The sequence below is a fragment of the Acidobacteriota bacterium genome (assembly GCA_035471785.1).
Classification (GTDB): Bacteria; Acidobacteriota; UBA6911; order RPQK01; family DATIPO01; genus JANQFM01.
Map to the genome: position 1 here is coordinate 1 of DATIPQ010000146.1, position 86,616 is coordinate 86,616.

An 86,616-nucleotide genomic window follows, 5' to 3' on the forward strand; every position below is an offset into this window, starting at 1 on the left:
CAGGTTGAGGGTCAGGCGGTCCGACACCTTCCAGTCGTCCTGGATGAAGAAAGCCCACTCGCTCTGGCGGAAGTTGTGAGGCGTTCCCACCAGCGGCAGTTGGCCTTCCACCCGCGGATCGACGCGGGCCGAAACCTCGGAAGGCAGTTCGGAGATGAAGTCGAACACGCCGGCGAAGGCTACGTAGCCGCGGGTCAGGAACTGGAAGTCGCTGTCGTCCTGGTTCCAGCGGTACTCGAAGCCGGTCTTGATGCCGTGATCGCCCACGTTGATGGAGACCACGTCGACCAGGTGGTATTCCTCGGCCGTGAAAAACTGAGGCGTTCCGCCGTAGGCACCGAAGCCCGTAATGCCGTCGCCGCCCGCGAAGTTGAAGATGTTGAAGTCGGTGATGTCGAAACGGGGCGTGTTGAAGTCGGTTCGTGTGCGGTTGTAGCCGTAGCGGATCTCGTTGACCACGGTGGGGGAGAAGATGTGGGTGTCGGAAATCACGCCGTTGGCGAAATGGCCGTCGAAGTCGTTGCCCAACTCCGCCGCGCGGATGTTGTTGGAAGGCGTCTCCGAGGTCTGCCAGATATAGCGGAAGAAGAGCTTGTTGTTGTCGGTCACCTCGTGATCGAGGCGCACGTTGTACTGGTAGCTCCTGGCATCGTTGGGTGAGAAGAAGTTGGCCGTTCCCACATCCGGAATGCCATCCAAGGGGCCCGCCGCCTGAAAGTCGCCCGAAATCGATCCCACGTCATCGAAGTCAGCAGTCGGCGTGGGGCCGGGAAAGGCCTGGAAGAATTGGGCGGCCAGCGAATTGGGCGCCTGCTGCTGCACCAGTTGGCGCAGCTCGGGCGTCTCGAAGCGGCCCTGGGTGGACTCGCCCGAGAAGGTGCGGATGCCTTCGAAGGCGCCGAAGAAAAAGGTCTTGTCCCTGATCACCGGTCCGCCGATGGTGAATCCGGCCTGGTGCTGGCGCAAGGGCGCCGTGTCTTCGCCGTCGAAGTATTCGCGGGCGTCGATGGAATTGTTGCGGTGGAACCAGTAGGCGGTGCCATGGAACTCGTTGGTCCCCGACTTGGTGACCACATTGACCACGGCGCCGTTGTTGCGTCCGAACTCGGCCGAGAAGTTGTTGTTCTGGATGCGGAACTCCTGAACCGAGTCGAGGTTGGGCGTAACCGAGGTGGCTCCGCCGGTGATGGGATCGTTGTTGGAAACCCCGTCCAGCGAGAAGTTGTTGCCGCGGGTGCGGTTGCCGCTGGCGTTGATGTCGGACTGGCCGCCGATGCCGTCGTTGATGCCGGCGGTGACGCCGGGCTGCAGCAGGGCCAGTTGGAAGACGTTGCGTCCGTTGAGGGGAAGGTCCTCCACCTGGCGGCCGCTGACCACGCTGGAAAGCGTGCCTTCCTCGGTGTTGACCTTCTGCACGGCTCCGGAGACTTCGACGGTTTCGGTAATGTCTCCGACTTGCATGTTGAAGTTGAGCGTCTGCAGTCCGGCCACGTCCAGCTTGAACTCGGCGCTGGTCGTTTTGAAGCCGGTCAGCTTGGCTTCGCAGTGGTATTGGCCCGAAGGCACGTTGGTGATGCGGAAGCGGCCCTCGTCATCGGTGATGGCCGTCCGCTTGGCGTTGGTCTGCTTGTTGGTGAGCAGGATCTCGGCGCCCGGAATCACGGCGCCCGACTCGTCGCGCACCGTACCGTCAACGGTGCCCGTGGGAGTCTGGGCCAAGGCCGTGGAGCCGATCAGTCCCACCAGAAACAAACACAGAAGCACAAGAGACTTCTTCATCGAACCTCCTGAAATTGGATGAAACGAATTGAGGCAGACTAGGCGTTCTGGAGGGCAAGCCTGGGGCCGGGCGGTAGAAAACCGCTGCCGCGCACCCCGAGAAGGAAACCCACCTTGAACGTTCAAAGCAACCCTAGCGAAGTTAGCGAGCAACGTCCCAAAGCACTGGGTCATGCTCTTTAGACCCTAACTGAGAACGATGGCGCTCTTTCAGCAATTCTCGTACCACCTTTGCCAAGGGACTTCCGGGAAGATCAGGTTTGCCAGTGTTTGCGGGCTCTTTTAGCTACTTGCTGAGGGTGCATGGCATATCATTTTATCCAGAAAATTGGATGCATTCTGCCCGGTGCGTCCAAAAAATCGGACATTCTGGAGCTGAATCGCCCTTCAGGCGAATCGTTTCAACGCCGGCGGTCAGGGTTTGCGGCGTTGGAACTCTTGCAGAAGACGCCGTCCTTCCTCGCGTCGGCCCTGGCGCATGTAGAGCCGGCCCAGGTGCAGAAAGGCCTCGGTGATCTCGGGATGGCGGCGGGTGACCGACTCCAGCAGGTCGCGGGCCTGATCGATCTCGCCCCGGTTCATCGCCACCCGGGCCGAGAGGTACAGGTAGAGGCCCCGCTCGCGAAACTCTGAAGGCAGCGACTGGAGGTGAGCCGCGGCGGCTTGGTAGTCTTCTTCCTTGACGGCCAACTCGGCGGCGAAGAGGCGGGCCTTGTTTCCCTCCGTGCCCTCCTGACGGATCAGCGGCTGCAAAATCTGCAGAGCTTGGCCGCTGTCGCCTTGGAGAAAGTGCAGCCGGGCCAGATCGAGGCGCACCTCGTTGTCCTGAGGGTGCTCCTGCAGGTAGCGCCGGTAGCCCTCGATGGCTGGCGGATACCTGTTGAGGCGGCTGAATTCGCGGGCCAGCAAAAGATGCCCGCGCGCGCCCAGAGGAGGCAATCCCGAGGCCTGACGCACGTCCTCTGCCAGTTGGGCGAGTTGCGGTTCTTCCATGCCCTGCATGTTGCCGGCAAGTTGACGGTAGAAGTAGAGGTTGGCCTCCTGCCCGCCATGCGCAAAGGCGACCTCGAGATGCTTCAGGGCTTCGTCGGTGCGTTGCAGGCTGAAGAGGACCAAGGCGCGGTTGATGTGGCTCTGGAAAGCCTGCGGGTTCTCTTGCAGGAATTCCCGGTAGATGGCGGACGCCTCTTGAGCCTGGCCCCGGTTCAAGTGGAGAAAGGCCAGCAGGTGAACGAAGCGCTCGTCGGACGGGCGGTCGCGGCGCAGGTCCAGCAACTGGCGGCGCGCCTCCTCCTGGCGCCCGGCCCGCAGGTAGGCCTCGTAGAGTTTCACGCGCTGCGGGATGTCGAGCGGAAAGGCCTGATAAAATCCGATGACCCGTTCCCAGTGACTGAGTTGGCGCGAAGCCTCTGCGGCCTCCTCCAGGTGCTGCTTCTCCAGACGGCCTTCCTCCTGCAAGCGAAGAAAGATCTCTTCGGCCTGGCTGAACTGCTTCTCGCGCACCAAACGCAGAGCGTCCTGGACGTCGGCGGGTTGGATCCGGAAATGGGGGAGCGCCATGGCCGCCCCGAGCAGTAAAATCGCGGCAAGGGGGGCTCTCATGGGATCAGTTTGCGTCCTTTGAGGGCGTTTTGTTGGTCCAAGAGCCTCTGGCGGCCCGCGTCCAGTTGCTTTTTCAAGTCCTCGAAGCGCTGCAGGTACTCGCGGGCCTGGAGGGGCTGGCCCTTTTGTTGGCAGAGCCGGCCCATCAGGTAGTGGGTGCGGATGTGGTCGGGCTCTGATTGCAGCACTTTGAGCAGATGCGCTTCGGCTGCTTGGGTGTCTCCCTCCTCGAGCAGCAGGGAGCCCATCTCGAAGTGCAATTGGTAGGAGTCGGGCGAAAGCTCCAGCCCCCGCCGCAGCCATTGCTTGGACTCGGCGATTTGGCCGGCTTGGGCGGCGGCCTGCCCCAGCAGCAGCAGGACGTTGACGTTGTCGGGCTGCAGCTTGAGCGCTCTTTTGAAGCTTTCAATAGCCTCCGCCGCTCGACCGGCGTTGAGGTGGACCTGGCCCAGGAAGTAGTGGGCCGACCAGGCTTGAGGATCCGCGGCGGCCAGCGCGGAGAGCACGGCCTCGGCTTCCTGGAAGCGCAGTTGCTCCGAGTAGAGCTTGCCCAGCAGCGCTTGCCCGTAGGGCGACGGATTGGCTTTCAGCCATTTCTCGGCTTCCTCGAAGAGGCTGAACTTGACCAGGTGATTGACGGCCTCCAGCATTTGCGGGGCCGGCAGCCGCAGCGAGCGAAAGAGGGCCAGCGCTTGTTCGTCCAGGTCCAGGTAGAGGAGCTGTTCCAGCAGCTTGAGTTGCTGCGGTCCCTGCAGGGAAGCCAGGTCGATGGCCTGCAAGTGCTGAAACGATTCCTCCAGGTCCCGGCGCTCATAGGCCAGGCGGGAGGCCAGAATGGCGATTTCAGGGTTGTCGGGTTCCAGCCGCCGGGCCCGTGCCAGCAATTCATCGGCCAGGGTAAAGCGTCCCTGCACGGTGGAGGCGTGGGCCATGGCCGTCAGGGCGGGAACGAAATCGGCATAATGCTGAAGGGACCTTTCCCAGGCTTTCCAGGCGTTTTCCCATTGGCCTTGGCCCTGCAGCACCTTGCCCAGCGCCACCAGCGTCCAGGCCCGCTGGAACTGAAGCTCGCGGGAGGCGGGATTGATGCGCACGGCCCGGTCGTAGTAGTCGAGCGCGCTCTGGAAATCCCCTTCCAGCAGGGCATTGCGGGCCCTCTCCGCCAACGTTTCGGCGGACTCGGGGGCTTGCGCGGGAGCCTCGGCTGGTTCCTCCCGCTGCGCCTGCCGGCCCAGGGAATCGAGTTCCTGCAAGGCGCTGCGCGCCGCCTCCATGGAGGGATTCCGGCGCAGCAGATCCTGCAGGATGGTGCGGGCTTCCTCGAGGCGCCCCAGGTGGGCCAGGGCGATGGCCTGGGAGTGCAGGAAGCGGGGATTGCCGGGATCGAGCGTGGCCGCCATTTGGAAGGCTTCCAGAGCCTTGGCCGGCTCTCGCTGGCCGTAGGCCACCCCCAGGTTAAAGTGCGCCACGGGCAGCAGCGGATTTATGTCAATGGCTTGTCGGGCCGCCTGGATGGCCTGCGGAAACTCCCCGAGGGCCTGGTAGGCGCCCGACATGTTGACGTAGCAATAGGCTCGGTTGGGATCGACCTGGAGAGCTCGCTGGAAGGCGGAGATGGCGGCCCGGTGCTCGCCCAGCCCCTGCAGCGCGGCCCCCAGATTGTAGTAGGCCTGGTGATACTGGGGTTCGATCTCGATGGCCTTCAGGTAGCTGTCGATCTCTTCCCGCGGCCGGCCCGCCTTGCCCAGTGCAACGCCCAGCTTGAAGTAGCCGTGGATGAACTCGGGATTGAGTTCGATGGCCTGGCGATAGGTCTCGATGGCTTCTTCCAGGCGGCCCTCCTCCATTTTCGCATCAGCCTCTTCGCTCAGTTCGATGGCTTGGTCGCGGAAGCCTTCGGGCATGCGGTAGAGGATGATGGTCTCGCGACCCAGGCGGAAGGGCCGGCTGTGCGATCCGGGCTCCAGGTCCTGGGCGTGGCGGCGGAAGGTCTCGTTCATCTGGGCCAGTCTCATGGCCCCCAGATAACCGCCCTCGGCAGCGGTGGCGTCGCTGGAAAGACGGCGGGCCACTTGGCTGAAGGGCTGCCCCTGCTGCAACAGTTGCAGGGCCTCCTCAACCACGGCGGGGGAATCGGCCACCAGCATTCGCAGATAGACTCTCTTCAGGTCCTCCAGGGGTACGGCCTCCAGCGGCAGGCCGGTCAGGACGGGCGCGAGAAGGATTGCCGCCAGCGCCGCGGCCATTGCCAAGCGTCGCCTTGCCGGAGCCGCGGGCCTCATCGCCGGACCACCCGGATCCAGTGATCGGTGAGATGGAAGTTGTCTTGCTGGACGTCTTCGGGCATGTGGCATCCGATGCATCCGTCGCTGGAATTGACGGGGCACAAGACGGCCTCGGGCCGGGCCTGGGTGTGGCAGCGCAGGCAGGTCCTTACGTAGATGGGATCTCCTTTGGCGGCGTTCTCATGAGGATTGTGGCAGTCCAGGCAACTGAGTCCGGCGTTGCTTTGGATGTAGCAGTCGGAGTTGGCCAGGGCGGTCACTTGGTTGGAGATGAGCACGTCTTCGGGACGCGGCTGCACCAGCGAAAAGAAGCCGTTGTGGCACTGCGAGCAGAGCTCCATCAGCTTGGGGTTGGAGAGCTTGCCGGGATGCAGGATCTCGAGGTCGGCGGCCTTGGCCTCGGCGGCCTCCACGTGGGCCTGCCCTGGCCCGTGGCAGCGCTCGCAGGTCACGCCCACGTCTCCGAAGACGGGATGGGGCCCCCCCTGGCGGGCCAGTTCGGGGGTCACGGGACCGGTGTGGCAGTTGAGGCACTTCTCGGCGAAGTCGCGGTTGAGGACTCGTCCCAGGGCCGCGTCGTAGCTGCTGGGTTGCCCCGCGAAGAGTCCGGGCGACTTCTTGAGGCGCCAGGTGCCCGCTTCCAGCATGTAGCGGGCTTCCACCAGGGTGGGACGGGGCAGAGCCCGGCCCTCGATTTCACTGGCCAGCAGGATCAGGCTGAGCCCGAAGCGCTCGCCGCCCACCACGGAATGGACGGGAACCGCCTGGGCGGGGCGTCCCGGCAGTTGCGTCACGAAATGCCAGCGCCCCTGGCGCTTTTCCACGCGGTAGCGGAGGGGGCCTTCCGTGGTGCTCTGGGGCAGGGTGGAAACCTCGTCCAGAGCCGAGGCCGGACGCCAGGTCTTAGCGTGGTTGCTGGCGAAGTGGTCGCTTCCGTTGCTCTTATGGCAGCGGGCGCATTCCTGACGGCCCACGTAGCCCCCGTCGGCCGACTCCCAAAGCGGGCGCTCCTCATGAGAAGCCATCAGCAAGAGGAAGGCCCCGGCCAGCGGCAGCGCCACGGCCGTCAGCGTGCGCAGAGATACGGGAATCCAGGCGAGCATGGCTTTCCAGCTTACTTCACCCGGCGCTGAAAGAACAAGCCCCCAGACTGGAAAGCCAATTGGTGGGGCGGCCCTCCCGCTAGCTGGGCGGGCCGCGGCAAGGATGTAGCGAGCAGCCTCATACCGCCGAGAGCAATTAGCCCTTCAGCGCGGTCGCTGAAACTTGACCCGTGTGTGAACTTGTTGGCCACCTAGTGGCCCTAGAGCCACTCGTGGTAGTTGCCTCCGCCGCAGCAGCAGGCGAAGGTAGCGGCTTCATATTCAGCCCACGCTGCTGCCCGCGGATGCATCGTCGTCGACTCCCAACAGCAGGACGTCGTCGCCGTCGCTGGCGGCCAGGAGCATGCCCTGGCTGAGGCCGAAACGCATCTTGCGAGGCCTGAGGTTGGCCACCACGATGATGCGCCTGCCTTCCAGTTGGGCGGGCTGGTAGTGCTTCTTGATGCCGGCGAAGATGGCGCGCGGCTCGGACTCTCCCACGTCGATGGTCAGCCTGAGGAGTTTGTCGGCGCCTTCCACCTGCTCGGCTTTGAGCACCCGGGCCACCCTCAGATCGATTTTCAGGAAGTCGTCGATGGTGATCTCGGGCTTGAGAGGAGGGTCGAGGGCCTTTCTATCTTCGCTCTCGCCGTCCGCCCCGCCGTCGGAAGCCCGGGCGCGCTCGCGGCTTTCCAGGACCATGGCCTTGACGGCCTCGGGATCGATGCGGGTGACCAGGGTCTCGAAAGTCCCCACCTTGCGCTCGCTCAAGTCGTAGGCGATGTCTTCCCAGCCGATGGGGCCGATGTCCAAAGCCTTTTCCACCTTCTCGGCGTAGACGGGCACCACCGGCTTGAGGAATCCCGTCAGAGCCTTGACGTAGTTGGCTCCCATGGTGCAGACGGCGCGGGCTTTTTCTTCATCTTCTTTGATCAGCTTCCAGGGAGCCTGCTCCTGGAAGTAGCGGTTGGCCTCCAGGGCCAGTTCGTTGATCAGGCGCAGGGCCGCCGCCGAGTCGAATCGTTCGTAAGCCTCGCCGATCTTGGGCTTGAAATGCTGCTGCAAACGCCGGCAAGCCTCCGCCGCTTCCTCAGGCAGCGGCCCCAGACGGCTGTCGAGGCGCTTGTTGAGGAACTGGATGACCCGGCTGGAGAAGTTTGCCAGGTTGTTGACGAACTCCGAGTTGACCCGCTCGGCCAGTTCAGACTTGGAGGCGTCCAGCGATTCCGGGTCGGAGGGGTCTTCCCAGCTTCCGATGTTCAAGTCGAGGTCGCTGGGCTCGGGGCGCAGCTTGCTGGCCAAGAAGAAGCGCAAGTACTCCGGATCGAGATGGTTCAAGTAGACCCGGGCGTTGATGAAGGTCCCCCGGCTCTTGCTCATCTTCTGCCCGTTGACGGTCAGGAATCCGTGCACCTGCACGCGGTGAGGAACAGTGTAGCCGCCCGTCTTGAGCACCGAAGGCCAGAACAGGCAATGGAAGTAGACGATGTCCTTGCCGATCACGTGGACGACCTGCGAGCTGTCGTCCTTCCAGAACTCGTCGGCAGAGCGCCCCGCCTTGGAGGCGTAGACTTCGGTAGCGCCGATGTAGCCCACGGGAGCGTCCAGCCACACGTAGAAATACTTGTCATCCTCGCCTGGGATGGAAAAGCCGAAATAGGGGGCGTCGCGGCTGATGTCCCAGTCGTTGAGCCCTTCCTGAAGCCACTCGCGCACGAAGGCACGAGTAGTCGAGGGCATGCTTTCAGGACGGTTGACCCACTCCTCCAGGAAGTCTTGAGTCTGGGAGAGCTTATAAAAGACATGCTCGGAAGTGCGCGTCTCCACCCGTCCGCCGCTGATGGCCGAGCGGGGATCGATGAGGTCGGTGGGGCGATAGGTGCTGTTGCACTTCTCGCAGGAATCGCCGTACTGGTCTTCCGACTTGCACACCGGGCAGGTCCCGCGCACCCAGCGGTCGGGCAGGAAGCGCTCATCCTCAGGCGAATAAAGGCCCTCTACGTCCTTTTTGTAGATCAGCCCTTTGCTCTTGGCCTCCTCGTAGATGGCGTAGAGGTGACGGCGCGTTTCCTCGGAGTCGGTGGTGTGATAGGCGTCGAAACTGATGTTGAAGTCCTTCAGATCGCTGAAATGTCGGCGCTGGTAGTGGGCGGCGATCTGAGAGGGCTTTTTGCCCAGCTCGCGCGCCTTGAGTTCGATTGGCGATCCGTGGGCGTCGGAGGCGCAGACGTAGACGGCGTCGTTGCCCAGCATGCGTTGGAAGCGGGCGTAGATGTCGGTCTGCACCGCCTCCAGCAGATATCCCAGATGGATGTCTCCGTTGGCGTAGGGCAGTGCGCTGGTGATCAGTAGGCGCCGGCGGCTCATGATGACTCCTCTTGGCAGATTCGAAGTCGCTCAGTATAGCAGGAGCCGGGCCGGGTCGGCCTCTCATTCGCTGCGCAGTACGGATGGGATCGAGCCGGGGAGGCGCGGCGGGCCGGAAGGTAAGCCGCCAGCAATGCCACCGCTGCGGGGAGCAGCGAGACGGCCGCAAAAGTCGCCGGATCGCCGGGACCGCCCTGGCCAGCAGAAAGGGGCCCAGGCGCGGGGAAGACCTGCTTGACGGCGGACGGCCCTTCAAGCTTTCTCCCCACGGCCCTTGAGGCCGACTTGTTCGATGCCGTCCCACAGCCGCTGGTGAAGCTGATGGACCTGGTTGAGGGCCCGTGCTCCCAGCGACGTGAGACGGAAGAGCCGCCGCGGGCGTCCGAGTCGCTGTTGGCTGCCGTCTTCCAGACGCGAGGCCAGCAGTCCGCGCTTTTCCAGGCGCGAGAGCGTGACCGAAATGGTCCCCAGCGCCGGGTTTTTGCCCACCAGTTCGCGCAGCTCCTCCTTGACGGTGACCGAATAGGCGTCGCCGGCCCGGCGATAGACTGCCATCAGCACCTCCTGCTCGAACTGTCCCAGAGTTAAAGTGGCGGACGCCTGCGCGCTTTTCATACGGCGTATTATAATGCCTCTGTCAAGGCCCTCAGGTTCGTTGTTTTGGCTCGCCTGCCGCGTTGACCCTGGCGGCGGGGTTCCGATAAGATCGGTGGCAGGAGGACGGCTATGAATCGAGCCTTGAAACAGGTTGATCCGGAGATCGCCCAGGCCATCGCCAACGAAACGCGCCGCCAGGGTGAAACTCTGGAGTTGATCGCCTCTGAGAACTTCACCAGCGAGGCGGTGTTGCAGGCCACCGGGTCGGTCTTTACCAACAAGTATGCCGAGGGCTATCCCGGACGCCGCTACTACGGCGGTTGCGAGTATGTCGACGTGGTGGAGAATCTGGCCCGTGATCGGGCCAAGGAACTCTTCGGCGCCGAGCACGCCAACGTTCAGCCGCACTGCGGCAGTTCGGCCAATCTGGCGGTGTGCATGGCCATGCTCCAGCCTGGCGACAAGATTCTGGGCATGAACCTTTCTCACGGCGGGCACTTGACCCACGGTCATCCCCTCAATTTTTCCGGCAAGCTCTACCGGGTGAGCGCCTACGGCGTGGGCCAGGACGATGAACTGCTCGACTATGACGAGTTGGAGGAGATCGCCCGCCGCGAGAAGCCTCGGCTGATCATCGCCGGGGCCAGCGCCTATTCCCGCGTCATCGATTTCCAGCGCTTCGGAGAGGTAGCCAGGGAGGTGGGCGCCTACCTGATGTGCGACATCGCCCACATCGCCGGGCTAGTGGCGGCCGGGGTCCATCCTTCGCCCGTCCCGCACAGCGACTTCGTCACCACCACCACCCACAAGACTCTGCGGGGCCCCCGCAGCGGACTCATTCTGTGCAAGCAGGAGCATGCCAAGCAGATCGACAAGATCGTTATGCCGGGCATTCAGGGAGGTCCCCTGGTTCACGTCATCGCCGCCAAGGCCGTGTGTTTCAAGCAAGCGGCCGGCGAGGAGTTCAGGGAATACCAGCGTCAGGTGGTCAGAAACGCCCGCGCCCTGGCCCGGACCCTCTCTGGATGCGGCTACCGCATCGTTTCCGGCGGCACCGACAACCATCTCTTCCTGGTCGACGTCTTCGGCAAGGGCATTACCGGCAAGCAGGCCGAGGAGACCCTTGAAGCCGCCGGCATTACCGTCAATAAGAACGGGATCCCCTTTGACACCAATCCCCCTCTGGTGGCCAGCGGAGTCCGCATAGGCACGCCGGCCCTCACCACCCGGGGCATGAAGGAAGCCGAAATGGAGAAAGTGGGCGCCTGGATCGCCCGCGTCCTGGACAACATCGACGATGCGTCGGTGCACGGCCGGGTGCGCGAGGAGATCCGCCGCTTCACGGCCGATTTCCCGCTCTACAGACAGCGCCTGGAGGCCTTGCAATCCAGTGTCGGCTAAAGTGCCGATCGAAGACGTGTCTCTGCACGAGATCTTCGCCCCCGGCGGCCTTCTCGAGTCGCGTCTGCCCGACTACGAGTATCGTCCCGGCCAACTGAAGATGGCCCAGGCGGTGCTTGACGCCATCCGCTACCGCAACCATCTCTGCGTCGAGGCGGGCACCGGCACCGGAAAGACTCTGGCCTATCTTATTCCGGCTCTTTTCAGTCAAAAGCGCGTGGTGGTCTCGACGGCCACCAAGAACCTGCAAGAACAGGTCTTCTTCAAGGATATTCCTTTCATCCGCGAACATCTGGCTCCTGATCTGGCCGCCTGCTGCATGAAGGGGCGCGCCAATTACCTGTGCCTGAAGAAACTGGGCGAGTGGTCGCGCCAGGGATCGCTGCTCAAGGCCGGCAAGCGCCTGCGGGCCCTGCTCAACGAATGGGCCGGGCGCAGCCAGACGGGGGACCGCGCCGAACTGGACTGGCTGGGCGACGACGATCCCCTGTGGAAGGCGCTGGACGCCCGCAGCGAGACTTGTATCGGCAGCAAATGCAGCCACTTCGAAGACTGCTTCGTCACCCGCATGCGCCAGAAGGCCCTGGAGTCTGATCTCATCGTCGTCAACCACGCCCTCTTCTTTGCCAACGTGGCTCTGCAAAGCGACGAGATCGGCCAGATCCTTCCCGATTTCGGCACCGTCATCCTGGATGAAGCTCACGAATTGGAAGACATTGCCGCCGATCATTTCGGGCGCCGCCTCAGCAGTTTTCAGGTGCAGGAACTGGGACGCGACCTGCTGGCCGTCTTCGGGCGCCGTCCCCGGGAGGTGAAACGCATCCAGCGCGCCGTGGACAAGGGGCTCAATCTCTTGGCCGCGCTTCCCGCCCAGGAAGGCCGTCACAGCCTCAACTTCTTTCACGACCGGCGCCTGGGACAGGTCGATCTGCGGGAGCCGCTGGCCGAGCCCTTCAGGGACTTCTACGAGGCCCTGCTGATGCTGGGCAACCGCCTCACGGCCTTGCCCCAGCAGCCCGACGAGGGGGCCGCCTTGCTGCGGCGCATCGACCAGATGATGGAGGCGCTTTCCACCATCTTCGAAGAACGCAGTTCGGAGTTCGTCTACTGGTTCGAGCGGCGCGGACGCGGAATCTACATCGGATGCACGCCCATCCGCATCGCCTCGCTGCTGCAGCAACACCTCTTCCAGAAGGTGGACAGCGCGGTGCTCACTTCGGCCACTCTGGCCGTCGACCACAGTTTCGACTTCATCCGCTCCCGCCTGGGCGTTCCCGATCCCGCCGAGTTGCAGGTCCCCAGCGAATTCGACTACCCAAGCCAGGCCATGCTCTACGTCCCCCAAGCCTTTCCCGAGCCGCGTTCTCCCCGTTATGCCGAGCGGCTGGCTGAGGAGGCCGAGCGTATTTTGCGGGCTACCGGCGGCGCGGCTTTCCTGCTCTTCACCAGCTTCCAGCAGATGAACCGGCTCCACGGCCTGCTGGCGGACGAGCTGCCCTTCCCCTGCTTCAAGCAGGGCGAGGCGCCCAAGACCCTGCTTCTCGAGCGTTTCAAGCAGACTTCCGGCGCCGTGCTCTTTGCCACCACCAGCTTCTGGCAGGGAGTTGACGTGAGGGGAGATGCGCTGCGGGCGGTGCTGATCGACAAGCTGCCTTTTCAGGTCCCCAGCGAGCCGGTGGTGGCGGCCCGCCTCAATTACCTCAAGGAAGAGGGCCTCGACCCTTTCAACAGCTACAGCGTCCCCCAGGCCGTCATCACCCTCAAACAGGGTCTGGGAAGGCTTATCCGCTCCCGCCTCGACCGCGGTATCCTGGCGGTTTTCGATTCCCGCTTGCGCACTCGGCGCTATGGCCGGACCTTTCTGGAAAGCTTGCCAAAATGCCCCCTCACGGATAACATTGCAGATCTTGAAAACTTCTGCCGACGAATTTCATCATAGACATAGTGCAAGCCTCGGAAAACGAGTCGCGGCCGGGGCGGAATTTGACTAGAGTTTCATGGGTTGGAAGGGTGAGCAAGATGAAAGCTAAAGGCATCGCAGCAGTACTGGTCCTGATGCTTGCGCCCCTGTTCTTCGGCGCTTTGCAGGCTCAGAGCGGCATCATCAAGGGCAAGGTCATGGATAGTGAGGGCAACGGCATTCCCGACGCTGAAGTACGCATTCAGGGGATGGACGTCAACCGCGAATACAAGATCAAGACCAACGACAAGGGCGAGTTCATTCACATCGGCGTCAATCTCCAGGGCATCTACCGAATCATCGCTACCAAGGAGGGCTACACGGGCGGTTTCGTTCAAGGCGTCCGCCCCAAGCTGGACCGGGGAGGCGAAGGCGTTGAGATCACCATGGACAAGGGTGCCCAGCGCCAGATGAGCTTCGACATGACCGAGGAAGAAATCGCCAGGATCAAAGAAGAACGGGAAAAGGCCAAGGAGCGTGCGGAGAAGCTGAGCAACGCCTTCCAAGGCGGAATCGACGCTTTTAACGCGGGCGATTACGAGTCGGCCAAGGAGCAGTTCCTGGTGGCGGCCGAGTCCGCTCCCGACGAACCCAACGTGTGGGGCAACCTGGGGCAGACGCACGCTCGTCTGGAAGAATACGAAGAGGCGGTCAAGGCCTACGAAAAGGCCATCGCGCTCAAGCCCGGCGAGGCTACCTTTCACCAGAATCTCGGCGGTGTTTACGCCAGGATGGGCCAGTCCGACAAAGCCAAAGCCCAATACGAGAAGGCTGCTGGACTGGCTGCCGCCAGCGATCCCACGGCTGCCGCCGACAGCTACTACAACATGGCGGTGGGCTTCATCAATTCCGGGCAGAACGCCGAAGCCGCCGAAGCGCTGCAGCAGGCCATTCAACACAATCCCGATCATCCTCAGGCCAACTATCAGTTGGGTCTCGTGCTTTTGAACCTGGGCAAGATGGACGAGTGCAAGCAGTACCTCAAGAAGTACATCGAATTGGAGCCCGATTCCCCGGACGCGGCGACGGCCAAGGCCATTCTGGAATCGCTGGGATAGGCTGACGCGGCCCCAAGCTTCAGGCGGTCTGGGCGCCGAAGTACTCTTCGGCTTGCTTGCAGCCGACCTCGGCCAAACCCTGCAAAGCGATCAAGGCGGCTTTACCGATCTCTTCCTCTTCCGGGAAGCGGTCGGCCAAGCGGCCCAGTTGTTCGATAAAGGCTTTGGGGACCTCTTGAGGCCGGCTCCAATAGGCGCCGGCCAGTTCCTGCAGGGCGTCGATGCGTTCCAGGTCGTCGCCCTTCTCCAGCAGTTCATGCAGTTCCGTTTCGGCTCTCTTGCTGCCCTGGTGGGCCAAGCTTCCCAAGGCCAGCAGAACAAGCTGGCGCCGCTGCACCTGCAGATGCCGGTCGTGTTCGCAGCGGTACAACTCCAGCAGAACCGGTACGGCGTCTCCGTGTCCCACTTCGCCCAGAGCCAGTATGACCGCCGCCAGAAAAGCCTCGTAGCCGCGTCCCCTGCGTCGATCCTCCGACTCCAGAGACTGGCGCAGGGGGCCGATCACAGAGGGATCCTCCAGGCTGCCCAGTGCTATTGCGGCCACCTCTTTGTGACGAAGAGTTCCCGTCTTGAGCCATTCCTGGAGAGGATCCTTCAATTCGCTCGGGCGGAAGATGGCGATGTGGGGGAGCAGTTGTTTGAGGGCTTCTGCGCTTCGTTCGCGGATCGCCTGCAGGCAGCGCTGAATCAGCCTGTCGCGGCTACCGATATCCTGTCCTCGGTACATATTCATTTCACCGCAGATCTAGCCATGAGAGTCCGCGTTCGCCTTCTCCTGCAGAGAGCGAATAGGGGGCGCGGAATCCCGTTTCCAGCGGCCGTTATGATACCATGCTGACGATGAAAAACAAGCAGTTCGCCTTTGCCGCCGTGGGAACGGCGATCGGCTTTATTCTGGGATTCATGGTGGCCCAGGCGGTTTCGCTGCAGGACCAGTTCGTTCTGCAGGAAACGCAAGCAAGGGGTGGTTCCCAGCAGGACTCCGGTTTGCCTGAAGGTCATCCTTCGGCGCAGTTGATGGAGTTGATGCGCAAGCTGCAAGAACGCGCCGCGGCCAATCCCCAGGACGCCGAGGTGCGGGTGGCCATGGGCAATGCCTTCTACGATCTGAAACGGTTCGACCAGGCGGCGGCCTGGTACGAGGAAGCGTTGGCGCTGGAACCCGGAAACGTCAACGTCTCAACCGATTTGGGAACGTCTTACTATTACTTGGGCCAGCCCCAAAAGGCCGTCCAGCAACTGCGCCTATCGCTGCAGATCAACGCCACCCATCCCCAGACCCTGCAGAACCTGGGAGTGGTCCTGGAATCCATGGGCCGCGATCAGGAGGCCCTGGCCGTCTGGGAGAAATTGGTTCAAGCTAATCCCGACTATCCGGGGCTGGAACAAGTACGCCAGAATATCGAGCGTATTCGTGGACGCGCCGAGGACGGAAGCTCCTAGTCATGACCTCGCTGATTCGCTATCTTCTCCTCTTTCTGGCCGGCTTGCTTTTGGCGCGGCTGGTGTTGGACAAGTTGCTGGGAGGCCGGGCAAACCGCTCAAAGCGACGACGGGCTTCAGGGCGGGCAAAGCGACACGATCCCGACCGCGTCCGCACCATTAGCGGAAAGATGGTCCGCGATCCCCAGTGCGGCATGCACGTAGCCCAAAACCTCGCCATAACGGCGCGCTCTCAAGGGGAGCAGCTCTACTTTTGCTCCGCTGATTGCCGGGATGCATTCTTCGAGAAGATGCGCCCCACTGGAACCGATGTCTGACCCCCCGTGGCACAACGAAAAAGCGATGAAAGTCGGCATCGTCGCCAAACGTCACCGAACCGATTTCGCTGAACGTCTGCAAGCCATCCTGGGCTGGTTAGGCGATCGTCATTGCACCCCGCTTGTCGACCGCGACCTGGTGGAAGCCTACGGATTCCACGACATTGAAGGCTTCGCTCGTGAGCAGTTGGTCGAGCAGTCCGACTTCATCGTGGTCTTCGGGGGCGACGGCACCATGCTTTCCGCCGCCCGCAGCGTGAGCGGTTCGGGCACCCCCATTCTGGGCGTCAACATGGGATCCTTGGGATTCCTCACCAGCGTACGGCCCGAGGAACTCTACCCGGCTCTGGAGAGAGTGCTGGCCCGCGACTACTACCTCGATCGGCGCACTCTGCTGCGCGCCGCTGTCTACAACAACGGGGGCGACGAACCCAAGGTCTATCACGCCCTCAACGACGTCGTTGTCAACAAAGGGACCCTGGCACGCATCATCAGCATGCACGTCGCTCTGGACGACGATCCCATCACCGAGTACCTGGCCGACGGGCTGATCATCTCCACCCCCACCGGCTCGACCGCCTACTCGCTCTCGGCAGGCGGCCCTATCCTCTATCCTGAGCTGGAAGCCTTCATCGTCACTCCCATCTGCCCTCACACTCTCACCAACCGTCCCATCGTGGCGCCCTCCGACCGCGCCATCAGCGTCACCCTGAAGGAGGGTGATGACGTCATGTTGACCGTTGACGGCCAAGTGGGTGTGGAACTGACTCCGGGCGCCGAGATCGTGTGCACGCGCTCGCACAGGCACATCGACCTCCTCCAGCCCGGCGACAAGACCTTTTTCGACGTCCTCAGAGACAAACTGAAGTGGGGCGAGCGCTAGTTCGCACTTCGCCACTCGAAAATCGAACTGGACTAGAGTCCCAACTCGCGGCGGGCGCGCGAGGCGTACCCGGCGTATCCCTCGGGCGGATCGGCGGCCAAAAGCCCGCTTTCATCCAGGGTGGCCCCGATGCTGGCGCGGACGCTGGAGGCCAAAGCCTGGAGATCGTATCCGCCCTCCAAAAAGTAGAGGATGCGGCCTTTGCAGGCCCGGCGCGAGGCCTGGTTGAGGCGGACGCACATCTGGGCGAATCCTGCCTCGTCTACCTTCATTCCGGCCAGCGGATCGGAGGCGTGGGCGTCGAAGCCGGCTGAAACCAGGATCAAGTCGGGCCGGTAGTTGAGGAGTTGAGGGATGAGCAGGTCGTCGAAGAGGCTCAGGTAGAAATCGTTGCCGCAGCCCGCCGGCATGGGGAAGTTCAGGGTGTAGCCCTGTCCCTGGCCTCGGCCCCGTTCCTGGAAGGCTCCGGTCCCGGGGTAAAGCGGGTGTTGATGGGTGGAGATGTAGAGGACGTCGGAACGCGAGTAGAAGATTTCCTGGGTTCCGTTACCGTGGTGGACGTCGAAATCGACCACGGCCACCCGCTCCAGTCCCTCTTGGCGCAGCGCCCATTGAGCCGCCACGGCAACGTTGTTGAAGAGGCAGAATCCCATGGCCCGGGCGCTTTCGGCGTGATGTCCCGGCGGGCGCGCCAGCACGAATCCGCAGTCGATTCGGCCCTGCAGGAGCCGCTCGGTCAAATCGACCGCGCTGCCCGCCGCCAGCAGGGCCACTTCGTAGGAATGGGGACCGGTGTGAGTGTCGGGATCAAGCTGCACGTGGGAACGCCCCTGGGTCCCGCTGATTCGGGCCAGGTGGCTGGCGCCGTGCACCGCCTCGATCCATTCTTCCCGCGCCGGGCGCGGATCGATGCGCTTCAATTCCTCGAGGCGGGGCCAGCTTTGCAGGGAGTTGACGATGGAGCGGATGCGGTCGGGACGCTCGGGATGACCCGGGGGCACGGCATGGTCGGTAAAGGCCAGGTCGAGAACGATGCCGTAGTTCATATCTCTCAGCGGTTCATGATCTGGAAGTGATCGGTCTTCTCGCACTCGGGACAGGCCTCGAAACGGGCTGCCTCTTCGGCCTCTCCGTACCATCCGCAGTTCATGCAGTAGGCTTTCTTGTCGCTGAGGCGCATCAGGGACAACTGGCGCAGCATCCAGTTGGCGGCGATCATCCCGGCCCCTCCCACAATGGCGAAAAAGGCGTAAGGTCCGACCCGCTCGCGCTTGATGAAGGGGATCATGGGCAGTGCCAGCATAAGCACGAGGGACGAGGCCACCAGGGCGTATCCCAGGCGCCGCAGGGGGCCACTCTTGCTGATGATCGGTCCAGGCGCCATACACCGTATCCTAGCATGAACGTCCGCCGGCTCCAGCCAGGGCGGGGCCGGGCCGGAGGGAGTGATCGGTTACTCATCGGCGATCTCGTTCATGGCCGCTTCCAGCTCTTCCTTGGCGTGGGCATCGCCATTGGCGTCGGCGACTTCCATCCCCCGGCGGTAGGTCTGCAAGGCCTCTTCTTGCCGTCCCGCGCGGACCAGGGTTCCAGCGTAGTGGTAGTAGGCCGCGGTATAGTCCGGAAAGCGCTCGAGCAGGTCGCCGAAGGCCTCGATGGCCTCCGCGTTGCGTTCAAGGCGTTTGTATTCCATGGCCAGGCCGTAGCGCGGAAAAGGGTCCTCGGGCTTTTTCTCGATGAACCGCCGGAGTTTGCTGATCTTGTCCATCAGGGCCGATCTTAGCAGAGTGCGGGGTTGAATCGCAGGCCGCCGATTTCGCACAATGGGTGTGAAAGGGTGTGACGAGAAGTCATGGCACAACACATCCAAATCGAAGTCAACGGGGAACCTCGGGCACTGCCGGCCGGAAAGACGTTGCAAGGCCTGGTCAAGGAATTGGGCTTGCAGCCGGGACAGGTGGCGGCCGAGGTCAACCGCCGCATCGTACGCCGCAGGGAATGGGAAGGCTGTCTGCTCAAGGACGGCGACGTGGTGGAGATCGTCCATTTTGTGGGCGGCGGAGAGGAATCATCGAAGATGTCTCAAGATCCATTGATCATCGCGGGACGCGAGTTCAGTTCCCGTCTCTTCGTGGGGACGGGCAAGTACGAGAATTTTGAAATCATGCGCCGGGCCCATGAGGCCAGCGGATCGCAGGTTGTGACGGTAGCGGTGCGCCGCGTCGATCTGAAGATGGGAACGGGCCGTTCGCTGCTCGACTTCATCGACCGCGAGAGAATGCTTATTCTGCCCAACACCGCCGGTTGCTACAGCGCCGAAGAGGCCGTCCGCTATGCCCGGCTGGGACGCGAGGCGGGACTCTCCAACTGGGTTAAGCTCGAGGTGATCGGCGACGAAAAGACGCTCTTCCCCGACAACGAAGAGTTGCTCAAGGCTACCGAGATCCTGGTCAAGGAAGATTTCGTCGTGCTCCCCTACACCAACGACGATCCGGTGGTTTGCCGCAAGCTGGAAGACCTGGGAGCGGCGGCGGTGATGCCCCTGGGGGCGCCCATCGGGTCGGGCATGGGGATCCAGAATCCCAACAATATCCGCATTATTCTGGAGCAGGCGGGCGTACCCGTCATCGTGGACGCGGGAGTAGGAACCGCCTCCGACGCCACCCTGGCCATGGAGCTGGGAGTCGACGGAGTGCTCATGAACACCGGCATTGCCGGCGCCCAGGATCCGCTTTCCATGGCCCGCGCCATGCGTCTGGCGGTGGAAGCCGGACGCCTGGCCTTCAAGGCGGGACGCATTCCCAAGAAGCTCTACGCCAGCGCCAGCACCACCCTGGAAGGGATGCTGGCCAAAGGTTGAGTCGCGATATGCACGAAGTCGGCGTCGAGTTGGGAGAGCGCAGCTACCGCATCCTTATCGGGGAAGGGCTGCTGGAGCAGGCGGGGCAGGCCTTGGAGAGGGCCGGCATCCGGCCGCCAAGCCTGTTTCTGGTCACCAACTCAAGGGTCGAGGAACTCTACGCAGGGGCCTTGAAGAAAGGATTGAGTGACCGCTTCCAGCTCAGCACCATTCTCATCCCGGAGGGAGAAACTCACAAGAGCCTGGAAACCTGCCAGCTCATCTGGACTCGCCTGATCGAAGAGCGGGCCGACCGGGGCTCGCTGGTGCTGGCCATGGGAGGCGGGGTGACCGGCGACATCGCCGGATTCGCCGCCGCCAGCTATCTGCGCGGAATCGACTATGTGCACGTTCCCACCACGCTGCTGGCGCAGGTGGACAGTTCGGTGGGGGGCAAGACCGGCGTCAACCATCCCCTGGGCAAGAATCTCATCGGAGCCTTTCACCAGCCCCGTCTGGTGCTGATCGATCCGCTCACGCTGAAGACCCTGCCCCGGCGCGATCTCCGCTCGGGACTCTATGAAGTCATCAAGTACGGCTTGATCCGCGATCAAGGCTTCTTCGACTTCTTCGCCGACCGGCTGGATGCCCTTCTGGCCCTTGAAAGCGAGCCCCTGCAGCAAGCTGTTGCCCGAAGCTGCCAGATCAAGGCCGAGGTGTGTTCGCAGGACGAACGCGAAGGTGACTTGCGGCGCATCCTCAACCTGGGCCATACCTTCGGGCACGCCCTGGAGTCCGCCACTCAGTACCGGCGTCTGACTCACGGAGAAGCCGTGGGTTACGGCCTCAAAGCCGCTGCCGTCCTTTCCCGCGAGTTGGGCCGCATCGACTCAGGCTCCTGCGCCCGCGTGCTGGAAACCGTTGACCGCATCGGTCCCCGTCCCGCCGTCGACGACATCTCCTTCAAGACCTTGCGCGAGGCCATGCAGCGCGACAAAAAGCGGGTTTCGGGACGTCTTCACTTCGTCGTTCTCGACCGCATCGGGAAAGCCGCCGTGACATCCGAGGTCACCTCCCGGCAGCTTGAGAGGTCCTGGCAGGAAGCCGTCGACGGCTAAGCCTCATTCCGTCGACAGCGCTTGAAGGCGGCGCTGGGCCAACCGATAGGTCGAAACGGCCGAAATCTCGTCCTCCTGCTCGACTTTGGAATAGTAGTCTCGCGCCACCTGGGGCAGGTCGAGGTGTTCGGCGATCTGTCCCAGAACGAACCAATCACTGGGCGCCAGGTCCCTGAGAAAATCCTTGTCGCGGGCTTGAAGCAGCAGGCTGTGAGCCTCGCTGACCGCACCCTGGTCGGCGTAGAGGGAGGCCAAGGTGTGCAGGGAGGCGTAGTTTCCGCCGCCCTGGACCGCTCGTTGACCCCAGTTCAAAGCCTCTTGATCCACCTCTCCCTGCACCAGCTTGAGCCAGGCCAGGTTGTTGAAGTCGCCGGCCACGGCATCGCCTCTTTCGATGATCTGACGGTGGATGCGCAGCGCCTCCTCGAACTTGCCCTCATGCATGTAGAGAGTGGCGGAGATGCGCAGGAGATCGGCATCGCGGGGATCGGCCTGGAGCGCCTCCTCGATCAGGGCGTGACCCTCTTCAAAGCGGCCCAGAGCCCTCAGAGCCGCCACTTTGACCCGGCGTCCCTGATCTTCCTCGTCTCCCGAGTAGGCGTCCTCGGAAAAGGAATCGAGAACTTCCTGCCAGCGCTCGAGCACCGCCAACTGCGCCGTCGCGTATCGCGACAGGACGTTCCTCTGCTGCGGCGTCCAGGCGTCTTCACGCAACAGTTCCTGCAAGCCTTCCAGCACCCATTCGGAGGGAAGAGGCGGATCTCCGGCCGCGAGGGCCAAGGCCAAGGCTCTGGCCTGACGCCTGTCGAGATCGTCCTCATCCTCGACCAGCGATCGGACCTTAGAGTCTTTGGGGAGCTCCTCCAGGGCCCACTTCAACCATTGCTTGGCCACTTCGAATTCCCCTTGTTGGAGGCGGTAAAGGGCTTCCCGGCCCATGGCGTTGATCGGGTCAGTTCCCAACACGATCATGTAGGTGTCCTGGTAGCGGCTGACGCAGATGGTGCCCTGTGAGCCCTGAGCTGCCGTCAGATTCTGGAGGCGGAAACCGATCTCGGGATCCCCCCGCCTGGCGAATTGGGCGAAGGAGACCACGAAGTCGGCTGCAACCTGGGGCAGCGTCTGCATCTGCTTGGCCATCGACTGGATCACTTGCCGGAAGGTGTCAGTCGTGCCTTTGATGGCTGTTTCGAGCTCCCTGGAAGAAGGCGATATCAGTTGAGCTGCCACATCCTGCTCGAGCTGATCTCTGCGGCTGGCCAGGATGAGCTTTTTGATCACTGACTCAGGCTCTTGCGGCGGCAGCGCCATGTCCTCGCCGCGCTCCGTGCGGCGCAACCCCTGTACCAGGCCCAGCACGCTTGCCGGCTCCGCCGAGGCGGTGGCAAGGATGCGGTACATTTCCGCTGCCTCAGGATAGGAACGTATGAGCAGCAGGCGGTTGGCTGCGGTGTGAAAGACCTGCTGCCTTTCCTCGCTGTTGGGCAGGACGCGCTGCGCCTTGGCGGCGGCGGCGGGGACGCCTTCGATCTTGGCCAGCGCCGTCAGCCAATAGGATCGACCAAGCAGCGAATCGTCGCCTTCCAGGAGATCTCTCAGCTCTTCAAAGCGGCCCGTCATCAGGTGTCCGATGTAGATGTTGCCGTCGAGAGTGCTGTTGTCGAACTCTTCTTTCCAGGCCAGGCTCGCCTCTAGAAAAGCCCGGGCGTCCACGCCCTCTCCGAACTGCACCCCCTGCTCGTTGTAGCTCATCAGAATGGGCTCCATGACGGTGAGATTGGCGTCGTCAGGGGCCAGCCGGGCCGCCTCGCGGGCTCCATCCAGAGCCTGTGCCAAATCGAATTGTCCCGTCATGTGTCGCCCCACAAGGTCGTGCTGGAAGACGGTGGAACGGATGGCGTGAACGTGGGCGACGTCGGGGGAAAGCTCGACCGCCTCGGCGATTTCGCGGCGTGCTGCATCTCCCAGCCCAACTGTGATGAGGGCGTTGGCGACGCGGGCGCGGTGGAGCCCGTTGTCGGGCTGGGCCTCGATCAGGCTCCGAAACTCGGCCAGGGCTTCTTTAACTTCTCCTCCCGCCAGCAGCGTTTCGCCCCGCTGATGGAATTGCAGGAGCAGTTGGTCCTCCATCTCCTGGAAGCCCTTACGGAACTCGGCCACGTCCTCGGGCGAGAGACGCCGCTTGTGCAGGCGCAAGGCCACCTGGCCCGTCAGCGTCTGCTCGCCGTCGAGACTGAAAGAGCGGCGGAAGGAGGCCGCTTCGCCCCATTGCTCATCCAAGGTGGCAGGCAGTTCAGCCGGTTCGAACCCCGGCGGGATGTGGACGGTGATCCGGACCTCCGCCGAAACAGGAGGATGCAAAACCAACTCGTCTTGGCGCCCCTCCTCTTTTTCGTCATCTCCGATGCGTCTCAAGCTCATGGGGAGATGGTCGTAAAGTTCGGACAATCCGATCGACACCGCCGCGTCTTGGCGGGAGGTTACGATAGTGCCCGCCTGGGCCATCTCGAGCTGCAGGCGGAAGGGCTGGGAAAAATCGCGCGGGTCGCTGAACTGGTAGCTGAGGTCCTGGGAAGCGAATGCGCTTTCGCCATAGCTTTCCAGCATCTCGCGCTCTTCCTCGGCCGAGTAGTCGTCCATCAGTCGGCGCATTTCACTTTCCCGGCTGCCGCGGTAGACGGTGACCTCCCTGGCCCGCCCTTTGCCCAGATCGCTGAGATGGTATTCGAGGAAGATTTCCTCACGGTTGTCGTCGCCCGAGGAGGCGGGTGTCTTCACCAGGTCATCGCTTTCGGGCGAGGCGATCAGGGCCCAGCGCCCTTCGTCCGGCGGCGGGAGGTGTCCAGCGCGGGAAAAGGGGTCGGTGGGGTCGATCCACAGGTCGGCTTCGCCTCCTACGTAGACGATGGCGTGATCGAAACGTCCCAGGCCCGGCAACTCGGGCACCACGTCGAAGTCCGGTCCCGTGCGCAGCAAGGCCACCCAGGCCGGGATCTGGTGGCGGCGAAGCTCCGACACCAGCAGAGTGGCCTGATCCTTGCAGTCCCCGTACTGCCGTTCCACGGTCTCACGCGGCGTCCAGGGGACGATGGAGGACTCTCCGAACTCGATGCCCGTGTAACGGACCTTGGCGGAGACGGCCTGGCGGATCTGTTCGATCAGTTGGCGCTGATCGGAAGCCGCCGCTTGCTCGAGCAAAGAATGGGACGGCAGGTCGGCGATTTGCTTTTCAATGATCTGATGATAGGAGCGGGCCAGATCGTGCCAGGATTGGCCCGTCGAGAAGACGATGACCGGGTAGCGGGAGTGCTCGGGCGGGAGATAGGGTTCGGGATACTCGACGGGGTCCAGGCTCTCGGCCTCGAAGAGGAGACGGGTGCGGTCCTCTCCCTCCTGCCGTTCGTCTTTCAACTGGGGAAACTGATACAGGCGGTAGCGCAGCGGGACCTGTTTGGGATAGCTGATCTCCGCCCGGGCCCGCCTGACCGGATGGTAGGCGTGAAGGTGGATGGAGCGCTGGGTTCCCTGAGCAAAAGCCGGACGCGACTCCGCGACCTCGGTCAGGACTTCCACGATAGAACCCGGCGCCACGCCCGGCAGGGGCGCCCGCAACACTCTGGAGTCATTGAAGATCTGGGAGCTGTTTTCATGAGCCGGGGTGTCGGCGATGGTGGACGGATCGAGCTGCCTCTCAACTCCGTCGGGAGTGATGACGCGTGCCCGGATGGTGGGAGTCTTCTGGTGCCAGGGCTGGTAGCCCGTCTCCACGACCGAGAAGACGTCCACCGCACTCTGTTCGAGGACTGCGTAAACCTCGTGCTCGCTTCTCGTGATGCGGCCTTCTTCGTCAAGGGCGGTGGAAAACGAGCGCAGCAGGTACCAGGCCTTGGAATCGGCCGGAGGATTCAACTGCCTGTAGGCCAGCAGGATCTCCTGAGGCGAGGCCTGGAAAGGCTCTCCTTCCCAGGGTTGCACCTGGGCCGGGAGCGACTGGCAAAACAGCGCCAGCAGGATCAAGAAGAAGCGAAGATGGATTCGAGTTAGGTACATAAAGACTTTCCAAGCGTGAGTTCCACACCCGTATCATACAAAATGAGCGCTCCCGAAGAGGTCAACCCCATCAACGTCCTTCATGCCCCATCTCCCTCTCCGTTTACCTGTCAGTTGGTCTGCAAACGTCTAGAGAGGCGCTGCAAGACCTCTCCGAAATCGGGCTGGCTGTGCAGCAGTGGGGAGAGCGGGTCGCCTTCTTCCTTGAGGCGATGGGGGAGGGAGCGTATGTGATAGTCGGAAAGCTTCAGTCCCGTCTTGACCTCCTCCCAGCGCAGAGGGCAGGAGACTGGAGCGGCCGGCAGCGGGCGGACGGAAAAGGGCGAGACCAGCAGCTTGCCGTGGCCGTTCTGTCCCGTGTCGAGGTAGACCTTGCCTTGGCGCTTGTCCAATGAGCGGAAGAGGGTGGCGATTTCCCCATGCTCCAGCGCCACCACCCGCGACAGCAGTTCGGCCAGGTCGCGCGACTGCTTGTAGGTGCAGAGTCCGGCCAGCGGCACCAGCACGTGCAGTCCGCTGGAGCCGCTGGTCTTGCAGAAGGCCGGCAGTTCGATCTCCTGGCACAGTTCGTGGAAGGCGCGGGCCAGGGTGACGACGTCCTCGAAGGGAGCGTCCTTGGGATCCAGATCGATGATGCTCCAGTCGGGATGGGCCAGATTGGCGAAGCGGCTCGACCAAACGTGCAGGGGGATGGTTCCCAGGTTGGCCAGGTAGAGCAGCGTCTCGGGATTGTCGCAGACAATGTGGTCGATCTCGCGCTCGGCGTGCTGGCTCCAGATGCGCTCGGTGCGCACCCAATCGGGCAGGTAGTCGGGGGCGTTTTTCTGGAAAAAGTACTTGCCTTCGATGCCGTCGGGATAACGGGTCAGGACCAGCGGACGGTCGGTCAGGTAGGGCATCAGCCAGGGGGCCACCGAGTGGTAGTAATCGATCAGGTCGCCCTTGCTGTAGCCGTCCTTGGGCCAGAACACTTTTTCGCGGTTGGTGAAAGGGATGCGGCGTTCTTCGGAAGGCGGGGCGGAGGGCGGCTCTTCCGGGGCGTCCTCGTGCTCGCGCAGGCATTCCTCGGGCTTGACCTCGGGCCGCAGCTTTTCGAAGACCGGCAGGCGCAGGTTTTCGGCTTCCGTCCATTCGGTGTAGCGGACGCGGCAAACCAGTTGCGGTTCGACCCAGGTGCGCTTGACTTTGGGAACCTGGCCCTGGCAGGGAGGATCTTTTCGCCGCAGCGGCTCCAGCATGGCCGAGATCTCGTCGATGAGCTTTTGCGAGAAGCCGGTCCCCACCGAGCCTGCGTAGTGGAGCTTGCCGGCCTGAAAGACTCCCAGTTCCAGAGAGGCGAATCCCGTGCGGGCGCCCGACTTGGGGTGGACCATGGAAACGATCACGCAGTCCTGGTGGCGCTCGGCACGGATCTTGACCCAATCGCCGCTGCGTCCCGCCGTGTAAGCCGCCTCGCTTCGCTTGGCGATCAATCCCTCCACACCCAGGGCTTCCACGTGGGAAAAGAGCTCGCGGCCTTTTTCGGGAATGTGCTGGGCAAAGCGCAGCGGTCCCGCTTTGGGGACCACCATGGCCAGGATCTCCTTGCGCTGCAGGTAGGTGAGCGGACGCAGGTCGAAGTCCTCGAAGATGAGCAGGTCGAAGAGATAGAGAAGCGCCGGATGCTCCAGGTCAGCCCGCTGGATGTCGGCGCTGCGGTTGAGCATGGCGCGCTTCTGCAGCCGCTGGAAGCTGGGCCGGGCTTGTTCGTCCAGCACCACGATTTCTCCATCGGCCACCAGCGAGGAGTAGGGCAGTCCGCCCAGCATGCGGGAAACGGCCGGGTAGATGCGGGTGGCTTCCGAGCCCTTGCGGTATTGAAGACGGCCGCGCGTGCCTTCCTTGAAGGCCAGCAGGCGATATCCGTCGTACTTGAGCTCGAAGCACCAGCCAGGGTCTGAAAATGGCCGGCCGCCGGGTTCTGCCAGCATCAAGGGGATCTCGCCCAGCTTGGGAAGGCCGCCCTCGATGCGGGGGGCGCCCCAGCTTTCCAGGCGCTCACGGATGGGCTTGGAGCGCTCGTGCCCTTGCCCCAGCTCTTCCACCGTGATGGCCGAGAAGACCGACTCCTCCGTCCAGCACTCGCGCAGCGGATCGCCGGCCAGGGCGTCGCGCTTCTTGAAGAGCAGCCATTCGTTTTGCTTCTCGGCCCGGGGACGGATCAGTTCCCATCCGCCCCGCATCTTGTAGCCCCTCAGTTCGAAATGCAGCTTGCCCTCCCTCAGCCCCTCGTCGGGATCGTTGAGAGGCGTCCACATGCCCTGATCCCAAACGATCATGGGGCCGGCCCCGTAGTTCCCTTCCGGGATGACGCCTTCGAAGTCGGCGTAGCCCAGGGGGTGGTCTTCGGTCTGGAAGGCGCCCCGCTTGTCGGCGGGGTCCGGCGAAGGGCCTTTGGGGACGGCCCAGGAAAGCAGTACGCCTCCCCACTCCAAACGCAGGTCGTAGTGAAGGTTTCGGGCCGAGTGCTTCTGCACCACGAAGCGTCCCGCGGGTCCGGCGCCCCCGAAAGGTTCGGGTGTCTGCTCGGGCGAGCGCTTCTCTCGATACTCCTTCAGCTTGTCGTCGGCGGCCATGGCTCAGGTGGGATTATAAGCCCTACGACTCGGCGGCCTTCTCTTGGGCTTCTTCTTGAGGCCCCTCCTCAGCCGCCTTGGCTGATTTGCGTTCCTTGTCGTCCCCGCCCAGACTGGCTTTGAGGGCCGACATGAGGTCGATGATCTGGGCCTGAGGAGCCTCTCCCGCGGTGCTCACGATGTCCTCGCCTTCCACTTTCTTTTCGATCAGCTCGCGCACCCTCTTAGAGACGGTGTCGCGGTAGTTCTCGGGGTGGAACTCCTCGTGAGAGACCTGGTCGATAAGCTGCATGGCCAAATCGAGTTCGGGCTCTTTGACCTCGACTTGGGGCAGCGGAATCTCGTCCAGCGCCCGCACTTCTTCCTGGTAGCGCAGGTGCTGCATGACCAGGGCGCCGTCTCCCATGCAGCGCACCATCACCAGGTATTCCTTGCCGCGGGCGGCGTAGCGGGCCAGGGCCACCCGTCCGCTTTTTTGCAGGGCCTTGGCCAGCAGCGCGTATGCCCTTTCCCCTCCCTGATCGGGACTCAGATAGTAGGCCTTGTCGAAATAGACGGGATCGATCTCCTTGGCAGGGATGAATTCGCTGATCTCGATGGTCTTGTTGGCCTGGGCCTCCAGTTCCCGCAATTCCTCCTGGGTGAAGGTCACGTACTGGTCCTTGGCGAACTCGTAGCCCTTGATGGCGTCCTTGCGCTCCACCACGTCGCCTTTGGCGTTGATCAACTGCTGGCGCAGCCGCGTCTTGCTCTCGGGGTCGAGCAGGTTGAAGGACACCGAAGAAGAACTGTCCGAAGAGGTGAAGATCTTGATCGGAATGGAAACCAGTCCGAAGGAAACCGTCGCCTTGCCCATCGATCGTGTAGCCATAGCCTGAAAGTCTATCAGAGCCGCAGGCCCGACGGGAACAAGCTGAGAGCATGGATTGGGGCCGTGCCGGCCTGCCCGCCGGCGGAAAAAACAGGCCTGGAGAGGGGCTTGCGGCGTCTTTGCATGGCCAAATGAGAAGGCCTGTTACAATATGGGGCCATGGACGGCGATGCCCCCTATCCAGGAGGATATACCACCCGGCAGGTTGGGCGCCTGTTGGGCATTCCCGACTATGCCGTCAGAGGCTATGTCTATTCGGGACTGATTTCGCCCCGTCGCGGCACGCGCGCCGAGTACCGTTATTCCTTTCAGGACCTGGTGGTGATGCGCATGGCCCTCGAGCTGTGCAGCCGTCTTTCGCCCCGCCGCGTCTTCCGCGATCTGCGGCGCTTCAAGACGCAGCTTCCCGAAGGACGCTCGCTCAGCACCCTGCAAATCAACGTGGAAGGCGAAGAGCTGGTGGTGCGCAACGGCGACGAGTGCTGCAATTCCTGCGGCCAGCGGGTCTTCGATTTCGACCTCTCGGAACTGGCCGAGAAAGCCCGTCCGCTGGCCCGCGCCAACGCCCGCCGTTCCCGCCGCGATGAACGGGCCCACAGCGCCGATTCCTGGTTCGAGACGGGACGCGACCTGGAGCAGGTCGACCGCTGCGAGGCCGCCCAGGCCTACATGCGGGCCTTGCGGCTCAATCCCTTCCACCTCAAGGCCCATATCAACCTGGGACGCCTGCGTCACGAGTCGGGAGCCCTCAACGAAGCCGTGGCCCACTACCGCAACGCCCTCAAGGCTTCGCCCCGCGACGTGACGGCGGCCTTCAACCTGGCGGTGGCCCTGCAAGACATGGACCTCCGTCAGGAAGCCCTGGAAGCCTACCGCCAACTCCTCTCCATCGAACCCCGCTACGCCGACGCCCACTACAACATCTCCCGCCTCTACGAAGACCTGGGACGCCGCAAAGAAGCCCTGCGCCACATGACCACCTACCGCAACCTGGTGAAATCGGTCTGATTTCCGGTATGCTAGCTCCCATCCAGACCGCTGAACAAAAAGGAGTCGATGCACGATGCTTCTTTCATCTCAATTTCGAGCCATTTCTCTTTTCTTGATGCTTCTTTTGGCGGCCTTGTCGGCGCCTGCGGCATTCGGCCAGGAGGACGCGGAAAAAGATCCCGCGGCCCTGGCCGACAAGCTGATGGAGGCCCTGGGGGGTCAAGAGGCCTGGAACAACGCCCGCTACATCCGCTTTAACTTCTTCGGCAACCGGCTCCATTACTGGGACAAGTGGACGGGCCGCCACCGGGTGCAAGGCAAGACCCGTTCGGGCGACGAGTTCGTGGTGCTGCACAATATCAATACCCGTGAAGGCGAGGCCTGGGTCAACGGCGAGAAGCAGGAGGGCGAAGAGGCCCAAGACTGGCTGGAGCGCGCTTACGGCATGTGGGTCAACGACACCTACTGGCTGGTCATGCCCTACAAGCTCAAGGACCCCGGCGTCCATCTCGCCTACGCCGGCCAGGAAGAGGTCGACGGCACCACCTACGACAAAGTACTGTTGACCTTTGAAAGCGGCGTGGGACTGACCTCCGGCGACCGCTACTGGGCCTATCTGAACCCCGATACCGGACTGATGGACCGCTGGGCCTACATCCTGGAAAGCAACCAAGACGAGGATCCCGAGGCCACCGTCTGGAACTGGACGGACTGGCAGTCCTACGGCGGCATCATGCTGGCCGGACGCCGCAGCAGTCCCGACGGAAGCCGTTCCGCCGAGTTGAGCCACATCGCCGTTTACGACCAGCTTCCCGATTCCGTCTTCCAGTCGCCCGATCCCGTCGAGGGCCAGGGCGCCGTCGAGGAGGAGGGCTGATCGCAGGGCCCGCTTCAGGCGATGAAGTCGAAGACGGTCCACCACTACCAGATCCTGCGCCGTCTGGGCGCGGGTGGCGCGGGCGTGGTCTATTCAGCCTTCGATATGAAGCTGATGCGTCCGGTGGTGCTGAAGAAGCTGCACCGCGGCTCGGCCTCCGACCAGAAGCGGCGGGCCCGCCTTTTGCGTGAAGCGCGCATGGCCTCGGCCATCGAGCACCCCAACGTTTGTCCCGTCTACGAGGTGGGGGAAGCCGAGGGCAATGACTTCATCGTCATGCAGTTCGTGGAGGGTCGGACGCTGGAGCAGCTCATCGCAGAAGGTCCTCTCAACCTCTACCTGGCGCTCTCCATCGCCATCCAAACGGCGGACGGCCTGGCGGCGGCTCACCGCCTGGGGATTCTTCACCGCGACCTCAAGCCGGCCAACCTGATGATCTCCGACAACGGGGTGGTCAAGATCCTCGATTTCGGCCTGGCCGTGCGGACCGAGGGGACGGCCAAGGCGGCTCGGGAAACCTCCCCGCCCGCGGCTTCGGTCGCTGAGAGCGGCGGATTCTCCAGTTCGGGACGCATGGGCACCTTCTACTACATGGCGCCCGAGCAGTTCGTCACCCTCAAGGCCAGCGAGCAAACCGACATCTTCGCGTTGGGGCTGATCCTCTACCAGATGATCACGGGCAGCCATCCTTTCTGGTTTCGCAATGCCGACCAGAACCAAGTGGCGCGCGCCATCCAATACAAGGCGGCGCCTCCGCTGGAGGACTTCAGGCCGGATCTCCCCGCCGATTTTCAGCAGGTGGTGTCGAAGGCGCTGGACAAGCAGCCGTCCGGGCGCTACAAGACGGCGGCCGACCTGCGCGACGCGCTCAAGACGGTGATGAAGTCGCTGCATTACGAGGTAGGGGTGGTGCCAGGGGAGGCTTCGGCCGTCCTGCCTGCGCCGGAGGCCAAACGGGACAAGCGCAGCGGCATCTTTTCGCTGCTGGCGGAGCGTTTTCTAGGTGCCGGATCGCCGCGCATCCCGGCCAATACTCTGGCCGTGCTGCCCTTTCAATCCTCGCGCGAATCGCCTCAAGACCGCTTTCTGGGATTCGCTTTGGCTGATGCTGTCGCCACCCGCCTCTCGCGCATACCCTGGCTGCAGGTGCGTCCTTCCAGCACGGTGATGTCGGTGCCCCACCTGCCTGCCAATCCTGCTCAGGCCGGCAAGCAACTGCGTGCGGCGGCCGTCCTGCAGGGAAAGTACCGCCTGGGCGAGGAAGGCTTCAGCCTCAACTGGCAGTTGCTCGCCAGCCTCTCCGAAACGGTGCTTTCGGGGGGCTCGATCAGCCTGCCGGGAGGGGAAGCGCCCGCCATCCAGAACCGGGTCAGCGAGGAGATCTACGCGGCCATCAGCAGCATGAGCGGCCTGCGTCCGGCGGCCGCGGACGACGATGGCTCCGTTGCTCAGGGCCTCCGCCGCAGGCGCGACAGGGACCTGCCGGCCGAGTACCTGGAGGCCCGCGCCGTCCTCACCAGCTACGCCCTGCGCGGAGGTCACGGCAAAGACCTCAAGCAGGCCCGCCAGATGCTGCAGGGCGTCCTGCAAGACAATCCGCAACTGGCTCCCGTCCACTCGGCGCTGGGCATCTCCCACCTGCTGGCGGTGCGCAACGGAGCCGTCCATGCCGAGCATCTCAAGAAGGCCCAGGACCACCTGGCCCAGGCCCTGGAACTCGATCCCCAACTGGTTGAAGCCAACCTCTTCCGCCTCTACACTTTCCTCTGGCGGGGCGAGAAGGCGGCGGCCCGCCGGGGTGTCCAGAACCTGCTCGACAAGGCTCCCGAAGATCCCGAGGTGCACACCGTGGCGGGGGTCATCCAGCGCCTCGACGGACTCTATCCGCAAGCCCTCGAGTCCTTCTCGGAGGCCCTGCGACTCAATCCCGCCGTAGCCACCACCGTCTACTACCAGCGTGGACGCACCCACGTCTACCGCGGCGACCCCGAGGCGGCCTTCCACGAGGTCAACAAAGGCCTGGCCCTGGAGCCCCGCCACACCCTCCTGCGCTCGTCCCTGGGCTACCTCCTCGTGCGTTTCGAGGAGTTCACCCAAGCCATCGAAACCCTGCAAGAGATCGTCGACGAAGACCCTCACCTGCGCCTGGCCTATCCCACTCTGGCCATCGCCTACCTCTCTGCCGGCCACCCCACCGTCGCCCGCGACCTCATCACCGACGAAATCCTTTCCTCGGGCCGCCACGACGGCGACATGGCCTACCGCCTGGCCACCTACTTCGCCGTAGCCGCTGACCGCGACCAAGCCCTCGCCTGGCTCCGCAAAGCCGTCTACCTGGGCAACGAAAGCCACCCCTGGCTCTCCACCAACCCCCTCTGGACCCCCCTCAACGGCGATCCCGACCTCAACAAAATCCTCCAAGACCTCAAAAATACCCACACCCAAAACCAACGCCTCTGGCTCAACCCGTAAGCCGACATCCGCTCGACTTCTGGTACGTCTTCCTGAGGTCGCTCTTCTAGACAGAACACCTCGGCCGGTTACAAATAGGCGAATAGGAACAGTTCCTCCATCGCCGCAAGGATGCGCCTCCCACCCTCCCGGAAGCTGCCCGCTCAAGAGGACTGAGCGGAGCCGTCTGGTGGGAGGCGCATCCTTGCGGCGATGGAGATAACCAGACACCAGGTTATATAGGGTCAGACCCGTCCAAGGGCCGACAGGGCTTAGCTCAGGAATCCCATGCCGCCGATTCACCCCCTGCCGGGTTTCGACCGAGAGCCCGTACCGCGGCGGGAGCGAGCAACTCGGCGGCTCGATCGATGAGCTCTTTGTTGCCTTCCAGGAGATCGTCTTTCGTCATCCGCGCCCAGCCTTGGACAGCGTGGGGGAAGGCTGCCATAATTCTGCGGCGCGTCCACCACAAAGGAGAGGGTTCGTGGGACTTCTTGAGACATTGGACTGGCTGGTTGTGGGCTTTTACTTCGTGGTCGTTTTCGCGGTGGCCATTTGGGCCACGCAGCGCGAAAAGGGGACGCGGAAGACCTCGCAGGGGTATTTTCTGGCGGGACGCAACGTGGGGTGGTTCATCATCGGCGCCTCGCTGTTCGCCTCCAACATCGGGTCGGAGCATCTGGTGGGGTTGGCCGGGACGGGGGCCAACAGCGGCGTGGCCGTGGGGCAGTTCGAGATTCTGGCCTCGCTGATTCTGCTGCTCTTGGGGTGGGTCTTCGTGCCCTTCTACCTGGAGAGCGGCGTGTTTACCATGCCGGAGTTCCTGGAGCGGCGCTATTCCTCGGGAGCACGCTGGTATCTGGCGGGGATTTCGATTGTCGGGTATGTGCTGACCAAGATTTCGGTCACCATCTATGCCGGGGGCATCGTCTTCGAGTCCCTGATGGGGATTAACTTTTGGACGGGCGCCCTGGTCGTTGTGTTGGCGACCGGAGTCTACACGGTCTTCGGCGGACTCAGGGCCGTGCTCTACACCGACATGCTGCAAATGTTCGTGCTGGTGGGCGGCGCCGTGGCGGTGACCCTCATCGGACTCTCCGAGCTGGGCGGCTGGGACGAGATGTACGCTACCGCCGGAAGCAGCTTCTTCGACATGTGGAAGCCCGTCAGCGATCCCAGCTTTCCCTGGACGGGGATTCTTTTCGGCGCTCCCATTCTGGGCGTCTGGTATTGGTGCACCGACCAGTTCATCGTCCAGCGCGTGCTCTCGGCCTCCGACCAGGACAACGCCCGCCGCGGAACCATCTTCGGCGGCTTCCTGAAGGTTCTGCCTCTCTTCATCTTCGTGATTCCCGGGGTGGTGGCCTACTCGCTCTCGCAGAAGGGAATGATGGAATTGGCCGAGCCCGATCAGGCGCTTCCGACCATGATCGGCGTCCTGCTGCCGGCCGGGCTCAAAGGACTGGTGGTGGCCGGACTGCTGGCCGCCCTGATGAGCTCGCTGTCGTCGGTCTTCAACTCCTGCTCGACGCTCATCACCTGGGACATCTACCGCAAGGTCCATCCCGAGGCTACCGAGCGCCGCCTGGTGTGGGTGGGACAGATTTCGACGGTGGTTCTGGTGGGACTTGGACTGCTGTGGATCCCCATGATGCAGTTCATCTCAGGCCGCCTCTACGAATACCTGCAAAGCGTACAGGCCTATATTTCGCCGCCCATCGCCGCCGTCTTTCTCATCGGCATCTTCTACAAGCGGGTCAACGCGTCCGGCGCCATCGCTTCGCTGCTGACCGGATTCGTGCTGGGCATGTCGCGGCTGGCGCTGGAGCTTTACAAGTCGGAGCTGACGCCAGGATCGATGCTTCACACTTATGCCGACATCAACTTCCTCCACTTCGCCATCCTGCTTTTCGCCATCTGCTCGACAGTTCTGCTCGTGGTCAGCCTGCTGACGCCCCCCCAATCGGAGGCCAAGCTGGCCGGACTCACCTACGCCACCACCGAGGTGGCCGACGAGTCGACCCAAGCCGGCAAGCGAAACGACCTGCTTCTCACCGGCCTGCTCATCCTTTGCGTGGTGGCGGTATGGATCTATTTTTCGGGTTGATTCCCGGAAGAAGGGAAACGTCATGTTCTTGACCTGGACTCTAAGTCTTTTGCTGTTGGCGGGCCAGCCCCAGGCCAGGCCGTCGGAGTTGGCCCACACCTATTCCATCGTGGCCTACGATGAGCAGACCGGGGAGGTGGGCGGAGCCGTCCAGTCCCACTGGTTCTCGGTGGGAAGCATCGTCGTTTGGGCCCAGGGAGGAGTAGGGGCGGTGGCCACCCAGTCCTTCGTCAACGTCGACTACGGTCCCCTGGGACTGCGGGCCATGGCTTCGGGAGAGCGACCCGGACCCGCCCTCGAGCGCTTGACTCAGGCCGACCCGGGACGGGACGTCCGCCAGGTGGCCTTTGTCGACGTCTCAGGACGGGTGGCGGCCCACACGGGCCAGAAGTGCATCCGCCATCATTGCGATGTGCAGGGTGACGGGTTCAGCGTGCAGGCCAACATGATGCTCAAGTCCACCGTGTGCACGGCCATGGCCGAGGCCTTCCGCTCCGCCCGCGGATCGCTGGCCCGTCGCCTGATGGCCGCATTGCAGGCCGCCGAAGCTGAAGGAGGCGACATCCGGGGACGCCAGAGCGCCGCCCTCAAGGTGGTCTCGGCCGCCAAGCCGGAACAGCCCTGGGAGGGCGTGATGGTGGATATCCGCGTCGACGACCATCAGCGTCCGCTGCAGGAACTGGAGCGTCTGCTCACCGTGCAGGAAGCCTACAACGACATGAACGCCGGAGACCTGGCCATCGAGCACGGGCAGATGGAACAAGCGCTGCAACACTATGCGCGCGCCGAGGAGAAGCTTCCAGGACGGCTGGAGCCGCGCTACTGGCACGCCGTCCAACTGGTCTCGGTGGGACGCCTGCAGGAAGCCTTGCCGATCTTCAAGGAGATCTTCGCCCAGGACGGGAATTGGCTGGAACTGACGCGGCGGCTGGCGGAGGTGGACCTGCTTCCCCAAGACCCTGAGGTCCTCAAGGCCATCGAAGAGCAGGCCCCCTAGGTGCCTGGAAGGTTTCGACGGAGTCGTCCTGTAGGCTGCCTGTTAGGCCGATTCTCACACAGTTTCCAGGGGACCGGCAAGGGGTGTGATGAGGAGTGCGGCCCCCCAGGTCCTCCGAGGGGCCGCCGGACGGCCTCAACCTCCTTCTTGAGGCGTGTAGTCGTCGTGGTTGTAGGCGGGGTCGTCGAGCAGGGCCAAGGAGCAGGAAGTGAACCAACCCTCCTCGGTCACGTCTTCCATGCTCTGGGAGGCCGAGGGATCGTTGAGCAGATCCTCGATGAGGGCGACCTCGGTGGCGTTCAGATGAAGGAACTGCTGTGAGGCCAGGTTTGCGACTCCCTCCTGGCGCATCCTGTTGCGCAGGCCCCGGTCGATGGTGAGAATGCCCACCAACTCCCGGCAGTCCTCGCCTTGTTGAGCGGGCGAGGCCAGGGCGGCAATCCTCTGCCCGATGTTGGCGAGAGCGTCGTAAACCTCCTGCACTCCAAGCAGCCGGCTGATCTCGCCCACATCATACTGAGAGAGGCGCAATTCCAGTGATTCCGCCGCGCCTCTGGCGTCGGCCTGGACTTGATCGAGAAACTCGGCGTTCCCTGCAGCTCTTCCCCACACTTTCCATACGTTGCTCATGACATGCTCCTTTGCATGTTTTCCGGGACGAGCCTCTTCCCGCCCGCGCAGGCGGGACCGCGTCCGGCGGATTGCCGTGAGAGCCGCAGAAAAGTCTGCCGATGATTCGTTAGAAGGGGGATGCGCCGGTCAATTAGTGTGATAACGCCGGAGCAGAACGATGCTCGCCGCCGGAGGTTCAGACCGGCAGCCTATTTTGAGGTGTCCCGGCCAGCGGGATGTGCGCATTCCGCTTCCAGAATCCGCTGCCCGAATCTGTCCGGAGTCCAGAAGGATTTGAGCTCCTGTTGCAGCTCTTGAGCCTCTTCTTCTTTGCCGACCCCGATCAGACAGCAGGCCATCCGTTTCCTAACGACTGCCAGCATGTCGGCCGGCAGCCAATAGATGAGACGGCCCTTGCGGTCCAAAATCTCGCGATAGATGCGAATCGCACTATCGTAACTGCCCGTTTCTTCGAGCAGGCGAGCAAGAGATGCCGCTGATAGTATATCTTCTAATCCTCGATGGGCTTTGTCAAGAGGTGTTCTGGCTTCTTCGATTCGACCCTGCCGCAAGTACTCTTCACCCTCTAACTGCATCAGGTACCATCGAGTGAGCTTGTTGGAGTACTGGCTGTCGATTTGCCGCAGTTTCTCAATGTATGGCCCGGACTTGTCCCAATGTCCCCATTGGCCCAGAAGCAGTGCGGCATCGCGCAGCCTGCGGTGAAACTGGGGCGGGAAGTCGTCTTCAAGCAGATATTCCAGCGCCTGCAGGGCTTGATCTTCGCGATCGGTCAAAAAGTAGAGATGGGCCAGACGCAGGTCGGTCAGGTAGCCGATGAAGCGGTTGCCGCGCCTCTCGCCGCTGCCTTTCCCGCGTTCCAGCCATTTCAGGGCCTCTTCGTGATGGCCTTGCAGAAGTTCGTTCTGGGCCAGGTAGTAGCGGGCGACCGGTATCCACAAGGCCCGGTCTCTGCCCATGGCGGTTTGCTCCCCCCGTTTGGAGGCGCACTGCTCCATCTTCAACAGGACTTGTTCGGCGCCTTCAAAGTCGTCCAGTCCCATTCGTGAGAAAGCCTCGGCCCAATCCAGGTAAGGCCAATCCTCATTTGGCGAGCGCAGCTCTTGCGCGATGTCGAGGGCTTCCCGGAACTGGCTGTTCCGGGCCAGAATGAAGGCGATCCTGCCCTTGTATCGCCTCTCCTCGGAAGGTTGCAGACGGATGGCCTGCTCCAAATGGTCGATGGCCTCGTCAAAAAACCCGATCCGTGCCAAGTCGTTGGAAACGAGGACGTGGAGGGTGGCGTCGTCGGGTCTCGCGGCAAGGACCGCTTCAGCTATCTCAATAGCCTCATGATGCTGTCCCGTCATTTGCAGGTATTGCACCTCGATGAGGCGGCTCTCAGGAGGACTGGCGTTATGACGCAGACGGTAGCCCTCAGTGATTGTCTGCAGCGAGGCCTTGGAGTTGCCCATAGCGCTCTGGCAAAGAGCGAGTGCGCGGTGGGCGGAGGCAAACTGGGGATCTTCCCCGATCGCCGTTTCCAGCAGGCCCACCCGTTTCTCGAGCAGAGGCGTCAACTCCGCTTCATGGTAGTGTTTCAAGGCCTCAAAACTGGTCGTCGTCACCTTGGGGTAGTTAGGTCTGCTTCCCAATTGGGGGGACCTGCTGATCACATTGGAGAGCAGGGGGTGCATCATCTGTCTGAGCAGGGAGTCGATTTGGCCCTGTTGGCGAAGGGTCTCAGCGTCGAAGTGAAGGGTCGAAGAGGCTGATGAAGCCTCCAGGAGGAGTCGTGTCCCTTGTGGGGAGTGATCCAGTCCTATCTTCAGAGAAATGTCCGCCATGCCGCGCTGCAGCAATTCCTGGGCCGTATTGCCGTCGACCGGACTGTCAGCGGGTTTTCCCATCAGCTTTAGATTGTCGGCCAAGGTCGCGGCATTCACCGGCGTGAAGCGGGGATAGGCGCTTAGAACATCTCTTACGGTTCCATCGATGGCAGCTCTGTCTGCCGCTTCCACCGATCCCGAGACCTCCTCCATCAGGATGCGCAACTCTCGCTCGGGACTGGAATACTGGATGATGAGAAGTAATGCGGCGAAGACGATTATGAGCAGAGCCGCCACGGCTTTAAGGGGCGGTCGCGGCCAGCCTCCCCCCGTCGAATCGGCGGGGCGCTGCATCAGCCGCAGGGACTGATCGGTCAAGACTCCCGCCAGAGCGTCTTCCATCTGCCGCGCCGAATGGAAGCGCCGGCGCGGATTAGGATCAAGCGCTTTCTCCACGATCCTGCAGACGGCGTGAGGGAGTTGCGGGCGCGCCTCGCCCAGAGGCGTGAAGATTTTCTTGCGATGTCCTTGGCGGATCTCCCCCACATCGGTGCCCCGCACGGGAAAAGTGCGGCTCATCAGGTAGTAGAGCAGGACGCCGATGGAGTAGATGTCGGAGAGAGGCGTCGGCTCTTCGCCTCTGAGCACCTCGGGCGCCATGTAGAGGGGCGTGCCCGAGATGGGCGCCTGAGTGTCGGCTTGGGGCGAATCGGGAATCTCGTAGCCGGTGCCGAAATCGGTGAGGACGATGCGTCCGCCTTGGCCGCGGATGATGTTCTGAGCCTTGATGTCGCGGTGCACAACTCCGGCCTGATGAACCATGGCGGCGGCCCGGCATACCTGCATCCCGATGACCACAGCCTCGCCGGCGCTGCAGGGGCCCTGCTCCTCGACCATCTCATCCAGGTTGCGTCCCCGCACGTACTCCATCCACAGCCCCACCTGACCGCCGTGGGTGTCGGCCCCGTACACGGTGGCTACGCTGGGATCGTTGATTTTGGCCAGCAGACGCGCTTCCCGGACCAGACGGAGGCGGCGCTCCTCATCCTTCTGGGCCTGTTTCCCGCCCGTTGAGCGAGGGCGCATCAGCTTGAGGGCCACATTGCGTTCCAACTGGGCATCCCAGGCCCGGTAGACTTCCCCGCAGGCCCCTCCTCCGATGCGCTCGCGGATGATCAGATGGCCCCAGCGGCGCGGGGTTCCTGTATCGGGATCGGAAGACTGCTGGAGATCAGCTTGAGTGGGCGGGCTTGAGGCTGGATCAGGGCTCAGGGAAGCGACTCGGGACACTCGGTGCAGTTGGCGGGCCAGACGAAGCTGCTGGTCGTCCAGGGCCATGGCTTCGATCTCTTCCCACGCCACTGGTTCTCCATCGGAAATGCGGGCTGCTAGGTGCAGCAGAGGGTCATCCTGGGGGGACTTCACGCTATCACTCCATCGGTGTCTCCATCCGCTCCGCCAAGCGCAGCAGGGCCCTGACCACTCCCATGCGGGCGGCGTCGGGAGAGGGGCGGCCCAGCGATTGGGCGATTTGCCGGTAGCTCCAGCGTTTTTCGATCCGAGCCACGATCAGGTCGCGGTCCTTGGGACGAAGGGTGGTCAATGCCGACCGGTAACGGTCCCGGCATTCTTCGCCCAGGTATTCCTCCAACGGGTTCGGTCCCGGATGTGGCGACTCCTGTCGCGGGGGATCGACCTCTTGCGGCTTGCGCTGGGCACGCCGGATAGCGTCGCGGACGCGGTTGGACAGACTCCGGCGCAGATAAATCTTGAAGGCCTTGTCGTGGTGGGGAAGGAACCGCGGCACATGGTGGACGGTGTGCATCATGGTGTCCTGCACCAGGTCATCGGTGTCCAGCAAGCCCCGCGCGGAGCCGGGCAAGCGCCCGTGAGCCCATTGCTTGAGAATCGGAATGTAACGTCGGAAGATGGCGTCCAGCGCTTCCTCGTCGCCCGAGCGCGCCTTCCTCAGCAACTCAACCGTGGATGATGATTCCAGCCGCTCTTCGGATAAATCTGTGCTGTCACTCCACGTAATCGTTCCCATGCCTGCCCCCCAAATTACAAGTAAGCCTGTACAATTAGTCAGTATCATATCCGTCTGAAGCAGGTTGCTGCAAGATCTAAAAGCGCTTGAAAACGAAGCCGGGCTGGAATCTCCGACGAGAGTTGCTTGAGGCACCCCGTTGCGCCCGCCGCCCAGGAAAATGCAACCTGTGCCCAGGGCTTGCCGTCAATGAGGAAGTCGAACAAAGGAGCGCGTGCGGTACCGGTGCGCATTCCGTGACATCAACTTGTCCACATCGTCAATCCAGTCGGGCTAGTAACGTTGTAAGGGAGTGAAGGGATGAAACGAATCTGTACGATAGGGAAACTCGGGTTCTTTGGAGCTTGGCTGTTGGCCTTGCCTCTGCTTCTGGCCGGTGACTGGCCGCAATGGAGGGGCGTGGAGCGCAACGGGCAATCCAGCGACACGGGTCTGCTCAAAGAATGGCCCGAGAATGGCCCGCCGCTGGTCTACAGCGCCTCCGGAGTGGGCAAGGGCTACTCCAGCCTGTCTCTCTCCGATGGGCTGATTTTCACTATGGGAGACATCGACTCCGCCCAATACGTGGTGGCCCTCCGGGCTGAGGACGGCTCCTCCGCTTGGAAAACCAGGGTCGGACCGCCTTGGCCCGACCAGTACGTGGGCGCGCGCAGCACTCCCACCGTGGACGGGGACCGCCTCTATGCTCTGGGAACCGAGGGCGATCTGGTCTGCCTGAGAAAATCCGACGGCCAGGAGCTTTGGCGGCGCAACCTCAAAGAGGACTTCGGCGGTCATCTGATGATCATCCAGAACACCAACTGGAAATACGCCGAGTCGCCCCTGGTGGACGGAAACAAAGTTGTCGTCACTCCCGGCGGACCCCAAGCCGCCATGGTGGCGCTCAACAAGATGACGGGGGAGGAAATCTGGCGTACCGCCGTCCCCGATCTGGGCGAGAAGGGCGCCGACGGGGCAGCCTATTCCTCCATCGTCATCTCAAACGGCGCCGGAGTGAAACAATACGTCCAGTTGATGGGACGCGGCGTGGTGGGCGTGGACGCTGAAACGGGACGCTTCCTGTGGGGATACAACCGGGTGGCCAACGACGTCGCCAACATCACCACCCCCATCGTGGAGGGCGACTACGTCTTCGCATCTACCGGCTACCGCACCGGGGCGGCCCTGCTCAAGCTCTCCAAAGAGGGCTCGGGCGTGAAAGCCGAAGAAGTCTACTTCCTGGAAGCCAACGTCATGCAGAACCACCACGGAGGGATCATTCTCCATAACGGCTACCTCTACACCGGCACCGGCCACAACAGGGGCTACCCGCTGTGCGTGGAAATGACGTCGGGAGAGGTGGCCTGGGGCCCCATCCGCAACGACGGAGAGGGTTCGGCGGCCGTCTCCTATGCCGACGGCAACCTCTACATGCGCTACCAGAACGGACTGATGATGCTGGTTGAAGCCACGCCCCAGGAGTATCGCGAGAAGGGAAGCTTCACGATTCCCAACGTCAACCAGTTCAGCTGGTCGCACCCCGTGGTCTCCGGAGGACGTCTTTATCTGCGCGAGCAGGACAACCTGCACGTCTACGACATTTCCGCCCCCTGACGGCAGGGAGACGGCTCTTCATAGCAGCGGTCCGCCGCGCGCGGCGGACCGCTGTCCCTGTCTAGCGTGCGATTTCGCCCGGACGCAGAGGACGCTGGGGAGTCCGCGGCTCGTCCGGATACAGCTCCGCGACGTACTTTCCATAACCATTGAAGATGGGCGTTGCGAAACGCTCCTCGTTCCTCAGCCAGTAGGACTGCGACTGACTCCAGCGGGGGTGGGGAATGTTGGGATTGACGTTGGAGAGAAACCCGTATTCGTGAGGCTGGATCTGCCAGAAGGTCTTGGGCTCTTGGCGCAGGAACTCGATGCGCACGATCGACTTGGGGTTCTTGTAGCCATACTTCCAGGGCACGATCACCCGCAGGGGAGCGCCATGCTGCTTGAGCAGGGGCTCGCCGTAGATGCCCGTCACCGCCAGAGCCAACTCGTTCATGGCTTCGTCCATGCGCAGAGCCTCGTGATAGGGCCAGGGATAGTGAGAGGCCTTGCTCAGACCCGGCATCTGCCCGGGGCGCTCGGCCGAGATGAAGCGGACGTACTTGGCCGACGACTTGGGATCGGCCTTCTCGATCAGCTTTGAAAGCGGAAAGCCGCTCCAGGGAACGTTCATTGCCCAACGCTCCACGCAGCGAAAGTGGTAGACGCGTTCCTCGTGGGCAAAAGCGAAGATGTCGTCCAGGTCGAGCGTCATGGGATTGTTGCAGTCGCCCACCAGTTGCACCTTCCAGGGCTCGACCTCGAAGTCCTCGGCGTATTCCCAAACCGGTCCGCCCCGCCCCGGCAGGAACTCATAGAAGTTGTTGTGAGAAGCCGCCGTCTCCCTGGGCGTCAATGGCTTGGCGATTCCGGCGGGCAGTTGGTAGTCGTTGTTGCGGGTGGCCGGAAAGACGTCCGGGCGCTGCAGAGGAGGCTTCAGCTTGGCTTCCTCGGGCGGGCTCGAAAACAGCCCCTCGCCCCGGCAGAACTGGGATGAAGCGCCTACCGCACCCAGGGCCATGGCGGCCACGAACTTGCGGCGGTTGAAGTAAACCTCGCGGGGGGTCGGTTCCAGCGAGGGAATATCGGCTCGATATTGTCTAGCCATAGTCGTTTGTCCTCAAATCCAGTCTCCTAGATGGGCTCAGGCATGTCAATGTTGCAAGCCTCGGAGGGCCGATTCAGTTGGATATGCGACCATTGCCGCCGTCGAGCCGATATGGGACTCTTGAAGCATGCAAATCGAAAGAGAAAAATTCACCTTCGACAACGGCCGGGGAGAATCTCTGGCGGCCCGCCTGGAAAGACCGCGGGAGCCCCTGGCTTACGCCCTCTTCGCACACTGCTTCACCTGCTCCAAGGACATCGCCGCCGCCTCGCGCATCTCGCGGGCCTTGTGCGGGCAGGGAATCGGAGTGCTGCGCTTTGATTTCACCGGACTGGGCAACAGCGACGGAGATTTCTCAAATACCAACTTCTCCTCCAACGTGGAGGATCTCGTGGCCGCCGCCGCCGCCCTGGGAGAGCGCCTGCAAGCGCCCCGCCTGCTCATCGGACACAGCCTGGGAGGCGCCGCCGTGCTGGCGGCCGCATCAAGCATCCAAGAATGCAGAGCCGTGGCCACCATTGGCGCACCCGCTGATCCGGGACATGTGGAGCACCTGCTGCAATCGAAACTGGATGAAATCGAGGAGGAAGGCAGCGCCACGGTGGTGCTGGCTGGACGCGAGTTCAGGATCAAGAAGCAGTTTTTGGAGGACATCCGTTCCCAGTCGCTGCAAGAGCGGATCGGTCAACTGAAGCGTGCGCTGCTGATCTTCCATTCGCCGCTCGACAAGATCGTCGGCATCGACCAGGCGGCCGCCATTTTCAGCGCCGCCAAACATCCCAAGAGCTTTGTCTCCCTGGACGATGCTGACCATCTGCTCAACGACCAGAGGGACTCTCAGTACGTGGCCCGCGTCCTGGCCGCCTGGGCGTCGCGATTCCTGCAAGTCGAGCGAGATGGCCAGGGTGAGGCCGACGGGACCTCAGACCATTCCCCCGAGGGCACGGTGGTGGTGGAGGAAGATGGCCCCCGCTTTCTGCAGGCTGTACGGGCCCGCCGCCATGTGCTCAAGGCTGACGAACCGTCCGGCTTGGGAGGCGGGGACGGCGGCATGACGCCCTACGAACTGCTGCAGGCGGCGCTGGGAGCCTGCACCGCCATCACCCTGCGCATGTACGCCGACCGCAAGGAGTGGCCGCTGGACAAGGTCAGGGTGGAATTGCGCTACGACAAGATCCATGCCCAAGACTGCCGTGACTGCCAGAGCAAGGAGGGGAAGGTCGACCGCATCCGCGAGCGCATCGAGGTGACGGGCCATCTCGACCAGAGCCAGCGCCGCCGCCTGCTGGAAATCTCTAAGAAATGCCCGGTCTACCGCACCCTGACTTCAGAGGTTCACATCGAGAGCGAACTGGCCTGATCGCCTGGCACGCCGCCGTGGGAGTCATTGAAACCGCAGCATCGCAGGCGGCGTCGATAGCACAGATGAGCGCCAAAGACATCGATCCGTTCATTCTGGATATGCCCATCGGGGGCCGCAATCTGCGGGCCGCCACGCTGGGCGCTGAAATCGGACAGGAAGCCCACTTGCTGGTCTTTCTGCGCCACTTCGGCTGACCGTTTTGTCGCGAAGCGGTCGGAGACCTGCGCCAAGCCTCCCAAGACAGCAGCGGTTTTCCTCGGATCCTCTTCTTTCATCTGGGCCAGAAGACGGACGGCGAGGAGTTCTTTGAAACCTTCTGGCCTGAGGCCCGGGCCATTTGCGATCCCGAGCAGCGGTTTTACGGCGCCTTCGACCTCTACACCGGGAGCCTGCGCGAACTCTTCGGTCCGGCCGTCTGGCTGCGCGCCATCAAGGCCTTCCGAAAGGGCTATTCGCGCGGCAAGCCGGTAGGCAATCCCTGGACCATGCCGGGCACTTTTCTGGTCTGCCGCCGGAAAGTGGTTTGGAAGCACCGCTTCAACCACGCCGGAGACCATCCCGATTTCCAGGCCATGCCGCGTCGCATGGCGCGGCATGCACAGGAGTGCATGGGCTGAGCCGACCATCTTCGAGCCTAGCCTGGCGGCCAGGTCATGCTGCGTCCTCCCAGGATGTGCAGATGAAGGTGGTCGACGGTCTGTCCTCCCTTGCGGCCGGTGTTGGCCACCACCCTGTAGCCGTCTTGGGCCAACTCCAGTTGGCGGGCGATCTCCGCAACCTTCAGCAGCAGGTGTCCGCAAAGCTCGGCGTCCTCTGCCTTCAGATGGTTGAGGGACGCCACTTCCTTCTTGGGAATCAGCAGCACGTGCACGGGCGCTTGCGGATTGATGTCCCGGAAGGCCAGGCAGTGTTCGTCTTCATAGACGATGTCGGCGGGGATCTCTCTGTCGATGATCTTTTTGAAGAGGGTCATGGCCTTAATGATCTCTGATTGGGCCGCCTTGTCAACGTCCTTCGGCCTTTTCAGGCGTCGATCCTCGTTGCATAATGAGCGGCCATGCAGCTCAGCAGCCTGGATTTGGCGATCGTCTTGGCTTATTTCGCCTTGGTGGTGGCGGTGGGCCTCTACTACTCGCGCCGGGCCGGCCGCGGGCCGGAGGAGTTTTTTCTCTCCGGGAGGCGACTGCCCTGGTGGCTGTTGGGAACTTCAATGGTGGCCACCACCTTTTCCACCGATACGCCCAATCTGGTGGCCGACATCGTGCGCAGCAACGGGGTGAGCGGAAACTGGGTGTGGTGGGCCTTCGTCGTCACCGGAATGTGCACCGTGTTCTTTTACGCCAAGCTGTGGAGGCGTTCACGGGCCTTGACCGACATCGGATTCTACGAGCTGCGCTACTCGGGACGTCCCGCCGCTTTCCTGCGAGGCTTCCGGGCCCTCTACCTGGGCGTTTTCTTCAACGTCATGATCATGGCCTCGGTGACCTTGGCGGCCATCAAGATCGGAGGAGTGCTGCTGGGTCTCGATCCGGTCACCATCGTCATCGGCTGCGCCGCCGTAACGGCTCTCTATTCCGCCATGGCCGGCTTGTGGGGGGTGGTGGTCACCGACCTGCTGCTTTTCGTGATGGCCATGGCCGGCAGTTTGGCAGCCGCTTACTACTCCCTGCAGCGGCCTGAGGTGGGCGGGCTGGCGGGCTTGATTTCAAGTCCGGAGCTGGCCGGGCGGCTCAGCCTGCTGCCCGACTTCAATGACTGGGAGACCGCCCTGGCGGTCTTCATCGTTCCGCTGGCGGTGCAGTGGTGGAGCACCTGGTACCCGGGAGCTGAGCCGGGCGGCGGCGGCTACGTGGCTCAACGCATGCTGGCCGCCCGTGACGAGCGCCAGTCCATGCTCTCGGTGTTGTGGTTCAATGCCGCCCACTATGGGCTGCGTCCCTGGCCCTGGATCATCGTGGCCCTTTGCTCCCTGCTGGTCTTCCCCACCCTGGAGTCCATCCAGCAGGCTTTTCCCGATCTGGACGGCTCGATCATGGGCAACGACTTGGCCTACCCGGCCATGCTCACCTTCCTGCCCTCAGGCCTGTTGGGATTGGCCCTGGCCTCGCTGGCGGCGGCCTATATGTCGACCATCAGCACCCATCTCAACTGGGGGTCGTCCTACATCGTCGACGACTTCTATCGGCGCTTTCTCAAGCCCCGGGCCGACGACCGCCACTACGTGGTGGCGGGCCGGGTGTCGACGGTCTTCCTGACGCTGCTGGCTTCGCTGGTGGCCCTGTGGTTGGAGAATGCCTTGCAGGCTTTCCAGATCCTTCTGCAGATCGGAGCCGGAACCGGCCTGATCTTTCTCCTCAGATGGTTCTGGTGGCGCATCAACGCCTGGAGCGAGATCTCGGCCATGCTGGTTTCTTTCTTGGTGGCCTTTTACTTCGAATTCCTTCATGCCGGTACCGGATTGCCTCTGCCCTCCTCCTCCTGGCGGCTGATCGTCGGGGTGGCCGTCACCAGCGCCTGCTGGCTTGTGGTCACCTTTCTCACCGCGCCCGCCGACAAAGCCAAGCTGCAGTCCTTCTACGACGCCATCCGGCCCCACGGCAAGGGATGGTCGCGGGTGGTCGACACATCGCGGGTGGGCCACCGCGATTCCCCTGCTGCCGCCTTCACTTGCTGGTTTCTGGGTTGCGGGGCGGTCTACTCGATCCTGTTCGCCGGAGGCTACCTGATTTATGGACGCTACCTGCTGGGAGCGCTCCTGGTGGGACTGGCCTTGCTTTGCGGGTGGGGTATTATGAGACTGTTTCCCCACGCCCTGGGCAGCCAGGAGCCGATCCAGGGGTCTTGAAGGACTCATCGGCCAGCTTCAATTGATGCGGAGACTCCAAGCTCCGAAAATTCCTTGAGGGGTTTTTGAGGCACGCGTCGTTTATACGAGTGCAATGGAGAAGAACTACAACGAACTAGTCCGGCTCCGCCGCCACTGGGCGGATCTCAGCGAGTTGGCGGTTCCTACTGAAAAATGCTACGAGGCCGGCCGCATCTTCGATGCGGCTCGCGGCGATGCCTCTCCGGCCGAGTGCCGGGAAATCGTCGATCATGTTGTCGACTGCCCGGTGTGCGCCGAAACCTGGCGGTTGGCCTATTCAATTGACTATCACGGCGAAGCTGTGGCGGCCCATCCATCGGCATGGCGTTCCGCCTCCAATTGGATGATGGCCGTGGCTGCTATGCTGCTCCTGCTGGTGGCGGGCGGCAATATGTACATCTCGTATATATACATGCCCGATCCCCACTACCGCGATCTGCAGGAATCGTCCGCCGCAATCGAGCCGGCGCAGGACATCGTCGCTTCCAGAGACGGTTTCACCCTCCGCTGGCAAGTCGTCCCCGAGTCTGCGGGGGAGGCCATGACGTTTCGGGTTGAGGTAAAGACACGGGAGGATCTGCAGGACATCGTCGAAGAATGGGATGTGCCTGACAACCAGTACCATGTCGAGGCCCGCTTACTGCAAGGTCTGCCCTCCGGCACAGTGCTGTTGTGGCAGGTCCAAGCCTCCTTTGACGGCCGTGCCGTTCTCCGCTCCCCGCCCCAACAGCTCGTGCTCCAGTGAAGAAGAAATCGTTTGAAAAAAACGTCCTGCACTGAGAGGATAGATTCGTCCCAAGCGTTAGTACGCTTGAGACGAAACGCCGAATCGCACGAATGTTAGGAGGAAGGATGCTGAGTTCGCATCAAGACTTGAAGGAAACTCCCTTGATTCAGGCCCCGACCAAAGGCCTAGGTGAGAGGGACCTGTCGATCTTGGCTCAAACCCAAGATCCCAAAGATCCGCCCAAGGAACCTGATCCCACGGGTGATGGCGGTAGTTCTTCTTTTCGATATCTGAACTAGTCGCCTGTCCTCCCGCGGGGAGCGGCTCCTAGAGTCAGATCATCCCATGGCGCGCGGCGCGGCAGGCTTTGCCGCGCCGCGCGCTGTCCCTTGAGTTCCGCGCAGGAGACTGGAAGACGGTTGCTTCGAATAGTGCTAGTTTAGTCTCATGCATTCCCTGTTGATCGCCCTTTTCCTGTTCCAGTCTTCACCCAACCTGGCGCCGCAGGCCTGCCGACCCCATTCCGCTCCCGAGGCTTTTCAGGATTGTCTTGAGGGTCTGGACCAGCATCCCGATGATGAGAACGCCCGAATGTGCGTTTTCGATCTCGCCCAGAGGACCGGGCAATGGAGCCAGGGCCTGATTTTTCTGGAACGCTGCTTCGGCGCTCAAGACACTTGGGCACGATTGGTGCAAGGCCACATTTCCCTTTTCCGGAATGACGGTCGCCGCGACTATGCCAAGGCCGACGAGTATTACAACAAGGCTCTGGACCTGGCCGTTGAGGAGCAGTCGGTCATGGGAGAGGTGCGAAGTCTACTCAACCTCGCGTCTTTGAGCCAGTACAGGGGACGTCCGGTCGACCGGCTGGAATACCTCGAGAAGGCCAAGCTCAGGGCGCAGAGCGGCGATGACCCGGCGGCCACAGCCTGGACCATGATTGCGGAGGCTGACTACCTCCATGAACGCAAAATGCTTGGAGAGGCAGAGGCAATCCTGGCCGATCTCGACTCCTCCATCGAGTCCTTCCGGGATGAGGCGCTGAGAGCGAGGTACTACATCGTCAAGATTAACCTGGCCGGTGATCAGGGACGGTCTTACGAGGCTTTCGACACGGCCCGGCATTTCTATCAAGCAAGCAAAGAAGCTGTCGATTCCGGTCGCCTGAGACCCAGCGTCATGCAACGCAACATGCGGATTCTGGTCCGGGCCGGTCAGTTCTATGTTTCCACCACGCGCCGCTACTTTGAGAAGGATCCGCCGCCCAGGCTCGAAGAGAAGCTGAAGGAGCTGATTGGGATTGCGGAGGAGTCGCTGCGAGTAGCCGAGGATATCAACTACACCGGCGTGGCGGAGAACCTGCGGGTCTGGTTGGGCTATCAAAAGGGCCGTATGCCCTCTCCACAGCTACGGGCCGAGGGACGCGCCCTCCTGCGCCAGGTTTGCCGAGGCAGCGCCTTGGAAGCCAATGCCAGACAAGCCTATGCGGCGCTGGTCGAGAGCTGGTTTCGGGAGAAGCAGCCCGAGGAGGCCATGAAAGTCTATCGGGAGGCGCAACGGCGAGGCCTCATGGACGACCAGGAAGTGCGAAGCATGTGGGTCACCCACATGCTGGTGAGTATTGAGCAGGATGACTGGGACAAGGCCGAGCGTCTGTTGGACCAGATCGAGAAAGACCGCGAACGGCAGCACAGGCCCTCAAACCGTATGGGCTGGCTGGCGGCGTTGACGGACACCTATCTCGTATTGGCCGGCCACGCACTTGAGGAAGCCAAGCGGACACAGGATTTCGACCTGAAGGCGAGAGCCTTTCGCATCATCGAGAGAATGCGCTCCCAAGTGCTGCTGGAGGAACTGGACGCGGCGCAAGCGCTGGCCGAACTGCAACCGGAACTGAATGTCATCGAGGAAGACATTGCGAAAATCAACAAGCGCCTTTGGGAGACGGAGCTTACCCGCCAGCAGAGAGAAGCTCTTTTTGACGAGCAGGAGGCCCTCTATGAGAGGAAAACCGCACTGCGTTCGCAAGCCATCTTTCAGGACCGGCCCAGCGGAGAGTCTTTAGTTTCGCTGCAACAGATCCAAGGCCGCCTGCAGCCTCATCAGGCGATGCTCAGTTTTCAACTGGGCTTCCACGAAGACATGTTCGGGCACTTCGCCGGTGGGGCTTGGGTGATGGTGATTCACCGCGATTTTGTGCGGGCGTTTCCCACTCAAGACGTCTACTGGCTGCTTGACAATCTGCCCTATCTGGAAGGGCTCCTGGAGAAGCGTCAGATCGAACTCGGGACCCTGCCGGCGCTCTTTTACGATGGTTACCTGGCCGAAGCCCTGCAAGCGCTTCCCGAAGGCGTCGATGAACTGATCCTGATCCCGGACGGATCCATGAATCGGCTTCCCTTCGCTCTCTTGACTCCCGATCCAGACGCCCCGGCATTGGGGGAGCGTTTCAAGTTGACGGTGACGCCTTCCGCCACGCTTTGGAGCCGCTGGTCGGAAGCTCCCCGAAGCCGTCCCTCCTCGACCGTCTTGGCCTTGGCCGATCCGAGCCTGGCGCGGCCCGCGAGCGACAACGCGGAGGATGTACGGCATGCACCCCTGCCTTACGCCCGTCAGGAAGCCTGGGGCGTGGCTCGTTACATGGGCGAAAGCTGCCTGATCAGGTTGGGCGAAGAGGCCTCGGAGACCTTTGTCAAGTCGCCCGCACCCAGGGATTTTCAAGTCCTGCACTTCGCCGCCCATGCGGTGACCGACCCCTTGAACCCGGAACGATCGGCCATCCGTCTGGCCCCTGGCGGAAACTCACAAGACGGGAATCTGGAGGTACGCGAGATCGTCGACCTCGATCTGCAAGACAAGCTGATCGTTTTGTCGGCCTGTCAGAGCGCTTCGGGACAGGTCATCCTGGGGGAGGGAGTGCTGGGTCTGGCGCGGGCCTTCTTTCAAGCCCGGGCGAGGGTGGTGGTGGGCAGCTTGTGGCCGCTCCGCGACGACGATGCCGCCCTGCTTTTTGAAGCCTTTTACCGTTTTCTGGGGCAAGGCCGCAGCGTCGGCGCCGCTCTTCAGATGGCCCAGAAAGAAGCCATCGCTCAGGGCTTGCCGGCCCAGGCCTGGGCCGGCATCCTGGTGATGGGAGACGGAAGCTTCGTGCCCTTTCCCGAGGGCGTCGAACCGCGCTTCCATGTGAGCCGCTCCCTGCTCTCCTACATCGGCGCCGCGGTCGCCCTGATCCTCTTCGGCGGGGCCTTTCTGTTGCGCCGCAGGGCTTCGCGGCCGCCAACTCCCAAAGACTGACTCCCAGTTGGCGGAAAGTCCTTGCGAGTTTGGGAATTTGGGCCTTGAGAAGTTGTCGCTGCAGGGCCGCCACGCGTGGCGGCCCTGCACGCAAGACCTGGGGGGGTCACTGCCTCTGGACGTTGTAACGCCCCCGCTTATGGGATTCCCTCATCCGGCGAGGATTTTTTCGAGCAAACCGGACTATTGCGAATCTTCGTCATAGTAATCCAGTCCCAGGTGGGTGATCTGGTCCTCTCCCCGCAGATAGCGAAGGGTGTTCTTGAGCTTCATCAGTTGGATGAACAGGTCGTGCTCGGGATAGAGTTCCGGCAGCGTCATGGGGCTCTTGAAGTAGAAGCTGAGCCACTCTTGAATACCCGACATTCCGGCCCGCTGGGCCAGGTCGAGAAAGAGCACCAGATCGAGGACCAGGGGCGCCGCCAGAATGCTGTCGCGGCAGAGGAAGTCGATCTTGATCTGCATGGGGTATCCCAGCCACCCGAAGATGTCGAGGTTGTCCCAGCCCTCTTTGTTGTCCCGCCGGGGAGGATAGTAGTTGATGCGCACCTTGTGGTAGAAATCGCCGTAGAGGGCGGGATAGACCTGGGGCTGCAGGATATGTTCGAGCACTGAGAGCTTGCTTTCTTCCTTGGTCTTGAAGGACTCGGGATCGTCCAGCACCTCTCCGTCGCGATTGCCCAGGATGTTGGTGGAGAACCATCCCGAAAGGCCCAGCAGGCGAGCCTTGAGTCCGGGTGCCAGTATGGTCTTCATCAGGGTCTGGCCGGTTTTGAAGTCCTTGCCGCAGATGGGGACTTCGTGCTCTTGGGCCAGTTGGCTGAAGGCCGGCACGTCCACCGTCAGATTGGGGGCTCCGTTGGCGTAGGGTATGTCGAGCTTGAGGGCGGCATAGGCGTAGATCATGCTGGAGGGAATCTCGTGGTGATCCTCCTTCATGGCTTTCTCGAGCGACTCTACGGAAGCATGCACCTGGGAAGGCCGGATGAAAATTTCAGTGCTGCCGCACCACACCATGACACAGCGGCTCAAGCCGTGGCGATCCTTAAACTGCTGGATTTCCTCGATGAGCTGTTGGGCCAAGTTCCACTTGGTGGAGCCTTGCTTGACGTGCGCTCCGTCCAGCTTCTTGACGTATCGTTTGTCGAAGACCGCCTTCATGGGGACCACGGCCCGCAGTTCCTCTTCAAGTTGCCGCAAGAGGTCGTTTTCCAGCACTCCGGCCTTTTGGGACGAGGTGTAGGCGTCGTCCTCGAAAATGTCCCAGGCGCCGAAGACCAAGTCATCCAAGGCGGCCAGGGGAACGAAGTCGCGGATGGCGGGAACGCGGTTCTCGGTCCGCTTGCCCAGCCGCACGGTGCCCATCTGGGTCAGTGAGCCGATGGGTTCTCCGATCCCTTTCTTGATGGCCTCGATACCGGCGATGAAGGTGGTGCTGACGGCTCCCAGGCCGACCAGAAATACGCCCAGCTTTCCGCTGGGAGGGGCGATTTCAACTCCTTGGCTTGCCATTCTTGTCTCCTGTTCCAGGCTCGGTGACGCCTAGGGGGGCCCGAGCCAGAGGCCACTCCGGTACTTGTTCCGGGTGGCGCGTTAATCCTTGTGCACGATCTCTGAGATATCGGCGGCGCTGAGAAAGAGCCGGGAGAGCTCGCGCAACAGCGCCAGACGATTCAGCTGCAGGCGCTCTTCTTCGGCCATCACCATGACGTCGTCGAAGAAGCGGTCGACGGGACGGCGCAGGGCCGCCATGCGGCGCAGAGCAGCTTCATATTCGTGAGCTTGCAACAGTCGGCCCACCTGGGGGCGCGCATCCTGGAAGTGCCGGTAGAGTTCCTGCTCGGCTTCCTCCTCCAGCAGATCCTCCTCTACGCCAGGCAGGTCCTGGCGCGCCTTGGCCAAGATGTTGCGGATGCGCTTGAAGGCCGAGGCCAGGGCTTCAAAGTCTTCCTCGCCGCGCATGGCCGAAAGGGCCTGGGCCATGCGCAGCCGCTCGTGGGGACGCTCGACCGGAGAGGCCAATACGGCGTTGATGACGTCGTAGGCCAATCCTTCCTGCTCCAGCAGATGGCGGACGCGTTGGGCGAGAAATTCCAACACATTGCCTTTGACTTCCTCCCCAGGCTCCTGGGGATCATGCTCTTGCAGGGCCCACTCCGCCAACTGGCTCAAGGTCAAGGCAGCGGGCGTCTTCTCGCCCAGATCCATGAGGATCTTGACGATGCCCTGGGCCTGGCGCCTCAAGCCGAAAGGATCTCGCGAGCCCTTGGGGATCATGCCGATCCCGAAGCAGCCCACCAGCGTGTCCAGCTTGTCGGCCAGCGCCAGGGCCGCTCCTTCCAGCGACTCGGGGATGTCCTCCTCCAGCGAGGCGGGACGGTAGTGCTGATAGATGGCCTGGCAGACTTTCTCGTCATGTCCCTGCCGGCGGGCGTAGAGGCCGCCCATGACGCCCTGCAGCTCGGGCAGCTCGCCCACCATGTCGGTGGTCAGGTCGGTCTTGCAGAGGCGGGCCGCCGTCTGCAGGGCCGGAGCATCGAGTTGGGGCCACGCTTGGGCCAGCAGTCCGCACAGGACTTTCAGCCGGCGGGTCTTGTCTCCGTAGCTGCCCAGCTTTTCCTGGAAGGTCACTGCGTCCAGGTCGGAAACCCGCTCCTGCAGAGGCTTGGCGCTGTCGCCTTCCCAGAAGAATGCGGCGTCCTCGAGGCGGGCCCGCAAGACCTTTTCATGGCCCTTGCGGATGCGTCCGTCCTCGTCGTCAGCGGTGTTGAGCACGGTCAGGAAATGGTTGCGAAGCCCGCCTTCCCGGTCTACGACGGCGAAATACTTCTGGTGAAAGCGCATGACGGTGACCAGCACCTCGCGGGGGATCTCCAGGTATTTTTCCTCAAAGGTGCCGCGGATGACGGTGGGGTATTCGTTGAGGTAGACCACGTCTTCCATGAGGGCCTCGTCGGCCAGCGGACTCAGGCCCTCGGGGACGGCCTGTTGCAGGCCGGCCTCGATGCGTTGGCGCCTCTGCTGTGGGTCGGCCAGCACGTATCCCCTGACCAGCCGCTCCGGGTAGTCCTCGGCATTGCTCAGCACCAGCCGCTGTTGCCCCAAGAAGCGGTGGCCCCAGGTGATGCGTCCTGACTTGACGCCTTCGATCTCGAAGTCGATCTCGCGGACGCCCAGCAACGCCACCATCCAGCGGATGGGACGGATGTAGCGAAATCGGCTGGGGCGCCAGTACATGTTCTTGGGCCACTGCACGGCCCTGACGGCCTTCTCGCTGACCTGGGGGAGCAGTTCCGTCAGAGCCTTGCCCTCGATGGTGCGGGAGCAACTGACGTAATCGCCTTTGACGGTCTTCTCCACTTGCAGGTCAGCCGCCTCAACGCCCATCTTCTTGGCGAATCCATGGGCCGCTTGGGTCGGGCGGCCCTGGTCGTCGAAAGCCACCGAGGTGGGCGGGCCGGTCACCACTTCGCGGCGGTCGGGTTGGCGGTCGGGCAGACCGTCCACGCCTACCGCCAAGCGGCGGGGCGTATTGTAGCGGCGACTGGGGGAGTGAAAATCGACTTCCAGTTCCTGCAGCCCCCGTTCGATCTCGCGGGCCAGTTGGCGGGAAGCGTCTTCCACCATCCAGGCGGGAATCTCTTCCAGGCCCACTTCCAATAGAAAACGGTTGCTCATGCTTGCTCCCGACTCTCTGCTTCCTTCCCCGCGTAGCCTTCAGCCACGGCCACGGCCAGGTCGCGCACCCGCTTGATGATACCGACCCGTTCAGTCACGCTGATGGCGCCGCGGCTGTCCAGGAGGTTGAAGGTGTGAGAGCACTTGAGACAGCAGTCGTAGGCCGGAAGGACGCATCCGGCCTGCAGGCTGCGGCGGCATTCCTCTTCATAGATCTCGAAGAGTTTAAAGAGACTGGCGGTGTCGGCCACCTCGAAGCTGTACTTCGAAAACTCGTACTCTTCGCGATGGCGGACCTGACGATAGTCGTGCTGGGGAGCCCAGGGCAGGTCGTAAACGCTGTCGCAGTCGAGAATGAAGGCGGCGATGCGCTCCAGCCCGTAGGTGATCTCGGCTGAAATGGGCATCAGATCCTGCCCGCCGGCCTGCTGAAAGTAGGTGAACTGAGTGATCTCCAGGCCGTCCAGAAGCACTTGCCAGCCGATGCCCCAGGCGCCCAGGGTCGGAGATTCCCAGTTGTCCTCTTCAAAGCGCAGGTCGTGCCTCTCCAGCGGGATGTCCAGCATGCGGAGGCTTTCCAGGTACACGTCCTGCACGTCGTCGGGCGAGGGCTTGAGGATGACCTGCAGTTGGGTGTGCTTGTAGAGGCGGTTGGGATTGTCTCCGTAGCGCCCGTCGGCGGGCCGCCGCGAGGGCTGCACGTAAGCCACCTTGTAAGGGTCGGGTCCGAGGACGCGCAAGAAGGTCTCGGGATGCATGGTTCCGGCCCCTACTTCCACGTCGTAGGGCTGCTGAATCACGCAGCCGCAGTCCATCCAGAACTCCAGCAGGCGATGGATGATCTCCTGGAATGTGCGGGGTTTTTCAGACATGATGTTTCAGAGCAGTTCGTCGATAAGCTTTCTGCTTTTCAAGCGGCGCTCCAGATGATACTCGATCATCTGGAGGTTGACGGCTTCCAGATCCTTCAATTCACCCGCTTCCAACTCGGCCTCGGCAAGGCGGTTGGGCGGCAGTTTCATCAAGCCCCGGGCCTTGACGGCCAGTTGGCGGGGCATGCGGCTGTCCAGGGCGGGCAGAACGCCCTCCAGTTGCAGCAGCCAAAGCTCCAGGTAGCGGGCCAGGCGCGGCAACGGCGCCGCGGCCGCATCCTGGGAGACGGCACGGGCCAGCCGAAAGAGTTTGGGATCGGCCTGCCGCTCCTTGGCGAATTCACAAAACAACTCTACGAAGTAGCCCGAGTAAAGACTGTGCTCCAGGCTCATTCCGTAGGCCGCAAAGGGACGTATAATCTCACAGTTCCGGATTGTAGCCAAGTCGCGGTTCTCGCTGATGCTGAAGGAGAGGCGCAGCAGGGTTAGCGCTTCCAGCGAACTGCCGTAGCGGTGCCGCCGTCCCATGGCCCCGTAAGCCGCGGCTCTGAGAAGGCCGAAGCGGGGCGTCAGGAAGACGGCGATCTTGTGCGATTCGGCGAAACGGTAGGTGCGCAGGGTAAGAGCCTCGCTCTGGTGTACGCTCATGGCCGGCCAACCTTCCTCGAGTCCGCCGCCCTCAGCTCAGGAGGTACTTGGTGGAGAGGAAGAGGAAGATGAAGAATCCCACCGCGTCCGTCAAGGTGGTCAGGAGGCTGCTCGATGCGATGGCCGGATCGACCCGCAGCTTCTTGAAGGTGACGGGAATGATGGTGCCCACGATGCTGGCGAAGAACAGGGTGCCCACCATGGAGACGCCCAGCACCATTCCGAAGACGGGCTCTCCCTGCCAGAACCACCCCACCAGGCCCAGCAAAAGCCCGATGGTAAGGCCATTGAAGATGCCCAACGTCATTTCTTTCAGGAGGACGCTTCGGCTGGAGGACCAGCTCACCTCTCCCAAAGCTAGACCTCTGACCGTCACCGTCAAGGTCTGGGTGCCGGCATTGCCCCCAAGACCTGCTACGACCGGCAGGAAGACGGCCAGCAAGGGCATCTGCTGGATGCGCTCTTCGAAGAGTGCCACCACCTGAACCGCGCCCAGGATGGTGCCGAGGTTGATGGTCAGCCAGGGGATGCGGCGCTTGAAGGAATCCCAGCGCGAGGTATAAACGTGGTCGTCCTGGTTGACGCCGGCCAGATGAAGGATGTCCTCGGTGGCTTCTTCCTGAATCACGTCGATGATGTCGTCCACCGTAATGATTCCCACCAGGCGGTGCTGGGAGTCGACGACGGGAACTCCAAGCAGGTCGTAGAGGGCTACGATGCGTGCCACCTCCTCCTGGTCGGTTTCGGTGGTCACCGAAATCACGTCGGTGGTCATGATCTTTCTCAGCGGCGTGCTGGGCGGAACCATCAGCAACTGGCGCAAAGACACCACTCCCACCAGGTGGTTGCGGTCATCGACGACATAGAGGTAAAAGACCATCTCCAGGTCGGTGCCGGTCTGGATGGCGTTAATGGCCTCTGACACGGTCAGGTCTTCACGCAGGGCGAAGACGTTGGGCGTCATGATGCGCCCGGCCGTCTCGTCCTGGTGCTGGAGGAGGTGCTGGACCTCCTTGGACTCCTTGACCCCCATCAGCTCCAGCACTTCTTGGGCCTGCTCGGGCGGAAGGGCGGAGATGAACTCGGCGGCGTCGTCGGTCTGCAACTCCTGCAGGATCTCGCTGACTTCCTGACTGGTCAGGTTGGAGAGGACGCTGGAGGCCTGCTCCGGCTCCAGGTTGCTGAGCGTTTCGGCGGCCCGCTGGCGGTCTTCCCGCATGAGAATGCCGAAAAGGGCGATCTGGTCCCGCTCGGCCAGGTTCAGCATGGCCCTGGCAATGTCGGGAGGGCGCATCTTGGTCAGCATGTTGACCACGTGGCCCCGCGCGTTGCGGTGAAGCAGACGCCTCAGCGACCCAGCCATGATGCGGCTCTTTTGAATCTGCATGCGCTCCTCCGAGAAAGCCCTACACTAGCAAATTATCTTCCGCTCTCCCACAAACGCCCCCCGGGGGCCGTGGCGCACCGGCGCTCCGGCAACCCGAGGAAGAACACCATTCTCACACAGTCAGGTCAGGATGTGAGGGGCAGCGACCACCAGGACCGGCGATTCCTTGCCGCCCTTTGAGACGTTGATGATTCCTTGAGGACTGCTGCGGCTGACGGGGCCGGCGAATTGCGAGCCCCAGAAGAACAGCTCGAATCCATAGTTCTCGACGATCGGCTGGGGCTCTCCTTGAAGCTGAAAGCCGAAACGCCGGGGCATGGGAACGAAGCGCTGCACGATTCCGTTCTGACGCAGGATGCGGCCGGCCTGCCGGCGCAGCTCGCGGGGACTGCAGTTTCGGCCCACCACGACTCCCTCGCCCATGCCCAAGGCGTCGGGCTTAAGCACCAGGTCGCGTGCAGGGATGCCCCGCAGCCAGTGCCGGGGATGGCGCTGCAAGTCCCGGCTGCCCAGGGTGCGGGTGGGGGGAAAGCGCCTCTTGACGGCCCGTTTCTGAGCGCCGCTCAGACCCAGTTCGTGTTGGATGGCGGGATCGGCCAGGACGGCGGCAATGCGCTTGGTCTGCGTCAGGTAACAAGCTCCCAGCGCGTTGAGAAAGTCGCAGTGGGGGCTGCGCGAGGCGGCCAGCCAGCCGGCGATGGCGGGATTCTCGGGGTCCACGTCGAGGAATTCCAACTCGTTGTGGATAAGATCGACGCGTCGCCCCCGCACCCGCACCTCGCCCCCGCCGCGGCACTCCACTTCCTCCATGCGGCAGAGCAGAAAGTCGACGTCTTGAAAGCCGCCCCGGCGCATCATCCCTTCGAAGAGGCGCTTGAGCAGCAACACTTCGTTGCGCTGGTCGGGCTGGTCGTTGCAAATCGCGAATGCCGGCCGCTGGCCACCTCCCGCCAGCCGCCGTGCCCGTCCCGCCAGGAAGTGGAGAAAACCGTCGGGCCGATCGCTGCTGTAGCTGACCGTCTGCAAGCGCTGCAGCATCCCGTCGGCCAGAGCCGTCTTCATCCAGGCCTGGCGAACCAGCGCGCATTGCAGGAATCCGCCCGGATAATCGCTGTTGGTTTCCAAAAAACGTCCCCGGCCGCGCTTTTCGTCGTAGTGGACGTCGTAGCGCATGAACTGAATGGCGGGCAGACGCCTTCGCTCCTGCGCCACCAGGGCCCACCAGCGGCTGTAGGGCAGGAAAGCCCGGAAGAGGGACTTTTCGAGCCGCCGCCGCTGATAGTCCCTGCGGAAGACTTCGATCAACCTGAGCATGGCCGCGCGGATGAGGTCCCCGTCGCGGGTCATCGAATGTAAAGCCGGCTGGCGTATCAAGCTGGGCATGAGGGCGATCTCAACCTTGCTTGCCTGAGGATTGGCCCTCATTTGCTCACCGCAGCGGTCCAGATGCAGCAAGTCGGCCCAAATGGCTTTGCGCGAGAGCAGGGAGCGGGCCCTTCGATACTGCTCCTGGGTCCATATCCGGTGGGAAGGCCGGTCGAGAGGGACAGCGCCCACAAAACGCTGAGGACGCGCTTGGGCGCCCTTGTCACTTTTCATTTCGGGTCTCCGTGAGTGAGAGGTGCCTTGTCGAGAGCGGGCTAGAAGCACGAATCCTGGCCAGGCCATTCCGCAATGGCGGCTACGGCCCTTTCCTTCCCCCCGTGGCCCACGTTGAAGATCTGATTGCGGTGTGAGCGGCTGGCGATTCCGGCGAATTGGCCGGCAAAATAGAACAGCTCCACGCCGTAATGCTCCTGGCCGATCTTCAGCCGCCCCTGGGCGATCTCGATGGCTGGAGAGCGAGGAATGGGAATGCGTCGCTGCATGACGCCGAAATTGCGACGAGTCTCTGCGATGGCTCCTTCCCACTCCTCGGAGGTGAGTTCGTTGCCCATGAAAACCCCCTCGCCACGGGTCAGCGCGTCGGCCTTGAGCACCCATTGGCGCCGCCGCCGGCGCAGACGCGTCAATTGGCGCCGGTCGGCCGGCTGGACGATCTCGGACAGCGGCAGCAGCTCGCAGACGGCCTGTTTTTCGCGCCGGTCCAGCCCGATGATGTGCTGCAGGTCGGGACGCTGCAGCAATACCAGAACGCGTTTGGCTTCGGTCAGAAACTGGGCCGCGAAGCTGTTGAGGAAATCCGTCCGGGACAATCGGGAAGCCTCGATCCAGCCCTGGATGGCGGAGTCCTCAGGATCGATGCCCAAAGGGTCGACCTTGTTGTGGATGAGGGCGACCGGGACGCCGCGCAGGCAGGCGGTCTGGTCCACGACCTCCACCTCGCGGACGTCGCCCAAGAGGAAGCGGCCCCTGACTTTGCCGGACTCTCTCAGCCGGCGGGCCACCTGCTCCCACAAATCCATTTCGAAGGTTAGGTCGCCGCGGTGATTGAGGGCGGCGACATTCCCCCGTCCGGGCCCCGCGATGCGCTCGGCCTGACGGAAGAGGAATTCCACGAAAGCCGAGGGGCGGTCATGACGATATCGTTCCAAACGAGCCCCTTGCAGCGCACGTCGCCCCAGCGGCGAGGTCAGCCAGGCCGCGCGAAGGATGGGACAAGTCGTGGTTCCTCCGGCGCAGGCGGTGTTGGTTTCGATGAAGGTCCATTGGCCCTCGCGCTGGCGGATACCGTCAAAACGCATCAGCCCGATCTCTCCCAGCCGGGGGCGTTCGCGCTCGATCAGGCCGAACCAGCGTCGATAAGGCTGGAAAGCCTCCTGCAAGGGGCCTGGACCGCGCCGCAGCTCGTGGCGGAAAGCGGCGATCAGCTTCTCGAGTCCGCTGCGGACCAGCTTTCCCTGTGCCGCGACTCGCCTCACCTCGCGGGCGCTCACGACGGTGGGCATCAATGCCACATCGATGCGCTTTCCCTCGAAGGTCACGCCATTTTTCCGCAGTTGCCGGTGGATGTGTTGTTGCTGGGCGCGAACGGTTCGCAGCGTGGCCGCCTTCTCAAGGCGTTTGGCTGCCAGGCCCGCCCAGACTTGTGTCGTGCAGGCAGTCTTCTCCCTGCTACCGGCCAAGTCGGTCGGCATGTCTCCCCCCTTCCGAGTCTGTGTCGTTCCCCTGAAAAAAATTCAGCCTCGGCCAAGCCGCCCGTCCTCACTCTTCGGCGTCCAGCTCCACCGTGCCCTGGTAAAGTCGATTTATCAACGCAGAATCAGCATGAGATATTGGCGATGCTTAGCGGCTGAGCGGAGAGGATACCGAATCTCAGGGTAGAAATCCAGTAGAAAATTCGCGTCTTATCAGTACTGAGCAGTCCTTGTATAAGCTCATTATGCCTATCCCAAATTGCCATTAGAAGGCCAAGGGAGCTTGATGCTCGACCAAACTGCCTCTGCTGCCTCTGGATTGCCTTGGGATGTACACCGCCAGGCCCTGTTCAGCGTCTGCACGAGGTTCTAATCCGCTTTTTCAGTTGCGCTGCTGGATGCCGGCCTCCGTCATGATGGTGGCGGCGATTTCTTCAACCGAGCGGCGGGTGGTGGAGATGTGAGGGATGCCTTCACGCCGGTAGAGGGCTTCCACGTCGCGGACTTCCAACTGGCATTGGCGCCGCGAGGCGTACTGGCTGCCGGCCCGCCTTTCGCTGCGGATCTCGTGCAGGCGCTCGGGATCGATGGTGAGACCGAAGAGGCGACTCTTGTGGCGTTTCAAGGCCGGATGCAGGCGCATGCTTTCCAGGTCTTCGGGAGTAAAGGGATAGTTGGCCACCTTGACTCCGAACTGCAAGGCCAGGTAGAGGGAGGTGGGGGTCTTGCCGCACCGCGATACGCCCACCAGGATCAGATCGGACCGTCCGTAGCCCTCCGTACCCACCCCGTCGTCGTGGCTCAGGGCATAGTTGACGGCATCGATGCGCGAGAAGTAGCGCCCTTGCTCGTCGATGGTATGGGAGCGCCCCACCGAGAGCGTCGACTGGGCCTGCAATTCTTCTTCCAGCTTGCCGATGAAAGACTTGAGGAAATCGATGACGAATCCGTCGCTGTGGGCGATGATCTCGCGCACTTCGGGACGCACGATGGTGTCGAAGACGATGGGTCTCTGGCCGTCTTTGGCTCCCGCCTCGTTGATGCGGCGGACGACTTCCTCGGCTTGTTCCGGAGTCTTGATGAAGCGCAGCGCGATCCGTTCGAATTCGATGTCCTCGAACTGCGAGAGCAAGCTGCTGCCCAGCGCCTCGGCGGTGATGCCGGTGCTGTCCGAGATGAAAAAGACGGTTCGCTTCATGGCCCATCAGGATACCTTCCCCGGGCCGCCCGGCCAAACCGTGCCTGCTAGTGGCCGGTTCTGAGGCGGTGCTCTATAATTGAAGGGGATCAGGGAGCAGCCGATCATGAGTGAATACATCCTTTGGTTTCAAGAACTTGGAATGGACGACGTGCCTCGCGTAGGAGGCAAGAACGCCTCCTTGGGCGAGATGATTTCCAACCTCTCCGGGATGGGCTTGAAGGTTCCGCGGGGATTCGCCACCACGGCTTCGGCTTACCGGGAATTCCTGGCCCAGGGCGGATTGGACCAAGCCATCAGCCGGCGTCTCCGTGACCTTGACATCGAGGACGTGGACGAGCTTTCCCGGCGCGGCGCGGCCATTCGACAAATGATCCTGGAGACGCCCTTCCCCGCCCGGCTGGAAGAGGAGCTGTTCAAGGCCTACCAGGAGCTGGGCCAAGCCTGCGGGGTCGAGGACCTGGCGGTTGCCGTCCGCTCTTCGGCCACGGCCGAGGATCTTCCGGAAGCTTCTTTCGCGGGCCAGCAGGAGACTTTCCTCAACGTCAGGGATTGGAAAGCGGTCAAGCAGGCCGTCCACGAGGTTTTCGCCTCCCTCTTCAATGACCGCGCCATCGCTTACCGCGTCCATCACGGCTTCGAGCATGCCCAGGTGGCCCTTTCGGCGGGCATCCAGCGCATGGTGCGCTCTGATATCGGATCCAGCGGAGTGGCCTTTTCCATCGATACCGAATCGGGATTCGATCAGGTGGTCTTCATCACCTCCAGCTACGGGCTGGGGGAAACCGTAGTTCAGGGCCAGGTGAATCCCGACGAGTTTTATGTCTACAAGCCCTCGCTGCGCCGGGGCAAGAAGTCGATCCTGCGTCGGGGACTGGGCAGCAAGGCGGTCAAGATGGTCTACGCCCAAGACGGGAAGTCGCTGGTGCGCACGGTGGACGTGCCCCAGGAAGATCAAGGACGCTTTTCGCTCGACGACCAGGAGGTGGAGCATCTGGCCCGCCAAACGGTCCAGATCGAGGACCACTACGGACGTCCCATGGACGTGGAATGGGCCAAAGACGGCGAGGACGGCTGCATCTACATCCTTCAGGCGCGTCCCGAGACGGTTCAGAGCCGCGCCCCGGCCCAAGCCCTGGAGCGCTACCAGCTCAAGGAAAAGGGCCCTGTGCTGGCGGAAGGGCGCAGCATCGGACAGCGCATCGGAGCGGGACGGGTGCGCGTGGTGAGGGGATTGGACGAGATGTCCAAGGTGGAAGAGGGCGACGTCCTGGTGACCGACATGACCGATCCCGACTGGGAACCGGTCATGAAGCGCTCGGCCGCCATCGTCACCAACCGGGGCGGACGCACCTGCCACGCCGCCATCATCGCCCGCGAGTTGGGAGTCCCGGCGGTGGTTGGCACCGGCGACGCCACCGAGGCGCTTCCCGACGGCGCCCAGGTCACCGTCTCCTGCGCCGAAGGCGATACGGCCTTCGTCTATGAAGGATTGCTGGATTTCGAAGTGACGCGGACCAAAGTCGACGAGATGCCCGAGTTGCCCTTCAAGATCATGATGAACGTGGGCAATCCCGAACGGGCCTTCGACTTTCAGGCCACGCCCCACCGGGGGGTGGGACTGGCCCGTCTGGAATTCATCATCGCCCGCATGATCGGCGTTCACCCCAAAGCCCTGCTGGAGTACGAGAGCCTGCCCGAAGACCTGCGTCGGCAGGTGGGCCGGTGCATGGCGGGCTATGCCGGACCGGTCGAGTTCTACGTCGAACGTCTGGCTGAAGGCATCGCCACCATCGCGGCCGCCTTCGCGCCCTATCCCGTCATCGTGCGCCTCTCCGATTTCAAGTCCAACGAGTATGCCAACCTGTTGGGAGGCGACCGCTACGAGCCGGACGAAGAGAATCCCATGCTGGGATTCAGGGGCGCATCGCGCTACGTCGCCGACTCATTCCGCGACTGTTTCGAGCTGGAGTGCCGGGCCGTCAAGCAAGTCCGCGAAGAGATGGGACTGGACAACGTGGAGGTCATGATTCCCTTCGTCCGCACCGTCAAGGAGGGGAGGGAAGTCATCGACCTTCTGGCCCGCAACGGGCTGCGCCGGGGAGAGAAGGGCCTGCGCGTGATCATGATGTGCGAGTTGCCGTCCAATGCCCTCTTGGCCGAAGAGTTCCTCGACCATTTCGACGGCTTTTCCATCGGTTCCAACGATCTGACTCAGCTTACGCTGGGGCTGGACCGCGACTCCGGTCTGGTGGCCGAGATCTTCGACGAGCGCAACCCCGCCGTCCTCTCTCTGATGGACCAGGCCATCAAGGCTTGCCGCGGTCGGGGCAAGTACATCGGCATCTGCGGGCAAGGCCCGTCCGATCACCCCGATCTGGCCCGCTGGCTGATGGAGCGGGGAATCGATTCGGTTTCCCTCAATCCCGACACCGTGGTCGACACCTGGCTTTTCCTGGCCCGCCAGTCGGCTCAGGTGGAGTAGCGCAGTGGGCCTGGTTCCGATATACTGTGGGGGATAATTCGCAGCTCGTCAGGATCTGGATATGCTCCGAAACCAAGGCTCGGCCGAGGACGCCGAGGTCGTGCTATTCACCGACGGCGCCTGTTCGGGCAATCCTGGACCGGGCGGCTGGGCCTTCGTGATGCGCCATCAACCAACTGGCAAGGAGTTGGAGGCCAGCGGCGCCGAGCCGTCCACGACCAACAACCAGATGGAGCTGCAAGCAGTCATCGAGGGCCTGAAAAGGCTCAGGCGCAAGGCCCGGGTGCACGTCGTCAGCGACAGCTCCTATGTGCTTCAGGGGATCACCGAGTGGATTCACAATTGGAAGCGCAACGGGTGGCGGCGCAAGTCCGGCAGCGGATACAAGCCGGTCAAGAACGCCGACTACTGGAAGGAGCTTGATCAGGCGGTGTCGCGCCACGATGTCAGCTTCGAGCATGTCAGGGGGCACAGCGGCCATCCCGAGAATGAGCGCTGTGACGAGCTCGCTGTAGCCGCCTACAAGAAGCTCATGGAATAGCCGTCCCGCGGGACGGATTCCAGGTCAGGGAGGAAGTCGTGTCGACAAGGTTCGAGACCCTCAGGTGTGAAGCTGCTTCAACGGTCGTCCGCAAGGCCGTTTCGGCGCTGCTGTTGCTGCTCTTGCCGTTCGCCTTGTTGACGACGGCTGAGGGGCGCGGCGCCGACCGCGATGCCGGCCGCATCGTAGCCATTGGCGACGTGCACGGCAACCTCGACAATTTCCTCGCCATTCTGCGCCACACCGGAATCGTCGATGAGCAAGGCAATTGGGCCGCGGGAAGGGACGTCTTCGTGCAGACGGGAGACCTCATCGACCGCGGTCCCGACGACAAGGCCGTCCTTGATCTGATCATCAATCTGGAAAGGCAGGCCCAGCGGGCGGGAGGGCAGGTCGTTTCGCTGCTGGGCAATCACGAAGGCATGAACGTGCTGGGTGATCTGCGCTATGTCCATCCCGAGGCCTACGCCGCTTTCGCCGACGCCGACTCGCTCCAGCGCCAGGCGGACTATCTGGAGGAGTTCATCAAGTTCCGCAAGGAACGGGCTAAGAAGCTGGGAAAGCCCGAGCCCGTCTTCGATGCCGCCCGCAAGGCCCTGTGGAGGGCCAAGCATCCGGCCGGCTTCGTGGAGCATCGCGAGGCGTTCGGCCCCAAGGGACGCTACGGCAAGTGGCTTCGCGAGCGGCCGGCTTTGGCTCTGGTGGGCGATGTGGTTTTTCTGCACGGAGGGGTGTCGCCGCAATTGGCCCAGCTCTCCCTCAAGGAGATCAACAAACGCGTCCGCAACGAGTTGAAAGCCTATGACTCCTACCGCAGGACTCTGGTGGGGCAGGGAATCATTCTCGAGTACTACACGGTCCAGGAGATGATCGACGCCGTGCGCGACGAGTTCGAATTCCAGAAGCAGAGGGATCCCAGCCAGATCATGTCGCGGGCTTTCAATCCTAATCAGGCCATGGCGCGGCACCGCCACTACCTGGACTTGCTGCGGGGAGTACTGGGCTACGGCTCCTGGTTCGTCAACTCTCCCATCGGACCCCTCTGGTTCCGCGGCTATGCCAAGTGGGAGGAGACGGAGGGCGTCCAGTTGCTTCCCGAGATCGCCGACCGCTTCAAGGCCAGGGCCTTCGTCGTCGGGCACACTCCACAGTTGAAGAAGGGGATTCGCAGCCGCTTCCAGGGCAGAGTCATGCTCATCGACACCGGCCTCAACAGTGACTACTACAAGGGCGGGACTCCTGCGGCGCTGCAAATCGCCGGCGACGAATTCATCGCCATCTACGCCGACGGACGGCGCCTCAACCTTTCCCCCCAGGTTTCGTCCTCCTCCCAGGGCCGATAGGGCGGACTAGACCAGCGATTTCGAGGCAATTGATGGTCTAGTCGGAGTCTTCGTCGACGATCTCCACCTTCTTGATGTAGTCAAGCTTGGGGAAGTCTTTCTTGAGGTACGGGTTGCCCCGCGACTGAATCCGCATCTGGTCGGGGCCGGCGCCGTGAGGGGCGCCTTCGCCGTAGCCCTTGTAGATCGAGTCCACCACCCGCATGCCCTCGCTCACCTCGCCGAAGGGCGCGAATCCCTGCCCGTCAAGGCCCGAATTGTCGCCGAAGTTGATGAAGAGCTGAGTGGTGCGGGAATTGGGACCGGAGGTGGCGAAGCTGATGCGTCCCCGCGTATTGGACTTCTTGACAGGGTCGTCCTTGATGCGGGCGTCCCTCCAGGCGGATGAAACCGAAGGGTCTCCATGGATGCCGAACTGGGCCATGAATCCGCTGATGACACGGAAAAGGGCGATATCCTCAAAGAATCCGATTTTGATCAAATTATAGAAACGGTCGGCTCCCCGGGGAGCCCATTGCCGATGGACGTCGATCTTGAAATCGCCCTGGGTGGTCTCGACACGGGCCGTGAAGCGCTGAGGCGCCTCCTGGTCGGCCTGGGAAGGGTTCCGAAGTGCTGGGTTGCTATTGCTCATCCACCGTTTCTACCCGAAACGGTCCTCGGCTGTCCACCGGGCGGGCCCGCCGCTCCACCGGCTCACTGTTCCACGATCTCCGCGCTCTTGATGTAATCGAGTTCGGGAAAGTTGCTTTTCAGATAGCTGTTGCCTTGCTGATGAATCTGGCCTTGGTTCGGCTGTTGCCCATAGCCTGTATAGAGCGACTCCACCACGTCCATTCCAGAAACCACTTTTCCGATGGGCGCGAAGCCCTGTCTGTCCAGTGAAGCGCGATTGTCCCCGAAATTGATGAAGAGTTGAACGGTACGGCTGTTGGGGCCGGCTGTGGCGAAGGTCAGGTAGCCGGGCAGATTGGGTTGCGTGACGGGATCGTCCTCGAGGCGGGCGCTGCGCCAGGCCCGGTTGACGGCGGGATCTCCGTGGAGGCCGAATTGGGTGATGAAGCCCGGGACCATGCGGAAGAAGGCGATGTCTTCGAAGTAGCCGATCTTGACCATGTTGTAGAGGCGGTCGACCCCCTTGGGGGCCCAGTCGCGGTGGGCCTCCACAAGGAATTCGCCCTTGGTGGTGGTGAAGCGCACCAGAAAGCTGGCGGGCGCGGTTTCGTTTGCCAGGGCAGGATTGAGCATGGCCGGATGGGACCCTTCGGCTTCATTCCCTTCTTGAGCCGATTGGGGAGCGGACTCCTGAGCCGGCTCTTCTGATTCCCCCTCCATGTCTGCATCGTGCCGATCTGAGGACCCGTCGGAACCTGTCGAGCTGTCTGCGGAGGCGGTTTCGGCCGCCCCTTCAGCAGGTTCCTCGGCAGAGGAAACACCGCCGCAAGCCGCGGCCGGCAGAAGCAGGGAAATGAGCAGTACGAACAAGCGGATATACGGTGCTTTCATGGTCGCAAAACTCCAGTGTCAATATGGATCAAGGTGAGGGCCAAGGATAGCATATGAGCTCAATTCGAGGGTCTGTCGGGGGGGGGAGAGGTGCCGTCTGCGGGGCGACGGGCTATAATGAATTTCTTATTGCAACGACGTGTCGATTTGACGACTCTCAAAGTAGCAGCGACAAGGAGATGACTATGGGCTCGGTTCCAGTGATGAGAACGGTTTTGCTACTGGCTGGACTCGTGGGGATGGCGGTCGTGCCGGTCAGCGGCCGGGCGGCGGCCGACTACGACAACTTCTCGCGCATCGGAAAATTCGAGGTGGCGGTGGACGGTCGGGTCGACGCGCAAGCGCGCCTTTACCATTCCGTGTCGCCGCCGGCCTTCCTGATCCTCACCCAAGCCTTCGAGGATGCTGTGGTGCTGTTGCCGGGGAAGTCGCAAGTGGCGGCCGTTTCCGCTGAGAAAGTGGAGGCCCGTGAAGACAGCGCAGCCATTGCCTCGGGCGTCAGCCTGCGCAACATGGGCGAGTTTCGCGTGGCTGCCGATCAGACCGTCAGCCTGCAGTTCGACGGACATAGTTTGGAGCTTCGCCCCAAGCCCTATCTGCTGGGTCTGCAAACGGCCCAGGATCTCAAGACCTACGATCCCCTTTATCGCCGCCGCGCTGAGGAATACCAGCCCGATCCCAATGTGATGCGTCTGCTGCAGACCTTCGAAGGCAAAGCGCAGGTGCGTGTTTATTTCGGCTCCTGGTGCCCCTTCTGCCAGGAAAATGTGCCCAAGCTGATGAAGTTGCAGGAACTGCTCGGCGACACCGGCATCACCTTCGATTATTGGGGCCTCCCGCGCGACTTCAACAATGATCCCACGGCGACGGATGCGGGCATTAAACAGGTTCCCACCTTCGTCGTGACTGTGGAAGGAGAGGAGAAGGGCCGCATCGTGGGCCGCGACACTCAGCAGCCCGAAGCCAACCTGCAGCGCCTCCTCTCCCGCCCGGGCCGCTGAGGCCGGCGGCATCAACTGATCGCCTGGGAGGGAAAAACGACTTTTTTTAGACCGGCTTCTTTCTGAAAAACGTCGTTTTTCCCTCCCAGGCGATTTCAGTGCCGTAAGATGACAGGCATGGAAAACGCACCGACGACGCATGCGAGGTCCGCTAGGCCCTGGATGGGGTTGGCCCTTTTCGGCCTGCTGGGAGGCTTTCTCAGCCAAAGCCTGTGGCAAGGCATTTCAGTGGCCTGGGCGGCCCAGGACCCCGGCCCCGCGCCTGTTCTCGAAGTGCGGGAAATCCGCCTGCTGGACCAGGAGGGAGTGCTGTGGGGACGTCTGGGCCAGAGTCCGCGGGCGGACGGTCAACGCGGATTGATCCTCTACGATGAGCAGGGACGCGAGCGGGGACGCTTGGCCTTGGCTTCCAGCGGCCACGGCGGCCTGGTGCTGTCTTCGCCGGGAAGTGCCTACCGCCTGGGTTTGACCCTCTCCCGCACCGCCATTCCAGCCCTCTCCCTGACCGACCGCGAGGGACGCATCCGCAGCCTTCTGCTGGTCGACGAACGAGGACCGCAGGTGGACCTGTACTCGGAGACATCGGACATTGTCCTGGGCCTGGAGGCCGCCGCCGACGGCCCCCGCGTGCGCTTGCGCGAGGCGGGCAGCCAGGATTGGGTGGCCGCCGTCCTCAGCCCTTCCTCGCTGGGCTTCCGCGCTCAGAGCCGCGGCAGCGGAGTTACGCTGGGATTGGACCAGGAGAAGAGTCCCCGCCTGGTGCTGGTCGAAGAGGGCAAGCCGGTGGCTTCGCTTCCCCCGTCGCCCCAGGAGTGAGTTAGAATCGGCCCCATGCATACCCTGGGAGAGTTGGCTGAGCACGTGGGGGGACGCGCCTGGGGCCAGAGCAGTCTGGAGATCGAGGGCGTGCGTCCTTTTCAGGAGGCCGGCCCGGGCGAAATCACCTTGGCGGGCCATCCCCGCTACCTGCGCCGGCTCTCCCGCTGCCGGGCTTCGGCGGCCATAGTGCCCCTGCAGGTGGTGGCGGAAAAGGAGGCTTCCGCCGCCGGCTGGAGCGGACCGTCGCTTTTGGGCGCCGACCATCCCAAGCTGGCCTTCGCCCAGGTCGTCTCGCTCTTTCACCGGCGCTCCTTTCAAGGCGCTGGGCTGCCCGTCTCGGCTCACTTCGGCGAGGACTGTCAGATCGAGGAACCCGTCTCCATCCATCCCGCCGCCGTTCTGGGCGACCGTGTCGTGGTAGGCAAGCAGACCAGCATCGGGGCCAACGCAGTGGCGGGAGAAGACGTGCGCATCGGACGCGGCTGCACCTTGCATCCCAACGTGGTTCTTTATCCGGGCGTACGCCTGGGCGACGGCGTGGTGATTCACTCCGGGACGGTGATCGGAGCGGATGGATTCGGCTACGTCTTCGACGGCAGCAAGCAATTCAAGCTGGAGCAGACGGGGACGGTCGTCATCGAGGACGAGGTGGAGATCGGAGCCAACTGCTGCGTCGACCGCGCCACCTTCGGGTCCACTCTCATCGAGCGGGGCGTGAAGATCGACAACCTGGTCCACGTGGGCCACAACTGCCGCATCGGCGAGAACACGGTGATCGTCGGCTGCGTAGGCATTTCGGGAAGCGTCAGCATCGGCAAGAATTGCGTTCTCGCGGGACAGACGGGAGTTGTCGACCACGTCACCATCGGGGACGGCGTCAGCGTCCTGACCCGGGCCGCGGTGACCAAGGACATTCCCTCCGGCAGCGTCGTTTCAGGGCACCCGGCGCGCGATCACCGTCAGGAACTCAAGTCGCAGGCGCTGCTGCGCCGCTTGCCCCAATTGCAGCAGGAACTGAGGCGGCTGCGCCGGCGCGTCCGCGAACTGGAAGTGCGCAGCGGCCGGGAAGGAGCTGCTGATGCGGATTAGGGGTCCGGTTCGCCGGCCTGCTGCGAGGAGCGGAAGCGGCTCGAGGCCTGTCTGACGGCTTGGCGCAGTTCGCCCCAGGCCTTTTCCAAGCCTGGACGCAGATCTCTCCAAGCCTCCTCGCTTTCCCGTCCCAACTCATCCAGCTTGACCCGCGCTGTCTTGAGGCGGTCGGGCAGTTGTTGGCATTCGCGTCGGGCGCTGGCCTCGGCCTGGGACAGAAGCTCGTCGATGCGTCGTCCCAAAGAGTTGATCCGCTCTTCCATACGCTTTTGATATTGCTGGCGGTCGTCCATGCATTCATTGTACGGAAAGGCCGGGCGCGGAGTTCACCGCTGCTTGGCCCGGCCCTTGGCGAACTGCTAAGATCGCTGCTCGGCCGACCGCCGAGCCCTCTTGGCGGGCGCCTTCCTGGAGACGGGGGCGAGGAGACTGGAAAGGAGACACGGAGCATGGAACCCAATGCCTCTCAGCCCGGCATGGCCTGGCTGATTTTCGCCTTGATGACGGTTTTTTCCTGGGGATTCTACGGCATCTTGCTGCACGCCGGGCAGGTGCAGATGGCCGATCCCGTCAATGGACGCTACAAGGCCTTCCTATTTGTCGGCATCGCCTATTTCATCACCGCCGTGCTGGCTCCTCTGGCCGTGCTTCTCATCAACGGAGCCGACTGGAATCTCCCGGGAAAGGGCATGTGGTTCTCTTTGTTGGCGGGGATCGTGGGCGCTATCGGGGCCTTCTGTGTCTTGCTGGCCTTCGGCGCCAAGGGGACTCCGGCCGTCGTCATGTCGATCGTTTTCGCCGGAGCGCCCATCGTCAACGCCGTGACGGCGCTGATCCTGCATCCTCCCCAGGGCGGTTTCGGCGCTCTGCGCTGGCCCTTCCTTCTGGGGATCATCCTGGCCGCCCTGGGCGGGTGTCTGGTCACGCTCTACAAGCCCAATCCCGCCCCTCCTCCAGCGGTTGAAGCGGCCGGGCAACAATCGTCAGCGGACGAACCCGGACCTTCCCGGTGAGGGCCTCGTAGCGTCGCTTGGGAATGACAAAAGGTTGGCTCACGCAAGGCTGCGCGACTGGCGGGCGTGGGGATTCAGTAGAAGCGGACCTTGGTCTCCGAACTGGTGCCGGTCCCGGAAGGAGTCCAGTTGGGCAGAGGCGGTTCATGGTAGGTCGGCCGAGGTTCCGGCCCCAGCCAGCCTCTGATCAGCCGCGTCAGCAGAAAGAGCGAGAGCAAGCCGTAAAAACCCACAATGCTAAGCAAGATGTAAGTCGTGATCCAGGCCATGGGACGTTCTCCTCAAGAAGGCGTGCTTGGAAGCATTATCGGTCCATTACTTCCTTCCCTATGTGAGTCAACGCACCAAATGACTCTCTCCCCTCATTCTTTCTGGTAGGGGTGGTCCGAGCGCCGCCAAAAGAGGCGCAAAGCCTCACCAGAACAGTCTTGTTTCCCTTGCACCCACAAACGTCATGGTCTAGTCTGAGGTGAGTTCTTTCAGGACACAGGCTGGAAGAGGATTGCCGGGGGCAATCCGGTCATCCTTGAAGGGAGGACACATGGCACAAAGGACACTGGCAGTTGTTCTGGCTCTCCTCTGCGTGCTCGGTTGGGGCTGCTCCTCGGGTCCGGTCACTTTGACCGTCGCCGGCGGAGCTTCCGGGCAGGAGCTGGAGCTGACGGTCGATGGAGCCAGGCGCTTCGAAAACCTGCATCCCAACATCACCGTAGTGGTGCGGCCCACGCCCGCCAACAGCAGCGAAAGGCTGACATTCTATCAGAAGATCTTCGACCAGCGGTCCTCTGATGTCGACATCTTGCAGGTGGACGTGATCTGGCCGGCCATCGTCGCCGAGCATGCAGTGAACATGCGGGACTACATGCGAAGTTCCGATCTGGAGATGCATTTCCCCAAGATTCTCGAGTCCTACGAGGTGGACGGGAAACTGGTTGCGGTGCCCTGGTTCACCGACCTGCCGGTGCTTTATTACCGCACCGACCTGCTCAAGAAGTACGGATTCGAGGGGCCGCCCAAGACCTGGGGCGAACTCTACGACATGGCCAGCGCCATTCAGGCCGGCGAGCGAGCGGCCGGCCGGCCGGATTTCTGGGGCTATGTGTGGCAAGGGGGGGCTTACGAGGGCCTGACCTGCAATGCCCTGGAGTGGCAGTACTCTCACGGCGGGGGCGGAATCCTCGACGAGGAGGGCAATCCGTCGGTCAGCAACGAAGAGACGGCCGTAGCCTTTCAGAGGGCTTCTTCCTGGATCGCTGACATTTCTCCCCAAGAAACCGTTTCCTTTGTGGAAGACGACTCGCGAGCCATCTGGCAGCGCGGCAATGCTGCTTTCATGCGCAATTGGACCAATGCCTACGCCCTCAGCAAGCAGGACGGTTACCTGGCCGACAAGTTCAACGTCACCGAACTGCCCAGCGGAGGCTACGCCTCAGCCATGACTCTAGGCGGCTGGGGACTGATGATCTCGCGCTACTCCGATCATCCCAGCCAGGCGGCCGAGCTGGTCCGTTTCCTGGTCCGCGACCGTGAGCAGCGCATGCGCGCCATCGGCGGCACCTTCGCACCCACCATGCCCGACCTCTATAAAGATCCGGCCGTGCTCGACGCAATGCCTTTCTTCCTCAAGATCGAGGATTACCTCAACAAGGCCGTCTTGCGCCCCGCTTTGCAAGCGGGAGACCGCTATGACGAAGTCTCCCAAGCCTACTGGCAAGCGGCGCACGATATCCTCAACGGGGCCGACGCCCGCACCAGGCTGCGGCGCGCCGAGGAAGAGATTCGGACCGCCATGGGCAGCGGCAGCGAGGGTTCGGGAGATTGATGAACCGAGACGAGGATATGCCGAGGTACTGAGAAATGACGAAAAGCAAGATCGCCGTCCTGATCTTTTTGACCTTGTCGCTGGCCTTACTCTCCTGCGGGGACGGGGCCTCGCCCTTGGAGTCGGCCAGAACGGAGCGTACCGCTGTAATCGCCGCCGTCCCTCTGGCCGGACCTTTCATCTACCAGCAGGAAGCCCAACCCGCCGGACCTGACTACGAGTTGGCCAAGCGCATCGTCGAGGCGGTGGGGTCGAATGTCAGAATGGTCGTGGGTTCGCGCACCTTTGCAGGCCTGGTTCCCTCGGTGGCCAACAGGGAAGTGCTTTGCGCCGTCAGCGCCTTGGGCATCACCGAGTTGCGCAAACAGCAGATCGCCTTTTCCCAGCCCTATTACACCGCCGAACTGAGTTTCATCGCCAATCCCACCCATCGCCCCATGGACTCGCCCTCCGCCTCCGACGTCGCGGGCATGAAGATCGGCGTCCGCAAGGGATCGGCCGTTGAAGAGTTCATCCTAGAGAACTACGCCGAGAGCGTGGCGGTGGCCTTCCCGAGTCTCGATGACGCCGTGCTGGCCCTGCGCCGGAAAGAAGTCGACCTGGCCATCGACGACCGCCGCATGGCGGCTTTCTCGCTGGCCACCGTCACCGGAGCCGGGCATCTGGAACTGCTGCCCGATGTGGTGGGAACCTATCCCGTGGGGGTAGGATTTGCCAAGGACGCTCCCGACCTGGAGGAGTTGATCAACAACGTGGTTTCCGAAGTCAACGATCAAGGACTTTACGAGCAGTGGCTGGAGGAAAGCCTGGGAGACTCCCTGAATCAGGTCGCCCAGCGCTACCGGGAGCGCAAACAGCGCGAGCAGGCGGCCCGCGAGCCGCGCACCATCACCGTCCGGGTATCGAAAGACGCCGACTACCGCTTCGACATTTACCGCATGGCCAACCTGCGCTTCACCATGCGGGGAGGCGGGCAGACCTACAGGTCGTCCCGCATCGATTTCCGCGGACCGGTGGGCTACGCCAGCTTGCAGGCGCCTCCCGGCTCCTACAACCTGAGCCTGAGCGAATTCGGGTTCAATGCCGGGCTGGAAATCGTGCCCACCCATCCCAAGAGCGTGACGGTCAACATCCGGCTCAAGGAAAGCGGCGTCACCTTGCAGGTCAATTGAGGCAGCAGCCGCGGGACTAGGGGGCGCTGAAGCCGGCGGTCAGTTTCAGCATGTCCCAGGTGCATACGATGGCGCCTAGCCTTCCGTCCGTTTCGATTTCGATGGTGAACTGTTCCACCTTCTCGTCGGTCGAGCCTGTCTCGAAGGGGACCACCGCCACGTCGCTCGCGCCTCCGTCATACCATCCGGGATTGGAACTCAGGATCAATTCCCACTGACCGTTTTCCGCCAAGCGGGCCCAGAGGCGGTAGCTGCCGGGCTCGACCCGGGCATCACCGAACATCAACGGAGTCTCGGTGCGCAACATGGTTGCGCTGTTCATTCCCATGCGCCACACCTGGCCGGGCTGCATTTGACCCAGCATGTCGCGTCCCGCCAGTGAGGGCCGTCCATAATCGATGCTGATCTGTTTGCCGTCAATGTCGGCTTCGGCAGTGTCCCGCTGAGCCAATGCCGCAGGCGCTGCCAGCAGTGACATCAGAGCAATTGTCAGGACGCCCAAGAAAACTCTTCTCATTATCTCCTCCCGAGAATCAGGGATCTTCATTTGCTTTTCCGAGCCCCGCCGCGACGCGGCGCTCTCGCCTATAAACGTCAAAGCCGGCTTGATGGTTTCGGCAATCGGTTCGTTCATCTAGAAATTGCCTCTCGGCGGTATGAGGCTGCTTGGGCCTTAACCGCGGTCACTGAAAACTTGACACGTGCGTGAACTTGTTGGCCACCTAGTGGCCCTAGAGCAGGTCGCGCAGCGCCTTCTCCAATCGCGGATGCTGGAACTCGAAGCCCGTCCGCTGCAGGACCCCCGGTTCCACCCGCTGCCCTTGCAGCAGCATCTGCTCGGCCATTTCGCCCAAAACCAGACGCAAGATAAAAGCGGGGGCGGGCAGAAATGCCGGACGCCTCAAGACCTTGGCCAGGGTGCGCGTGAACTCCTTGTTGCTGACCGGATTCGGCGCAACCAGGTTGACGGGGCCATGAACCTCTTCCTTGTTGAAGCAATGAAGAATGGCGCGCACCTGGTCTTCAAGGTGAATCCACGACATGTACTGACGCCCGTTGCCCAGCCGGCCGCCCAATCCCAGCTTGAAGGGAGTCAGCATCTTCCCGAGAGCGCCTCCCGAAGCATCCAGGACGATCCCGCTGCGCAGAAGAACCAACCGCATCCCGGCCTCCGCGGCGGGCAGCGCTTCCTCTTCCCAACGGACGCCGACCCCGGCCAGAAAGCCCTTTCCCGCCGGTGAACTCTCATCCACCGTCTCGTCCTGCGTGTTCCCGTAAAATCCCACGGCCGAAGCGGACAGCAGCAGCCGGGGCTTGGGCTCGCAGGCCAGCAGGCCATGGACCAGATTGCGGGTGCCGAAGACGCGGCTGTCGTGGATGGCCTCTTTGCGCTGCTTGGTCCAGCGTTCGGCGATGCTCTCGCCGGCCAGGTGAACGGCGGCCTCGGCTCCCTGCAGAAGCCGTGCGGGAGGCGGCTCGGAAACCGCGTCCCAGGAAATGATCTCCGAGTCGGGAAAGATCTCTGCGGTCTTGGCGGCGCTGCGGGAGAGGATGATCAGTTCATGACCGTCATCCAGAAGCCGGCGGCACAGAGGCTTGCCGATCATCCCCGTAGCGCCCGTGACAACAATCTTCATAACGCTTGTCTCCCCCTCCGAGGCGCCTCCTAGTATGACGCAACACCCGGACACGCGCCAAGATGCAGATGTCGCAAAGGGAAAGCGAGGAGGGAAATGCGAGGTGCGATATTCGAAGTGCGAATGGATTGGTGAGGGAAAAGGCAGGGGCGTCAGTTCGTCATTCGAACCTTGCAACTCGAACTTCGAACTGGCTGGGGGACAGGGTATCGAACCCCGATCTCATGGTCCAGAGCCACGCGTGTTGCCATTACACCATCCCCCAGCACGGGCTCTCTCCGAAGCCGCTCATTATAACAAAACCTCCACGCCTGCTGCTGTTCGATTAGCTGTGCTGGGCGGCTTCCAGGCGGGCTTCGGCGTGTTTGAGCATTTGCAAGGCTTGGCGGTAGTCGGTTTCGGGGTCCTTGGAGGCCAGCAGTTCCTGGGCCCGCGACTTGTCTTTGCGGGCCTTCTCGACGTCGATGTCCTGGGGTAGGGCCGCTTCTTCGCACAGCACCGACACCTGGTCAGGCAGCACTTCCACGAATCCCCAGCCGCTGTAGAGACGGGTAGTGCGGGTGCCCTCGCTGTAGGTGATCACGCCCGTTTTGAGCTCCGAGAGAAGGGGAGCGTGCCCCGGCAGGATGCCCAGGTAGCCCTCCGCGCCGGGGACGCTGACGTTCTCGACCTCGCCGCTGAAGAAGAGGCGCTTGGGCGTGACGATTTCCAGACGTATTTTGTTGTCGGCCATGACTTGTTTCGCTCGGGTTGGCGACCGTTTCCTCTGTTCCAGGCTGGTTGGGGCGGCCCTCCTTCGCCAAGGCTATGGAGGGTCTAACCCCCGGGGCTGCCCGGCAGGTTAGGCAGCCTCCTCTGACTTCTTCATCTCCTCGGCCTTCTCCAGCACGTCGTCGATGCCGCCCGCCATGTAAAAGGCCTGTTCGGGGACGTCGTCGTGCTTGCCTTCGCAGACCTCCCTGAAGCTGCGGACGGTTTCCTCGATGGGCACGTAGTTGCCCTCCAGTCCGGTGAACTGCTCGGCCACGAAGAAGGGCTGGGAGAGGAACTTCTCGATCTTGCGGGCCCGGGCCACCGTTAGCTTGTCGTCTTCGGAAAGCTCGTCGATTCCCAGAATGGCAATGATGTCCTGCAGGTCCTTGTAGCGCTGCAGGATGCTCTGCACCTGGCGGGCCGTGTTGTAGTGCTCTTCGCCTACCACTCCGGGGTCGAGGATGCGGCTGGTGGAGGCCAGCGGGTCGACGGCCGGGTAGATGCCCTTCTCGGTCAGTGAGCGCTCCAGCGCAGTGGTGGCGTCCAAGTGGGCGAAGGTGGTGGCGGGAGCCGGATCGGTATAGTCGTCGGCGGGCACGTAAATGGCCTGAATGGAGGTGATGGAGCCTTTCTTGGTGGTGGTGATGCGCTCCTGCAGTTCGCCCATTTCGGTGGCCAGGTTGGGCTGGTATCCCACGGCGGAAGGCATGCGGCCGAGCAGGGCCGACACTTCCGACCCGGCCTGGGTAAAGCGGAAGATGTTGTCGATGAACAGCAGCACGTCCTGGCCCTCTTCCTCGCGGAAGTACTCGGCCACGGTGAGTCCGGTCAGCGCCACCCGCAGGCGGGCTCCTGGAGGCTCGGTCATCTGGCCGTAGATCAGCGAGGCCTTGTCGAGCACGCCTGATTCCTGCATCTCCAGCAACAGGTCGTTGCCCTCGCGGGTGCGTTCGCCCACGCCGGCAAACACCGAGTAGCCGCCGTGCTTGGTGGCCACGCGGTTGATCAGCTCCATGATGATGACGGTCTTGCCCACGCCGGCGCCGCCGAAGAGTCCGATCTTGCCTCCCCGGGGGAAGGGCTGAATAAGGTCGATGACCTTGATGCCGGTCTCCAGCATCTCGGTGTCGGTGCTCTGGTCGACCAACTCGGGCGCGGCGCGGTGGATCGGCCAGTTGTTCTCGGCTTCCACGGGACCTTTTTCGTCCACCGGCTGGCCCAACACGTTGAGGACGCGTCCCAGAGTGGCTTTGCCGACGGGAACCGAGATGGGCTGCCCCGTGTCGATGGCCTTCATGCCGCGCACCATTCCATCGGTAGGCGCCATGGCAACGCACTTGACTACGCCTTCTCCCAGGTGCTGGGCGACTTCCAGCGTGACGTCGATGGGAATCTCGGTGTCGAATCCTTCCGAGGTAACGTGGATGGCGTTGTAGATCTTGGGGACGTGCCCGGCTTGGAAGACCACGTCCACCACGGGTCCCATGATTTGAAGAACCTTTCCTACTTGCGGCATTTTGAAAACTCCTATTCTTGCTCCAGCGCCTCGGCGCCGCTGACGATTTCGATAATCTCGGTGGTGATGGAGGCCTGACGGATGCGGTTGGCTTTCAAGGTGAGGTCGTCGATGACCTCCTTGGCGTTGCGTGTCGCCGAATCCATGGCCGTCATGCGGGCTCCGTGCTCGGCCGCCTCCGATTCCAGCATGGCCCTGAAAATCTGGGTTTCAACGTGCTTGGGCAAGAGGCGGTCGAGGACCACGTCGGGAGGCTGCTCCCAGATGTATCCTGTACCCCGCTGCTCCTCCTGGCCCTCCAGCCGCTGAATGGGAAGCAGCGGCTCGATGACGATTTCCTGCTGGATGACCGACTTGAACTCGTTGTAGACCAGGTAGACGGAATCGAGCTTGCTGTCGCCGTAGTAGTCGATGAGCGTGCGCGCGATCTGCTGCGCGTACTCGAAGTCGACCTGGCTCATGATGTTGACGTACTGGTGTTTGACGGGCCAGGTGCGGCGTTTGAACCAATCCACGCCCTTGCGTCCCACCAGCGTCAGGCTGATGCTCTCGTTGAGCTGTTCGCTTTCGATGTAGCGTGCGGCGGCCCGGATGATGTTGGTATTGAAGGCTCCGCACAGTCCCTTGTCTGAGGTGATCACCACCAGCATCGTGCGGTCGCCCTCGCGCTGCTCCAACAGGGGGTGGGGAGCGCCTTCCAGGCGGGCGGCCACCGAGTTCAAGACCTGCAGCATGCGCTTGGCGTAGGGCCGGGCATCCTCGATCCGCTGCTGAGCCCGCTTCAGCTTGGAAGCAGAGACGAACTTCATGGCGCGGGTGATCTGGCGGATGTTTTTGACCGAGCGGACGCGCCGCCGCAGGTCGATGAGATTTCCAGCAGGCATTCGCTGCTCCTTCTAAGCCGCCGGGGCGGCTTGCTTTTCCTCTTGGTAGCGGGTCTTGTAATCCTGCACGGCCGACTTGAGGCGTCCCATCAGATCGTCGTCCAGCTTCTTCTTCTCTTCGATCTCGTTGAGCAGGGCGGATTGGGTGCTCTCGAAGAACTGGTGCATGCCGGCCTCGAATTCGACCACCTCGTCCACCGGGATGTCGTCCAGAAAGCCGTTGGTGGCCGAGTAGATGATGGCGATCTGCTGAGAGACGCGCAGCGGCTGGTACTGAGGCTGCTTGAGGATCTCGGTCAGCCGCTGCCCACGCGCCAACTGGCGCTGGGTGGCCTTGTCGAGATCCGAGCCGAACTGGGCGAAGGCGGCCAGTTCGCGGTACTGGGAAAGCTCCAGACGCAGTTTCCCGGCTACCTGCTTCATGGCCTTGATCTGAGCGGCGCCCCCCACGCGGCTGACGGAAAGTCCGGCGTTGACCGCCGGGCGGGTGCCGGCATTGAAGAGGTCGCTCTCAAGATAGATCTGGCCGTCGGTAATGGAGATGACGTTGGTGGGGATATAAGCCGAAACGTCGCCGGCCTGGGTCTCGATGACGGGCAAGGCGGTCAGGCTTCCTCCACCGTTCTCGTCGTTGAGCTTGGCGGCCCGCTCCAGCAGCCGGCTGTGAAGGTAGAAGACGTCTCCGGGGAAGGCCTCGCGGCCGGGGGGACGGCGCAGCAGCAGCGAGACTTCGCGGTAGGCGGCGGCGTGCTTGGAGAGGTCGTCATAGATGATAAGCACGTGCTGTCCCCGGTCGCGGAAGTACTCGCCCATGGTGCAGCCGGCATAAGGAGCCAGGTACTGCATGGTGGCCGGATCGGAAGAAGCCGCCGAAACCACCACGCAGCGGTCCATCATGTCGTTGTCTTCCAGGGTCTTGACCACGCGGGCGATGGTGGAGCGCTTCTGTCCGATGGCCACGTAGATGGAGATGACATCGCTGTTCTTCTGATTGAGGATGGTGTCGATGGCGATGGCCGTCTTTCCGGTCTGGCGGTCGCCGATGATCAACTCGCGTTGTCCGCGTCCGATGGGGATCATGGAGTCGATGGCCTTGATTCCGGTCTGAAGAGGCTCGGCCACCGGCTTGCGGGCGATGATTCCGGGGGCGATTTTTTCCACCGGCTGATTCTCGGAGCTCTCGATGGGCCCCTTGCCGTCCTGGGGACGGCCCAGCGAGTCCACCACGCGTCCCAGCATGGCCTGGCCGACCGGCACGCTCATGATCTTCTTGGTGCGCCGCACTTCGTCGCCTTCCTGAATCTCGTGGAATTCGCCGAAGAGAATGGTGCCTACGTTGGTCTCTTCCAGATTGAAGGCCAAGCCGTACACGTCATGCGGGAACTCGAGGAGTTCCAGGGCCATCACCTTGTCCAGGCCGTGGACGCGGGCGATGCCGTCGCCGGCCGAAATGACCGTTCCCACTTCGCTGACCTGGACGTCGGAGTCGAAGTCCTTGATCTGCTCCCTGATGATGCGACTGATTTCGTCTGCTTTAATCGCCATCTTGCGCTCCTGTTATTGCACTGTCAGCGGCTGCTCAACCGCCGTCCGATCTCGTTCAACTGGCTGCGCACCGATCCGTCCAGGACGGTCGAGCCGACCTGAACCTTGATGCCGCCGATAAGGGATTCGTCAATGTGATAGTCGAAGGTCATTCGTGAGCCCATGATCTCGGGCACTTCCTTTTCCAAACGCGAACGCAGGGCCGGCTCCAGCCGGTGCACGGAAAAAACGTCGGCCCGCTGAATGCCTTTGCGGCGGTCCAACTCGTGCCGGTAAGCCTCGACGACCTGGCCGAGTCGCTCAAAGCGAGCGTTTTGAATCAAAGTCAACAGCAGGTTGACGGTGGTCTTGGAAAGGCCCGCGGCGGCGGCAACCCGGTCCACGATCTTGCGCTTGACCGAGAAAGGCAGGGTAGGATTGAGCAACACTTCACTCAGTTCCGAGCCCTCGGGCGCCATGCTTTGAAAGTCCTTAAGTTGAGACAACACCTGGTCTTCGACACCGGCCTCGACGGTCACATCGGCCAGCGCTTTGGCGTAGGTCAGAGCCGTACTGGAAATCATCATGGCGTCTTGATCCTCAGTTTGCGTCGCCAGGAGTGCGGGTCTGGGCCAGCCGCACGAAGAAACGGTCTGCGAGTTCGGCCTCGTCCTTCTCCGTCATCGATTCGCGAATGCGTTCTTCAGCCATCTCCAGAGCCAACTGCGAAGCATAGTCCTTCAGTTCGGCCCGCGCCTGACGCTTGAGGTTTCCGATCTCGCGCTCGGCGGCGGCCACGATGCGCTCGCCGTCGGCCCGAGCTTCCTGCAACAGGCGCCGGCGTTCGGCGGCGGCCTCCTGGCGGGCCTGCTGACGGATGTTCTCCACCTCCTCATCCAGCGCCTTCATCTTCTGCTCCACTTCGGCCAGTTTCTCTTCGGCTTGACGGCGGGCCTCGGCGGCTTCCTCGATCTCGTTCCGGATGGCCTGGCGCCGTCCGGCGAAATACTGTCCCAGCGGCTTGCGCAGCCAGATGACCAGGGGGACGACGACCAGCAGCAGGTTGACCCAGCGTCCGGCCGTCGCCCACCAGCCCCAGCCTTCGCCGCCGGCAGCCAGGGCGGGGGCGGGAAGGGCCAGCAGGACGAGCACCAGGAGGCCTGTAAAGGCGGAGATTCGGTGTTTCTTCATGACGGTCTTGTCTCGTGCGATTGGCGGAAAGGTGGCGGGGCGTGCCCGCAGTTTCCGGGCGGAAGCAACCTGTCCTTCAGGCGCTCTTCTTGAGCACCCGCGAGGCAATCATCCGGGAAAGTTCCTCCACCTCGCCTTTGAGGTTTTCCTTGGAGGCCGAAACCTCCTCCTGAATCTCCCTGCGGGCCTCCTCGCGCATTTCCTCGGCCTTGGAGCGGGCCTCGGAAACCTGCGCCTGACGCTCCTTGAGGGCCTCCTGACGGGCTTCTTCCGCTTTCTTGTATCCCCGCTGACGCTCTTCCCTCATGCGGCCTTCGTACTCTTCATAGGACTCCTGGTAGCGCTGCAAAATCTCCTGCGCGCTCTGTTTGAGTCCGGAAGTTTTGGCTTGCCGTTCTTCCATGACCTGGAAGAGCGGCTTAAAGAGCAAGGCGTTGAGCGTGAGAACGGTCAGCAGAAAAACCCCCACCGCCGGGATGAGAGTCCAATCTATGTCTAACATCTGCTGCTACTCCAGCGTCTCAAATAAAGGGTAACTTCTAGCACGAAGGGCGACGGCAGGTCAAGGCGGCGGCAGCCCCAAACAAGCCTGCTCCGCCGGGCCCGCAGGCCCCTTGCCGGAAACCCGTATCCGGGTAAGTGAAATGTCCCGGGCGGGCCTTTTTTGCCAATGGTGCCGAGTGATTGCTAAAATAAGCCGCTTATGCACCGGCCTCGGCCAGGAGACAGAAGCCCGCCACAGGCGTCCCGGCCGCGGCAACGCGAGGAGACAGCAAGCCAATGTTTTCGAAGAAGAAGAAGAAAGAAGACACCAGCCCCAAAGTGACCGAAACCTTTCCGGCGGTTCCCAACAGGGTTCTGCACGTCGGATTGACCCTCTATAAAGATGAAGCCTGCCGCCAGCCCTACGAGAGGGGCACGGGAATCATCATCGAACCGTTGGATCCTGAAGACCAGTTGTTCGAACTCGATGTCATGCCCACCACGCTCGACTACCAGCCAGGGCAGTACGTTCAGTTTCAGACCAACCACCACAAGATGTGGAATGCCGCCTGGTTCCATAACCCCATCACCGATAGAGTGGAGCAGGCCTGGAAGGTGGCTGCCGCCGAGTTCGTGGGTCCTCTCATCAAGCCGGAGACCCTGCAATCGCACAAAGACGAACTGGGTGAACTGGAACGCCGAATGGATGAGCGGTTCAAGGACCAACGTCCCTCGCTGGGACGCCAGGCGGCAAGAGTCAACTGAGCCGTTGAGGCAGGAAAACGACGCCGGGAGGCGACCGTGGCCATCAGCCTATTCGATCTCTTCACCATTGGCATCGGCCCCTCCAGTTCTCATACCGTCGGCCCCATGCGGGCCGCTAAACGCTTTCTGGAGCGGCTCGAGTCGGAAGGCCTGATGGAAAAAACCCGTCGGGTCAAGGCCGATCTCTATGGTTCGCTGGCCTTTACGGGTAAAGGACACGGCACGGACAAGGCCGTCATCATGGGTCTGGAAGGCGAGACTCCGGAAGGCGTCGACCCCTACGCCATGCCGGCGCGCCTGGAGGAAATCGAGTCCCGGCGGCGCATCCGCCTGCTGGGACGCCACCAGATTCCCTTCAGGCAAGAGACCGACATCGTCTTCAACCGCCGCCAGAAGCTGCCGCTGCATTCCAACGGCATGCGCTTCGCGGCTTGGGATGCCGACGAAAACAAGATCTACGAACGCATTTACTACTCTATCGGCGGCGGATTCGTGGTCAATCAGGACGAGGCCGGACGCGACGAACTGGTGCCCGACCACACCGAACAGCCCTTCCCATTCACCAGCGGAGAGGACTTGCTGCGGCTGTGCCGGGACAATGGCATGGACGTCCACCAGATCATGCTGGAAAACGAGAAGGTGTGGCGCAGCCAGGAGGAAGTGGAGGCGGGCATTCAGAGGATCTGGAAGGCCATGCTCGACTGCATCGAGCACGGCTGCAAGACGGAGGGCGTGCTTCCCGGCGGACTCAAGGTGGTGCGGCGAGCTCCCGAGTTCTACCGCAAGCTGAAGAAAGCCGAGGACGAAAGCGGTCCCGATCCCCTGGCCGTCATGGACTGGGTCAACCTGTTCGCCTTGGCCGTCAACGAAGAGAACGCCGCCGGGGGCCGGGTGGTCACGGCGCCCACCAACGGAGCGGCCGGCATCATCCCCGCCGTGGCTTCCTATTACATGTGTCTGCGGGGGAGCGGAGGCAACGACGAGGGACTGATGCGCTTCTTTCTCACCGCCGGGGCCATCGGCATTCTCTACAAGGAAAACGCCTCCATCTCGGGAGCCGAGGTGGGCTGTCAGGGCGAGGTGGGGACTGCCTGCTCGATGGCGGCTGGAGGACTGGCCGCGGCACTGGGAGGCACTCCGCGCCAGGTGGAAAACGCCGCCGAAATCGCCATGGAGCACAACCTGGGCTTGACCTGCGACCCGGTGGGAGGACTGGTGCAGATCCCCTGCATCGAACGCAATGCCATCGGCTCGGTCAAGGCCATCAACGCGGCCCGAATGGCCATGCTGGGGGACGGCAACAACAAAGTCTCCCTCGACAAGGTCATCAAAACCATGCGCCAGACCGGTGCCGACATGAAAACCAAGTACAAGGAAACCTCGCGCGGCGGACTGGCCATCAACGTTATCGAATGCTGAGTTGAAGTGGGCAACCTAACGGCGCAAATCCGACGAGAAGCGGCCCAGCTCGGTTTCGACGCTGTCGGCTGCGCCCCCGTCCATCAGGTGCCTCAAGAACGCCTGAGAGAATGGTTGCGGCGCGGCTATCAGGGCCAGATGGGCTACATGCAGCGCAACACCGAAAAACGCCTCGACCCTTCGCTCATCCTTCCGGGAGCCCGTTCGGTGCTCTCCTTGGGACTCAACTATCGGCACGATTACCCTCTGCCCTACGATCAGCCGGGCCAAGCCGTCATCTCACGCTATGCCTCGGGGGACGACTATCATGAGGTGCTTTGGGACCTGCTGCCACGCCTGCTGGAGGCCATCCAAAGACTCGAGCCGGCAGCCCGCGGACGCTACTATGTCGACACCGGACCCGTGATGGACAAGCACTGGGCCGTGCGGTCCGGCCTGGGCTGGCTGGGCAAGCACACCAACGTCCTCTCGCGCCAGGCCGGTTCCTGGTTCTTTCTGGGGGAGATCATCCTCAACCTCGAACTCGACTACGATCAGCCGCCCGTCGACCATTGCGGAAGCTGCCGGGCCTGCCTGGAGGCCTGTCCCACCGACGCCATCGTGGAAGAATACCTGGTGGACGCCCGCCGCTGCATCTCCTACCTGACCATCGAGCTGCGCGAGGACATTCCCCAAGAGCTGCGTCCGCGGATGGGCAACCTGGTCTTCGGATGCGACATCTGCCAGGACGTTTGTCCCTGGAACTCCAAGGCGCCCCTCTCCGGGGTGGAGGCTTTCGCGCCCCGTCCCGAGAACCGAGCGCCCGATCTCAAGCAGCTCTCCCGCCTCACTCCCGAGGAATTCTCCAGGCGCTTTCGCAGGAGTCCGGTCAAGCGGGCCAAGTGGAGAGGCTTCATGCGCAACGTGGCCGTGGCCATGGGCAACTCAGGAGATGCCTCCATGCTCGAAGACCTGGACAGGCTGGCCTGCTGCGGCGACCCTATGGTGGAGCGGCACGCCCGCTGGGCCATAGCCAGGCTTCAAGGGGCTGGAGCGGACTGAGAAGCATTGCGCCGTCATGTTCCAATCGCCTACAATCGGCAGATCCTGAGAGTAGGAGTCAGACTATGTTTCAATGCCGTAAGATTCTAGCCGCTCTTGTCTTTGCCTTGGCCCTGCCGGCTTGCAGCCAGTCGTCCACCGCCTCCCGGCAGCAAGGTGAGGCGCCTGGACAGGAGAAGCCGCAGGTCGACGTGACCGAGATGGCCGCCAAGCTGCATACCGGCGTCGACGTTTCCCACCACAGCGGGGCCATCGACTGGAAGCAGGTGGCGGCCCAAGGACACGGCTTCGCCATCGCCAAGGCCACCGAAGGCGTCGACCTCAAGGACAGCACCTTCGACGCTCACTGGAAGGAGATCAAGGAAGCCGGACTGCTCAGGGGCGCCTACCACTTCTATGTCACCGAAGATCCTCCCCATGAACAGGCCAGTTTTTTCATCGAGAACGTCCAACTGGAGCGGGGCGACCTTGCGCCCATCGTCGATATCGAGCTGATCGGGCATAACACCACGCTGGAAGGGCTTGCCCAACGGCTCAAGACTTTTGTCGAACTCCTGGAGGGCCATTACGGCATCAAGCCCATCATCTACACCTCCCCCAATTTCTGGGACAAGTACTTCGCGGAAATCAACTTCGGCGACTACC

Annotated in this window: 72 protein-coding genes, 1 tRNA gene and 1 pseudogene; 32 read left to right on the forward strand and 42 right to left on the reverse strand. The window is 62.5% G+C overall.

Annotated elements, in window-relative coordinates:
• The 6 genes from VLU25_20820 to VLU25_20845 all read right to left on the reverse strand — a co-directional run.
• A partial coding sequence (locus VLU25_20820) for a carboxypeptidase regulatory-like domain-containing protein (protein HSR70386.1) occupies positions 1 to 1,779 on the reverse strand: 1,779 nt, incomplete at its 3' end.
• 414 nt (positions 1,780 to 2,193) lie between these two features.
• Entirely contained in the window at positions 2,194 to 3,381 is a 1,188-nt protein-coding gene (locus VLU25_20825; GenBank protein ID HSR70387.1) for a tetratricopeptide repeat protein, read from the reverse strand.
• Complete coding sequence (locus VLU25_20830) at positions 3,378 to 5,627, reverse strand: tetratricopeptide repeat protein (protein HSR70388.1); 2,250 nt, start codon at positions 5,625 to 5,627, stop codon at positions 3,378 to 3,380. Before VLU25_20830 ends, VLU25_20825 begins: the two co-directional genes overlap by 4 nt.
• Positions 5,628 to 5,659: 32 nt before the next feature.
• Entirely contained in the window at positions 5,660 to 6,769 is a 1,110-nt protein-coding gene (locus tag VLU25_20835; GenBank protein ID HSR70389.1) for a multiheme c-type cytochrome, read from the reverse strand.
• 261 nt (positions 6,770 to 7,030) lie between these two features.
• Positions 7,031 to 9,115, reverse strand: a complete 2,085-nt coding sequence (gene metG / locus VLU25_20840) for a methionine--tRNA ligase (GenBank protein ID HSR70390.1) — start codon at positions 9,113 to 9,115, stop codon at positions 7,031 to 7,033.
• Between the two features lie 252 nt (positions 9,116 to 9,367).
• Positions 9,368 to 9,730 carry a PadR family transcriptional regulator gene (locus tag VLU25_20845; protein ID HSR70391.1) on the reverse strand — a complete coding sequence of 121 codons (363 nt, stop codon included), beginning with the start codon at positions 9,728 to 9,730 and terminating at the stop codon, positions 9,368 to 9,370.
• 111 nt (positions 9,731 to 9,841) lie between these two features.
• Between VLU25_20845 and glyA the strand changes: the two genes are divergently transcribed.
• The 3 genes from glyA (at position 9,842) to VLU25_20860 (ending at position 14,131) form a co-directional block, all read left to right on the forward strand.
• A complete protein-coding gene (gene glyA, locus VLU25_20850; GenBank protein HSR70392.1) occupies positions 9,842 to 11,113 on the forward strand; it encodes a serine hydroxymethyltransferase in 1,272 nt (423 codons plus the stop codon).
• Entirely contained in the window at positions 11,103 to 13,052 is a 1,950-nt protein-coding gene (locus tag VLU25_20855) for an ATP-dependent DNA helicase (GenBank protein ID HSR70393.1), read from the forward strand. The genes glyA and VLU25_20855 overlap by 11 nt, the downstream gene beginning before the upstream one ends.
• A gap of 80 nt (positions 13,053 to 13,132) precedes the next feature.
• Positions 13,133 to 14,131, forward strand: a complete 999-nt coding sequence (locus VLU25_20860; GenBank protein HSR70394.1) for a tetratricopeptide repeat protein — start codon at positions 13,133 to 13,135, stop codon at positions 14,129 to 14,131.
• 19 nt (positions 14,132 to 14,150) lie between these two features.
• Here the strand turns inward: VLU25_20860 and VLU25_20865 are convergent, their stop codons facing one another.
• The gene (locus VLU25_20865) at positions 14,151 to 14,858 is read right to left on the reverse strand and encodes a HEAT repeat domain-containing protein (protein ID HSR70395.1); all 708 of its coding nucleotides are present in this window, start codon (positions 14,856 to 14,858) and stop codon (positions 14,151 to 14,153) included.
• Between the two features lie 104 nt (positions 14,859 to 14,962).
• Here VLU25_20865 and VLU25_20870 point away from each other — a divergent pair, with 104 nt between their 5' ends.
• The 3 genes from VLU25_20870 to VLU25_20880 are packed head-to-tail and all read left to right on the forward strand — an operon-like array spanning position 14,963 to position 16,774.
• On the forward strand, positions 14,963 to 15,574 hold the full coding sequence (locus VLU25_20870; GenBank protein ID HSR70396.1) for a tetratricopeptide repeat protein: 612 nt from the start codon (positions 14,963 to 14,965) through the stop codon (positions 15,572 to 15,574).
• A 2-nt stretch (positions 15,575 to 15,576) separates the two neighbouring features.
• Positions 15,577 to 15,891: a hypothetical protein gene (locus tag VLU25_20875; GenBank protein HSR70397.1), complete on the forward strand. Its 315-nt coding sequence runs from the start codon at positions 15,577 to 15,579 to the stop codon at positions 15,889 to 15,891.
• 25 nt (positions 15,892 to 15,916) lie between these two features.
• Entirely contained in the window at positions 15,917 to 16,774 is an 858-nt protein-coding gene (locus VLU25_20880) for an NAD(+)/NADH kinase (protein HSR70398.1), read from the forward strand.
• 32 nt (positions 16,775 to 16,806) lie between these two features.
• On the opposite strand, the gene VLU25_20885 is transcribed toward VLU25_20880, so the two are convergent.
• The 3 genes from VLU25_20885 to VLU25_20895 form a co-directional block, all read right to left on the reverse strand.
• Positions 16,807 to 17,820, reverse strand: coding sequence for a histone deacetylase (locus VLU25_20885; protein HSR70399.1), 1,014 nt, complete (start codon positions 17,818 to 17,820; stop codon positions 16,807 to 16,809).
• Between the two features lie 5 nt (positions 17,821 to 17,825).
• Entirely contained in the window at positions 17,826 to 18,158 is a 333-nt protein-coding gene (locus VLU25_20890; GenBank protein ID HSR70400.1) for a hypothetical protein, read from the reverse strand.
• Between the two features lie 69 nt (positions 18,159 to 18,227).
• Positions 18,228 to 18,542: a tetratricopeptide repeat protein gene (locus tag VLU25_20895; protein ID HSR70401.1), complete on the reverse strand. Its 315-nt coding sequence runs from the start codon at positions 18,540 to 18,542 to the stop codon at positions 18,228 to 18,230.
• An 84-nt stretch (positions 18,543 to 18,626) separates the two neighbouring features.
• Between VLU25_20895 and thiS the strand changes: the two are divergent.
• The 3 genes and pseudogenes from thiS to aroB all read left to right on the forward strand — a co-directional run bounded on the left by thiS (position 18,627) and on the right by aroB (position 20,731).
• Positions 18,627 to 18,824: pseudogene (thiS, locus tag VLU25_20900) on the forward strand (sulfur carrier protein ThiS).
• 27 nt (positions 18,825 to 18,851) lie between these two features.
• A complete protein-coding gene (locus VLU25_20905; GenBank protein ID HSR70402.1) occupies positions 18,852 to 19,634 on the forward strand; it encodes a thiazole synthase in 783 nt (260 codons plus the stop codon).
• An 8-nt stretch (positions 19,635 to 19,642) separates the two neighbouring features.
• On the forward strand, positions 19,643 to 20,731 hold the full coding sequence (aroB, locus tag VLU25_20910; GenBank protein HSR70403.1) for a 3-dehydroquinate synthase: 1,089 nt from the start codon (positions 19,643 to 19,645) through the stop codon (positions 20,729 to 20,731).
• Positions 20,732 to 20,734: 3 nt separating this feature from the next.
• Here the strand turns inward: aroB and VLU25_20915 are convergent, their stop codons facing one another.
• The 3 genes from VLU25_20915 to VLU25_20925 form a co-directional block, all read right to left on the reverse strand.
• Positions 20,735 to 24,781, reverse strand: coding sequence for a DUF3857 domain-containing protein (locus VLU25_20915; GenBank protein HSR70404.1), 4,047 nt, complete (start codon positions 24,779 to 24,781; stop codon positions 20,735 to 20,737).
• A gap of 110 nt (positions 24,782 to 24,891) precedes the next feature.
• Complete coding sequence (gene ligD, locus VLU25_20920) at positions 24,892 to 27,396, reverse strand: DNA ligase D (protein ID HSR70405.1); 2,505 nt, start codon at positions 27,394 to 27,396, stop codon at positions 24,892 to 24,894.
• Between the two features lie 22 nt (positions 27,397 to 27,418).
• Positions 27,419 to 28,267: a Ku protein gene (locus tag VLU25_20925; protein HSR70406.1), complete on the reverse strand. Its 849-nt coding sequence runs from the start codon at positions 28,265 to 28,267 to the stop codon at positions 27,419 to 27,421.
• Between the two features lie 159 nt (positions 28,268 to 28,426).
• Between VLU25_20925 and VLU25_20930 the strand changes: the two genes are divergently transcribed.
• From VLU25_20930 to VLU25_20940, 3 genes are read left to right on the forward strand one after another with little or no spacing between them, the layout of a single operon-like run.
• Entirely contained in the window at positions 28,427 to 29,275 is an 849-nt protein-coding gene (locus VLU25_20930) for a tetratricopeptide repeat protein (protein ID HSR70407.1), read from the forward strand.
• A 55-nt stretch (positions 29,276 to 29,330) separates the two neighbouring features.
• Positions 29,331 to 30,134 carry a hypothetical protein gene (locus VLU25_20935; protein ID HSR70408.1) on the forward strand — a complete coding sequence of 268 codons (804 nt, stop codon included), beginning with the start codon at positions 29,331 to 29,333 and terminating at the stop codon, positions 30,132 to 30,134.
• Positions 30,135 to 30,155: 21 nt separating this feature from the next.
• Positions 30,156 to 32,606, forward strand: coding sequence for a protein kinase (locus VLU25_20940; protein ID HSR70409.1), 2,451 nt, complete (start codon positions 30,156 to 30,158; stop codon positions 32,604 to 32,606).
• Positions 32,607 to 32,862: 256 nt separating this feature from the next.
• Here the strand turns inward: VLU25_20940 and VLU25_20945 are convergent, their stop codons facing one another.
• Complete coding sequence (locus tag VLU25_20945) at positions 32,863 to 32,994, reverse strand: hypothetical protein (protein ID HSR70410.1); 132 nt, start codon at positions 32,992 to 32,994, stop codon at positions 32,863 to 32,865.
• Positions 32,995 to 33,069: 75 nt separating this feature from the next.
• On the opposite strand from VLU25_20945, the gene VLU25_20950 reads away from it, so the two are divergent.
• Positions 33,070 to 34,692 (forward strand): sodium:solute symporter, encoded by a 1,623-nt coding sequence (locus VLU25_20950; GenBank protein HSR70411.1) that lies wholly within the window; start codon positions 33,070 to 33,072, stop codon positions 34,690 to 34,692.
• Positions 34,693 to 34,714: 22 nt separating this feature from the next.
• A complete protein-coding gene (locus VLU25_20955; protein HSR70412.1) occupies positions 34,715 to 35,689 on the forward strand; it encodes a DUF1028 domain-containing protein in 975 nt (324 codons plus the stop codon).
• Positions 35,690 to 35,824: 135 nt separating this feature from the next.
• On the opposite strand, the gene VLU25_20960 is transcribed toward VLU25_20955, so the two are convergent.
• The 3 genes from VLU25_20960 to VLU25_20970 form a co-directional block, all read right to left on the reverse strand.
• Positions 35,825 to 36,319 (reverse strand): hypothetical protein, encoded by a 495-nt coding sequence (locus tag VLU25_20960; protein HSR70413.1) that lies wholly within the window; start codon positions 36,317 to 36,319, stop codon positions 35,825 to 35,827.
• Between the two features lie 191 nt (positions 36,320 to 36,510).
• Positions 36,511 to 39,492: a protein kinase gene (locus VLU25_20965; GenBank protein ID HSR70414.1), complete on the reverse strand. Its 2,982-nt coding sequence runs from the start codon at positions 39,490 to 39,492 to the stop codon at positions 36,511 to 36,513.
• A 67-nt stretch (positions 39,493 to 39,559) separates the two neighbouring features.
• Positions 39,560 to 40,177, reverse strand: a complete 618-nt coding sequence (locus VLU25_20970; GenBank protein HSR70415.1) for a sigma-70 family RNA polymerase sigma factor — start codon at positions 40,175 to 40,177, stop codon at positions 39,560 to 39,562.
• A gap of 300 nt (positions 40,178 to 40,477) precedes the next feature.
• Between VLU25_20970 and VLU25_20975 the strand changes: the two genes are divergently transcribed.
• A complete protein-coding gene (locus VLU25_20975) occupies positions 40,478 to 41,770 on the forward strand; it encodes a PQQ-binding-like beta-propeller repeat protein (protein ID HSR70416.1) in 1,293 nt (430 codons plus the stop codon).
• 61 nt (positions 41,771 to 41,831) lie between these two features.
• Here VLU25_20975 and msrP read toward each other — a convergent pair whose 3' ends face one another.
• The gene (gene msrP, locus VLU25_20980; protein ID HSR70417.1) at positions 41,832 to 42,857 is read right to left on the reverse strand and encodes a protein-methionine-sulfoxide reductase catalytic subunit MsrP; all 1,026 of its coding nucleotides are present in this window, start codon (positions 42,855 to 42,857) and stop codon (positions 41,832 to 41,834) included.
• A gap of 127 nt (positions 42,858 to 42,984) precedes the next feature.
• On the opposite strand from msrP, the gene VLU25_20985 reads away from it, so the two are divergent.
• Positions 42,985 to 44,217 (forward strand): bifunctional alpha/beta hydrolase/OsmC family protein, encoded by a 1,233-nt coding sequence (locus VLU25_20985; GenBank protein ID HSR70418.1) that lies wholly within the window; start codon positions 42,985 to 42,987, stop codon positions 44,215 to 44,217.
• On the opposite strand, the gene VLU25_20990 is transcribed toward VLU25_20985, so the two are convergent.
• Both VLU25_20990 and VLU25_20995 read right to left on the reverse strand, forming a co-directional pair.
• The gene (locus VLU25_20990; protein HSR70419.1) at positions 44,193 to 44,846 is read right to left on the reverse strand and encodes a hypothetical protein; all 654 of its coding nucleotides are present in this window, start codon (positions 44,844 to 44,846) and stop codon (positions 44,193 to 44,195) included. The two genes, VLU25_20985 and VLU25_20990, sit on opposite strands and share 25 nt — an antisense overlap.
• A gap of 8 nt (positions 44,847 to 44,854) precedes the next feature.
• A complete protein-coding gene (locus VLU25_20995; protein ID HSR70420.1) occupies positions 44,855 to 45,193 on the reverse strand; it encodes a histidine triad nucleotide-binding protein in 339 nt (112 codons plus the stop codon).
• A gap of 84 nt (positions 45,194 to 45,277) precedes the next feature.
• Between VLU25_20995 and VLU25_21000 the strand changes: the two genes are divergently transcribed.
• The 3 genes from VLU25_21000 (at position 45,278) to VLU25_21010 (ending at position 51,107) form a co-directional block, all read left to right on the forward strand.
• Positions 45,278 to 47,065, forward strand: coding sequence for a sodium:solute symporter family protein (locus VLU25_21000; protein ID HSR70421.1), 1,788 nt, complete (start codon positions 45,278 to 45,280; stop codon positions 47,063 to 47,065).
• A 94-nt stretch (positions 47,066 to 47,159) separates the two neighbouring features.
• The gene (locus tag VLU25_21005) at positions 47,160 to 47,831 is read left to right on the forward strand and encodes a hypothetical protein (protein ID HSR70422.1); all 672 of its coding nucleotides are present in this window, start codon (positions 47,160 to 47,162) and stop codon (positions 47,829 to 47,831) included.
• Positions 47,832 to 48,260: 429 nt separating this feature from the next.
• Positions 48,261 to 51,107 carry a CHAT domain-containing protein gene (locus VLU25_21010; protein HSR70423.1) on the forward strand — a complete coding sequence of 949 codons (2,847 nt, stop codon included), beginning with the start codon at positions 48,261 to 48,263 and terminating at the stop codon, positions 51,105 to 51,107.
• A gap of 183 nt (positions 51,108 to 51,290) precedes the next feature.
• On the opposite strand, the gene VLU25_21015 is transcribed toward VLU25_21010, so the two are convergent.
• The 8 genes from VLU25_21015 to VLU25_21050 all read right to left on the reverse strand — a co-directional run bounded on the left by VLU25_21015 (position 51,291) and on the right by VLU25_21050 (position 61,967).
• A complete protein-coding gene (locus VLU25_21015; GenBank protein ID HSR70424.1) occupies positions 51,291 to 52,619 on the reverse strand; it encodes an inositol-3-phosphate synthase in 1,329 nt (442 codons plus the stop codon).
• An 81-nt stretch (positions 52,620 to 52,700) separates the two neighbouring features.
• The gene (glyS, locus tag VLU25_21020; protein HSR70425.1) at positions 52,701 to 54,785 is read right to left on the reverse strand and encodes a glycine--tRNA ligase subunit beta; all 2,085 of its coding nucleotides are present in this window, start codon (positions 54,783 to 54,785) and stop codon (positions 52,701 to 52,703) included.
• A complete protein-coding gene (locus VLU25_21025; GenBank protein ID HSR70426.1) occupies positions 54,782 to 55,657 on the reverse strand; it encodes a glycine--tRNA ligase subunit alpha in 876 nt (291 codons plus the stop codon). Before VLU25_21025 ends, glyS begins: the two co-directional genes overlap by 4 nt.
• Before the next feature lie 6 nt (positions 55,658 to 55,663).
• Positions 55,664 to 56,305: a DNA repair protein RecO gene (gene recO / locus VLU25_21030; GenBank protein HSR70427.1), complete on the reverse strand. Its 642-nt coding sequence runs from the start codon at positions 56,303 to 56,305 to the stop codon at positions 55,664 to 55,666.
• Between the two features lie 31 nt (positions 56,306 to 56,336).
• Positions 56,337 to 57,692, reverse strand: a complete 1,356-nt coding sequence (gene mgtE, locus VLU25_21035) for a magnesium transporter (protein ID HSR70428.1) — start codon at positions 57,690 to 57,692, stop codon at positions 56,337 to 56,339.
• A gap of 120 nt (positions 57,693 to 57,812) precedes the next feature.
• Entirely contained in the window at positions 57,813 to 59,291 is a 1,479-nt protein-coding gene (locus VLU25_21040; GenBank protein ID HSR70429.1) for a hypothetical protein, read from the reverse strand.
• 41 nt (positions 59,292 to 59,332) lie between these two features.
• Positions 59,333 to 60,769 carry a hypothetical protein gene (locus tag VLU25_21045; GenBank protein ID HSR70430.1) on the reverse strand — a complete coding sequence of 479 codons (1,437 nt, stop codon included), beginning with the start codon at positions 60,767 to 60,769 and terminating at the stop codon, positions 59,333 to 59,335.
• A gap of 382 nt (positions 60,770 to 61,151) precedes the next feature.
• Positions 61,152 to 61,967: a pyruvate, water dikinase regulatory protein gene (locus tag VLU25_21050; protein ID HSR70431.1), complete on the reverse strand. Its 816-nt coding sequence runs from the start codon at positions 61,965 to 61,967 to the stop codon at positions 61,152 to 61,154.
• A gap of 106 nt (positions 61,968 to 62,073) precedes the next feature.
• Here VLU25_21050 and ppsA point away from each other — a divergent pair, with 106 nt between their 5' ends.
• The 3 genes from ppsA (at position 62,074) to VLU25_21065 (ending at position 66,336) form a co-directional block, all read left to right on the forward strand.
• Entirely contained in the window at positions 62,074 to 64,452 is a 2,379-nt protein-coding gene (gene ppsA, locus VLU25_21055; GenBank protein ID HSR70432.1) for a phosphoenolpyruvate synthase, read from the forward strand.
• Positions 64,453 to 64,513: 61 nt separating this feature from the next.
• A complete protein-coding gene (gene rnhA / locus VLU25_21060) occupies positions 64,514 to 64,993 on the forward strand; it encodes a ribonuclease HI (GenBank protein HSR70433.1) in 480 nt (159 codons plus the stop codon).
• Between the two features lie 38 nt (positions 64,994 to 65,031).
• Positions 65,032 to 66,336 carry a metallophosphoesterase gene (locus VLU25_21065; GenBank protein ID HSR70434.1) on the forward strand — a complete coding sequence of 435 codons (1,305 nt, stop codon included), beginning with the start codon at positions 65,032 to 65,034 and terminating at the stop codon, positions 66,334 to 66,336.
• Positions 66,337 to 66,373: 37 nt separating this feature from the next.
• Here the strand turns inward: VLU25_21065 and VLU25_21070 are convergent, their stop codons facing one another.
• Positions 66,374 to 66,970, reverse strand: a complete 597-nt coding sequence (locus VLU25_21070) for a peptidylprolyl isomerase (GenBank protein ID HSR70435.1) — start codon at positions 66,968 to 66,970, stop codon at positions 66,374 to 66,376.
• Positions 66,971 to 67,032: 62 nt separating this feature from the next.
• Positions 67,033 to 67,671, reverse strand: coding sequence for a peptidylprolyl isomerase (locus VLU25_21075; protein HSR70436.1), 639 nt, complete (start codon positions 67,669 to 67,671; stop codon positions 67,033 to 67,035).
• A 374-nt stretch (positions 67,672 to 68,045) separates the two neighbouring features.
• On the opposite strand from VLU25_21075, the gene VLU25_21080 reads away from it, so the two are divergent.
• The 3 genes from VLU25_21080 (at position 68,046) to lpxD (ending at position 70,751) form a co-directional block, all read left to right on the forward strand.
• On the forward strand, positions 68,046 to 68,843 hold the full coding sequence (locus VLU25_21080) for a thioredoxin family protein (GenBank protein ID HSR70437.1): 798 nt from the start codon (positions 68,046 to 68,048) through the stop codon (positions 68,841 to 68,843).
• Between the two features lie 162 nt (positions 68,844 to 69,005).
• On the forward strand, positions 69,006 to 69,659 hold the full coding sequence (locus VLU25_21085) for a hypothetical protein (protein HSR70438.1): 654 nt from the start codon (positions 69,006 to 69,008) through the stop codon (positions 69,657 to 69,659).
• 15 nt (positions 69,660 to 69,674) lie between these two features.
• Entirely contained in the window at positions 69,675 to 70,751 is a 1,077-nt protein-coding gene (gene lpxD / locus VLU25_21090; GenBank protein ID HSR70439.1) for a UDP-3-O-(3-hydroxymyristoyl)glucosamine N-acyltransferase, read from the forward strand.
• Here the strand turns inward: lpxD and VLU25_21095 are convergent.
• The gene (locus VLU25_21095) at positions 70,748 to 71,044 is read right to left on the reverse strand and encodes a hypothetical protein (protein HSR70440.1); all 297 of its coding nucleotides are present in this window, start codon (positions 71,042 to 71,044) and stop codon (positions 70,748 to 70,750) included. The two genes, lpxD and VLU25_21095, sit on opposite strands and share 4 nt — an antisense overlap.
• A gap of 156 nt (positions 71,045 to 71,200) precedes the next feature.
• Here VLU25_21095 and VLU25_21100 point away from each other — a divergent pair, with 156 nt between their 5' ends.
• Positions 71,201 to 71,764 carry a hypothetical protein gene (locus tag VLU25_21100; protein ID HSR70441.1) on the forward strand — a complete coding sequence of 188 codons (564 nt, stop codon included), beginning with the start codon at positions 71,201 to 71,203 and terminating at the stop codon, positions 71,762 to 71,764.
• Positions 71,765 to 71,838: 74 nt separating this feature from the next.
• On the opposite strand, the gene VLU25_21105 is transcribed toward VLU25_21100, so the two are convergent.
• Complete coding sequence (locus VLU25_21105; GenBank protein ID HSR70442.1) at positions 71,839 to 72,033, reverse strand: hypothetical protein; 195 nt, start codon at positions 72,031 to 72,033, stop codon at positions 71,839 to 71,841.
• Positions 72,034 to 72,305: 272 nt separating this feature from the next.
• Between VLU25_21105 and VLU25_21110 the strand changes: the two genes are divergently transcribed.
• Both VLU25_21110 and VLU25_21115 read left to right on the forward strand, forming a co-directional pair.
• Positions 72,306 to 73,586 (forward strand): ABC transporter substrate-binding protein, encoded by a 1,281-nt coding sequence (locus tag VLU25_21110; protein ID HSR70443.1) that lies wholly within the window; start codon positions 72,306 to 72,308, stop codon positions 73,584 to 73,586.
• Positions 73,587 to 73,621: 35 nt separating this feature from the next.
• Positions 73,622 to 74,758: an ABC transporter substrate-binding protein gene (locus tag VLU25_21115; protein ID HSR70444.1), complete on the forward strand. Its 1,137-nt coding sequence runs from the start codon at positions 73,622 to 73,624 to the stop codon at positions 74,756 to 74,758.
• Positions 74,759 to 74,774: 16 nt separating this feature from the next.
• Here the strand turns inward: VLU25_21115 and VLU25_21120 are convergent, their stop codons facing one another.
• The 10 genes from VLU25_21120 to VLU25_21165 form a co-directional block, all read right to left on the reverse strand.
• Complete coding sequence (locus VLU25_21120; GenBank protein HSR70445.1) at positions 74,775 to 75,275, reverse strand: DUF2911 domain-containing protein; 501 nt, start codon at positions 75,273 to 75,275, stop codon at positions 74,775 to 74,777.
• Positions 75,276 to 75,489: 214 nt separating this feature from the next.
• Positions 75,490 to 76,395, reverse strand: coding sequence for a TIGR01777 family oxidoreductase (locus VLU25_21125; protein ID HSR70446.1), 906 nt, complete (start codon positions 76,393 to 76,395; stop codon positions 75,490 to 75,492).
• Between the two features lie 191 nt (positions 76,396 to 76,586).
• Positions 76,587 to 76,660 (reverse strand) — tRNA-Gln (locus tag VLU25_21130).
• Between the two features lie 60 nt (positions 76,661 to 76,720).
• Positions 76,721 to 77,128 (reverse strand): ATP synthase F1 subunit epsilon, encoded by a 408-nt coding sequence (gene atpC, locus VLU25_21135; protein HSR70447.1) that lies wholly within the window; start codon positions 77,126 to 77,128, stop codon positions 76,721 to 76,723.
• A gap of 108 nt (positions 77,129 to 77,236) precedes the next feature.
• Positions 77,237 to 78,664: a F0F1 ATP synthase subunit beta gene (atpD, locus tag VLU25_21140; protein ID HSR70448.1), complete on the reverse strand. Its 1,428-nt coding sequence runs from the start codon at positions 78,662 to 78,664 to the stop codon at positions 77,237 to 77,239.
• An 11-nt stretch (positions 78,665 to 78,675) separates the two neighbouring features.
• Positions 78,676 to 79,548: an ATP synthase F1 subunit gamma gene (atpG, locus tag VLU25_21145; GenBank protein ID HSR70449.1), complete on the reverse strand. Its 873-nt coding sequence runs from the start codon at positions 79,546 to 79,548 to the stop codon at positions 78,676 to 78,678.
• A 12-nt stretch (positions 79,549 to 79,560) separates the two neighbouring features.
• Entirely contained in the window at positions 79,561 to 81,093 is a 1,533-nt protein-coding gene (atpA, locus tag VLU25_21150; GenBank protein HSR70450.1) for a F0F1 ATP synthase subunit alpha, read from the reverse strand.
• A 23-nt stretch (positions 81,094 to 81,116) separates the two neighbouring features.
• Positions 81,117 to 81,659 (reverse strand): ATP synthase F1 subunit delta, encoded by a 543-nt coding sequence (gene atpH, locus VLU25_21155; GenBank protein HSR70451.1) that lies wholly within the window; start codon positions 81,657 to 81,659, stop codon positions 81,117 to 81,119.
• A gap of 13 nt (positions 81,660 to 81,672) precedes the next feature.
• Positions 81,673 to 82,263 carry an ATP synthase F0 subunit B gene (locus tag VLU25_21160; protein ID HSR70452.1) on the reverse strand — a complete coding sequence of 197 codons (591 nt, stop codon included), beginning with the start codon at positions 82,261 to 82,263 and terminating at the stop codon, positions 81,673 to 81,675.
• A gap of 76 nt (positions 82,264 to 82,339) precedes the next feature.
• Positions 82,340 to 82,765: a hypothetical protein gene (locus VLU25_21165; GenBank protein ID HSR70453.1), complete on the reverse strand. Its 426-nt coding sequence runs from the start codon at positions 82,763 to 82,765 to the stop codon at positions 82,340 to 82,342.
• Between the two features lie 278 nt (positions 82,766 to 83,043).
• On the opposite strand from VLU25_21165, the gene VLU25_21170 reads away from it, so the two are divergent.
• The 4 genes from VLU25_21170 to VLU25_21185 form a co-directional block, all read left to right on the forward strand.
• The gene (locus VLU25_21170; protein HSR70454.1) at positions 83,044 to 83,511 is read left to right on the forward strand and encodes a hypothetical protein; all 468 of its coding nucleotides are present in this window, start codon (positions 83,044 to 83,046) and stop codon (positions 83,509 to 83,511) included.
• Positions 83,512 to 83,547: 36 nt separating this feature from the next.
• The gene (locus VLU25_21175) at positions 83,548 to 84,930 is read left to right on the forward strand and encodes an L-serine ammonia-lyase (protein HSR70455.1); all 1,383 of its coding nucleotides are present in this window, start codon (positions 83,548 to 83,550) and stop codon (positions 84,928 to 84,930) included.
• Between the two features lie 6 nt (positions 84,931 to 84,936).
• A complete protein-coding gene (gene queG, locus VLU25_21180; GenBank protein HSR70456.1) occupies positions 84,937 to 85,971 on the forward strand; it encodes a tRNA epoxyqueuosine(34) reductase QueG in 1,035 nt (344 codons plus the stop codon).
• Between the two features lie 65 nt (positions 85,972 to 86,036).
• The coding region (locus VLU25_21185) for a GH25 family lysozyme (protein HSR70457.1) at positions 86,037 to 86,616 on the forward strand (580 nt) is incomplete at its 3' end.

Excerpts from the sequence above, each read along its gene's own strand:
- recO (HSR70427.1), bottom strand. The coding sequence starts at position 56,305 with ATGAGCGTACACCAGAGCGAGGCTCTTACCCTGCGCACCTACCGTTTC.
- VLU25_20825 (HSR70387.1), bottom strand. The coding sequence starts at position 3,381 with ATGAGAGCCCCCCTTGCCGCGATTTTACTGCTCGGGGCGGCCATGGCG.
- VLU25_21105 (HSR70442.1), bottom strand. The coding sequence starts at position 72,033 with ATGGCCTGGATCACGACTTACATCTTGCTTAGCATTGTGGGTTTTTAC.
- VLU25_20940 (HSR70409.1), top strand. The coding sequence starts at position 30,156 with ATGAAGTCGAAGACGGTCCACCACTACCAGATCCTGCGCCGTCTGGGC.
- lpxD (HSR70439.1), top strand. The coding sequence starts at position 69,675 with ATGCATACCCTGGGAGAGTTGGCTGAGCACGTGGGGGGACGCGCCTGG.
- VLU25_21075 (HSR70436.1), bottom strand. The coding sequence starts at position 67,671 with ATGGAGGGGGAATCAGAAGAGCCGGCTCAGGAGTCCGCTCCCCAATCG.
- VLU25_21080 (HSR70437.1), top strand. The coding sequence starts at position 68,046 with ATGAGAACGGTTTTGCTACTGGCTGGACTCGTGGGGATGGCGGTCGTG.
- VLU25_20870 (HSR70396.1), top strand. The coding sequence starts at position 14,963 with ATGCTGACGATGAAAAACAAGCAGTTCGCCTTTGCCGCCGTGGGAACG.
- VLU25_20875 (HSR70397.1), top strand. The coding sequence starts at position 15,577 with ATGACCTCGCTGATTCGCTATCTTCTCCTCTTTCTGGCCGGCTTGCTT.
- VLU25_20960 (HSR70413.1), bottom strand. The coding sequence starts at position 36,319 with ATGAGCAACGTATGGAAAGTGTGGGGAAGAGCTGCAGGGAACGCCGAG.
- VLU25_21170 (HSR70454.1), top strand. The coding sequence starts at position 83,044 with ATGTTTTCGAAGAAGAAGAAGAAAGAAGACACCAGCCCCAAAGTGACC.
- ligD (HSR70405.1), bottom strand. The coding sequence starts at position 27,396 with ATGGCCGCCGACGACAAGCTGAAGGAGTATCGAGAGAAGCGCTCGCCC.
- VLU25_21040 (HSR70429.1), bottom strand. The coding sequence starts at position 59,291 with ATGAAAAGTGACAAGGGCGCCCAAGCGCGTCCTCAGCGTTTTGTGGGC.
- VLU25_20995 (HSR70420.1), bottom strand. The coding sequence starts at position 45,193 with ATGACCCTCTTCAAAAAGATCATCGACAGAGAGATCCCCGCCGACATC.
- VLU25_20930 (HSR70407.1), top strand. The coding sequence starts at position 28,427 with ATGGACGGCGATGCCCCCTATCCAGGAGGATATACCACCCGGCAGGTT.
- VLU25_21005 (HSR70422.1), top strand. The coding sequence starts at position 47,160 with ATGGAGAAGAACTACAACGAACTAGTCCGGCTCCGCCGCCACTGGGCG.
- msrP (HSR70417.1), bottom strand. The coding sequence starts at position 42,857 with ATGGCTAGACAATATCGAGCCGATATTCCCTCGCTGGAACCGACCCCC.
- VLU25_21125 (HSR70446.1), bottom strand. The coding sequence starts at position 76,395 with ATGAAGATTGTTGTCACGGGCGCTACGGGGATGATCGGCAAGCCTCTG.
- VLU25_20990 (HSR70419.1), bottom strand. The coding sequence starts at position 44,846 with ATGGTCGGCTCAGCCCATGCACTCCTGTGCATGCCGCGCCATGCGACG.
- aroB (HSR70403.1), top strand. The coding sequence starts at position 19,643 with ATGCACGAAGTCGGCGTCGAGTTGGGAGAGCGCAGCTACCGCATCCTT.
- atpG (HSR70449.1), bottom strand. The coding sequence starts at position 79,548 with ATGCCTGCTGGAAATCTCATCGACCTGCGGCGGCGCGTCCGCTCGGTC.
- VLU25_21095 (HSR70440.1), bottom strand. The coding sequence starts at position 71,044 with ATGGACGACCGCCAGCAATATCAAAAGCGTATGGAAGAGCGGATCAAC.
- VLU25_21160 (HSR70452.1), bottom strand. The coding sequence starts at position 82,263 with ATGAAGAAACACCGAATCTCCGCCTTTACAGGCCTCCTGGTGCTCGTC.
- atpC (HSR70447.1), bottom strand. The coding sequence starts at position 77,128 with ATGGCCGACAACAAAATACGTCTGGAAATCGTCACGCCCAAGCGCCTC.
- VLU25_20915 (HSR70404.1), bottom strand. The coding sequence starts at position 24,781 with ATGTACCTAACTCGAATCCATCTTCGCTTCTTCTTGATCCTGCTGGCG.
- VLU25_20865 (HSR70395.1), bottom strand. The coding sequence starts at position 14,858 with ATGTACCGAGGACAGGATATCGGTAGCCGCGACAGGCTGATTCAGCGC.
- VLU25_20885 (HSR70399.1), bottom strand. The coding sequence starts at position 17,820 with ATGAACTACGGCATCGTTCTCGACCTGGCCTTTACCGACCATGCCGTG.
- VLU25_20985 (HSR70418.1), top strand. The coding sequence starts at position 42,985 with ATGCAAATCGAAAGAGAAAAATTCACCTTCGACAACGGCCGGGGAGAA.
- glyS (HSR70425.1), bottom strand. The coding sequence starts at position 54,785 with ATGAGCAACCGTTTTCTATTGGAAGTGGGCCTGGAAGAGATTCCCGCC.
- metG (HSR70390.1), bottom strand. The coding sequence starts at position 9,115 with ATGAGCCGCCGGCGCCTACTGATCACCAGCGCACTGCCCTACGCCAAC.
- VLU25_21050 (HSR70431.1), bottom strand. The coding sequence starts at position 61,967 with ATGAAGCGAACCGTCTTTTTCATCTCGGACAGCACCGGCATCACCGCC.
- VLU25_20935 (HSR70408.1), top strand. The coding sequence starts at position 29,331 with ATGCTTCTTTCATCTCAATTTCGAGCCATTTCTCTTTTCTTGATGCTT.
- VLU25_20905 (HSR70402.1), top strand. The coding sequence starts at position 18,852 with ATGTCTCAAGATCCATTGATCATCGCGGGACGCGAGTTCAGTTCCCGT.
- VLU25_21010 (HSR70423.1), top strand. The coding sequence starts at position 48,261 with ATGCATTCCCTGTTGATCGCCCTTTTCCTGTTCCAGTCTTCACCCAAC.
- VLU25_21000 (HSR70421.1), top strand. The coding sequence starts at position 45,278 with ATGCAGCTCAGCAGCCTGGATTTGGCGATCGTCTTGGCTTATTTCGCC.
- VLU25_21110 (HSR70443.1), top strand. The coding sequence starts at position 72,306 with ATGGCACAAAGGACACTGGCAGTTGTTCTGGCTCTCCTCTGCGTGCTC.
- rnhA (HSR70433.1), top strand. The coding sequence starts at position 64,514 with ATGCTCCGAAACCAAGGCTCGGCCGAGGACGCCGAGGTCGTGCTATTC.
- VLU25_21025 (HSR70426.1), bottom strand. The coding sequence starts at position 55,657 with ATGTCTGAAAAACCCCGCACATTCCAGGAGATCATCCATCGCCTGCTG.
- mgtE (HSR70428.1), bottom strand. The coding sequence starts at position 57,692 with ATGCAGATTCAAAAGAGCCGCATCATGGCTGGGTCGCTGAGGCGTCTG.
- VLU25_21100 (HSR70441.1), top strand. The coding sequence starts at position 71,201 with ATGGAACCCAATGCCTCTCAGCCCGGCATGGCCTGGCTGATTTTCGCC.
- VLU25_20880 (HSR70398.1), top strand. The coding sequence starts at position 15,917 with ATGAAAGTCGGCATCGTCGCCAAACGTCACCGAACCGATTTCGCTGAA.
- VLU25_20970 (HSR70415.1), bottom strand. The coding sequence starts at position 40,177 with ATGGGAACGATTACGTGGAGTGACAGCACAGATTTATCCGAAGAGCGG.
- atpD (HSR70448.1), bottom strand. The coding sequence starts at position 78,664 with ATGCCGCAAGTAGGAAAGGTTCTTCAAATCATGGGACCCGTGGTGGAC.
- VLU25_21115 (HSR70444.1), top strand. The coding sequence starts at position 73,622 with ATGACGAAAAGCAAGATCGCCGTCCTGATCTTTTTGACCTTGTCGCTG.
- atpH (HSR70451.1), bottom strand. The coding sequence starts at position 81,659 with ATGATGATTTCCAGTACGGCTCTGACCTACGCCAAAGCGCTGGCCGAT.
- VLU25_21045 (HSR70430.1), bottom strand. The coding sequence starts at position 60,769 with ATGCCGACCGACTTGGCCGGTAGCAGGGAGAAGACTGCCTGCACGACA.
- VLU25_20860 (HSR70394.1), top strand. The coding sequence starts at position 13,133 with ATGAAAGCTAAAGGCATCGCAGCAGTACTGGTCCTGATGCTTGCGCCC.
- VLU25_20890 (HSR70400.1), bottom strand. The coding sequence starts at position 18,158 with ATGGCGCCTGGACCGATCATCAGCAAGAGTGGCCCCCTGCGGCGCCTG.
- glyA (HSR70392.1), top strand. The coding sequence starts at position 9,842 with ATGAATCGAGCCTTGAAACAGGTTGATCCGGAGATCGCCCAGGCCATC.
- VLU25_20835 (HSR70389.1), bottom strand. The coding sequence starts at position 6,769 with ATGCTCGCCTGGATTCCCGTATCTCTGCGCACGCTGACGGCCGTGGCG.
- VLU25_21165 (HSR70453.1), bottom strand. The coding sequence starts at position 82,765 with ATGTTAGACATAGATTGGACTCTCATCCCGGCGGTGGGGGTTTTTCTG.
- atpA (HSR70450.1), bottom strand. The coding sequence starts at position 81,093 with ATGGCGATTAAAGCAGACGAAATCAGTCGCATCATCAGGGAGCAGATC.
- VLU25_21120 (HSR70445.1), bottom strand. The coding sequence starts at position 75,275 with ATGAGAAGAGTTTTCTTGGGCGTCCTGACAATTGCTCTGATGTCACTG.
- ppsA (HSR70432.1), top strand. The coding sequence starts at position 62,074 with ATGAGTGAATACATCCTTTGGTTTCAAGAACTTGGAATGGACGACGTG.
- VLU25_20895 (HSR70401.1), bottom strand. The coding sequence starts at position 18,542 with ATGGACAAGATCAGCAAACTCCGGCGGTTCATCGAGAAAAAGCCCGAG.
- VLU25_21085 (HSR70438.1), top strand. The coding sequence starts at position 69,006 with ATGGGGTTGGCCCTTTTCGGCCTGCTGGGAGGCTTTCTCAGCCAAAGC.
- VLU25_21015 (HSR70424.1), bottom strand. The coding sequence starts at position 52,619 with ATGGCAAGCCAAGGAGTTGAAATCGCCCCTCCCAGCGGAAAGCTGGGC.
- VLU25_20845 (HSR70391.1), bottom strand. The coding sequence starts at position 9,730 with ATGAAAAGCGCGCAGGCGTCCGCCACTTTAACTCTGGGACAGTTCGAG.
- VLU25_21070 (HSR70435.1), bottom strand. The coding sequence starts at position 66,970 with ATGAGCAATAGCAACCCAGCACTTCGGAACCCTTCCCAGGCCGACCAG.
- VLU25_20925 (HSR70406.1), bottom strand. The coding sequence starts at position 28,267 with ATGGCTACACGATCGATGGGCAAGGCGACGGTTTCCTTCGGACTGGTT.
- VLU25_20945 (HSR70410.1), bottom strand. The coding sequence starts at position 32,994 with ATGACGAAAGACGATCTCCTGGAAGGCAACAAAGAGCTCATCGATCGA.
- VLU25_20955 (HSR70412.1), top strand. The coding sequence starts at position 34,715 with ATGTTCTTGACCTGGACTCTAAGTCTTTTGCTGTTGGCGGGCCAGCCC.
- VLU25_20830 (HSR70388.1), bottom strand. The coding sequence starts at position 5,627 with ATGGCCGCGGCGCTGGCGGCAATCCTTCTCGCGCCCGTCCTGACCGGC.
- VLU25_20975 (HSR70416.1), top strand. The coding sequence starts at position 40,478 with ATGAAACGAATCTGTACGATAGGGAAACTCGGGTTCTTTGGAGCTTGG.